At 67.8% G+C, this 108,612-nt stretch carries 117 protein-coding genes, 1 tRNA gene and 1 riboswitch (2 of these 119 only partly in view); of the genes, 61 read left to right on the forward strand and 57 right to left on the reverse strand.

Features of this window, described 5'->3' with window-relative positions:
* From AC5Y6X_RS02395 to AC5Y6X_RS02470, 16 genes are all read left to right on the forward strand, one after another.
* Positions 1-283 carry the end of a hypothetical protein gene (locus AC5Y6X_RS02395; RefSeq protein WP_499984143.1) on the forward strand. The gene continues 356 nt to the left of window position 1, outside the view, so the window shows 283 of its 639 coding nt (coding positions 357-639); the start codon falls outside the window, past its left edge; it ends in the stop codon at positions 281-283.
* 137 nt (positions 284-420) lie between these two features.
* On the forward strand, positions 421-1,488 hold the full coding sequence (locus AC5Y6X_RS02400) for a poly-gamma-glutamate hydrolase family protein (RefSeq protein ID WP_499984145.1): 1,068 nt from the start codon (positions 421-423) through the stop codon (positions 1,486-1,488).
* A 22-nt stretch (positions 1,489-1,510) separates the two neighbouring features.
* Positions 1,511-2,335, forward strand: coding sequence for an LLM class F420-dependent oxidoreductase (locus AC5Y6X_RS02405; protein ID WP_499984148.1), 825 nt, complete (start codon positions 1,511-1,513; stop codon positions 2,333-2,335).
* Between the two features lie 47 nt (positions 2,336-2,382).
* On the forward strand, positions 2,383-2,616 hold the full coding sequence (locus AC5Y6X_RS02410; protein WP_499984150.1) for an antitoxin: 234 nt from the start codon (positions 2,383-2,385) through the stop codon (positions 2,614-2,616).
* A gap of 7 nt (positions 2,617-2,623) precedes the next feature.
* Positions 2,624-3,061, forward strand: coding sequence for a type II toxin-antitoxin system VapC family toxin (locus AC5Y6X_RS02415; protein ID WP_499984153.1), 438 nt, complete (start codon positions 2,624-2,626; stop codon positions 3,059-3,061).
* Between the two features lie 100 nt (positions 3,062-3,161).
* Entirely contained in the window at positions 3,162-3,410 is a 249-nt protein-coding gene (locus AC5Y6X_RS02420; RefSeq protein WP_499984156.1) for a type II toxin-antitoxin system Phd/YefM family antitoxin, read from the forward strand.
* 1 nt (position 3,411) lies between these two features.
* Entirely contained in the window at positions 3,412-3,807 is a 396-nt protein-coding gene (locus tag AC5Y6X_RS02425; RefSeq protein ID WP_499984158.1) for a type II toxin-antitoxin system VapC family toxin, read from the forward strand.
* A gap of 654 nt (positions 3,808-4,461) precedes the next feature.
* Positions 4,462-4,995 carry a helix-turn-helix domain-containing protein gene (locus AC5Y6X_RS02430; protein ID WP_499984161.1) on the forward strand — a complete coding sequence of 178 codons (534 nt, stop codon included), beginning with the start codon at positions 4,462-4,464 and terminating at the stop codon, positions 4,993-4,995.
* Between the two features lies 1 nt (position 4,996).
* The gene (locus tag AC5Y6X_RS02435; protein WP_499984165.1) at positions 4,997-5,377 is read left to right on the forward strand and encodes a HepT-like ribonuclease domain-containing protein; all 381 of its coding nucleotides are present in this window, start codon (positions 4,997-4,999) and stop codon (positions 5,375-5,377) included.
* A 349-nt stretch (positions 5,378-5,726) separates the two neighbouring features.
* Positions 5,727-5,799: transfer RNA gene (locus tag AC5Y6X_RS02440), tRNA-Arg, on the forward strand.
* A gap of 305 nt (positions 5,800-6,104) precedes the next feature.
* Complete coding sequence (locus AC5Y6X_RS02445) at positions 6,105-6,623, forward strand: helix-turn-helix domain-containing protein (RefSeq protein ID WP_499984167.1); 519 nt, start codon at positions 6,105-6,107, stop codon at positions 6,621-6,623.
* On the forward strand, positions 6,623-7,201 hold the full coding sequence (locus AC5Y6X_RS02450) for a DUF6036 family nucleotidyltransferase (protein ID WP_499984169.1): 579 nt from the start codon (positions 6,623-6,625) through the stop codon (positions 7,199-7,201). Before AC5Y6X_RS02445 ends, AC5Y6X_RS02450 begins: the two co-directional genes overlap by 1 nt.
* A 182-nt stretch (positions 7,202-7,383) precedes the next feature.
* The gene (locus AC5Y6X_RS02455; protein ID WP_499984170.1) at positions 7,384-9,246 is read left to right on the forward strand and encodes a molybdopterin-dependent oxidoreductase; all 1,863 of its coding nucleotides are present in this window, start codon (positions 7,384-7,386) and stop codon (positions 9,244-9,246) included.
* Between the two features lie 117 nt (positions 9,247-9,363).
* Positions 9,364-9,732 (forward strand): AraC family ligand binding domain-containing protein, encoded by a 369-nt coding sequence (locus tag AC5Y6X_RS02460; protein WP_499984171.1) that lies wholly within the window; start codon positions 9,364-9,366, stop codon positions 9,730-9,732.
* Between the two features lie 63 nt (positions 9,733-9,795).
* Positions 9,796-11,511, forward strand: coding sequence for an aa3-type cytochrome oxidase subunit I (gene ctaD / locus AC5Y6X_RS02465; protein WP_499984173.1), 1,716 nt, complete (start codon positions 9,796-9,798; stop codon positions 11,509-11,511).
* On the forward strand, positions 11,508-12,257 hold the full coding sequence (locus AC5Y6X_RS02470) for a succinate dehydrogenase/fumarate reductase iron-sulfur subunit (RefSeq protein WP_499984174.1): 750 nt from the start codon (positions 11,508-11,510) through the stop codon (positions 12,255-12,257). The genes ctaD and AC5Y6X_RS02470 overlap by 4 nt, the downstream gene beginning before the upstream one ends.
* An 18-nt stretch (positions 12,258-12,275) precedes the next feature.
* On the opposite strand, the gene AC5Y6X_RS02475 is transcribed toward AC5Y6X_RS02470, so the two are convergent.
* A complete protein-coding gene (locus tag AC5Y6X_RS02475) occupies positions 12,276-13,010 on the reverse strand; it encodes a helix-turn-helix transcriptional regulator (protein ID WP_499984176.1) in 735 nt (244 codons plus the stop codon).
* A gap of 155 nt (positions 13,011-13,165) precedes the next feature.
* Between AC5Y6X_RS02475 and AC5Y6X_RS02480 the strand changes: the two genes are divergently transcribed.
* From AC5Y6X_RS02480 to AC5Y6X_RS02490, 3 genes are all read left to right on the forward strand, one after another.
* Positions 13,166-14,146: an Acg family FMN-binding oxidoreductase gene (locus tag AC5Y6X_RS02480; protein ID WP_499984177.1), complete on the forward strand. Its 981-nt coding sequence runs from the start codon at positions 13,166-13,168 to the stop codon at positions 14,144-14,146.
* A gap of 110 nt (positions 14,147-14,256) precedes the next feature.
* On the forward strand, positions 14,257-17,052 hold the full coding sequence (locus tag AC5Y6X_RS02485; RefSeq protein WP_499984178.1) for an aconitate hydratase: 2,796 nt from the start codon (positions 14,257-14,259) through the stop codon (positions 17,050-17,052).
* A 2-nt stretch (positions 17,053-17,054) separates the two neighbouring features.
* Entirely contained in the window at positions 17,055-17,381 is a 327-nt protein-coding gene (locus tag AC5Y6X_RS02490; protein WP_499984180.1) for a carboxymuconolactone decarboxylase family protein, read from the forward strand.
* A 58-nt stretch (positions 17,382-17,439) separates the two neighbouring features.
* Here the strand turns inward: AC5Y6X_RS02490 and AC5Y6X_RS02495 are convergent, their stop codons facing one another.
* Genes AC5Y6X_RS02495 through AC5Y6X_RS02510 form a run of 4 tightly spaced genes read right to left on the reverse strand, consistent with a single transcriptional unit; the run spans position 17,440 to position 21,277 of the window.
* Positions 17,440-18,624 (reverse strand): dihydrolipoamide acetyltransferase family protein, encoded by a 1,185-nt coding sequence (locus tag AC5Y6X_RS02495; protein WP_499984181.1) that lies wholly within the window; start codon positions 18,622-18,624, stop codon positions 17,440-17,442.
* An 11-nt stretch (positions 18,625-18,635) separates the two neighbouring features.
* Positions 18,636-19,619 carry an alpha-ketoacid dehydrogenase subunit beta gene (locus tag AC5Y6X_RS02500; protein ID WP_499985191.1) on the reverse strand — a complete coding sequence of 328 codons (984 nt, stop codon included), beginning with the start codon at positions 19,617-19,619 and terminating at the stop codon, positions 18,636-18,638.
* A 57-nt stretch (positions 19,620-19,676) separates the two neighbouring features.
* Complete coding sequence (gene pdhA / locus AC5Y6X_RS02505) at positions 19,677-20,780, reverse strand: pyruvate dehydrogenase (acetyl-transferring) E1 component subunit alpha (RefSeq protein WP_499984183.1); 1,104 nt, start codon at positions 20,778-20,780, stop codon at positions 19,677-19,679.
* A 47-nt stretch (positions 20,781-20,827) separates the two neighbouring features.
* Positions 20,828-21,277: a CBS domain-containing protein gene (locus tag AC5Y6X_RS02510; protein WP_499984184.1), complete on the reverse strand. Its 450-nt coding sequence runs from the start codon at positions 21,275-21,277 to the stop codon at positions 20,828-20,830.
* Positions 21,278-21,533: 256 nt separating this feature from the next.
* Between AC5Y6X_RS02510 and AC5Y6X_RS02515 the strand changes: the two genes are divergently transcribed.
* Together AC5Y6X_RS02515 and AC5Y6X_RS02520 are read left to right on the forward strand one after the other, a co-directional pair.
* The gene (locus AC5Y6X_RS02515) at positions 21,534-22,001 is read left to right on the forward strand and encodes an OsmC family peroxiredoxin (RefSeq protein ID WP_499984185.1); all 468 of its coding nucleotides are present in this window, start codon (positions 21,534-21,536) and stop codon (positions 21,999-22,001) included.
* 15 nt (positions 22,002-22,016) lie between these two features.
* Complete coding sequence (locus AC5Y6X_RS02520) at positions 22,017-22,484, forward strand: hemerythrin domain-containing protein (protein ID WP_499984187.1); 468 nt, start codon at positions 22,017-22,019, stop codon at positions 22,482-22,484.
* Positions 22,485-22,535: 51 nt separating this feature from the next.
* Here AC5Y6X_RS02520 and AC5Y6X_RS02525 read toward each other — a convergent pair whose 3' ends face one another.
* A complete protein-coding gene (locus tag AC5Y6X_RS02525; protein ID WP_499984189.1) occupies positions 22,536-23,303 on the reverse strand; it encodes a DUF2249 domain-containing protein in 768 nt (255 codons plus the stop codon).
* Between the two features lie 87 nt (positions 23,304-23,390).
* Here AC5Y6X_RS02525 and AC5Y6X_RS02530 point away from each other — a divergent pair, with 87 nt between their 5' ends.
* Genes AC5Y6X_RS02530 through AC5Y6X_RS02540 form a run of 3 tightly spaced genes read left to right on the forward strand, consistent with a single transcriptional unit; the run spans position 23,391 to position 27,743 of the window.
* Positions 23,391-24,095, forward strand: a complete 705-nt coding sequence (locus AC5Y6X_RS02530) for a helix-turn-helix transcriptional regulator (RefSeq protein ID WP_499984193.1) — start codon at positions 23,391-23,393, stop codon at positions 24,093-24,095.
* Positions 24,085-25,185 carry a DUF8744 domain-containing protein gene (locus AC5Y6X_RS02535; RefSeq protein ID WP_499984196.1) on the forward strand — a complete coding sequence of 367 codons (1,101 nt, stop codon included), beginning with the start codon at positions 24,085-24,087 and terminating at the stop codon, positions 25,183-25,185. The genes AC5Y6X_RS02530 and AC5Y6X_RS02535 overlap by 11 nt, the downstream gene beginning before the upstream one ends.
* On the forward strand, positions 25,182-27,743 hold the full coding sequence (locus tag AC5Y6X_RS02540) for a multicopper oxidase domain-containing protein (protein WP_499984198.1): 2,562 nt from the start codon (positions 25,182-25,184) through the stop codon (positions 27,741-27,743). The genes AC5Y6X_RS02535 and AC5Y6X_RS02540 overlap by 4 nt, the downstream gene beginning before the upstream one ends.
* A gap of 68 nt (positions 27,744-27,811) precedes the next feature.
* Here AC5Y6X_RS02540 and AC5Y6X_RS02545 read toward each other — a convergent pair whose 3' ends face one another.
* Positions 27,812-28,159, reverse strand: coding sequence for a cupin domain-containing protein (locus tag AC5Y6X_RS02545; protein ID WP_324674104.1), 348 nt, complete (start codon positions 28,157-28,159; stop codon positions 27,812-27,814).
* 378 nt (positions 28,160-28,537) lie between these two features.
* On the opposite strand from AC5Y6X_RS02545, the gene AC5Y6X_RS02550 reads away from it, so the two are divergent.
* Both AC5Y6X_RS02550 and AC5Y6X_RS02555 read left to right on the forward strand, forming a co-directional pair.
* Positions 28,538-29,527, forward strand: coding sequence for an Acg family FMN-binding oxidoreductase (locus AC5Y6X_RS02550; protein ID WP_499984205.1), 990 nt, complete (start codon positions 28,538-28,540; stop codon positions 29,525-29,527).
* 14 nt (positions 29,528-29,541) lie between these two features.
* On the forward strand, positions 29,542-29,733 hold the full coding sequence (locus tag AC5Y6X_RS02555; protein ID WP_499984208.1) for a ferredoxin: 192 nt from the start codon (positions 29,542-29,544) through the stop codon (positions 29,731-29,733).
* Positions 29,734-29,788: 55 nt separating this feature from the next.
* On the opposite strand, the gene AC5Y6X_RS02560 is transcribed toward AC5Y6X_RS02555, so the two are convergent.
* The 4 genes from AC5Y6X_RS02560 to AC5Y6X_RS02575 form a co-directional block, all read right to left on the reverse strand.
* Positions 29,789-30,157, reverse strand: a complete 369-nt coding sequence (locus tag AC5Y6X_RS02560) for a VOC family protein (protein ID WP_499984211.1) — start codon at positions 30,155-30,157, stop codon at positions 29,789-29,791.
* A 145-nt stretch (positions 30,158-30,302) separates the two neighbouring features.
* A complete protein-coding gene (locus tag AC5Y6X_RS02565; RefSeq protein WP_499984215.1) occupies positions 30,303-30,731 on the reverse strand; it encodes a DUF6188 family protein in 429 nt (142 codons plus the stop codon).
* A 61-nt stretch (positions 30,732-30,792) separates the two neighbouring features.
* Positions 30,793-31,389 carry a DinB family protein gene (locus tag AC5Y6X_RS02570; protein WP_499984219.1) on the reverse strand — a complete coding sequence of 199 codons (597 nt, stop codon included), beginning with the start codon at positions 31,387-31,389 and terminating at the stop codon, positions 30,793-30,795.
* Between the two features lie 33 nt (positions 31,390-31,422).
* Positions 31,423-32,376, reverse strand: coding sequence for a dipeptidase (locus AC5Y6X_RS02575; protein WP_499984221.1), 954 nt, complete (start codon positions 32,374-32,376; stop codon positions 31,423-31,425).
* 344 nt (positions 32,377-32,720) lie between these two features.
* Here AC5Y6X_RS02575 and AC5Y6X_RS02580 point away from each other — a divergent pair, with 344 nt between their 5' ends.
* From AC5Y6X_RS02580 to AC5Y6X_RS02590, 3 genes are all read left to right on the forward strand, one after another.
* Positions 32,721-33,947, forward strand: coding sequence for an acetyl-CoA acetyltransferase (locus AC5Y6X_RS02580; protein WP_499984225.1), 1,227 nt, complete (start codon positions 32,721-32,723; stop codon positions 33,945-33,947).
* Position 33,948: 1 nt separating this feature from the next.
* Complete coding sequence (locus AC5Y6X_RS02585) at positions 33,949-35,463, forward strand: carotenoid oxygenase family protein (RefSeq protein ID WP_499984229.1); 1,515 nt, start codon at positions 33,949-33,951, stop codon at positions 35,461-35,463.
* 91 nt (positions 35,464-35,554) lie between these two features.
* Positions 35,555-36,037 (forward strand): VOC family protein, encoded by a 483-nt coding sequence (locus tag AC5Y6X_RS02590; RefSeq protein WP_499984230.1) that lies wholly within the window; start codon positions 35,555-35,557, stop codon positions 36,035-36,037.
* Positions 36,038-36,041: 4 nt separating this feature from the next.
* Here the strand turns inward: AC5Y6X_RS02590 and AC5Y6X_RS02595 are convergent, their stop codons facing one another.
* The 8 genes from AC5Y6X_RS02595 to AC5Y6X_RS02630 form a co-directional block, all read right to left on the reverse strand.
* On the reverse strand, positions 36,042-36,476 hold the full coding sequence (locus tag AC5Y6X_RS02595) for a hypothetical protein (RefSeq protein WP_499984233.1): 435 nt from the start codon (positions 36,474-36,476) through the stop codon (positions 36,042-36,044).
* Positions 36,477-36,533: 57 nt separating this feature from the next.
* Complete coding sequence (locus AC5Y6X_RS02600; protein WP_499984236.1) at positions 36,534-37,307, reverse strand: VOC family protein; 774 nt, start codon at positions 37,305-37,307, stop codon at positions 36,534-36,536.
* An 83-nt stretch (positions 37,308-37,390) separates the two neighbouring features.
* Complete coding sequence (locus tag AC5Y6X_RS02605) at positions 37,391-37,831, reverse strand: type II toxin-antitoxin system Rv0910 family toxin (RefSeq protein WP_499984239.1); 441 nt, start codon at positions 37,829-37,831, stop codon at positions 37,391-37,393.
* A 4-nt stretch (positions 37,832-37,835) separates the two neighbouring features.
* Complete coding sequence (locus tag AC5Y6X_RS02610) at positions 37,836-38,024, reverse strand: antitoxin (RefSeq protein WP_076119258.1); 189 nt, start codon at positions 38,022-38,024, stop codon at positions 37,836-37,838.
* A 32-nt stretch (positions 38,025-38,056) separates the two neighbouring features.
* Positions 38,057-40,462, reverse strand: a complete 2,406-nt coding sequence (locus AC5Y6X_RS02615) for a cation-translocating P-type ATPase (RefSeq protein ID WP_499984242.1) — start codon at positions 40,460-40,462, stop codon at positions 38,057-38,059.
* On the reverse strand, positions 40,459-42,042 hold the full coding sequence (locus tag AC5Y6X_RS02620) for a serine hydrolase (protein WP_499984244.1): 1,584 nt from the start codon (positions 42,040-42,042) through the stop codon (positions 40,459-40,461). The genes AC5Y6X_RS02615 and AC5Y6X_RS02620 overlap by 4 nt, the downstream gene beginning before the upstream one ends.
* Before the next feature lie 32 nt (positions 42,043-42,074).
* Positions 42,075-43,190 (reverse strand): MBL fold metallo-hydrolase, encoded by a 1,116-nt coding sequence (locus AC5Y6X_RS02625; RefSeq protein ID WP_499984245.1) that lies wholly within the window; start codon positions 43,188-43,190, stop codon positions 42,075-42,077.
* Between the two features lie 5 nt (positions 43,191-43,195).
* Entirely contained in the window at positions 43,196-43,927 is a 732-nt protein-coding gene (locus AC5Y6X_RS02630; protein ID WP_499984247.1) for an enoyl-CoA hydratase, read from the reverse strand.
* Positions 43,928-43,969: 42 nt separating this feature from the next.
* On the opposite strand from AC5Y6X_RS02630, the gene AC5Y6X_RS02635 reads away from it, so the two are divergent.
* The 5 genes from AC5Y6X_RS02635 (at position 43,970) to AC5Y6X_RS02655 (ending at position 49,575) form a co-directional block, all read left to right on the forward strand.
* Positions 43,970-45,442, forward strand: a complete 1,473-nt coding sequence (locus AC5Y6X_RS02635; RefSeq protein WP_499984249.1) for a carboxyl transferase domain-containing protein — start codon at positions 43,970-43,972, stop codon at positions 45,440-45,442.
* Between the two features lie 190 nt (positions 45,443-45,632).
* Entirely contained in the window at positions 45,633-46,343 is a 711-nt protein-coding gene (gene prrA / locus AC5Y6X_RS02640; protein ID WP_139329770.1) for a two-component system response regulator PrrA, read from the forward strand.
* Positions 46,344-46,361: 18 nt separating this feature from the next.
* Positions 46,362-47,702, forward strand: a complete 1,341-nt coding sequence (locus AC5Y6X_RS02645; RefSeq protein WP_499984253.1) for a HAMP domain-containing sensor histidine kinase — start codon at positions 46,362-46,364, stop codon at positions 47,700-47,702.
* A gap of 23 nt (positions 47,703-47,725) precedes the next feature.
* On the forward strand, positions 47,726-47,983 hold the full coding sequence (locus tag AC5Y6X_RS02650; protein WP_499984254.1) for a DUF2630 family protein: 258 nt from the start codon (positions 47,726-47,728) through the stop codon (positions 47,981-47,983).
* Positions 47,984-47,997: 14 nt separating this feature from the next.
* The gene (locus AC5Y6X_RS02655) at positions 47,998-49,575 is read left to right on the forward strand and encodes a phytoene desaturase family protein (RefSeq protein WP_499984256.1); all 1,578 of its coding nucleotides are present in this window, start codon (positions 47,998-48,000) and stop codon (positions 49,573-49,575) included.
* Positions 49,576-49,638: 63 nt separating this feature from the next.
* On the opposite strand, the gene AC5Y6X_RS02660 is transcribed toward AC5Y6X_RS02655, so the two are convergent.
* The 3 genes from AC5Y6X_RS02660 to pdxH all read right to left on the reverse strand — a co-directional run bounded on the left by AC5Y6X_RS02660 (position 49,639) and on the right by pdxH (position 53,272).
* A complete protein-coding gene (locus tag AC5Y6X_RS02660) occupies positions 49,639-50,934 on the reverse strand; it encodes a citrate synthase (protein ID WP_499984258.1) in 1,296 nt (431 codons plus the stop codon).
* A 462-nt stretch (positions 50,935-51,396) separates the two neighbouring features.
* Entirely contained in the window at positions 51,397-52,479 is a 1,083-nt protein-coding gene (locus AC5Y6X_RS02665) for an IS110 family RNA-guided transposase (protein WP_499984261.1), read from the reverse strand.
* A 166-nt stretch (positions 52,480-52,645) separates the two neighbouring features.
* Positions 52,646-53,272: a pyridoxamine 5'-phosphate oxidase gene (gene pdxH, locus AC5Y6X_RS02670; RefSeq protein ID WP_499985192.1), complete on the reverse strand. Its 627-nt coding sequence runs from the start codon at positions 53,270-53,272 to the stop codon at positions 52,646-52,648.
* A 105-nt stretch (positions 53,273-53,377) separates the two neighbouring features.
* Between pdxH and AC5Y6X_RS02675 the strand changes: the two genes are divergently transcribed.
* Positions 53,378-54,499: a citrate synthase 2 gene (locus tag AC5Y6X_RS02675; RefSeq protein WP_499984264.1), complete on the forward strand. Its 1,122-nt coding sequence runs from the start codon at positions 53,378-53,380 to the stop codon at positions 54,497-54,499.
* Positions 54,500-54,630: 131 nt separating this feature from the next.
* Positions 54,631-55,089: a VOC family protein gene (locus AC5Y6X_RS02680; protein WP_499984267.1), complete on the forward strand. Its 459-nt coding sequence runs from the start codon at positions 54,631-54,633 to the stop codon at positions 55,087-55,089.
* On the opposite strand, the gene AC5Y6X_RS02685 is transcribed toward AC5Y6X_RS02680, so the two are convergent.
* Both AC5Y6X_RS02685 and AC5Y6X_RS02690 read right to left on the reverse strand, forming a co-directional pair.
* Entirely contained in the window at positions 55,086-56,777 is a 1,692-nt protein-coding gene (locus tag AC5Y6X_RS02685; protein WP_499984269.1) for an FAD-dependent oxidoreductase, read from the reverse strand. The genes AC5Y6X_RS02680 and AC5Y6X_RS02685 overlap by 4 nt on opposite strands.
* Before the next feature lie 16 nt (positions 56,778-56,793).
* The gene (locus AC5Y6X_RS02690; RefSeq protein WP_499984273.1) at positions 56,794-57,819 is read right to left on the reverse strand and encodes an AurF N-oxygenase family protein; all 1,026 of its coding nucleotides are present in this window, start codon (positions 57,817-57,819) and stop codon (positions 56,794-56,796) included.
* Between the two features lie 200 nt (positions 57,820-58,019).
* On the opposite strand from AC5Y6X_RS02690, the gene serC reads away from it, so the two are divergent.
* Positions 58,020-59,138, forward strand: coding sequence for a phosphoserine transaminase (gene serC / locus AC5Y6X_RS02695; RefSeq protein WP_499984276.1), 1,119 nt, complete (start codon positions 58,020-58,022; stop codon positions 59,136-59,138).
* A gap of 134 nt (positions 59,139-59,272) precedes the next feature.
* Positions 59,273-60,052 (forward strand): septation protein SepH, encoded by a 780-nt coding sequence (gene sepH / locus AC5Y6X_RS02700; protein WP_499984278.1) that lies wholly within the window; start codon positions 59,273-59,275, stop codon positions 60,050-60,052.
* Here the strand turns inward: sepH and AC5Y6X_RS02705 are convergent, their stop codons facing one another.
* From AC5Y6X_RS02705 to AC5Y6X_RS02715, 3 genes are read right to left on the reverse strand one after another with little or no spacing between them, the layout of a single operon-like run.
* Positions 60,053-60,340: a DUF2537 domain-containing protein gene (locus AC5Y6X_RS02705; RefSeq protein ID WP_499984281.1), complete on the reverse strand. Its 288-nt coding sequence runs from the start codon at positions 60,338-60,340 to the stop codon at positions 60,053-60,055.
* The gene (locus tag AC5Y6X_RS02710) at positions 60,337-61,155 is read right to left on the reverse strand and encodes a TrmH family RNA methyltransferase (protein ID WP_499984283.1); all 819 of its coding nucleotides are present in this window, start codon (positions 61,153-61,155) and stop codon (positions 60,337-60,339) included. Before AC5Y6X_RS02710 ends, AC5Y6X_RS02705 begins: the two co-directional genes overlap by 4 nt.
* A complete protein-coding gene (locus AC5Y6X_RS02715) occupies positions 61,152-61,583 on the reverse strand; it encodes an Rv0880 family HTH-type transcriptional regulator (RefSeq protein ID WP_499984285.1) in 432 nt (143 codons plus the stop codon). The genes AC5Y6X_RS02710 and AC5Y6X_RS02715 overlap by 4 nt, the downstream gene beginning before the upstream one ends.
* A gap of 101 nt (positions 61,584-61,684) precedes the next feature.
* On the opposite strand from AC5Y6X_RS02715, the gene AC5Y6X_RS02720 reads away from it, so the two are divergent.
* Both AC5Y6X_RS02720 and AC5Y6X_RS02725 read left to right on the forward strand, forming a co-directional pair.
* Positions 61,685-62,005 (forward strand): DUF2530 domain-containing protein, encoded by a 321-nt coding sequence (locus AC5Y6X_RS02720; protein ID WP_324674037.1) that lies wholly within the window; start codon positions 61,685-61,687, stop codon positions 62,003-62,005.
* Between the two features lie 24 nt (positions 62,006-62,029).
* Positions 62,030-62,485: an SRPBCC family protein gene (locus AC5Y6X_RS02725; RefSeq protein ID WP_499984289.1), complete on the forward strand. Its 456-nt coding sequence runs from the start codon at positions 62,030-62,032 to the stop codon at positions 62,483-62,485.
* Here the strand turns inward: AC5Y6X_RS02725 and AC5Y6X_RS02730 are convergent.
* Positions 62,482-63,354, reverse strand: a complete 873-nt coding sequence (locus AC5Y6X_RS02730; protein ID WP_499984293.1) for a DUF3027 domain-containing protein — start codon at positions 63,352-63,354, stop codon at positions 62,482-62,484. The genes AC5Y6X_RS02725 and AC5Y6X_RS02730 overlap by 4 nt on opposite strands.
* Positions 63,355-63,471: 117 nt before the next feature.
* On the opposite strand from AC5Y6X_RS02730, the gene AC5Y6X_RS02735 reads away from it, so the two are divergent.
* On the forward strand, positions 63,472-65,130 hold the full coding sequence (locus tag AC5Y6X_RS02735) for an MFS transporter (protein WP_499984295.1): 1,659 nt from the start codon (positions 63,472-63,474) through the stop codon (positions 65,128-65,130).
* Positions 65,127-65,615 (forward strand): DUF2771 domain-containing protein, encoded by a 489-nt coding sequence (locus AC5Y6X_RS02740; protein WP_499984297.1) that lies wholly within the window; start codon positions 65,127-65,129, stop codon positions 65,613-65,615. The genes AC5Y6X_RS02735 and AC5Y6X_RS02740 overlap by 4 nt, the downstream gene beginning before the upstream one ends.
* A gap of 14 nt (positions 65,616-65,629) precedes the next feature.
* Here the strand turns inward: AC5Y6X_RS02740 and AC5Y6X_RS02745 are convergent, their stop codons facing one another.
* The 3 genes from AC5Y6X_RS02745 to AC5Y6X_RS02755 all read right to left on the reverse strand — a co-directional run bounded on the left by AC5Y6X_RS02745 (position 65,630) and on the right by AC5Y6X_RS02755 (position 69,138).
* Positions 65,630-66,634 carry a glutathione S-transferase family protein gene (locus tag AC5Y6X_RS02745; protein WP_499984299.1) on the reverse strand — a complete coding sequence of 335 codons (1,005 nt, stop codon included), beginning with the start codon at positions 66,632-66,634 and terminating at the stop codon, positions 65,630-65,632.
* Positions 66,635-66,644: 10 nt separating this feature from the next.
* A complete protein-coding gene (locus tag AC5Y6X_RS02750; protein WP_499984304.1) occupies positions 66,645-68,597 on the reverse strand; it encodes an acyl-CoA dehydrogenase family protein in 1,953 nt (650 codons plus the stop codon).
* A gap of 133 nt (positions 68,598-68,730) precedes the next feature.
* Entirely contained in the window at positions 68,731-69,138 is a 408-nt protein-coding gene (locus AC5Y6X_RS02755) for a cold-shock protein (RefSeq protein WP_499984306.1), read from the reverse strand.
* A 163-nt stretch (positions 69,139-69,301) separates the two neighbouring features.
* On the opposite strand from AC5Y6X_RS02755, the gene AC5Y6X_RS02760 reads away from it, so the two are divergent.
* The 4 genes from AC5Y6X_RS02760 (at position 69,302) to AC5Y6X_RS02775 (ending at position 72,310) form a co-directional block, all read left to right on the forward strand.
* A complete protein-coding gene (locus tag AC5Y6X_RS02760; protein ID WP_499984309.1) occupies positions 69,302-69,706 on the forward strand; it encodes a YccF domain-containing protein in 405 nt (134 codons plus the stop codon).
* Complete coding sequence (gene moaA, locus AC5Y6X_RS02765; protein ID WP_499984311.1) at positions 69,703-70,785, forward strand: GTP 3',8-cyclase MoaA; 1,083 nt, start codon at positions 69,703-69,705, stop codon at positions 70,783-70,785. Before AC5Y6X_RS02760 ends, moaA begins: the two co-directional genes overlap by 4 nt.
* 1 nt (position 70,786) lies before the next feature.
* Entirely contained in the window at positions 70,787-71,074 is a 288-nt protein-coding gene (locus AC5Y6X_RS02770) for a MoaD/ThiS family protein (protein WP_499985193.1), read from the forward strand.
* A 205-nt stretch (positions 71,075-71,279) separates the two neighbouring features.
* Positions 71,280-71,490, forward strand: a riboswitch (cyclic di-AMP (ydaO/yuaA leader).
* A 10-nt stretch (positions 71,491-71,500) separates the two neighbouring features.
* Entirely contained in the window at positions 71,501-72,310 is an 810-nt protein-coding gene (locus AC5Y6X_RS02775; protein WP_499984312.1) for a transglycosylase family protein, read from the forward strand.
* 17 nt (positions 72,311-72,327) lie between these two features.
* Here the strand turns inward: AC5Y6X_RS02775 and AC5Y6X_RS02780 are convergent, their stop codons facing one another.
* The 4 genes from AC5Y6X_RS02780 to AC5Y6X_RS02795 are packed head-to-tail and all read right to left on the reverse strand — an operon-like array spanning position 72,328 to position 73,944.
* Positions 72,328-72,753 carry a molybdenum cofactor biosynthesis protein MoaE gene (locus AC5Y6X_RS02780; RefSeq protein WP_499984314.1) on the reverse strand — a complete coding sequence of 142 codons (426 nt, stop codon included), beginning with the start codon at positions 72,751-72,753 and terminating at the stop codon, positions 72,328-72,330.
* Positions 72,750-73,232 carry a MogA/MoaB family molybdenum cofactor biosynthesis protein gene (locus AC5Y6X_RS02785; protein ID WP_499984317.1) on the reverse strand — a complete coding sequence of 161 codons (483 nt, stop codon included), beginning with the start codon at positions 73,230-73,232 and terminating at the stop codon, positions 72,750-72,752. Before AC5Y6X_RS02785 ends, AC5Y6X_RS02780 begins: the two co-directional genes overlap by 4 nt.
* Positions 73,232-73,735, reverse strand: a complete 504-nt coding sequence (gene moaC, locus AC5Y6X_RS02790) for a cyclic pyranopterin monophosphate synthase MoaC (RefSeq protein WP_499984321.1) — start codon at positions 73,733-73,735, stop codon at positions 73,232-73,234. The genes AC5Y6X_RS02785 and moaC overlap by 1 nt, the downstream gene beginning before the upstream one ends.
* 8 nt (positions 73,736-73,743) lie before the next feature.
* Positions 73,744-73,944, reverse strand: a complete 201-nt coding sequence (locus AC5Y6X_RS02795; protein ID WP_324674011.1) for a hypothetical protein — start codon at positions 73,942-73,944, stop codon at positions 73,744-73,746.
* A gap of 113 nt (positions 73,945-74,057) precedes the next feature.
* Here AC5Y6X_RS02795 and AC5Y6X_RS02800 point away from each other — a divergent pair, with 113 nt between their 5' ends.
* Together AC5Y6X_RS02800 and AC5Y6X_RS02805 are read left to right on the forward strand one after the other, a co-directional pair.
* Entirely contained in the window at positions 74,058-76,304 is a 2,247-nt protein-coding gene (locus AC5Y6X_RS02800; protein WP_499984326.1) for a helicase-associated domain-containing protein, read from the forward strand.
* A gap of 63 nt (positions 76,305-76,367) precedes the next feature.
* Positions 76,368-78,017, forward strand: coding sequence for a DNA repair helicase XPB (locus AC5Y6X_RS02805; protein WP_499984329.1), 1,650 nt, complete (start codon positions 76,368-76,370; stop codon positions 78,015-78,017).
* Here the strand turns inward: AC5Y6X_RS02805 and AC5Y6X_RS02810 are convergent.
* The 3 genes from AC5Y6X_RS02810 to AC5Y6X_RS02820 form a co-directional block, all read right to left on the reverse strand.
* Entirely contained in the window at positions 78,014-78,952 is a 939-nt protein-coding gene (locus tag AC5Y6X_RS02810) for a type IV toxin-antitoxin system AbiEi family antitoxin (protein WP_499985195.1), read from the reverse strand. The genes AC5Y6X_RS02805 and AC5Y6X_RS02810 overlap by 4 nt on opposite strands.
* A 142-nt stretch (positions 78,953-79,094) precedes the next feature.
* Positions 79,095-80,240, reverse strand: a complete 1,146-nt coding sequence (locus AC5Y6X_RS02815) for a thiolase family protein (RefSeq protein ID WP_499984332.1) — start codon at positions 80,238-80,240, stop codon at positions 79,095-79,097.
* Positions 80,241-80,250: 10 nt separating this feature from the next.
* Complete coding sequence (locus AC5Y6X_RS02820) at positions 80,251-80,664, reverse strand: Zn-ribbon domain-containing OB-fold protein (protein WP_499984334.1); 414 nt, start codon at positions 80,662-80,664, stop codon at positions 80,251-80,253.
* Positions 80,665-80,813: 149 nt separating this feature from the next.
* Here AC5Y6X_RS02820 and AC5Y6X_RS02825 point away from each other — a divergent pair, with 149 nt between their 5' ends.
* On the forward strand, positions 80,814-81,107 hold the full coding sequence (locus AC5Y6X_RS02825) for a putative quinol monooxygenase (RefSeq protein ID WP_499984339.1): 294 nt from the start codon (positions 80,814-80,816) through the stop codon (positions 81,105-81,107).
* On the opposite strand, the gene AC5Y6X_RS02830 is transcribed toward AC5Y6X_RS02825, so the two are convergent.
* Complete coding sequence (locus tag AC5Y6X_RS02830) at positions 81,104-82,093, reverse strand: LLM class F420-dependent oxidoreductase (RefSeq protein WP_499984341.1); 990 nt, start codon at positions 82,091-82,093, stop codon at positions 81,104-81,106. The genes AC5Y6X_RS02825 and AC5Y6X_RS02830 overlap by 4 nt on opposite strands.
* 80 nt (positions 82,094-82,173) lie before the next feature.
* On the opposite strand from AC5Y6X_RS02830, the gene AC5Y6X_RS02835 reads away from it, so the two are divergent.
* Genes AC5Y6X_RS02835 through AC5Y6X_RS02845 form a run of 3 tightly spaced genes read left to right on the forward strand, consistent with a single transcriptional unit; the run spans position 82,174 to position 84,880 of the window.
* The gene (locus AC5Y6X_RS02835; RefSeq protein ID WP_499984343.1) at positions 82,174-83,391 is read left to right on the forward strand and encodes an FAD-dependent monooxygenase; all 1,218 of its coding nucleotides are present in this window, start codon (positions 82,174-82,176) and stop codon (positions 83,389-83,391) included.
* 3 nt (positions 83,392-83,394) lie between these two features.
* Positions 83,395-84,252 carry an LLM class F420-dependent oxidoreductase gene (locus AC5Y6X_RS02840; RefSeq protein WP_499984344.1) on the forward strand — a complete coding sequence of 286 codons (858 nt, stop codon included), beginning with the start codon at positions 83,395-83,397 and terminating at the stop codon, positions 84,250-84,252.
* Positions 84,253-84,277: 25 nt separating this feature from the next.
* Positions 84,278-84,880 carry a class I SAM-dependent methyltransferase gene (locus AC5Y6X_RS02845; RefSeq protein ID WP_499984346.1) on the forward strand — a complete coding sequence of 201 codons (603 nt, stop codon included), beginning with the start codon at positions 84,278-84,280 and terminating at the stop codon, positions 84,878-84,880.
* Between the two features lie 67 nt (positions 84,881-84,947).
* Here AC5Y6X_RS02845 and AC5Y6X_RS02850 read toward each other — a convergent pair whose 3' ends face one another.
* Complete coding sequence (locus AC5Y6X_RS02850; protein ID WP_499984347.1) at positions 84,948-87,092, reverse strand: 3-hydroxyacyl-CoA dehydrogenase NAD-binding domain-containing protein; 2,145 nt, start codon at positions 87,090-87,092, stop codon at positions 84,948-84,950.
* 4 nt (positions 87,093-87,096) lie between these two features.
* A complete protein-coding gene (locus tag AC5Y6X_RS02855) occupies positions 87,097-88,308 on the reverse strand; it encodes an acetyl-CoA C-acetyltransferase (RefSeq protein ID WP_324673984.1) in 1,212 nt (403 codons plus the stop codon).
* A 211-nt stretch (positions 88,309-88,519) separates the two neighbouring features.
* Between AC5Y6X_RS02855 and AC5Y6X_RS02860 the strand changes: the two genes are divergently transcribed.
* A complete protein-coding gene (locus AC5Y6X_RS02860) occupies positions 88,520-89,692 on the forward strand; it encodes a pyridoxal phosphate-dependent aminotransferase (protein ID WP_499984350.1) in 1,173 nt (390 codons plus the stop codon).
* Here AC5Y6X_RS02860 and AC5Y6X_RS02865 read toward each other — a convergent pair.
* The 4 genes from AC5Y6X_RS02865 to AC5Y6X_RS02880 are packed head-to-tail and all read right to left on the reverse strand — an operon-like array spanning position 89,661 to position 92,155.
* Positions 89,661-90,113 (reverse strand): SRPBCC family protein, encoded by a 453-nt coding sequence (locus AC5Y6X_RS02865; RefSeq protein WP_499984353.1) that lies wholly within the window; start codon positions 90,111-90,113, stop codon positions 89,661-89,663. The genes AC5Y6X_RS02860 and AC5Y6X_RS02865 overlap by 32 nt on opposite strands.
* Positions 90,114-90,118: 5 nt before the next feature.
* Positions 90,119-90,574 (reverse strand): SRPBCC family protein, encoded by a 456-nt coding sequence (locus AC5Y6X_RS02870; protein WP_499984356.1) that lies wholly within the window; start codon positions 90,572-90,574, stop codon positions 90,119-90,121.
* 58 nt (positions 90,575-90,632) lie between these two features.
* Complete coding sequence (locus tag AC5Y6X_RS02875) at positions 90,633-91,712, reverse strand: CaiB/BaiF CoA transferase family protein (protein ID WP_499984360.1); 1,080 nt, start codon at positions 91,710-91,712, stop codon at positions 90,633-90,635.
* Positions 91,709-92,155, reverse strand: a complete 447-nt coding sequence (locus tag AC5Y6X_RS02880) for an SRPBCC family protein (protein WP_499984365.1) — start codon at positions 92,153-92,155, stop codon at positions 91,709-91,711. The genes AC5Y6X_RS02875 and AC5Y6X_RS02880 overlap by 4 nt, the downstream gene beginning before the upstream one ends.
* Before the next feature lie 35 nt (positions 92,156-92,190).
* Between AC5Y6X_RS02880 and AC5Y6X_RS02885 the strand changes: the two genes are divergently transcribed.
* Positions 92,191-93,888, forward strand: coding sequence for an alpha-keto acid decarboxylase family protein (locus AC5Y6X_RS02885; RefSeq protein WP_499984367.1), 1,698 nt, complete (start codon positions 92,191-92,193; stop codon positions 93,886-93,888).
* A 6-nt stretch (positions 93,889-93,894) separates the two neighbouring features.
* On the opposite strand, the gene AC5Y6X_RS02890 is transcribed toward AC5Y6X_RS02885, so the two are convergent.
* The 5 genes from AC5Y6X_RS02890 to AC5Y6X_RS02910 all read right to left on the reverse strand — a co-directional run bounded on the left by AC5Y6X_RS02890 (position 93,895) and on the right by AC5Y6X_RS02910 (position 97,839).
* Positions 93,895-94,080, reverse strand: a complete 186-nt coding sequence (locus AC5Y6X_RS02890; protein WP_324673970.1) for a (2Fe-2S)-binding protein — start codon at positions 94,078-94,080, stop codon at positions 93,895-93,897.
* Positions 94,081-94,089: 9 nt separating this feature from the next.
* Positions 94,090-94,716 (reverse strand): fatty-acid--CoA ligase, encoded by a 627-nt coding sequence (locus AC5Y6X_RS02895; protein ID WP_324673968.1) that lies wholly within the window; start codon positions 94,714-94,716, stop codon positions 94,090-94,092.
* Positions 94,713-96,116 (reverse strand): FadD3 family acyl-CoA ligase, encoded by a 1,404-nt coding sequence (locus AC5Y6X_RS02900; protein WP_499985198.1) that lies wholly within the window; start codon positions 96,114-96,116, stop codon positions 94,713-94,715. The genes AC5Y6X_RS02895 and AC5Y6X_RS02900 overlap by 4 nt, the downstream gene beginning before the upstream one ends.
* A gap of 32 nt (positions 96,117-96,148) precedes the next feature.
* Positions 96,149-97,339 (reverse strand): amidohydrolase family protein, encoded by a 1,191-nt coding sequence (locus AC5Y6X_RS02905; RefSeq protein ID WP_499984370.1) that lies wholly within the window; start codon positions 97,337-97,339, stop codon positions 96,149-96,151.
* 80 nt (positions 97,340-97,419) lie between these two features.
* A complete protein-coding gene (locus tag AC5Y6X_RS02910; protein ID WP_499985199.1) occupies positions 97,420-97,839 on the reverse strand; it encodes a lipoprotein LpqH in 420 nt (139 codons plus the stop codon).
* Positions 97,840-97,945: 106 nt separating this feature from the next.
* On the opposite strand from AC5Y6X_RS02910, the gene AC5Y6X_RS02915 reads away from it, so the two are divergent.
* A complete protein-coding gene (locus AC5Y6X_RS02915; protein ID WP_499984372.1) occupies positions 97,946-98,692 on the forward strand; it encodes an enoyl-CoA hydratase/isomerase family protein in 747 nt (248 codons plus the stop codon).
* A complete protein-coding gene (locus AC5Y6X_RS02920) occupies positions 98,689-99,126 on the forward strand; it encodes an Rv2576c family protein (protein WP_499984374.1) in 438 nt (145 codons plus the stop codon). The genes AC5Y6X_RS02915 and AC5Y6X_RS02920 overlap by 4 nt, the downstream gene beginning before the upstream one ends.
* Here AC5Y6X_RS02920 and AC5Y6X_RS02925 read toward each other — a convergent pair.
* On the reverse strand, positions 99,042-99,743 hold the full coding sequence (locus AC5Y6X_RS02925) for a TetR/AcrR family transcriptional regulator (RefSeq protein WP_499985201.1): 702 nt from the start codon (positions 99,741-99,743) through the stop codon (positions 99,042-99,044). The genes AC5Y6X_RS02920 and AC5Y6X_RS02925 overlap by 85 nt on opposite strands.
* A gap of 182 nt (positions 99,744-99,925) precedes the next feature.
* On the opposite strand from AC5Y6X_RS02925, the gene AC5Y6X_RS02930 reads away from it, so the two are divergent.
* The gene (locus AC5Y6X_RS02930) at positions 99,926-101,221 is read left to right on the forward strand and encodes a cytochrome P450 (RefSeq protein ID WP_499984377.1); all 1,296 of its coding nucleotides are present in this window, start codon (positions 99,926-99,928) and stop codon (positions 101,219-101,221) included.
* 114 nt (positions 101,222-101,335) lie between these two features.
* Here the strand turns inward: AC5Y6X_RS02930 and AC5Y6X_RS02935 are convergent, their stop codons facing one another.
* From AC5Y6X_RS02935 to AC5Y6X_RS02950, 4 genes are read right to left on the reverse strand one after another with little or no spacing between them, the layout of a single operon-like run.
* Positions 101,336-101,614, reverse strand: coding sequence for a cytochrome C oxidase subunit IV family protein (locus AC5Y6X_RS02935; RefSeq protein ID WP_499985202.1), 279 nt, complete (start codon positions 101,612-101,614; stop codon positions 101,336-101,338).
* Positions 101,615-101,620: 6 nt separating this feature from the next.
* Positions 101,621-102,199, reverse strand: a complete 579-nt coding sequence (locus tag AC5Y6X_RS02940) for a cytochrome c oxidase subunit 3 family protein (RefSeq protein WP_499984380.1) — start codon at positions 102,197-102,199, stop codon at positions 101,621-101,623.
* Positions 102,196-102,972, reverse strand: a complete 777-nt coding sequence (locus tag AC5Y6X_RS02945) for a hypothetical protein (RefSeq protein ID WP_499984381.1) — start codon at positions 102,970-102,972, stop codon at positions 102,196-102,198. Before AC5Y6X_RS02945 ends, AC5Y6X_RS02940 begins: the two co-directional genes overlap by 4 nt.
* On the reverse strand, positions 102,969-103,745 hold the full coding sequence (locus tag AC5Y6X_RS02950) for a hypothetical protein (RefSeq protein WP_499984383.1): 777 nt from the start codon (positions 103,743-103,745) through the stop codon (positions 102,969-102,971). Before AC5Y6X_RS02950 ends, AC5Y6X_RS02945 begins: the two co-directional genes overlap by 4 nt.
* A gap of 99 nt (positions 103,746-103,844) precedes the next feature.
* On the opposite strand from AC5Y6X_RS02950, the gene AC5Y6X_RS02955 reads away from it, so the two are divergent.
* On the forward strand, positions 103,845-104,447 hold the full coding sequence (locus AC5Y6X_RS02955) for a TetR/AcrR family transcriptional regulator (RefSeq protein ID WP_499984385.1): 603 nt from the start codon (positions 103,845-103,847) through the stop codon (positions 104,445-104,447).
* Positions 104,448-104,480: 33 nt separating this feature from the next.
* Here the strand turns inward: AC5Y6X_RS02955 and AC5Y6X_RS02960 are convergent, their stop codons facing one another.
* Complete coding sequence (locus AC5Y6X_RS02960) at positions 104,481-104,900, reverse strand: hypothetical protein (protein ID WP_324673946.1); 420 nt, start codon at positions 104,898-104,900, stop codon at positions 104,481-104,483.
* A gap of 193 nt (positions 104,901-105,093) precedes the next feature.
* Here AC5Y6X_RS02960 and AC5Y6X_RS02965 point away from each other — a divergent pair, with 193 nt between their 5' ends.
* The 3 genes from AC5Y6X_RS02965 (at position 105,094) to AC5Y6X_RS02975 (ending at position 107,083) form a co-directional block, all read left to right on the forward strand.
* The gene (locus tag AC5Y6X_RS02965; RefSeq protein WP_499984387.1) at positions 105,094-105,816 is read left to right on the forward strand and encodes an Rv1363c family protein; all 723 of its coding nucleotides are present in this window, start codon (positions 105,094-105,096) and stop codon (positions 105,814-105,816) included.
* Positions 105,813-106,427: an Rv1363c family protein gene (locus tag AC5Y6X_RS02970; protein ID WP_499984389.1), complete on the forward strand. Its 615-nt coding sequence runs from the start codon at positions 105,813-105,815 to the stop codon at positions 106,425-106,427. The genes AC5Y6X_RS02965 and AC5Y6X_RS02970 overlap by 4 nt, the downstream gene beginning before the upstream one ends.
* A gap of 134 nt (positions 106,428-106,561) precedes the next feature.
* Entirely contained in the window at positions 106,562-107,083 is a 522-nt protein-coding gene (locus AC5Y6X_RS02975; protein ID WP_324675005.1) for an Rv2253/PknI dimerization domain-containing protein, read from the forward strand.
* A gap of 7 nt (positions 107,084-107,090) precedes the next feature.
* Here the strand turns inward: AC5Y6X_RS02975 and AC5Y6X_RS02980 are convergent, their stop codons facing one another.
* On the reverse strand, positions 107,091-108,612 hold the 3' portion of the coding sequence (locus tag AC5Y6X_RS02980; RefSeq protein WP_499984391.1) for an MCE family protein. Its footprint extends 224 nt past the window's final position; only the last 1,522 of its 1,746 coding nucleotides appear in the window; the start codon falls outside the window, past its right edge — the gene reads right to left on this strand; it ends in the stop codon at positions 107,091-107,093.

Genomic DNA, 108,612 nt, shown 5'->3' on the forward strand with positions numbered 1-108,612 from the left:
CGACACCCCGGCCCCCGCCCCCGTGGTCGCCATGCCGGCGCCCGCCGCGGTGGTCGCTCCCGCGCCCGAAAGCCCGCCGCTCCCACCCGGCCCGGCCGCCCTGCCCCGGGCCGTGCCCCCGCACCCGGTCGTCGCCAACCCGCCGCCGCCCGTCTGGGTGCCGCCTCACCCGCCGCAGCAACCATGGCAGTGGCAGCCGTCGCCGCCGAAGCAACCACCGCCCCCGCCGCCGCCTTGGCTGTGCCTGCCCCCACACCACTTTGTGCAGGGCGTCTGCAAGTGAGCTCCCGTCACCCAGTGACCCGTGCGTAGCGGGCGGATCGCCGGGTGCGGCAGTATGGGGAGGGTCGTCGGCCGTGGAGAGGCTCGCGGGAGTTCAGGTTGGTTCAAGATCTCGGCACCCAGACGGTGACTGGCTAGATGCTGGCCCGTCCTCGGCATTCCTACTTCGCATACGGGTCCAACCTGTGCGTCAACCAGATGGCGCTGCGCTGTCCGGACGCCGCCGATCCGCGACCGGCGGTCCTGTCCGACCACGACTGGCTGATCAACCAGCGCGGCGTGGCCACCGTCGAGCCGTTGGCCGGTAACCAGGTGCACGGGGTGCTCTGGCAGATCTCCGATCACGATCTTGCCGCCTTGGACAGCGCCGAGGGTGTGCCGGTGCGCTACCGGCGGGACCGGCTGACCGTGATGACCAACGACGGACCCGCGCCGGCCTGGGTCTACATCGATCACCGGGTGACCCCGGGTCCGCCGCGGCCGGGCTACCTGCCGCGGATCATCGACGGCGCTGTGCACCATGGGCTTCCGCAACGCTGGATCGACTTCCTGCACCGCTGGGATCCCGCGCGCTGGCCCCGCCCGGCGTCCGCGAGATCGCGCTCCGGGCCTGGGCCACAATCACTTTCGGCGTTGCTGGACGAGCCGGGGGTGTCCGAGTCCAGCCGGCTGCGGTCGCGGTTCGGTTTCCTCGCCATTCATGGCGGCGGCCTGGAGCAGATGACGGACATCATCGCCGAACGCGCCGCCGAGGCCGCCGACGCGTCGGTGTACGTGGTGCGCCATCCCGACCATTACCCGCATCACCTGCCGTCGGTCCTGTTTCACCCCGGTGAGTCGACGCGGCTGGCGGAGTTTCTCGACCACGTCGATGTCGCGGTCTCGCTGCACGGCTATGGCCGCATCGGGCGCGGCACGCAACTGCTGGCCGGCGGCCGCAATCGCGCGCTGGCCGCCCACCTGGCCCGCCACATCCGCCTGACCGGCTATCAGGTCGTCACCAACCTCGACGACATCCCGCACGAATTGCGAGGCCTGCATCCGGACAACCCGGTCAACCGAGTGCGCGACGGCGGAACGCAATTGGAGCTGTCCGTTCGCGCCAGGGGTCTCAGCCCGCGCAGCCCGCTGCCCGGGCCGGACGGCTTGTCGCCCGTCACCGCCGCGTTGGTGCAGGGTTTGGCAGCCGCGGCGCGCGCCTGGTAATCGTCAGCTGGTTGAACGGAGGTTGTTGGTGGCCAAGGATTTTCGCTTCTCGATGAGCATGCGCTTCTTCAAGTCCCGCGAGAGGTTGGTGGAGAAGGCGAAGCGAGCCGAGGACTTCGGGTACGACATTCTTTGCGTGCCAGACCATCTCGGCGCGGCGGCACCGTGCCCGACGCTGACCGCCGTCGCGATGGTGACCACACGGATGCGGCTCAGCATGTATGTGCTCAACGCCGCCTTCTACAAGCCGGCCCTGCTCAGTAGGGACCTCCAGGCGCTCGAGGTGCTCAGCGACGGCCGCCTCGAGATCGGCCTGGGCACCGGCTATGTGCGCGAAGAGTTCGAGGCCGCCGAGTTGCCCTACCCCAGCGCCGGGGCCCGGGTCGACTACCTCCAGCACATGACGACCTACCTGAAGGAGCACCACCCGAGCTCGCCGATCCTGATCGCCGGCAACGGTGATCGGGTGCTGACCCTGGCCGCCCGCCACGCCGACATCATCGGGCTGACCGGCGCCCGGGTGCGAGACGTCGAGGACCCGCTGGCCGAACGCGTCGAGTTTGTCCGCAACGCCGCGGGCGATCGGTTCGACGCGCTGGAGCTGAACATGGTGATCACGGCGATGCCGCGCGAGGGCGAGACCGCCCCCGACTTGAGGATGACCCGCCAATACGCGCCGGATCTGTCCGACGAGCAGCTGCTGTCCATGCCGTCGGTACTCAGCGGGTCACCGCGCGAGATGGCCGACACGCTGTCCGGGCTCCGCGAAAAGTACGGGCTGAGCTCCTTCACCGTGCAGGACAACAACCTCGACGCGTTCGCGAAGGTCATCGCGGAGCTGCGGTGACGTCTGCCGTGTTTGATGTGATTTAGATGTAGATGTAGATTTGATGGGTGATACGGACGCAGGTGCAGCTCCCCGATGAGCTTTACCGCGACGCCAAACGCGTCGCCAGCGAGCACGAAATGACGCTTGCCGAGGTCGTTCGTCGCGGGCTCGAACACATGGTGCGGATTTACCCGAGGCGCGACGTCGTGTCCGCCGTTTGGCACCCACCGACCCCGCGTCGCCTCGGTCCGTTTCGCGCGTCCGAAGAATCGTGGCGCGAGCTGGCCAACGAGTCGTAAGTCGCGCGTGCTCTCGATCGATACGAACGTCCTGCTGTATGCCCAGAATCAGGATTGCCCCGAACATGACGACGCCGCCGCGTTCCTCGTCGAGTGCGCCGGCCGGACTGATGTGGCGGTCTCCGAGCTCGTGCTGATGGAGCTGTATCAATTGCTCCGCAACCCCGCCGTAGTGACCCGACCGCTCGACGGTCCCGAGGCCGCGGAGGTCTGTCAGGCGTTCCGTCGTAACCGGCGGTGGGCGCTGATCGAGAACGCCCCAGTGATGAACGAGGTGTGGGCGTTGGCGGCCACACCCGGGATTGCTCGGCGGCGTTTGTTCGATGCCCGGCTGGCGCTGACATTGCGCCACCACGGTGTCGACGAGTTTGCCACTCGAAATATCAACGACTTCAACGACTTCGGCTTCTCGCGCGTGTGGGATCCGATAACGTCGGACCGCTGAGCGCGCGCCACCCGTTGCCGACCAAACCCGCCCAGCCGCCGCACCGTCGTCCCGCACGGGTGCTGTAGCAATCTGTAGCGTTGTTTGCTACAGTTGTGCCATGGCAAGGACTATCGCGCAGCGCGATCTCCGCAATGACAACGCCAAGGTGATCGACGCGGTAACCGCTGGCGAGACGTTCGTTGTGACGCGTAATGGCGAACCGGTGGCCGAACTTCGGCCGATACGGTTCGTTCGCCGCACGTTCATCACTCGCGACGAAGTCGCGACGCTGGCCGACGCAGCGGTGCGCATTGATCATCGTCAGTTCCGCGCCGACCTCGACCGATTGATTGACCAGAGTCTCTGAGGTGACATCCGGACTTCTGGATACGTCGGTCGTCATCGACTGGCATGATCCGGCAGTCGTTGCAGCGTTGCCGGACGAAATGGCGATTTCGGCGATTACAGCCGCCGAGCTGGCCGCCGGTCCGCTGCTGGCCACGACGCCGATCGAGGCGGCCAAGCGCCAAGCCCGGCTCCAGGAGGTGGAATCGAGGCTGGAGCCCATCCCGTTCGACGGGGCCGCCGTGCGAAGCTACGGGCTCATCGTCGCCGCGGTGGTACGCGAAGGACGAAAGCCGCGAAGTAGATTGGCCGATCTGCTGATCGCTGCGACCGCGCACGCCAACCATCTGAATCTCTACAGCCGAAACGTCGAGGACTTCTCGGGGCTTGAGAAACTGATCCGCGTCGTCGCGGTGTGACAACCGGCATCCCACACTTGACCTTCGCACGCGCCGGCCCACAATGGTTCGCGCGAAACCGCGAATGTGGCAGCAACGCGCTCGACTGCACCGACTACGACTGCCGGACAACCGATTTCACCTAACGCACCGACTACCGCTATGTGGCGATTCGCCTGGGGCAGCAACGCAATAAGCGGCCCGCCGGCACCGCCGACTTCAATCGTGAGCAACCCAACTTCCCGCGACACGACGAGACCCGCCCCCGCCGGCCACACCGAGCAGCGACATCGTGTTTGATGTTGCGGTCCCCGCTACACTTACACGCGCAGCACCCACGACCAGCCAGACCGCCGGGAACTGCGCCGAGACGTGCAGAACACCAGCGAAACCACCGCCGTTCCGACCGGCTAGGTATTAGTCAGTATTCGAAGGCATCGCGGCCCCGGGCCCCTGGCCCTCACGCCCTCGGGGACCTGACGAAAACTCTTCGGTGCCTGGTCGCGGGTGGGCTCGGCGGGTTGAGAACGTGATCGCGTGAGTTTGGGAACGCGGCGGAGTGCCGAATCATGGGCGGCAACTGACGCCAGGAATTGTCCGTTCGTGCTTACCGGGCTAAGCGCAGATGGACGCATGCTCCGAGACCTCTGATAGTGAATCCGCTATCATGAAACCATGTCAGGGACCAGTGACCAATCGCCGAGCGGGACCGCGGCTGCACTCGTGCGCGAAGCCCGCCAGCGGCGGGACATGTCGCAGCGCGATCTCGCACGAGCCGCCGGCGTGCCGCAGTCAACCGTGGCGAACGTTGAGTCCAATAGGCAGCAGCCCTCTGTTGCAATGCTCGAGCGCCTGCTCGATGCGGCTGGGTTTCGGCTCGAACAACGGCTAGTCAACACGGTGCGACCCGGTGAGCTGCTCGAGCGCCACCGCGATGGGGTAGCGCGCCTCCTCGCCCGCTATCCCATCGCCCGAGCCTGGGTCTTCGGTTCCGTGGCGCGAGGCGATGACCGCCCCGACTCCGACCTCGACCTCTTGATCGAGCTGACGCCCAACGCGTCCTTCGCTGATTACGTCGGACTCGGCGATGACCTCGCCGCGCTCCTGGGATGCCCAGTCGACGTCATCACTACCAGGGAACTGCGGTCCAATGACCTGTTGCGGCGTCGGGTGAACCGTTATCGACGGCGGCTGGAAGTGGCCGCCTGAAATGGACGATCGCGCGGCCGAACAGCTGCTCTACATCGACGCGACACTGGCCGAGATGAATCAGCTGGCGACCCGTGGCCGACCGGCATACGACTCCGACATCGCAGTCGCCCGCGCGTGCCAGTACAACATCATCCGGCTCGCGGCCGACCTCGAACGGCTCGGCGAAGAATGGATCACGGCCCACCCCGGCATCCCCTGGCGCCTCATCAAAGGCATGCGCAACCGCATCGCCCACAACTACTGGACCGTCGACGACGACACCGTCTGGGCGGTCGTCGACCAGCACGCCCGAGACCTACGCACAGTCCTCGCCGACGAGATCGAGATCGCCCGCACGCTACTCAACACACAGGACGACGACGAATCCACACCAGGCTGACCCGCCGAACACCCTTGACGGCGGCCGCATGATCGCCTACACCGCGGTCCGCCAGCTGACCGTGATGCTCGGATTCGCCTTGGGCCGCAATGCAATAGCGGCCTACCTACACCGACGACGACACCCCGAAGAGCGAGCCGCCTAACGGCCACCCCGACGAGGCTCACCCGCGCCGACCACGCACGCCTAAGCGCCGCGTGGCTTTTGTCGTGCCCGCTACACTCACACCCGCCGCACCTCGACGACCACGGAAGCGCCGGGATCGGCACCAGGACGTCCAGAACACGGTCGAGAACCATTCACAGCCTCGAGCGGCTAGGTTTTAGTCAGGTATTCAAAGACGTCCCCCGCCCTCGTAGCTCAGGGGATAGAGCACGGCTCTCCTAAAGCCGGTGTCGCAGGTTCGAATCCTGCCGGGGGCACTAGTGTTTTTGCGCAGCTCAGAGATGGTTTTCAGATGTCTGCCGACTGGCCTCGGCTGGTTCTGGTCGGTGCTGTGGTCGGTGATTGGTTGGCATCAGATGGCGCAGCCTGGCCCGCGATAGCCAATCTCGCGGCATCACCGCCGATGAGCGGGCGAGCGTCTTTCATCAACAGCTTCAGTGCAGCGGACCGGCCGGAGACGCCCAAGACTAGGAGCGGGCGTAGAACGCGCGGGCCTCATCATGCGGCACCCGCACAAAAGCGGCCCGCCGCCTGCCTATAGTAGGAAATGCTATAATCGGGCATGAGCGGTCGAAGTGACGTCTTGCGGACGGTGATGCACGAAACAGGCACCACCCAGTCCGAGTTGTCTCGGCTCAGCGGTGTGCACCAGCCGAGCATCAGCCAGTTCCTCTCCGACAAGGTTGAACTCAGCGATGAACAGCTCGACCGACTGCTGTCCTGCATGGGGTATCGACTCGAAATCACCCGCCAAGCAGTCACTCCCGACCTCACGCGATCAGAACGCCGCTCGTGGAAACTGCACCGCGAGCTGGCCAGACACCTGACACGGTCGACCCTCACACAATGGCAACCCACGATCGAGCGCAACCTGCGACGATTACGGTCCGGCGTCACCGGCCAGCCGCACATGAGAAACCTCGACCGGTGGGAATCGCTCGTGGGACACGGCGACGTGCCCGGCCTTCATCGCGTCTTTACCGGACTCGGCCGCGATTGCATCGAGATGCGCGAAGTCTCACCGATGGGTGGGCTGCTCCCCGATGAGGAGCGCATCCGCGTTCTGCGCACGGTGCGCTGATGCGGCGCGACCAGCTCGAGCACGCTATCCGAACTGCCTGCCAAATCGCCGGCCTGACCGAAGTGATCATCGTCGGCTCCCAAGCGATCCTCGGCACCTACACCGAAGATCAGCTGCCCTTCTACGCCACCAGATCGGTGGAAATCGACGTTATACCGATCGCCGACAACACAGGTGAAATCGCCTGTCTCGCAGACGAAATCGAAGGAGCAGCGGGCGAATTGTCCCCATTTGAACAGCTTCACGCCTTCAGCATCGACGCCGTAGACCTCCAGACCTCGGCACTGCCCGATGGATGGCGCGATCGACTGGTCAAAGTCCAGAACGAGAACACCGCCGCCCCCTCCGGCGAACCGCAATTCATCGGATGGTGCCTCGACAGGGAAGACCTTTGTGTCGCGAAACTGTGCGCCCTGCGAGAGACGGACCAGAACTTCGTCGACGCACTAATCACTGCTGACCTTGTTGACCCGCAAGTGATCGCAACCCGCCTCGCGACCGTACCCGACCCCTATCGGCGAGCCTCCCAACGCGCAGCCGGATGGCTCACCGCAGAAAGAGCTTTGAGTAGCTCGTGAAGCCGCAGACGGCCGCGACCGTGGCCGCTCCGACGCGTCTACCTTGGGGAACTCGCCGTCGGTGCTGCGGCGATCTCTGTGGGCTCAACGACGTCTGCAGGCGCTGCAGTTTCGCGATCACCTACGCCATGGCGTAATGTTTACACAAGGGGGCTTGTACAAACTAGAAAACGTGAGCCCCGATGGTCGACAGCAAACCCGACGTACAGCAAGCCCAGGGCAAGAGTCGCGGCACTGACAGACAGGTCGATGTGCCGGGAACCGCCGTAGGCACTGCGTTGCATCACCGCGAAAACCTCAAGCCAAACAACGACGGATACCAGGCCGCAGACTATCGCTCCGAGCTACACCTGGCAGAGGACATCGTCAACCCCGAGACCTGGGCCGGCGGAATCGAAGACAGGCGGGCGATCGCGCCGCGACTGCGGGTCGGCCACGACAAGTGGTTCAACCTGCTATGGCTGATTCCCATTGGGTTCGTGCTGCTCGTCACCGGGGTGGCAGTTGGCAAAACCCTGTACAACATGCCGGCCGTACACGCATTCATTCAGCAATATCCCGGCACCCACGTGCCGTCCGGAGTCAGCCCCGGCGTCCCCGCCTGGGTGAGCTGGACCCACTTTTTCAATCTGTTCCTGATGACGTTCATCATCCGCTCGGGGCTCCAAATCCTCGTCGACCATCCGCGGCTCTATTTCAGCCGCAACGCCACCCCGGGCAGGGACGAGTGGCTGCGCGTGACTGGGCCGGTGCCAGACGATCCGATGTATACGGCCAAGGACGATTCGGTCGGGCTGCCCCGTCAGTTCGGATTGCCGGGGATTCGGCATTCCATAGGGCTGGCTCGATGGTGGCACCTGGGTGTCGACGTCTTGTGGCTCCTCAACGGCGCGGTCTTCTACGCACTGCTGTTCACCACCGGCCAGTGGCGCCACATCGTCCCGACGAGTTGGGACGTCTTCCCCAACGCGGGATCCGTGGCAATCCAGTACCTGTCCCTGAACTGGCCGACCGACCACACCTGGGTGGCCTACAACGCGCTGCAGCTGCTGTCCTACTTCACCACCGTCTTCATCGCCGCGCCCCTCGCCGTCATCAGCGGGCTGGGTATGTCGCCCGCGCTGTCGATGCGTCTCACGGTGTTCAGTAAGCGGTTCAACATCCAGGCCGCGCGATCGCTGCATTTCCTGGTGATGGTGTATTTCGTGTTCTTCATCGTCGTCCACGTCACGATGGTCTTCACGACCGAGGCTGCGCGAAACCTCAACCACATGTTCGCCACCCGCGACGACGACAGCTGGGTGGGTTTGGCGATCTTCGCCGCTGCAATGGTGGTGGTGGCCATCGGTTGGGTGGCCGCCACCCCGTTCACCTTTCGTCATCCCCGCATGGTGCAACGGGTCGGCTACGCGCTCATCGGACCGCTGCAGCGACTGTTCGAGTACGCCAACCCGAAGCCGGGCGCGTTCACCGAAAAGGACATCTCGCCCTACTTCTGGCTCAACGGCACCTACCCGGAGACCGTCGAGTACAAGGAGCTCGAGAAGAACGACTTCGTGGATTGGCGGCTGCGGGTCTACGGTCTGGTCGAACACCCGACCGAATTCTCGCTTTCCGACCTGCACGACCTGCCGTACCACGAGCAGATCACCCAGCATTTCTGCATCCAGGGCTGGTCGGGTGTCGCCAAGTGGGGCGGTGTGTCGATGCAGACGATCATGGACATCGTCAAACCGCTGCCCGCGGCCAAGTGGGTGGTGTTCTACTCGCTGGGCCCCGGTCCCGACGGCGGGATCTACTATGTCGCACACCCGATCGAGCAGATGAGCCACCATCTGACCATGCTGGCCTACGACATGAACGGCGAACCGCTGAGCTACGGCCACGGGGCACCACTGCGTCTGCGCAACGAACTGCAGCACGGCTTCCGGCATGTGAAGTGGCTCAAGGGCATTGAGTTCGTCGCGCACTACTCCGAGCTCGGCAGCGGCTACGGCGGCTACAACGAGGACCACGAATTCTTCGGGCGCCACCAAACCATCTGATGCGTGCCGACCGACCGCGGCCGATGGAGGAGCACACGAACGTCTTCCCAAACCCCGCGACGGTGCATTAGAGTTTACACAATTAGTATTGTAAAAACTGGGGAGGGGCGAAACCCCATGGCCGACAACCAGCTCGACAAACTCTCCGCGGCCCCACTGCCGCGGGTTCCGACGGACGATGTCACGGATTCGGGTGTACCCGGAGTGGAGTGGAAGCTGGACTCGAACGTGGTCGCGCTGGCACCCGACGACAGAATCGATGCGCCCACCGGCACCGACGTCGACGTCTTGATCCACGTGCTGTCCGGTAGCGGCCGGCTGGTCACCGAGCAGGGCGTAATCGAACTGGCCCCCGGCTCCTTCGCGTGGCTACCGCGACGGTCGCAACTGCAGTTCACCGCCGGTCCGAACGGACTGCGCTATCTGGCCGTTCACCAAAGGCGTGAAATCTTGCCCATCACACCCTCTGCGCGCTACGCCGTCTGATGGCCGAAGTGTTGTGCGGAGGTGGAAGGCGGCCGATCTAACGCACCCGCAGTAGGAGGCTTGATGGCGACGGAAACGGTCCAGCGAGAATTGGTGGCGCACCGCCCCTTTCCCGCCCGGCTGGCGCCCAGGGGCAACCTGATCTACAAGCTGATAACAACGACCGACCACAAGCTGATCGGCGTCATGTACATGGTCGCCTGCTTCACATTCTTTTTCATCGGCGGCTTGCTGGCGTTGCTGATGCGCGCCGAACTCGCCGCCCCCGGGTTGCAGTTCCTGTCGAACGAGCAGTACAACCAGCTGTTCACCATGCACGGCACGATCATGCTGCTGTTCTACGCCACACCGATCGTGTTCGGGTTTGCAAACCTGGTGCTGCCGTTGCAGATCGGCGCGCCCGACGTGGCATTCCCCCGGCTCAACGCGCTGTCATTTTGGTTGTTCGTATTCGGCGCGCTGATCGCCATCGCCGGGTTCATCACCCCGGGCGGGGCCGCCGATTTCGGATGGACCGCCTACACGCCGCTGTCCGACGCCGTGCACAGCGCGGGCGTCGGCGCTGATCTCTGGGTCCTGGGATTGATCGTCGCCGGTTTGGGCACCATCCTGGGCGCGGTCAACATGATCACCACGGTGGTCTGCATGCGCGCGCCCGGTATGACGATGTTCCGGATGCCGATCTTCACCTGGAACATCCTGATTACCAGCATCATGGTGCTGATGGTCTTTCCGCTGCTGACCGCGGCCTTGTTCGGACTGGCCGCCGACCGGCACCTGGGCGCACACATTTATGACGCGGCCAACGGCGGGCCAATCCTGTGGCAGCACCTGTTCTGGTTCTTCGGCCACCCCGAGGTTTACATCGTCGCCTTGCCGTTCTTCGGCATCATCACCGAAGTCATCCCGGTGTTTTCCCGCAAACCGGTCTTCGGCTACACCACGATGGTCTACGCGACCATGACCATCGCCGGCCTGTCGACGGCCGTGTGGGCGCACCACATGTTCGCCACCGGAGCCGTTCTCCTGCCGTTTTTTTCGTTCATGAGCTACCTGATCGCAGTTCCGACCGGGATCAAGTTCTTCAATTGGATCGGCACGATGTGGAAGGGCCAATTGACCTTTGAGACGCCCATGCTGTTCTCGGTCGGCTTCGCGGTGACCTTCTTGATGGGTGGCCTCTCCGGTGTGCTGCTGGCCAGCCCGCCGCTGAACTTCCACGTCACCAACACCTATTTCGTGGTCGCGCACTTCCACTACGTGCTGTTCGGCACCATCGTGTTCTCTACCTTCGCCGGAGTCTACTTCTGGTTCCCGAAGATGACCGGCCGGCTGCTCGACGAGCGACTGGGCAAGCTGCACTTTTGGCTGACCCTGATCGGTTTTCACACAACCTTTTTGGTGCAGCACTGGCTGGGCAATAAGGGTATGCCTCGCCGGTATGCCGACTACCTGCCCACGGACGGCTTTCAGCAGCCGAACATTGTGTCCACCATCGGGGCGATAATTCTGGGCGCGTCGATGCTGCCGTTCATCTGGAATGTGTTCAAGAGTTGGCGCTACGGCGAACCGGTCACCGTCGACGACCCATGGGGATTCGGCAACTCGCTGGAGTGGGCAACCAGCTGCCCGCCGCCGCAGCACAACTTCACCGAACTGCCCCGCATCCGCTCCGAGCCGCCCGCCTTCGAACTGCACTACCCAAGCATGATCGAACGGATGCGTAACGAGCAGCACATCGGGCGCACCGTCATCGCCCAGAATGGAGAGGCCAAGTGACATACACCGCGAGCATGCGAGTGTGGCGTGGCGACCGCGACGGCGGCGCCCTGCACGACTTCACCGTCCAGGTCAACGAGGGCGAGGTCGTGCTCGACGTCATCCATCGCTTGCAGGCCACCGAGGTCCCGGATCTGGCGGTGCGCTGGAACTGCAAAGCGGGCAAATGCGGATCCTGCTCGGTGGAGATCAACGGCCATCCGAAGCTGATGTGCATGACCCGCATGTCGACCTTCGGCGAAAGCGAGGTCGTCAGCGTCATGCCGATGCGAACATTCCCGGTGATCCGCGACTTGGTCACCGACGTCGCGTTCAACTACGAGAAGGCGCGCGAGATCCCGTCCTTCACACCGCCAAGAGGGCTACAGCCGGGGGAATACCGGATGACGCAAGTCGATGTCACGCGCTCGCAGGAGTTCCGCAAGTGTATCGAATGTTTCCTGTGCCAAGACGTTTGCCACGTGATCCGGGACCACGAAGCCAACAAGAAGGCCTACGCCGGACCTCGGTTCTTCATCCGCCTCGCCGAGCTGGAGATGCATCCACTTGACACCGCAGATCGGCGAGACCTCGCCCAGGACCAGGCAGGCCTGGGCTTGTGCAACATCACCAAGTGCTGCACCGAGGTCTGCCCGGAAAACATCAAGATCACCGATAACGCCATCATCCCGCTGAAGGAACGCGTTGCCGGCCGCAGGTACGACCCGGTGGTCTGGCTGGGACGCAAGCTCTTCCGCCGGCGATGACTGATGGCCGACTCCAGCTCAGTCCTTCGCCTTAACCCTGACCAGGCATAGTTCGGGTTCTACGAAGGGCTCCAGTTCTGCCCGCATCACCTGCCGCGAATCACCCTCGGTCACTGCCGAATTAGCGAGGAGACCTTGCAGCAGTCCCCGATGCAGGGCGCACCCTACCTCTGGGTGAGCCCGAGCCAATTCCCGGACCGGACAGCTCCGTAGACGAAGGGTTCGCTGGGTTCTCGACGCTGCGTCGTGGGCCAGCTCGGGACCGAATCCCATCCGGGCGAACACCGTCGCGACCGTCGCTACTTGCTCCTCAAGGACCTCCCCCGCTCCAGCACGGTCTGGAAAACCTCGTCCCTCAGCACCGTCAGCTACCGACCCGGCCGTGATCCGCTCGGCCCACCGTCGGCCGGCGGCCTCGGCGCGGCGACGTCGCTTGTCGTTGGTGTCGCCAAGTTCCAGCGCCAGGATCTCGGCCAGGACCCGATAGTCCAGCCGCTCGCGCACGGCAAGGTAGCCGGTGCGGGGACGGCCGATGCCGGCCCGTGAGATCCGGGTGCGCTCGATGATCCCTTCGCTGCACAACGCGTCAAGGTGAAACCGCACCGTGGTCGTGTGCAGCCCCAGCCGGTTGGCGAGCTCGGCTGCGTCGACCGGCTGGTCGTGCGCGCGCACCAGGTCGAGGACTCGTCGGCGCTGCCGGTTGCGGCCCGTGCGGCGCGGTCGTCCGGTCTGGTGCCCCCATTGGTTGTCCACCCCTGGCTTCCTCTTCTCTGGTTGCCGTTCAGCTATTTAGAGGATATTATTTATTAATAATAGCATTGGACGCCAGAGCCGAGTCGGGGCCCACGAGGGCATGACCAAGATCAGCTCGGAAAGCCTTGGGGCAGAAAAGAAGACCGGAGGCGGCGGTGTTGGACACCAGGGTGGAAACCAGGGTCATCGAGAGTGCGGTCCGATTAGCGTGCCGGGCGCCGTCTCTGTACAACGCTCAACCGTGGCGGTGGGTCGCCGATGCCGGTCGGTTGGACCTGTTTCTCGATCCGAGCCGCGTGCTGCGCGCGGATCGATCGATGCGGGAAGCCCACATCAGCTGCGGCGCGGCACTCGACCACCTTCGGGTGGCGATGGCGGCTGCGGGGTGGGGCGCCGACGTCGACCGATTTCCCGACCCGAAATGCCCCGGGCACCTCGCCGCGGTGGAGTTCACGCCCCTCGACCGGGTGACCGGCGACCAGCGTCGCCGCGCCGACGCGATCCTGAAGCGTCGCACCGACCGGCTTCCATTCTTCGCGCCGACCGACTGGGAAGCGTTTGAGCCGCTGCTGCGCAGCAGGGTTGACACGGACACGGTGCGTGTGGACGTCATGCAGGAGGAGATGCGTCCTCGCCTTGCCGAGGCGGCCGAGATCACCGAATCGTTGCGCCGCTACGACTCCGTGTATCATTCCGAACTCGATTGGTGGACGGGGCAGTTCGAGGTCTCGGAGGGGATTCCGTACAGTTCGCTGGTTTCGGCCGGCGAGTCTGGCCGGGTGGGAATCAATCGAGCCTTTCCCTTCGTCCGCAACGCGGAAAGGCGCATCGGGGTCAGTCACGATTGCTCGAAGGTCGTGATGCTGTCCACCGACGATGACGGTCTCGGCAACGCTTTACGGTGCGGAGAGGCCCTGTCGACCGTCCTGCTGGAATGCACGATGGCGGGCTTGGCTACCTGCCCGGTGACTCATTTGACGGAGTTGTCGGTCAGCCGCGAACTCGTCGCGGCGCTCACCGATCACACCGACCTGCCCCAGGTGCTAATCCGGGTGGGCAACACACCCGCACTGGAGCCGGTGCCACCGCCCACCCCGCGACGGCCGCTTGCCGACGTGTTGCAACTGAATACTTGAGTGGGAATGCCACGATGCGTGCCCGACGCCAGCATCGAAGGTTCCGCGTGGAGCGTGTGATCGTCAATCCGCTTGTTTGACTATGTTTTACAACCGCCGAGGTGAATATGATGACATCGGGCAGTTTTGGAACGCTGGATCAGCTCAGCGTCGGCGACGAGAGGTACCTCATCCACCGGCTGGCACGAGTCGACGGCGCAGACCGCTTGCCCTACAGCTTGAAGGTGTTGCTGGAGAACCTGTTACGCAACGAGGACGGGCGACTGGTGACCCCCGAACAGATCAGTGCACTGGCGGCGTGGGATCCGACAGCCGAGCATGGCCGCGCGGTGGCGTATACCCCGGCGCGGGTGCTGATGCAGGACTTCACCGGAGTGCCGTGTGTGGTGGATCTCGTCGCGATGCGCGATGCCATCACCGAACTCGGCGGTGACACCAAACGCATCAATCCACTGTGCCCGACCGAGCTGGTGATCGACCACTCGGTGATCGCCGACGTGTTCGGCCGCCCAGATGCGTTTCGCATCAACGCCGAGCTGGAATTCGAGCGCAACGCCGAGCGCTACCAATTGCTGCGTTGGGCGCAGCAGGCCTTCGCGGACTTCCGCGTGGTGCCCCCGGACACCGGCATCTGTCACCAGGTGAATCTCGAATACCTGGCCCGGGTGGTGTTCACCCGGGACAGCGCGCAAGGAACGCTGGCCTACCCGGATACGTTGGTCGGCACCGACTCGCACACCCCGATGGTCAACGGATTGGGCGTGCTGGGCTGGGGCGTGGGCGGCATCGAAGCCGAGGCGGCGATGCTCGGCCAGCCGATGAGCATGCTGATTCCGCAGGTGTTGGGGCTGAAGCTGACCGGTGAGCTGCGTCCCGGCACCACGGCCACCGACCTGGTGCTGACGGTGGCCGAGCTACTGCGCCGCACAGGTGTGGTCGGCAAGTTCGTCGAGTTCTACGGCCCCGGCGTGGCCAACGTACCGCTGGCCAACCGGGCCACCATCGGCAATATGAGTCCCGAGTACGGAGCCACCTGCGCGATCTTCCCGATCGATGACGTCACGCTGGACTACCTGCGGTTGACCGGCCGACCCGAGCAGCGGATCCGGTTGGTCGAGGCCTATGCGAAGGATCAGGGGCTGTGGCACGAGGCCGGTGCCGAGCCGACGTTCTCGCAGACGATCGAACTCGACCTGAGCGCCGTGGAGCCGTCGATCGCCGGGCCCAAACGACCGCAGGACCGCATCCCGCTGCGTGTCGCTCCGCAAGCGATCGCCGCGCTGTTGTCCGGTCAGACATATGCCGAAGCGGTGGAGGCCGGCCTGGACGAGGCGTCGGCCGAGTCGTTTCCGGCCAGCGATCCGATCGCGGTCAGCCGCGACCACCCCGCTGATGCACCGCACGCGCCACACACCGATGGCGACGGATCCGACTGGCCGCGGAACCCGGTCGAGATCAGCCTGGATGGACACCAGGTCAGCGTCGACAACGGGGACGTGGTGATCGCCGCGATCACCTCCTGCACCAACACCTCCAACCCTTCGGTGATGATCGGTGCTGCGCTGCTGGCGAAAAAGGCGGTGGAAAAGGGGCTGCGCCGCAAGCCATGGGTCAAGACCTCGCTCGCACCCGGTTCCCGCGTGGTCACCGACTACTACGAAAAATCCGGGCTCACACCGTATTTGGACAAGCTCGGGTTCAACCTGGTCGGCTACGGATGCACCACCTGCATCGGCAACTCCGGGCCGCTTATCCCCGAGGTGAGCCGGGCGGTCACCGACAACGACCTGACCGTCTGTTCGGTGCTGTCGGGCAACCGCAATTTCGAGGGACGCATCCACCCGGAATGCAAGATGAACTTCCTGGCCTCCCCGCTGCTGGTGGTCGCATACGCGTTGGCCGGCACCGTGCACGCGGACCTGCTGCGCGACCCGCTGGGGACCGGCAGCGACGGGGAACCGGTCTACCTGCGTGAAATCTGGCCCTCGACCGACGAGATCACCGAGGTGATCGACAGCTGCGTGCGGGCCGAGATGTTCGGCAAGGACTACGCCGACGTGTACGCCGGTGACGAGCGCTGGCGGTCGTTGCCGGTTCCCGACAGCGACACGTTCGGATGGGATCCGGAATCGACATACGTGCGCAGACCGCCGTACTTCGACGGAATGGCCCGCGAGCCCGAGCCCGTCACCGACATCACCGGGGCCCGGGTACTCGCCAAGCTGGATGACTCGGTCACCACCGACCACATCAGCCCGGCCGGATCCATCAAGGCCGACTCACCCGCGGGAAAGTACCTGTCCGAGCAGGGAATCCAGCGCAAGGATTTCAACTCCTACGGCTCACGGCGCGGCAACCAGGAGGTGATGATCCGCGGCACGTTCGCCAACATCCGGCTGCGCAACCAGCTCGCCCCGGGCACCGAAGGCGGATGGACGCGCGACTTCACCCAGCCCGACGGACCGGTGGCGACCATCTACGACGCATCGGTGAACTACGCCAAGGCGGGCACACCCCTGGTGATCGTCGCCGGCAAGGAGTACGGCTCCGGCTCGTCGCGGGACTGGGCTGCCAAGGGCACCGCGCTGCTCGGTGTGCGCGCCGTGATCGCCGAGTCCTACGAACGGATTCACCGCTCCAACCTCATCGGGATGGGTGTGCTGCCCCTGCAGTTCCCCGACGGGCACAGCGCTAATTCACTGGAGCTGGCAGGTGACGAGACCATCGACATCACCGGCGTCGACACGCTCAACGACGCGATCCCCGACACCGTGCACGTCAAAGCCGGCGCCATCGAATTCGACGCGGTGCTGCGCATCGACACCCCCGGCGAGGCCGATTACTACCGCCACGGCGGCATCATGCAATACGTCCTGAGGCAATTGCTCGGCGACACAAAGGAGTAATCATGGCCGACGACATGTACCACCCCACCACCCCCGAGATCCACCAGCTACGTAGGGAACTCGCCCCGCACACCCACGAGGCGTTCGAGGCGTTCAGCCGTGCGGTGTTCGCCGACGGCGCGCTACCGGAGAAAACCAAACAACTCATCGCGGTCGCGGTCGCGCACACCACGCAATGTCCCTACTGCATCCGCGGCCACACCCGGCTCGCACGCCGGAAGGGCAACAGCGACCAGGAGATCATGGAGGCCATCTGGGTCGCGGCCGAGATGCGCGCCGGCGGCGCCTACGCGCATGCCACGCTGGCCCTCGAAGAACTCGCCAAATAACCGGCCAAATGGGCACCGAAAACCCCGGCCGCGTGCTTATTCGCGAGCACCGGGATCTTCACACGAGGATGCGTAGCGGGTGTTCGAGCAGCTTCACCAGATCCTCCAGGAATACTGCCGCCGTGGCGCCGTCGAGGACGCGGTGGTCGATCGACAGGGTGAGCTTCAACGTGGTTGCGGCGGTGAGTTGCCCGGCGCGGACGACGGCCTCTTCCCGGACGGCTCCGACGGCGAGGATCGCGGCCTCGGGCGGGTTGATGACGGCGGTGAAGTGGTCGATGCCGTACATCCCGAGGTTGCTGACCGTGAATGTGCTACCGGTCAATTCGTCGGGTGTGAGCTTGCCGGCCCGTGCTCGCTCGATGAGGGTATGCGCCTCGACTGCGAGTTCGGTGAGGCTCTTGCGGTCTGCGTCGTACACAACGGGTACCAGCAGCCCGTTGTCGGTCGCAACTGCGCAACCGATGTTCACGTGGCCATGACGGACGAGATGGTCTCCGCCCCACGAAGAATTGACGTCCGGGTGGGTTCGTAGCGTCACGGCACACGCCCGGATCAAGAGGTCGGTGACGCTGATTTTCGGCCCGGCATCGGAAAACTCCACGTTGAGCTCGGCGCGCAACTTCTGCAGCGAGCCGGCGTCAACTACCGAAGTGAGGTAGAAGTGCGGTGCTGCGGCGCTTTCCGTGAGCCGCTGGGCCGCGACCCGGCGTATCGCCGACAGCGGCACGTGCTCGTCGTCACCGCCAGCCGCGGTCGGGACCACGGTCGAGGCATCAGCTTGCGCAGCGGCCGCTCGCCTGCCGACGACGGCCTCGATGTCCTTGCGCACGATGCGTCCACCGGAGCCCGTGCCGGTCACGCCGGCAAGGTCGATCCCGTGCTCCCGCGCCAGGGCGCGGACGAGCGGAGTGGCGCGCACCTGCGCGGCAGGCGCCGGCGGCGTCGGAACCGACGCCTTTGGAGAGATCACTTGCGCACCACCATGTTCGGCGACAGTGGCCGCGGCCCGGTCGTCGATGACGGCGATGGGCTGACCGATGGCTACAGTGCTGCCGGGGGCGGCGATGATTCGGGTCAGCACCCCGCTGTCGTAGGCCTCGAGCTCCATGGTGGCCTTGTCGGTCTCGATTTCGGCGAGGACGTCACCACGCTGAACCATGTCACCTTCATGCTTGAGCCATTGGCCGACAACACCTTCGGTCATGGTGTCCGACAATCGTGGCATCAGCACGTCTGGCATGACGGTCCCTCTCAGTAGGCGAACCGGCTGGCGTCGAGAACCTCGCCGATGACCTTGGTCAGGTCGGCGGCGTCGGGCAGGGCCGCCAGCTCGAGCGGCTTCGCATAGGGCAGAGGCACTTCGGCGCTCGCGACCCGCCGGATCGGGGCATCGAGATAGTCGAAAGCACCCTCGGCGATCGTTGCCGCGATCTCGGCGCCCACCCCGTAGCTGAGCCAGTCGTCTTCGAGGATGACAGCCCTGCTGGTCTTGCGCACCGAGGCGCAGATCGTCTCGCGGTCCAGCGGCCGCAGACTGCGCAGATCGACCACCTCGATGGACACGCCATTGGCCTCGAACTGGCGGGCGACGCCCAAAGCGATCACCGTGGACCGCGAGTAGGCGATGACGGTGAGATCGGTTCCCGGCTTGGCAATCGACGCCCGCCCGATCTGGCCGATCTGTTCGCCGTCGGGCACGTCGCCCTTGGTGTTGTAGAGGGCCAGGTTCTCCAGGACCAGCACCGGGTCGTCGTCGCGAACGGCCGCGGTGAGCAGTGCTTTGGCATCCGCCGGGGTGGCGGGGGTGACGACCTTCATCCCGGGCACGTGCGCGTACCAGACCTCCAGGTTCTGAGAGTGCGTCGCGGCCAGTTGCTGCCCGCCACCGCCCGGGGTGCGGATCACCAACGGCACGGACACCTGGCCCGCAAACATCGCGTGCATCTTGGCGCCATGATTGACTATCTGGTCGAGGGCCAACAGGCTGAAGTTGATCGTCATGATCTCCACGATCGGCCGCATGCCGAGCATCGCCGCACCGATCGCGGCACCGACGAATCCCCCCTCGCAGATCGGGGTGTCGAGAACCCGGGTGGGACCGAACTCCGCCAGCAGCCCGGCGGTGATCTTGTAGGAGCCCTCGAAGACACCGATCTCCTCACCGATCAGGAACACCGACTCGTCGCGCAGCAGTTCGGCGCGCAGCGTGTCGTGCAGCGCCTGCCGGTAGGTCATCTCAGTCACATGCGCCGCTCCTCAGCATCGCTTCGCTCTGCCTCGTCGCCGGCGCGGTCATGGCTGTTCTGCCGGACCGGGCACGACGGGGTCGCCCGGAAGTTGTTGTGGCGCATTGGCTACCGCGGTGGCGTAAACGAAGTCGAACAGCTCGCTCGGACTCGAGTCGGCGCTGGCGTCGGCGAACTCCACGGCGGCGTCGACCCGCGCCTCGGCCTGCTCGTCGATGCCTTGAGCCGCCCGATCGTCCAGGATGCCGGATTCGATCAGTCGGCGCCGGAAAGCCGGAACGGCATCGAGCCTGCGCAGCCGCTCCGCTTCTTCGCGGGAACGGTATTTGGCCGGATCCACCACCGAGTGGCCGCGCAGCCGCTGGCAGACCGCCTCGACCAGACCGGGCTGACGCGCGGTCCGCGCGCGCGTCAGCGCCGACCTGGCCGCATCACGCACCGCCAGAACATCGTCGCCGTCGACTCGTTCCCCGGGGATCCGGTAGGAGCAGCCCCGCTTGTACAAATCGGGTTCCGCGGCCGCCTTTTCCACCGGGGTGCCCATGCCGAGGCCGTTGTTGACGATCACGTACACGATCGGCAGCCGCCACAGCCCGGCCAGGTTGAGCGATTCGTGAAATGCCCCGATGTTGGTGGTGCCGTCGCCGAGCACGCACATCACGGCCTCCGCGTCGGGACCGGGATCTCCCCGGTAGGTGAGCGCGAGCGCCGCTCCAGTGGCCGGCGGGATCTGCCCGCCGACGATGCCGTATCCACCGAACAGGCGCGACTTGACGTCGAACAGGTGCATCGAGCCGCCGCGGCCCCCGGACACACCAGCCGCCTTACCGAAGAGCTCCGCCATGACTCGGCCAGGCTCGACTCCGCGGGCAAGGGCGTACCCGTGGTCGCGATAGGTCGTGTATAGGTAGTCACGTTGTTCCAACGCTGCCATCAGGCCGACCACCGTGGCTTCCTCGCCCAGGTTGAGATGGCAGTATCCACCGATTTTGGCTCGCTGATACATCTCCGCGGCCCGCAATTCGAATGCCCGGATCAGCGCCATCCGTCGGTAGTAGTCACGGAGCGTCTCCGCGGGCTCATTGGCCGGAAATCCTTCGAGGACATCGGAACCGGTGTGCGGGGTCATCGGAGTCGGCTGGATTGTCATTGTCCTCCTTCGCTGCTGACCCGCGAGATTGTCGGCGCGACACCGACTTACGTGCCGGGTGGTTGCTCCTGAAGCACAAATTGCTCGCCGGTCGCCCGACACTTCGGGCACCTGGCGGGCAGGCGCTCACCACGCACCGGCTCGCCACAAACCTGGCAGACCCACTCGGTGGCCATCGTCGCGACGAGGTCATGGCGGCTCACGATCCCGACCAGACGGCCCTCGTGCACTACCGGAACCCGGCGAATACGCCGATCGATTAGGAGGTGCCGGATGTCGTCGGCGGCGCTGTCGGCGGTCACACTGAGCACCGCCGTCGTCATCAGATCGCTTGCTACGGCACCGGTCTTCGACAGCAGGTCATGCTCGCTGACGATTCCCAACAGCGCGCCGGTTTCGTTGACCACAGGTGCCGCGCTGATGCGGTGCCGGGTCAGGGTTTCGGCCACCCGCTGCGTTGGAGCGTCGGCTGCAACGGTGACCACGGGCGAGGTCATGATGTCGCCGGCTGTGACATGCGCCAGCGATGCCGCGGTGCCGTCCTGTGGATACACGTTCGCAGAGTACTCCGCCCGTCAGCCTTCAGGGATTGCGCAATCACGCTGCCCCGGTTCATAAGTCCGTTCGCCGTTACCCAGTTGGCACCACCCCTAGCCCTCGCTCTAGTCAGCGCCCGCAGCGATAGTCTAGAGTTTACACAAGCACAGTTGTACAAACCAGTCCATGGTGGACTTCAGTAAGGAGCCAGCGAGCATGAGCATTGCGGAACGCGCCACGCAGACGATTTGGGAGGGCCCGCTGGAGTCTGGCGCGGGCAAACTGTCGGGGGGAAGCAGCACCGCGCTGGACGGCTTACCGCTGACGTGGGCCTCCCGAACCGAACAGCCAGCGGGCAAGACCAGCCCGGAGGAGCTGGCGGCGGCAGCGCATTCGTCGTGTTTCGCGATGGCGTTGGCCTTGAAATTGGGCGAAAACCACACGCCGCCACAGCAACTCGACGTCAAGGCGACGGTCACCCTGGATGCGGTCGATGGTATCCCCACGATCACTACCTCGCGGCTGAAAGTCCGGGCGCAGGTGGCCGGGCTCGCCACCGATGCGTTTGCCGCCGTGGTGGACCAGGCCGCCGCGTTGTGTCCGGTGTCGCGATTGTTCGCCGGGGCCAAGATCAGTGTCGACGCGCAGCTCGACAAGACCCAACCCGCTCGCGCTGCGGACTGACGAACAGAGCACACGATGCCCAGCTCGGCGCTGTCTGCCGCCCTGACGCGGGAACACCGCGAAATCGACAGTGGGATAGAGGCTTTCCTTGAAAAGCTCGACGGCGGCAGCCTGCAGCCCGAACCGCTCACCGCAGCCCTGGAAGCACTGCGCCGGCACATCTACATCGAAGAGGTCTTTCTGTTCCCCCCGATCCGCGAGGCCGGGCTGGCGATGCCGATCTTCGTCATGATGCGCGAGCATGGCGAACTCTGGCGCACCATGGACACTCTGACCGATCTGCTGGCGGACGGACGGGACGGCGGACGGCTACGCGATACCTGCCGCCGGTTACAGGAGCTTCTCGACCGGCACAACGCCAAAGAGGAGCCCATCATCTATCCGCGCGCCGACGCCGACGTGCCACCGCAGACCACCGCGGAGCTGGCCCGCTTCATCGACACCGGCCACACCCCCGGTGGATGGGTGTGCCAACACGCGTGAAACCGGCTCCAGCGAATTACATTGGTATCAACGGGATGTCGAGTCGGCTTTTTACAGCTTGGTCAACCGCAGGCGCCACGCCTCCGGCCCGCGCTCCTCGTAGTTGATCTCCAGCCGGCCCGAGGTGCGGTCGTTGAGTTGCTGCAACAGCGGAATCGGGTCGTGATGGGCCACCAGGACCAGGGCGCCGCCGGCCGGCACGGCGTCGAACGCGCCGAACACGGTGGCGTGCCGGATCGAGTGCGGCACCTCGCGGACGTCGAGCACGGGATCGTCGGTGTCGTGTTCGCCGCAGCCGCAGGTGTGTGCCGGCGCTGCACCGTCGGCGGGCTGGTGATCGCCGAGAAGTTCGTGCATGCCGTGAACCACGTCGGCGAGGGAGACCTCCGCATCCGCGGCCACGATCGGCAGGATCCGCTCGTTCTCGTCCGTCAGGTGTGCGTCGAACACGACCCGCAGGGCGTGGCCGCACGCGGCGGCGCGCAGCGGCGGCTCGATGCGGATGCGCTCGACGAGTGAGCCGATGATGCGGTGCACCGCGACCATCGACTCGACCAGGGGCCGGGCGCGCTCGGTGCGGGTGGCGGCCGGGTACAGGCGCTCCTCCTCGGCGGCGGCGTGCGGCCGCAGCTGGTCGGTCAGGAAGACCAGGGCCGCGGCTCGGGCCGGCTCGAAGTCCGCACCGCGCTCGACCGCCCACAGCATCGCATCGGTGAGCACCGCAAGCCGCCCGGCGAGCTGCGCGTGATGGCTCTTGATGGCTTCGACGGCCTCGGCATCCGCGGCGCTCGACGCGACGATCACATCGTTGGCTGGCATGTTGCGTTCCTTCCGGCTGGCTCCGCTGACGCGAATGTGACTCATTGCCCTATGTGTTTCACCCGATAATTTACTACAGTTATTTCCGTGAAAAAAGACCTGGCGGCGTTGGGCCCCGAACCGGCGCCGGTACTCGGGACACCGGTGGCGCTGTCCGGGCAGCGGCTGCGGGTGCTCGAGTACGTGCGCGCGCACTCCCCCGTCCGGGTCGCCGACGCCGCCGCCGGTCTCGACCTGCACCCCAACACGGTCCGCGAGCATCTCGACGCGGTCGTCGGGCTCGGGCTCGTCGAGCGCTCCACCGCAACCGCCCTCGGGCGCGGACGTCCGGCCACGGTCTATCGGGCGTCGGCCGCCGACCCCGCCGTCGCGGTCCGCGACTACGCGGGTCTGGCGACCGCGCTGGCCGGTCACCTGGCGCGCACCAGCGCCCAGCCGGAGCGCGACGCGCGCGCCGCCGGCATCGAGTGGGGGCGCGAACTCGTCGACGAGGGCGGCCCGGCCGGCTCCGGTCCGCGGCGGTCCGTGATCGAGGCGCTGACCCGCCTCGGCTTCGCACCGGACGACGACACGCCCGATGCGCGCGGAGGCATCGCGCTGCGGCGCTGCCCCCTGCTCGACGCGGCCCGCCGCTACCCCACCATCGTCTGCCAGGTCCACCTCGGCATCGTCGAGGGAATGCTGGAGGCGCTCGGCGCCCCCAGCGAACCGGGGCTCGATCTCATCCCGTTCGCCGAACCCGGCGCCTGCCGGCTGTTCCTGCCCGATCCCGTTGTGCGACATGACGACTGACCGCCGAATCCCACCCCGGGCGCTGCTGCTGGTGCCCGGCGGGTTCGCGCTTTTGGCCGGGCTCGACGCCGCGCTGGTGCTGCTCGGCCTGCCCGCGCCGATCAAGACGACCCGGCTCGCCGAGGTGCACGGCATCCTGCTGGTGCTCGGATTCGTCGGCACGGTGATCGCGCTGGAACGAGCCGTGGCCGCGCATCGGTGGTGGGCCTACCTGGGCCCGGCGTTCCTCGGCGCCGGGGCGGTGCTGCTGGTCAGCACGGCACCCCGAAACGTCGGCGGCGCGCTGTTGCTCGCGGGGTGCGCGACGCTGGTTGCGGTGTACGTGTCGCTGTGGCGACGGTCCGCCGACGTGGCGGTCCTGGTCCAGGTCGGCGGTGCGGTGCTGGCGACGGGCGCGGCGCTGTTGTGGCTGGGCGGTGTGCCGGTCCCCGACCTGCTGCCCTGGCTGTCGGGTTTCCTCATCCTCACGATCGTCGGGGAACGCCTCGAGCTCGCCCGCGTGGCGATGATCGGCACCCCGGCCGAGGCGCAGCTCACCCTCGTCGCGGTGGCGATGGTCGCGGGTACCGTCGCCGCGTTGTTGTGGCCGACGCCCGGGTACCCGTTGCTGGGCGCGACGCTGCTCGCGGCGGTCGCATGGCTGGCCCGGTTCGATGTGGCCCGCCGCACCGTGCGCGCGACCGGCCTGACCCGGTACATGGCCGTAGCCCTGCTCGCCGGTTACGTGTGGCTGCTGGTGCCGGCGCTGACCTGGTTGCTGGTCGGCCGGGTCCGCCCGGGTGATTCCGGCGGCGGCTACGACGCGGTGGTGCACGCCGTGATGCTGGGGTTCGTGCTGTCGATGATCATGGCGCACGCGCCCGTGATCCTGCCGGCGGTGTTGCGTCGCCCGCTGCCCTACACCTCGGCGATGTACGGCCCGGTGGCGCTCCTGCACGTGTCGCTGCTGCTGCGGCTGGCGGTCGGTGACGCGCGCGGCGTCCACTGGGCGCTGCAGGCGGGTGGTGTGCTGAACATCGTGGCGGTGCTCGGATTCATTGCCGTCGCCGGCTATTCGGCGGCGCGGGCGGGCAGTCGGGTGCCGGCATGAACCGCTCGGGATGGCATCTGCGCGCGGGAGCGGTCGTATTCGCCTGGCTCGCCGCACTTTTCGTCGTGGCGGTCGCGCACCGGTTCGTCCCGCTGTCCGGCTGGCTGCTGGTCCATCTGCTGGGGCTGGGCGCGGCCGGCAACGCGATCCTGATCTGGAGTCGGCACTTCGCCGATGCGTTGCTGCGCCGGCCGCCGGATCCGGAACGAACGGCAGAGGTGTTGCGCATCGTGGCCTTCAACGCCGGTGCCGTCACGGTGGTCGCCGGCATGCTCGGCCGGTGGTGGCCGGTCGTGCTGACGGGCGGCGTTGTGGTCGGCGTCGCCGTCCTGGCACACGGGGCGACGCTGTTTCGGCAGCTGCGCACCGCATTACCCGCCCGCTTCGGCGTCACCGTGCGCTACTACGTCGCCGCGACGGCGTGCCTGGCGGTCGGAGCGGGACTCGGGGTGGCGATGGCGAATTCGGCGCTCCCCGGCGACATCCACGAGCGGTTCATCGTCGCGCACGCGGCGCTGAACGTGTTCGGCTGGGTGGGGCTCACGGTGGTGGGCACCCTGGTCACGCTGTGGCCGACGATGCTGCGCACCCGGATGGCCGCCGGGGTCGAGGTGGCCGCCCGCCGTGGCTTACCGGCGCTGCTGGCCGCCCTGGCCGTGGCCGCCGCCGGTGCGGTGGCGGGGTCGCCGCCGATCACCGGCGCGGGTGCCCTCGGCTACCTCGGCGCCGTCGGGTTCGTCCTGTGGCCGCACCTCGACGAGATCCGCCGCAAGCGGCCGGGCGATTTTGCGACCGTCTCGGTGTTGGCCGGTGTGGCCTGGCTGATCGGGTCGCTGGCGTTCGTCGCCGTCGCGCTGGCGATCGCGCCGACCTGGCCGACGGCGGCCGCGGCGGCCGGCCACCTCACCGCGCCGGTGCTGGCCGGCTTCCTGGTGCAGGTGCTGCTCGGATCGCTGACCTATCTGGCCCCCGTCGTGCTGGGCGGGCGTGCCGCCACCCTGGCGGCCGGGGCCGAGCTCGAGCGGGGCGCGCCGTGGCGGCTCACCGTCGCGAACGCCGGATTACTGCTCTGTGTCCTTCCGACTCCCAGCCTGGTGCGGGTCGGCGCATCGATGCTGGTGCTGGCGTCCTACGCGGCCTTCCTGCCGCTGCTGGTTCGAGCGGTGTGGCGGGCACACCGCGATCGCGACACGGCATCGGCTCCGAATTCGCCGGCGCCCGGGCGACGGCTCGGCGCGGCCGCCGCCGGACTCGCGGCCGTCGTGCTGGCGGCCGCGGCCGGTGTGGCCGCCGACCCCGCGTCGGTCGGCATCGGCACCGCACCGCGGATGGCGGTGGCCGCCACGGGGCACACCACCGCGGCGTCGGTCCGCATCGAGGGCATGCGCTTCGTGCCCGACGCGGTCGAGGTCCCGGCCGGAGACCGGCTGCTGATCACCGTCGTCAACGGCGGCACCGACCAACACGACCTGGTGCTGTCCAACGGCACCCGCACGGGACGCATGGCCCCGGGTGAGAGGTCGGTCCTCGACGCCGGCGTCATCGGCTCCAGCCTCGACGGCTGGTGCGCGGTCGCCGGACACAAGCAGATGGGCATGACGTTTTCGGTCCGGGTGACCGGCGCGCCGATGCCCACCATGCACCCGGGCCATCACGACCCCACGCACTCCGCGCCGATCTCCGCCGGCGACATCGCCCGCAGCCTAAGCGCCGACCCGGGTCCGGGTTTCACCCCGCGTGACGCCGCGTTGCCCCCGGCGACCGCCGATCACCGCGTGACACTGCCGGTGACCGAGATCGAACGGGAGGTCTCCCCTTCAATCACCCAGCGGCTCTGGACATTCGGCGGCACCGCACCCGGGCCCACGCTGCGCGGCAAGGTCGGCGACGTGTTCGAGATCACCCTCGTCAACGACGGCAGCACCGGGCATTCGATCGACTTTCACGCCGGGGCGCTGGCCCCCGACGAGCCGATGCGAACCATTCAACCCGGCCAGCGCCTGGTGTACCGGTTCACCGCGATGCGGGCGGGCATCTGGCTGTACCACTGCTCGACGATGCCGATGTCGCTGCACATCGCCAACGGCATGTTCGGGGCGGTGATCATCGACCCGCCGGACCTGCCGCGCGTCGATCGCGAGTATGTGCTCATCCAGTCCGAGATGTACCTGGGCGCGCCCGGGGGTGAGGCCGACGCGGACAAGGTCGCCGCGGACCGGCCCGACCTGATGGTGTTCAACGGCTACGCCCGCCAGTACGACTTTGCGCCGCTGTGCGCGCGGGTGGGTGAGCGGGTGCGCATCTGGGTGCTCGCCGCCGGACCGAACCGAGGCACCTCGTTCCACGTCGTCGGGGGGCAGTTCGACACCGTGTGGTCCGAGGGCGATTACCGGCTCCGCAATGGAGCGGGCGGCGCGCAGACACTCGGATTGTTCGCGGCCCAAGGCGGATTCGTCGAGTTGACCTTCGGCCAGCCGGGTCGATACCCGTTCGTGTCACACGCGATGGTCGACGCCGAGCGCGGCGCCCACGGCATCATCGCGGTGGCCGGGCGATAGCGTACTGCCGGTTCCGACGAGACCGGAAAGTCGCTACGCCGCAATCCATTACGGCGAGCCGCCGATGCTCACGCCGGCCCGTGCCGAACGTCCTTGGCGACGGTCAGCAGGACGACGGAATCTTCGATGGCGCGCAGACCGTGCCGGCTTGGTGGAATCACCAGGTGGTCGCCCGGAGCTCCGTTCCAGCTCGTTTCGGGAGCGGTCAGCTCCACATGGCCCTGCAACACCTGCAACGTGGCCTCGCCGGGGCTGTCGTGGTCGGCGAGCGTTGTCCCGGCGGTCAACGCGACCAGCGTTTGCCGCAGGGTGTGCTGGTGCCCGCCGTACACCGTGTGCGCTGCACGGCCGCTGTCGGACCGGCGCGCCGCCGCGAGTTGCTGGCGTGCGGCGGCGGTAAGCGAGATCTTATCCATCCGGGTGGCCCCTTCCCTGCTCAAAGCGTATGCCGCGGTGCGGCAACTCACTGCTGAAAGTACCGCAGGCAGCCAAATCGTCTGCCTGGCAGGGGCATACCTTCGTTGCCACGGGCATAGGCGGCGGCTTGCGCCCCTTACGCTCGCCACCAGGCGTGCCACCGCGACTTCGATTCCGCCGGGCCAACTCATCGACGTCGGCCACCGCGTCGTGGTCGGCGAGGACCCCGAAAACAGGTTGCCCTTTACCCTATTTAAAGGATATTATTCATTAATAATAGCGGTGACGCAAGGAGCTTGGCAGCCGCCCGCCGCGAATGAGCGGATGACGCTGGGCTCTGAGAACCGCTGGGACAGAAGGAAAGCCGGAGGTGGGTCATGATTACCCTGCTTCCCGATGCCGAGACGCTCCGCGCGGTCCTCGCGCTGGCTACCAGGGCACCGTCGATCAACAACACGCAGCCGTGGCTGTGGCGGGTGGGCCGCACCAGCCTGCACCTGTACTCGAACCCGGGCACGCGGCTGCCCAACACCGACCCGGATGGCCGGGACCTGATATTGAGTTGCGGTGCAACGCTTAACCATTGCGTCATCGCTTTGGCGGCGACGGGTTGGCGCGCCGAGGTGCATCGCTTACCGGATCCCGCCGACCCCAGTCACCTCGCGGCGATCGAGGTGTGCCCACGCGCCCCCGATCCCGAAGACATCGCCCTCGCCGCGGCAATAGAGCGGCGCCGAACCGATCGGCGAATCTACAGTGCGCGGCCGGTTCCGGCGAACGACATCGCCCAGATGAGCGCTCTGGCCGCCCGGATGGGGGTGATGTTGCGCCGGGTCGACGCCATGGACGAGCTGAACAAGATCGTCAAGCAAGCCGCGCGGGAGCACGCGACCAACCCTGAGTATCTTGCCGAGGTCACCATGTGGAGCGGTCGATACGGGTCACGCGCCGGTGTGCCGGCCCGCAACGTCCCGGAGCACGACTGCAATGCGCCGATACCCGGGCGCATCTTCGCGGGGCCAGGCCTGGCGCAGCCGCCGGGCGCCGCGGTCGCCGACGACAAGGCCGTCATCGTGGTGCTGGGCACCGAGGCCGACGACCGTCTGGATCAGCTGCGTGCCGGCGAGGCCGCCAGCGCGATCCTGCTGGCCGCGACCGCGAAGGGGCTCGCGACATGCCCGATCACCGAACCCCTGGAGATCCCGAAAACCCGGGACGCCCTCCGGTCCAATGTGTTCGGCACAGACGGATACCCTCAGATGCTGCTGCGGTTGGGCTGGGCACCGGCCAACGCGGACCCGTTGCCGCCAACCCCGCGACGCAGGCTTTCCCGCGCCGTGGAGTGGCCGAGCGAAGCTGAAGGCTGAGCAAAGGAGGAGTCATGCGCGTGGTGGTGGACCGTGATCGCTGTGAGGGCAATGCCTACTGCGTGAGGATCGCACCGGAGGTGTTCGAACTCGACGACGACGAGTACGCCGTAGTCACAACCGACCCCGTCCCGGCCGACCAGGAGGCGCTCGTCCTGCAGGCCATCACCGACTGCCCCCGAGCGGCGCTGTCCCGCAAAGAGTAAGGGTTGACCGCCGCCCCCACCCGACCCGTGACCGGGCGGCGCGACAGGCCGGCAATCATCGCAACTTCTGCGCGAATTCGATGACGTTGCCGTCGGGGTCGGCTATGTGGAGCGTCCTTTCATGCCACGGCCGGTCGATCGGTCCGCTGAGGATCTCGACGCCGAGATCTCTCAACCGCTGCGCTTCCGCGTCGACGTCGTCGATCAGGAAGCCGATCTCACCGCACGGCGCGATGCCGCCTTCGCGGCCGATGAGTTCGGGAAGCCTGGACCGTTCGAACAGCGAGAACTTGGTGTTCGCCATCTCGAACTCGACGTAGCCGTCGCCCTCGATCCGCACCTCGAGCCCGATCACGTCGCGGTAGAACGTCACCGACCGCCCGAGCGATTCGACGTATTGGATGACGTAGTCCACGCGACGCATGACATTCGGCTTCCCGCACGTAACTCCGTTAAAACATTGGCGGCGGGGAACGGAGTCCCGGCCGATGATTGAGAAGGATTGCGCCGCAGAATGTTTCACGCCTTACCCCGGGCTTAGTCGCAAGGCGTCCGGACGGCCCGCTATCTCACTCGTCGCCGTCGGTTTCTACCGCGTCAAGGCGTACCACCCGCAATTTGCCGCGCGCCAGGCACGCCGCGTATCCGTGGTACTTGCCGTACAGCTCCCAGGATGTGGTGTTACCGGCCGGAGGCACGTCGATCTTGTGACCGTCGGAGAACTCGAGGTGGAGATCCCCGGTGTCATACCAGACTGCGGCTGTGCATTTTGTGCCGGAGAAGTCGAAGAGCGGACGCACCTGGTAGGCCGGTTCTTTCGGATCGATCGTGACGACTTCCACGGGCGAGGTTGCGATGGCCGGGAGGGTCAGGCGCATCGGTGCCGTGATGACGAGCTCGTTGTAATCCTCGAAATTCAGCACCAATCCGTCGCGGAACATGATCCGCTGTACCGCACAGCCCTCAAGCCACCGCTCGATCATTTTCTGTTCGGTCATACATTCCACTGTGGCCCTAATTAGTCACATGTTCAAGCAAAGGCATTGCCGTCGGGGTGGGTTATTTCGGCCGCGACCTGCGCATATTCGCTTCGACCGCGGCACCGGCGGCGCGAATGTCGGCGAGGTGGTGCACACCTTCGTGCATGGCCTGGCGGACCAGCCAACGCGCGCTGCGCCGCTCGCCGGGTAACCGGGTGACGATGCGGTCCCAGTCCTGAGGATCAACACGGCCGATCTCCTCACCGAAGCCGACGGCGTTCGCGGCGAGCTCGTCGAGGATGGGCACGACGTCGCGCTCGTTGTAGCGGAATCGGCGCGCCCGCAGGTCATTGAACATCGGTTCCAGCGCGGGCCGGTCCTCGGTGCGAGCGCGGTGCAGCCGGATCGTGAAGCTCGCATATACGTCGCGCAAGTGGCAGACGTATTCGGTGACCGACCACACTTGCGGGCTGGGCCGCTCGCGGCGGGAGTTTTCGGGAACGGCAAACACCGCGTCGCGAACCGCCGTTGGTATCCCGCGGATTACCCCTGCGGCGTGTTCGACCGAAAGTTCGGAATAGTCCAGCGCGCAGCGGGCACACACGAAATCCTCGGCGGCCAACGGCGGCAACGCCGACCGGGCGCCGCCGCTGGCGGGGGCGGTGAAATCCGACATGGTCACCATCGTCCCGGCGCGAGGTCAACCAATTCAGTTACGCCACGCGCACCCGGCCACCCGACGGAAATTTCCGCCCAGCACGGCTCGGATGTCGGCGCCGCTCCACCCTCGGCGACGCAGGTGTTCGTCGAGCCGCACGAAGGTTTCCGGCGGCATCCACTGAATCGGCCCCCACCTGGTGTAGCTGTCGTCGAACAACTGCGGATTGCGCGCGAGTTCGGAGTTGAAATCGGCGAAATCGAACGAGAAGTCGGTGCTCACCCCGACGTGGTCGATGCCGACCAGCTCGACGGCGTATTCGAGGTGTCGCGTCATCGCCTCGAGCGTCGGGGTGTTGGGCCCCAGGAAGATGCCGACGCCGGTGATCCCGACAACGCCGCCCGTGGCCGCGCATGCGCGGGCCTGCTCGTCGGTGATGTTGCGTGGGTGCTCCCAAACCGCGCGCATGCACGAGTGGCTGTAGACGACCGGGCCGCTCGACGCATCGCACATGTCGAGTCCGGTGCGGATGCTGCAGTGCGATCCGTCCGGCACCATGCCGACGCTGTTCATCTCGGAAACGAGCGAACGCCCCCACGCGGTCAACCCGTCATCGGCGGCATCCAGACATCCGCTGCCGGCGCGGTTGGCGTGGTTGTAGGTGGGCAGCAGCGTGCGCACCCCGAGGCGGACCAAAGCGGCCAGGTTGTCGAGATCGCCGTCGAGCGGAGCGCAATCCTCGAGGTCGAACACGACGGCGATGCGACCGGCGTCGGCAATGGCCTCGACATCCTCGACGCTGCCCGCCAACTCGAGGTCGGGGTGCGCGTCGACCGCACCGCGATAGTGCCGAAGCAGCGCGGTCGTGTCGGCAAGGCTGTGCGGCGCATACCCTGCGTTGACCGACACGAGTGCGCCTCCGGCGCGCCGGTATCGGCTCAGCAAGTCGACGTCGGCGTCGGTCTGCAACGGCAAGCAGGTGTGCTGATCCCACAGCATCGTCATCGAGACCCATATTGCACCAGTCGCTGTACCCGTAATGAGTTGCGGCCCAGCCTGCTTCCGCGCGACACGCCCGGCCGACGAACCCGACACGTCGCTGAGCAGTGGAAAGCCCGCATTCCGGCAGCCGAGCTCCGCCGCGCGGCGGGGCCACCGGCCGGGTGGTGATGTTTGCCGCTCGCCGCGGGTGGTAATGCCCACGACGGGTGTGCGCGTCGGCCGGCCAACGCGCGCACCTAGGTCCCGTCGGTTCAGCCCGAGAGCCGACGGGTCCGCCTTTTTCGCGCTACTAAACGCGTGTCGGATAGGCCTGAACGGTTGCGTCCTTCAGGAGTAGCGTGCGGCGTATGGATGACTCGGCACGCGTGTGGATCCTCGGCGGCTACCAGAGCGATTTCGCCCGCAACCTGTCCAAGGAGAACCGTGACTTCGCCGCCTTGACTGCCGAGGTCGTCGAGGGCACCCTCGCGTCGGCCGAATTGGGCGCCTCCGACATCGGGGTGGTCCATGTCGGGAATGCGTTCGGCGAGATGTTCGCCAACCAGGGCCACCTCGGCGCCATGCCGGCCACGGTCTGCGACGGCCTCTGGGACGTGCCGGCCACGCGGCACGAAGCCGCGTGCGCGTCCGGCAGCGTGGCGGCGTTGGCGGCGATGTCCGATCTGCGGTCGGGCGCCTACGACACCGCGCTAGTGGTGGGGCTCGAGCTGGAGAAAACCGTGCCCGGCGACACCGCCGCACAGCACCTGGGCGCCGCGGCGTGGACCGGACACGAGGGAGCCGACGCGCGCTACCTGTGGCCGTCGATGTTCGCGCAGATCGCCGACGAATACGACCGGCGCTACGGGCTGGACGACGCGCACCTGCGAGCCATCGCCCAGCTCAACTTCGCCAACGCCCGCCGCAACCCCAACGCCCAGACCCGCGGCTGGACGGTCCCCGACCCCATCACCGACGACGACGCGACCAACCCGATCACCGAGGGCCGGCTGCGACGGTTCGACTGCAGCCAAATGACCGACGGCGGCGCGGGATTGGTCCTGGCGAACGACGCCTACCTGCGCGATCATCCGGACGCGCGCCCGATCGGTCGCATCGACGGCTGGGGACACCGCACCGTCGGGCTGGGTCTGCGGCAAAAGCTGGACCGCGCGGCCAACGACCCCTATGTGCTACCCCACGTGCGGGCCGCGGTGCTCGACGCGCTGCGCCGCGCGCGGATGACCCTCGACGACCTCGACGGGATCGAGGTGCACGACTGCTTCACCCCCAGCGAGTACCTGGCCATCGACCACATCGGGCTGACCGGTCCGGGCGAATCGTGGAAGGCCATCGAAAACGGCGAGATCGAGATCGGCGGCCGGCTACCCGTCAACCCGAGCGGGGGCCTGATCGGCGGCGGACACCCGGTCGGGGCGTCCGGCGTGCGGATGCTGCTGGACGCGGCAAAGCAGGTCAGCGGCGCGGCCGGCGAGTATCAGGTCGAGGACGCGAAAACCTTTGGCACCCTGAACTTCGGCGGCAGCACCGCCACCACGGTCAGTTTCGTCGTCAGCACAACCAAGGGCTCGTGACATGGATGTTGAGATCGTCGGCAAGTTCCTGTCCACGCTGCCCGAAGACGACGACCACCCCTACCGGACCGGACCGTGGCGGCCCCAGACCACCGAGTGGGACGCCGACGGCCTGGACCCCGTGCAGGGCGAGATCCCCCGCGACCTGGATGGCGTCTACCTGCGCAACACCGAGAACCCGCTGCATCCGGCGTTGAAGACCTACCACCCGTTCGACGGTGACGGCATGCTGCACGTGGTCGGGTTCCGCGACGGAAAAGCCTTCTACCGCAACCGCTTTGTGCGCACCGACGGGTTCCTCGCCGAGAACGAGGCGGGCGAGTCGCTGTGGCCGGGGCTGGCCGAGCCGGTGCAGTTGGCCAAGCGGGAAGACGGCTGGGGCGCGCGCACCCGGATGAAGGACGCGTCGAGCACCGACGTGATCGTGCACCGCGGTGTCGCGCTGACCAGCTTCTACCAGTGTGGCGACCTGTACCGGATCGACCCGTACTCGGCCAACACCCTTGGCAAGGAGACCTGGAACGGGCGCTTCCCCGTCGACTGGGGCGTGTCCGCGCACCCGAAGGTCGACCGCAAGACGGGCGAGCTGTTGTTCTTCAACTACAGCAAGCAGGAACCCTACATGCGCTACGGCGTGGTCGACCAGGCCAACGAACTGGCCCATTACGTCGACATCCCGCTGCCCGGCCCGCGGCTGCCGCACGACATGGCGTTCACCGAAAACTACGCGATACTCAACGATTTCCCGCTGTTCTGGGATCCGAGGCTGCTCGAACACGACGTGCACCTGCCGCGCTTCTACCCCGACATTCCGTCGCGCTTCGCGGTGATCCCGCGCCGCGGCTCCACCGACGACATCCGGTGGTTCGAGGCCGAGCCGACGTTCGTGCTGCACTTCACCAACGCCTACGAGGACGGCGACGAGATCGTGCTCGACGGGTTCTTCGAGGGCGACCCACAGCCGGTCGACACCGGCGGAACCAAGTGGGAGAAGCTCTTTCGCTTCCTGGCGCTGGACCGGCTGCAGGCCCGGCTGCACCGCTGGCGCCTCAACCTGGTCACCGGCGAGGTCAGGGAGGAGCAACTGAGCGAGTCCATCACCGAATTCGGCACCATCAACCCCGGTTACGCGGCCGCCCCCTACCGCTACACCTACGCAGCCACCGGAAAACCGGGCTGGTTCCTGTTCGACGGGCTGGTCAAACACGATCTGCTCACCGGAAGCCAGGAGGGATTCTCGTTCGGCGACGGCGTCTACGGGAGCGAGACCGCGATGGCGCCACGGGTGGGCGCGACAAGCGAGGACGACGGCTACCTCGTCACCCTCACCACCGACATGAACGCCGACGCCTCGTACTGCCTCGTCTTCGACGCGGCCCGGGTCGGCGACGGCCCGGTGTGCAAACTTCAACTGCCGGAACGTATTTCCAGCGGCACGCATTCCACGTGGGCGCCCGGTGAGCAGTTGCGGCGCTGGGACACCGCGGAGTCGGCGGCGAGCGCAGTCGGGCTGTGATGCGATCAGGTGGCTCACCGAGGCTGTAATACCGCAGGAAAAGAACGAGAAGGGGCCTGCAGGATTACAGGCTCGCCGAATCGGAGTGGGGATGGACATGCACACGCACCGCCGGAAAACACATTGGCCCGAACGGTTGGCGTCGATCGGCGCCATCCGCTTCGCCCGCCGCTCGTCGAACTTCGAAGAGACGGTGCGGTTTTACCGCGAGCTGGTGGGGCTGCCGCTCTACGAGACGTTCGAGGCCAGCTACGGTAGCAATGGCGCGATCTTCGGCCTGCCCAGCTGGAACCTGACCCTGGAAATCGTCGAGTCGACCGACCCCGTCGCGGTGGATCCGCACGAGCAGCTGTGCTTGTACTTCCCGGACGAACATGCGCAGCAGGCGGCAATCGCGCGCCTGCGCGCGGCCGCGGTACAGCCCGTCGAGCAGCACCCGTACTGGGCGGCGACGGGCGCGGTCACCTATCGCGACCCCGATGGCCGCGAGGTGGTGTTCGCGCCCTTTGTGTTCGGCGTCAACGAGCCCGACGACAGCTCCGGTTCGGGCCGGCACGAGTTCCCGCCCGCCTGAGAATTCAGCGGCGCGGCCGGCGGGAAGTCAGCGCGGCGATCACCGCGGAAAGCGAGCAGAGCACCGCGCCGACGGCGCCGGCCGCACCCACGTACAGCCCGTATTCGGCCGACACGGGCGGGTTGACGTTGAGCTTGTAGTACCACACCGTCAGCGCCACGATGAGCAGCGAAATGAGCAGCGCGGCAATCGAAGCCGCCCTGACGGACAGGCCGCGACCCACCATCGCCCCGGCGACCACCAGCGTCGAGGACAGCAGCACGATGAGCTGGCCGGCCCCGAACCCCCGCGGGAGCTCCAGGTTGCCGTGCGTACCGCCGATGGCGTTGGCCCAGCCGCCGCCGTTGACCGCGGTCGTCAGCCAGGGCAGCCAGGCGCTGACCGAAACCACCAGGGCGCACGACGCCACCAGCCAACCGGGGCGCAGGTGGCGAGTCACGGTTTCGACAGTAATAGCGCCCCGGACCGGTCGTCGCTCGCCACGCGGCGCGCGACGCTAGCTCTGCAGCGAGGACAGGTTGAAGACGACGCCCGTCGGGTCGGTCGCCGCGGCCAGCCGACCGTACGGCGTGTCCTCCGCATCCCGCACCACGGCACCGCCGTTGTCGGCGATCACCCGCAGCGTCTTGTCGACGTCCTCGGACCCGAAGAAGATCGTCCAATTCGACGGCACGCCCTCGGGGAGGCAGCCGCTGCCGTCCATCACGCCGAGCAGTTGCTGGTCGCCGAACCACGCTGTGGTGTACCGGAATTCGTCGGTGTCGGAAACCGGCTCGGTCCGCCACCCGAACACGTCGCGGTAGAAGTCGACGGCGGCGCGGTGATCGCGCGTGGTCAGCTGGTGCCACACGGGGGAACCGGCCTCGCCGATCACCTCGAAGCCGCGGTGCTCCAACGGCTGCCACAACCCGAAGAACGCGCCCGACGGGTCCGTCGCCACACCCATGTGGCCCTTGGCCGGGACCTCGTGGGGTCCCATGCACAGCGTGCCGCCCGCGGCGGTTATCGCGGAGACGGTCGCATTGATGTCGGCGGTGTGGAAATAGGTGGCCCAGTTGTCCGGCGACCCGAACTCCGGCCGGTTGGCCATCAGGCCGGCGACGGGATGGCCGTCCTTGGCGGCGTTGATGTACCCGCCGTACTCGGGTCCGGCCGACTCGTACGTCCAGCCGAACACCGTGCCGTAGAAGTCCTGGGCGCGGTCGACGTCCGACGTCGTCAGATCGATCCAGCAGGGAGCGCCCAGCGGGGCGCCGTCACGGATGGGCACGATGACCTCCTCAAGTGTGGTACTCCTGGCCCCACGATCGGGGTTCACACGTATCGACCGGTGCCGAGCCGGAAACTCATCGGCTATGCGGGCCCGGTGAAGACGGTGACGAAGTTCCGCAGCGATTCGCGGATGTCGCTGCGCAGCGCGGCGGCGACGATCATGCCGATCGGCCCGAACAGCGCCGGGCCGCCGAGGTGCACGTCAAAGCTGACGACGGACCCGTCGTCCTTGGGCGCGACCTTGGCCAGCAGCTTGACCTTCACCCCGCCGACGCCGTCGCCGTTGAGGGTCATGCCCTCCGGCGGCTTGTAGCGCACAACCGTCCACCGGATCCGGTTGTACATGCCCTTGACCTCGACGATCGACTCGACAACCGTGCCCTTGCCGATGTCGTCGGGCAACGTGCTGCGCCACACCCGGTGGATGGTCAGCCATTCGCGGTACCGGGAGAGATCGGAGGCGTGCTTCCAGGCCTGTTCGGGCGGGAGGGGTACGTCGATCGATCCGGAGAGTTTTGCCATGCGCTCAGTTCTGTTGGTCGCCCTTGGCGGCCGAATCGGCGGCCTTCTTGGCCTCTTCCTGCACCTTGTGGATGGTGTCGGAGTACTTGCCCTGCGTCTTTTCGTCGACGAACTCACCGGCCTTGTCGATCGCCTCGCCGACCTTGTCGGCGTTCTGCGACAGCAGGTCCTTGGCCTTGTCCAGGAATCCCATGCGCCGTCCTTCCCCGAAGATTCCCCGAAATTCTACTTGGCCGCCCCGACCGGCCGGCGCCACAACTGCGGCTGCACGCCGAGGATCCTGGCCCTGATCCACCACGTCGCCTCGATCGCGACGGCGCCCACCACCCCGATGCCCAGCGCGGCCGACGTCACCGCCACGTTCGACGGGTCGAGCAGAAACTTCTTCTGCGCCAGCGGGATGCTGAAGATCACCACGTAGGCCAGCCCGGACGCGATCACCAGCGCCACCCGCCACCACTGGTAGGGACGCGCCACCACCGCCAGCACCCACAGCGCGGTGACCAGCAGCGTGATCAGCGCCGCGGTCGAGGCCTGGTCTTGCTGCTGGAATGTGGCGTGGCGGCCGTGATAGGCCACCAGATACGAGGCAAAGGTCGCGGAGCCGACGATGAGCCCGGACGGCAGCGCCGACGTCAGCACCCGCCGCACGAAGCCGGGGTGTGCGCGCTCGTTGTTGGGCGCCAGCGACAGGATGAACGACGGGATTCCGATCGTGAACCACGCCGCGATGGTGACGTGGATCGGCTGAAACGGGTACAGCAGCGGGTCGGCCTTGAGCGGTCCGGAAAACAGGCATTCGATCCCCACGAAAAGCGCGAGCAGCACCGAATACACCGTCTTGGTCAGGAACAGGTTGGCCACCCGCTCGATGTTGCCGATCACCCTCCGGCCCTCGCCGACGACATACGGAAGCGTGGCAAACCGGTTGTCCAGCAACACAATCTGCGCCACCGACCGCGACGCCGGGCTGCCGGCGCCCATCGCGACGCCGATGTCGGCGTCCTTTAGGGCCAGCACGTCGTTCACGCCGTCGCCGGTCATCGCCACCGTGTGGCCGCGCGATTGCAGGGCACCCACGATGGCCCGTTTCTGGTCGGGCCGGACCCGGCCGAACGTGGTGCCGGACTCCAGCGCGTCGGCCAGCGGGCCCAGTTCCGTCGGCAGCCGACGCGCGTCCATCGTCTCGCCGCGCAGCCCGAGCTTGCCGGCGACCGCCCCCACCGACACCGCGTTGTCGCCGGAGATGACCTTGACCGAAACACCCTGGGCAGCAAAGTAATCCAGCGTATCGCGGGCGTCCGGCCGCACCTTCTGCTCGAGCACCACCAGCGCGACCGGGCTGACGCGTCCCGGCGCGTCGGGGTGATCCACGGCGACCTCTGCGGAGCCCAACAGGAGCACCCGCAGCCCCCGCGCGCCGATCTCTTCGGCCCGCTCCGCGGCCGCCGACGCCGGATCGAGCAGCACATCGGGTGCGCCGATCACCCAGCTGCCGTGGTCGCGATAGGACACGCCGCTCCACTTGGTGGCCGACTTGAACGGCGCGGTAGCGGTGACGATCCAGCCGGGCGGCCGGTCGTAGGCCTCTGCGATCGCCCGAATGCTGGCGTTGGGGCGCGCGTCGGCAGCGGCCAGCGCGGCCAGCACCTCGGCGACGGATTGTGTTGTGGGGCCCAATTGTTCGACGCCGGATACCCGCATGCCGCTTTCGGTCAGGGTGCCGGTCTTGTCCGCGCAGACCACGTCGACGCGGGCCAATCCCTCGATCGCGGGCAGTTCCTGCACCAGGCAGCGGCGCTGACCGAGCCGGATGACGCCGACCGCGAACGCGACCGACGTCAGCAGGACAAGTCCTTCGGGCACCATCGGCACCAGCGCGCCCACGGTGCGCAGCACCGACTGCCGCCACCCGGCGTGGGTGGTGAAGAACTGGGTGTAGACGGTCAGCAGTCCGGCCGGCACCAACAGGTAGGTGATGAACTGCAGGATCCGGTTGATGCCGTTGCGCAGTTCGGATTTCACCAGGGTGAACTTGCTGGCCTCCTCGGCGAGCCTGGCGGCGTAGGCGTCCGGGCCGACCTTGGTGGCGCGGTAGGCCCCGGTGCCGGCGACGACGAAACTGCCCGACATCACGGCGTCGCCGACGTCCTTGTCAATCGGGTCCGCCTCACCGGTCAGCAACGATTCGTCGACCTCCAGGTTCTCCCGCTCGACGATCTGCCCGTCGACGACGACCTGATCCCCGGGCCCGAGCTCGATGACGTCGTCGAGCACCACCTCGTCGGGCGACAGCGGCCGCGTCCCGGATTGCCTGCGCACCAACGGCTTTGCCTGCCCGATGATCGCCAGCCTGTCCAGCGTCTGCTTGGCCCGGATCTCCTGGACCATGCCGATGATGCTGTTGGCGATGATCAGCAGGCCGAACAACCCGTTGATCGCCGAGCCGGTCAACAGCACGATCGCCAGCAGCACGCCCAGGATCGCGTTGATTCGGGTGAACACGTTGGCGCGGACGATGTCGGCGATGCTGCGGGCGGCGCGTTGCGGGACGGCGTTGCTCTTGCCTTCGGCCACCCGCCGCGCCACCTCGGCATCGGTCAGGCCGGCGGTCACGGTCATCGGGTTCATCGGGTGAAGGTCCCCAGCTTGTCCTTGTCGTAATACTCCAGGCTCAGCGTGTTCCCGGCGAACACGGCCTTGGAAACCGTTCCGGGCGGGGCATTTTCGTTCGTCAGCGAGAACGTGAAGGTGTCGCCGTCCCAGTGGTTGAGGGTGAACGTCTGGTTCTTGGGCCCCAGCGCCAGCCGCAGCGCGCCGTCATGTTCGGTCACGACGGCCGGGCCCCAGTAGTCGTTGGCGTATGTTCCGACGTAGTCGCTCAGCGGTCTGGCGGGCGCCGGGTTGTCCGGGGGCTGCTTGCCGGCCAGGGAGCCCTCCGGGTTGTTGATCGGCGCGATGCCCTTCCGGTACGCGGTCGCCCAGTCCTCGCGAACCTCGCCGTACTGCACCAGATCCAGGAACTGCGCGGTCAGCGTCTCCGGCGCGCCGAAGGGCGCGGCATTGGTCAGGGCGATGATGGCGAGATCCTCGGACGGCATCACCACGAAGTTCGTCGACTCGCCCATGGTGAAGGCGCCGGAATGGCTGTAGGTCGTGCGGCCCGACGAGTTCACCGACACCGCGAACCCGTGGCCGTAGAAGCTGGCCCGCGCGTTGGGCGTCGCCGGCGGCCGCGAAACGGCCTGCGGGGTGACGGCGGGCAGCAGGGCCTCCGGCGAGGTGATCCGCCGGCCGTCGTAGGTCCCGTTGGCCAGCACCATCGTCAGCCAGCGGGCCATGTCGTTGACCGATGAGCTCACCCCGGCGGCCGGAGACTGGGGATCGGGGTCGCGCTGAAAGCGCGGCTCCCATTTGTCGCCGACCTTGACGTGGTTGACGGCGCGGTTGGGCCGGGCCAGGAAATCGGCGAATCGCGAACTCGTCGACGCCATCCCCAGCGGGCGGTACAGCACCTCGTCGGACAGGTCCGCCCACGATTTGCCGGCGGCGGCCGCCACCGCCTCGGCCGCGGCCGTCAGGCCGAAGTTGGTGTAGGCGTAGCTGTTTCGAAAGGGCGCAAGCGGCAGGTACCGCAGCCGCTCGAGCGTCTGGCGGCGGTCGTAGTCCATGTCCTCGAGCCGGTCGCCGGCGTGGTCGGGCAGCCCGGAGCGGTGCGAGTACAGGTCGGCGACGGTCACGTGGCTGCTGACGTAGGGATCGGACAGCGCGAACCACGGCAGCTTGGACGCGACGGGCGTGTCCCAGGCGATGACGTTGTCGGTCACCTCGTGCGCCACCACCGTCGCACCGACCGATTTGGAGATCGACGCCAGCTGGAAGACGGTGTCGGCGTCGATCGTGTTGCCCCGGCCGTCGCCCCTGCTCGCGTCCTTCACGCCGAACCCCTTGGCGTACACCGTCTTTCCGCCGTGGACGATGGCCACGGCCATGCCCGGGACACCGGTGCTTTTCATCAGCTCGTGCACCAGGCCGTCGACCTTGGAAATCGCGTAGTCGATGCGGCCCGCGGGAATCCGTATGCCGGACACCTCATCGGGATTCGCGTCGGGCAATGCGGGTGGCGGGCTCGACACCGGTTGACCGGACCCGCATCCCGTCAGCGCCAGCAAGGCCGCCACGAAAGCGGCCGCTGCCGCGCGTTTCGTCATGGCCGCAAACTTTAGCCGCAGCACCTACCCGCTCAGAGCCGCCACCACGGGTTGAACCTGACGGGAGCGGACGGATCGATGCGTTGCCCGGGCGCGGGCACGGCCACCTTGACCTCGGCGGGTTCGGCCGCCGCGAGCAGGCGTTCTATCGGCTCGGCCCACGGATGGGGGGCCAGCCGGAACGTTCCCCAGTGGATCGGCACCAGGAGACCCGAGCCGGAGACAGTGACGTCCAGGTGGGCCCGGACGGCCTCCTCGGGGTTCATGTGGATGTCCGGCCATGCAGTGTTGTAGGCGCCGATCGGCAGCAAAGTCAGGTCGAACGGTCCGTGGTCGGCGCCGATCTGCGCGAAGCTCTTGGTGTAGCCGGTGTCGCCGCCGAAGTAGGCGCGATGGCTCGGGCCGATGATCCCCCACGACGCCCACAGCGTGGTGTTGCGATCCGTGAAGCGCCCCGAAAAGTGGCGCGCCGGCATGCAAATCAGGGTGAGTTCGTCGACGTTGCGGCTCTCGTGCCAGTCGAGTTCGACGATGCGGTGCTCGGGGATGCCCCACGAGCGCAGGTGCGCGCCCACGCCGAGGGGCACGAAGAACGGGGCCCGCTGCGTGTGGGCCAGCGCCATGACGGTGTCGATGTCGAGGTGGTCGTAGTGGTCGTGGCTGATGACGACGGCGTCGAGGGCGGGCAGCGCCTCGAGCGCCACCGGCGGCGGATGCAGCCGCTGCGGGCCGACCACGTCGGAGGGGGAGCACCGGTCGCTCCACACCGGATCGGTGAGCACCCGATAGCCGTCGATCTCCAGCAGCGCGGTGGAGTGGCCGAGCCAGCTGACCGCGAGTCGGCCCGGCTCACCCTCGAAGAGTCCCGGTGCGCCCAACGGGATCGGCGCGGCCGGGCGGCTCCTGCCGCGTCCGCCGACGAACTCCCACGCGATCATCGCGAGCTGCTCGCGGTCCATGTTGAAGGTGGCGGGGTCGATGTTGACGAAGACGCCGTCGCGGTAGTTCGGTGAACGCTGCGCCACCGCGTGGATCGAGGCCGGGTGGGCGCCCAGCGCCGCCGGTGCGCCGTGCAGCGCGCGCAACGCCCAACCGCCGGCGGCCAGTGTGACGGTGCCGGCGGCCAGTCGTAGCGCGGCGCGCACCATGCCCGTCAGGCTCCCTGGAACTTCGGCGGTCGCTTCTCCAGGCGGGCGACCTGGGCTTCGATGACGTCCTGACTCGCCCAGGCCTTGTCGAAGAGCTCCTTGTGCTCCGGCCACGCCTCCTCGATGGCGCCGTCGTCGTTGAGCACCCGCTTCGCGTGCTGGATCGCCAAGGGGGCCAGGCCGGCGATCTCGGCGGCCCAGGCCTGGGCGTCCTCGAGGGTCCCGATGCGGTTGGCCATCCCGGTCAGCAGCGCAGTCTCGGCGGTCAGCTTCTCCGCGGCCAGCAGCATCGCGCGGGCCCGGCCGTGGCCGACGAGCGACGCCAGCCGGCGGATGCTCCAGTTGTCAAGGGCGAGGCCGTATTTCGACGTCGGGAATTGGAAGAACGCATCCGGCGCGACGACCCGCAGGTCACATTGCATGGCCAGCTGCAGGCCGGCTCCGATGGCGGGCCCGTTGACGGCGCCGATCACCGGGATCGTGGCGGCGTCCAGCACCTTGTGCAGCTCGATGAGCCGGTCGGGATAGTCGGCGGCGAACGCGTCGCCGCTGAGGTCGGCGCCGGCGCAGAACGCGGTGCCCTGGCCCGTCAGCACGATCGCGCGGGTGGACCCGTCGCCCGCCTTCAACACCGCCTCCCGCAGCTCCTCGACGAGCTGGGAGTTCAGGGCGTTGCGACGCTCGGGGCGCTGCAGCTCGATCGTCATGACGGCTTCGGCCTGGGTGACACCGATCATGGGGCCAAGCCTATCTAGCCGTCTTCTATATAGCCTCGTCGCGTGAGTCGTATCACGACCGGCCAACTGCGCGACGCGGTGCTGGACCGCGGCTCCTTCGTCAGCTGGGACGCCGAGCCGCTGGCCGTGCCGGCGACCGGGTCCTATGCGCGGGAGCTCGCCGACGCGCGCGCCGCCACCGGCGCGGACGAGTCGGTGCTGACCGGCGAGGGGCGCGTCCACGGTCGCCGGGTTGCGGTGGTGGTCTGCGAGTTCGGCTTCCTGGCCGGCTCGATCGGGGTGGCGGCCGCCGAACGGATCACCGCCGCCGTGGAGCGGGCCACCGCCGAGCGGTTGCCGCTGCTGGCGTCGCCGAGCTCCGGCGGCACCCGCATGCAGGAGGGCACGGTCGCGTTTCTGCAGATGGTCAAGATCGCCGCCGCCGTCCGGCTGCACAAGCAGGCCCGGCTGCCCTACCTGGTCTACCTGCGCAACCCGACCACCGGCGGGGTCTTCGCGTCGTGGGGCTCGCTGGGCCACGTCACCGTCGCCGAGCCGGGCGCCCTGATCGGCTTCCTTGGGCCCCGCGTGTACGAGCTGCTCTACGGCGAGCCGTTCCCGGCCGGAATTCAGACCGCGGAGAACCTGCAGCGGCACGGTGTGATCGACGGCGTCGTCGCGCTGGACGGGCTGCGGCGCATGGTCGATCGCGCCCTGACGGTGATCGCCGACGCCCCCGAGCCGCCCGTTTCGCCGCGACCGGCCGAGCCGATACCCGACGTGCCGGCGTGGGACTCGGTGGTGGCGTCGCGGCGACCGGACCGCCCGGGCGTCGGACACCTGCTGCGGCACGGAACCACCCACCGGGTGCTGCTGTCGGGCACCGGTCAGGGCGAGGCGGCGACCACGCTGCTGGCGCTGGCCCGGTTCACCGGCCAGCCCGCGGTGGTGCTCGGCCAGCAGCGGGTCACCGGCGGGCTGGTCGGGCCCGCCTCGCTGCGCGAGGCCCGGCGCGGCATGGCGCTGGCCGCCGAGCTGCGCCTGCCGCTGGTGTTGGTGATCGACACCGCCGGCCCGGCGCTGTCGGCCGACGCCGAGGAGGGCGGGCTGGCCGGCCAGATCGCCCAGTGCCTGGCCGAGCTGGTGACGCTGGACACCCCGACGGTGTCGGTGCTGCTGGGGCAGGGGAGCGGCGGGCCGGCGCTGGCGATGGTGCCCGCCGACCGGGTGCTGGCCGCGCTGCACGGCTGGCTGGCGCCGCTGCCGCCGGAGGGAGCCAGCGCCATCGTCTTCCGCGACACAGAGCACGCCGCCGAACTTGCTGCGGCCCAAGGCATTCGGTCGGCCGACCTGTTGCGGTCCGGCATCGTCGACGTCATCGTGCCCGAGCGCCCGGACGCCGCCGACGAGCCGGTGGAGTTCTCCCAACGGCTGTCGCGAGCCATCGCCGCCGAGTTGCACGCGCTGCGCGGAACGCCCGACGACGAGCGCCTGGCCGCGCGATTGCGGCGGTACCGCCGCATCGGATTGCCCTGAGCCGCCACGGGCGGTACACCCGCGACACTTACACCACGCACACGACACGCCGCCGAACGTGATCGAGGTTAAATCTCGGGTTCGCGGCCACGCCGCGCGCCGTCGGCGACGGCGCCGCCCGGGGCGACTCGGCGAGAAGAGGGCGCCGACCCGGTCGGCCTCCCGCAGCCGACGCCAACAATCCGGCAAAATGGGCGACATGGACACTGGAGTCACCTCACCTCGGGTCTTGGTCGTTGACGACGACTCCGACGTGCTCGCCTCGCTGGAACGGGGGCTGCGCCTGTCCGGATTCGAGGTGTCGACCGCGGTCGACGGGGCCGAGGCGCTGCGCAGCGCCACCGAGACCCGGCCCGACGCGATCGTCCTCGACATCAACATGCCCGTGCTGGACGGCGTCAGCGTCGTCACGGCGCTGCGCGCCATGGACAACGACGTCCCGGTCTGCGTGCTCTCGGCGCGCAGCTCGGTCGACGACCGGGTGGCCGGCCTGGAGGCCGGCGCCGACGACTACCTGGTCAAACCGTTTGTGCTGGCCGAGCTGGTCGCCCGGGTGAAGGCGCTGCTGCGCCGCCGCGGCGCCACCGCGACGTCGTCGTCGGAAACCATCACCGTCGGGCCGCTGGAGGTCGACATCCCCGGCCGACGGGCCCGGGTCAACGGCGTCGACGTCGACCTGACCAAGCGGGAGTTCGACCTGCTGGCGGTCCTGGCCGAGCACAAGACCGCGGTGCTGTCGCGCGCACAGCTGCTGGAGCTGGTGTGGGGGTATGACTTCGCGGCCGACACCAACGTCGTCGACGTGTTCATCGGCTACCTGCGGCGCAAGCTGGAGGCCAACGGCGGCCCGCGGCTGCTGCACACGGTTCGAGGGGTCGGGTTCGTGCTGCGCATGCAGTAAGCGGATCGAAGCAAGGCCATGAACATCCTGTCGCGGATCTTCGCTCGCACGCCATCGCTGCGGACTCGGGTGGTGGTCGCGACGGCCATCGGCGCGGCGATACCGGTGCTGATCGTCGGCGCCGTGGTGTGGGTCGGCATCACCAACGACCGCAAGGAACGGCTGGACCGTCGTCTCGACGAGGCCGCGGGTTTCGCGATCCCGTTCCTGCCGCGCGGTCTCGCCGAAATCCCGCGCTCCCCCAACGACCACGACGCGATCATGACGATCCGCCGCGGCGACGAGATCAAGTCGAATTCCGATGTCACCCTGCCCCGGCTCGACGTCGACTACGCCGACACCTATGTCAACGGGGTGCGCTACCGGGTGCGGACGGTGGAGATTCCGGGGCCGGAGCCGACGTCGCTGGCCGTCGGCGCCACCTATGACGCCACCCTCGCCGAGACCAACAACCTGCACCGGCGGGTGATGCTGATCTGCGGGTTCGCCATCGTCGCGGCGGCGGTGTTCGCGTGGCTGCTGGCCGCGTTCGCGGTGCGCCCGTTCAAGCAGCTCGCCCAGCAGACCCGGTCGATCGACGCGGGGGACGAGGCGCCGCGGGTCGAAGTGCACGGCGCCACCGAGGCCATCGAGATCGCCGAGGCGATGCGGGGGATGCTGCAGCGCATCTGGAATGAGCAGAACCGGACCAAGGAGGCGCTCGCGTCGGCGCGCGACTTCTCGGCGGTGACCGCCCACGAGCTGCGCAGCCCGCTGACCGCGATGCGCACCAACCTCGAGGTGCTGTCGACCCTGGATCTGCCCGACGACCAGCGCAAGGAGGTGCTCAACGACGTCATCCGCACCCAGTCGCGGATCGAGGCGACGCTCTCCGCTTTGGAGCGGTTGGCCCAGGGCGAGTTGTCCACGTCCGACGACCATGTGCCGGTCGACATCACCGACCTGCTGGACCGCGCGGCCCACGACGCCACCCGGATCTACCCCGACCTCGACGTCTCGCTGGTGCCGTCGCCGACCTGCATCATCGTGGGGCTGCCGGCGGGCCTGCGCCTTGCGGTCGACAACGCGATCGCCAACGCCGTCAAGCACGGCGGCGCCACCAAGGTCCAGCTGTCGGCGGTCAGCTCGCGGGCCGGGGTGGAGATCGCCGTCGACGACAACGGCAGCGGGGTGCCCGACAGCGAGCGCCAGGTGGTGTTCGAGCGCTTTTCCCGCGGGTCGACGGCCTCGCATTCGGGGTCGGGCCTGGGGCTGGCGCTGGTCGCCCAGCAGGCGCACCTGCACGGCGGGACGGCGTCGCTGGAGGACAGCCCGCTGGGGGGCGCGCGGCTGGTGCTGCGCCTGCCCGGCCCGAGTTAGCCGTGCTCGGGCAGACTGGGGCGATGGCGAACAATCCGACCGACAGCGACGCCCTGGCGCGCATCCGCGACCTGGTCGCTGAGGAGAAGGAGCTGAGGTCGCAGCTGCAGCACCGCGACATCTCCCAGTCGGAGGAGCACGAACGCCTGCGCCAGGTGGAGATCGAACTCGACCAGTGCTGGGACCTGCTGCGACAGCGCCGGGCGCTGCGCGAGACCGGCGGTGACCCGCGGGAGGCGGCCGTGCGTCCGCCCGGCCAGGTCGAGGGATACCTGGGCTAGGACCACACCCGGACATGGAGGGCGACCGCGCCCAAGACTGCGACGTCGTCGTGGTCGGCGGCGGCCACAATGGCCTCGTCGCGGCGGGCTACCTGGCCCGGGCGGGCCTGCGGGTGCGGGTGCTGGAGCGGCTGGGGCACATCGGCGGGGCCGCGGTGTCGGCGCACGCCTTCGACGGCGTCGACGTCCGCGTCTCGCGCTACTCGTACCTGGTCAGCCTGCTGCCCCCACGCATCGTCGACGACCTGGGCGCGTCCGTGCGCCTGGCCCGGCGGCGCTTTTCGTCCTATACGCCCGACCCCGCCGACGACGGCCGCAGCGGGCTGCTGATCGGGCCGCCGAGCACGTTCGCGGCCGTGGGCGCCGCCGACGACGAGGCCGGTTTCGCGGCGTTCTACCGGCGCTGCCGGCTGCTGACCGAGCGGCTGTGGCCGACGCTGCTCGAACCGCTGCGCACCCGCGAGCAGGCGCGCCGGCACGTGCTGGCCGGCGGTGATCCCGGCGCTGCGGCCGCGTGGCGGGCCATCGTCGAGGAGCCGATCGGGCACGCGATCGCCGACACGGTGCGCCACGATCTGGTCCGCGGCGTGATCGCGACCGACGCGCTGATCGGCACCTTCGCCCGTCTCGACGAGTCCTCGCTGCCCCAGAACGTCTGCTTCCTGTATCACGTGCTGGGCGGGGGCACCGGCGACTGGGACGTGCCCATCGGCGGGATGGGCTCGGTGACCGCGGCCCTGGCGGCCGCGGCCGTCGGCCACGGCGCCGAAATCACCGCCGGCGCAGACGTTTACGCCATCGAGCCGAGCGGGCGCGTGCGCTACCGCAGCGGCGGCCACGAGCAGGCGATCCGGGGCCGGTATGTGTTGGCCGGCGTCACGCCGACGGTGTTGGCCAGCCTGCTCGGCGAAGAGCCGGCGCCGCCGGCGCAGGGCGCGCAGGTGAAGGTGAACATGGTGCTGCGCCGGCTGCCACGGTTGCGCGACGACGGCGTCACGGCCGAACAGGCGTTCGCCGGGACCTTTCACGTCAACGAGACGTGGACCCAACTGGATTCGGCGTACACGCGAGCGGCCGCCGGACGGTTCCCGGACCCGCTGCCGTGCGAGGCCTACTGCCATTCGCTGGCCGACCCGAGCATCCTGTCACCCTCGCTGCGTGAGTCGGGCGCTCACACGATGACGGTGTTCGGCCTGCACACGCCGCACTCGCTGCTCGACGGCGCCGACCCCGACGCCGCGCGCGAGCGGCTGACCGACCTGGTGCTGGCGTCGCTGAATTCCGTTCTGGCCGAACCGATTCAGGACATACTGATGCACGACGCGCACGGGCGGCCGTGCATCGAGACGACGACCACCGCGGATCTGCAACGCACGCTGGCGATGACGGCGGGCAACATCTTCCACGGTGCGCTGTCCTGGCCGTTCGCGGAGGACGACGACGCGCTCGACACCCCGGCGCGCCGATGGGGCGTCGCGACCGCCCACGAGCGGATCATGCTGTGCGGGTCGGGCGCGCGCCGCGGCGGGGCGGTGTCGGGCGTCGCCGGCCACAACGCGGCGATGGCGGTGCTGGCTTCGCTCAGCCGCTGAGCAGACGCAAAAGCCCCCTAAACCAGCGGTTTTAGGGGCTTTTGCGTCTGCTCGCGAGGAAAACTAGCGCTGGTCGATCGCGGCGTAGTCGCGCGCCGTGTGCCCGGTGTAGATCTGGCGCGGCCGCCCGATTTTGCTGTCGCCCTCGTCGTGCATCTCGCGCCAGTGCGCGATCCATCCGGGCAGGCGGCCCAACGCGAACAGGACGGTGAACATCCGAGTGGGGAAGCCGAGGGCCCGGTAGATCAGGCCGGTGTAGAAGTCGACGTTGGGGTAGAGCTTGCGCTCGACGAAGTAGTCGTCGGTGAGCGCCTTCTCCTCGAGCTCCTTGGCGATGCTCAGCAGGTCGTCGTCGCCACCGAGTTTCGAGAGGATCTTGTCGGCCTGCTCCTTGACGATCCGGGCCCGCGGATCGTAGTTCTTGTAGACGCGGTGGCCGAAGCCCATCAGCTTGACCCCGGCCTCGCGGTTCTTCACCTTGCGGACGAATTCGCCCACGTCGTCGCCGCTCTCGCGGATCTCCTCCAGCATCTCGAGCACTGCCTGGTTGGCGCCGCCGTGCAGCGGGCCCCACAGCGCGTTGATGCCGCCGGAGATCGAGGTGAACAGGTTGGCCCGCGACGAGCCGACCAGCCGAACGGTGGACGTCGAACAGTTCTGCTCGTGGTCGGCGTGCAGGATGAACAACATGTCCAGGGCCCGCACGATCTCGGGATCGGCCTGATACGGCTCGGCCGGCAACCCGAAGGTCATCCACAGGAAGTTCTCCACCAGCGACAGCGAATTGTCCGGGTAGAGGAACGGCTGCCCGACCGACTTCTTGTAGGCGTACGCGGCGATGGTGGGCAGCTTGGCCAGCAGCCGGATCGTGGACAGCTCCACCTGCCCGTTGTCCATCGGGTCCAGCGAGTCCGGGTAATAGGAGCTCAACGCGTTCACCACGCTGGACAACACCGGCATCGGGTGGGCGTTGGGCGGGAAGCCGTCGAAGAACCGCTTGAGGTCCTCGTGCAGCATGGTGTGCCGCTGGATCCTGGTGGTGAACTCGGCCAGCTGGTCCTTGTCCGGCAGCTCGCCGTAGATCAGCAGATAGCTGACCTCGATGAACGTGGACTTCTCGGCGAGCTGCTCGATCGGGTAGCCGCGGTAGCGCAGGATCCCGGCGTCGCCGTCGATGTAGGTGATGGCGCTCTTGCACGCGGCGGTGTTGACGAAGCCGTTGTCGAAGGTGGTGTGGCCGGTCTTGGACAACAGCGAGCCCAGCGCGATGCCGTCAGCTCCCTCGGTGGCGCGCACGATCTCCAGGTCGATCTCGCCCCCCGGGTACTTGAGAGTTGCGGTGTCGTCGGTGTCGGCCACGAGAACCCCTTTGCGCTCCGGCTGGTATGGCTGCCCTGACTAGGTGCTTACAGCTGAAGGTAGTCGTTATCGCGACGGACCGCCTGCCCGGGGTCGCCTCCGCTGGTCCCGATCAGGGGTGCCCCCAAATCGACGTCTTGACTCTGATATGGGAGTCGTTTTGTCAAGGGGCAAGGTGAAGCGGCGGCCGTAACCGTCGTTGCGGCCGCCGCTTCGTTGACCAGGCGGTAGTTGGTCGTTGCGGCGTGTCGTTGATTGTCGACGCGATTGGTCAGTCTGATATGCGCGGGTTGGTTACCAGCAGGACGGGACTTTCGGCGTGAGCGGACCGCTTGTCTGCAAGCACGAGCGTGAACCTCATTGCTAGGCAATGAGATTTGCTCCACAGAGTCATCGCGGATCGCTCTTGTCTTCGCTTGCCGTGCACTGACCGTGTACTACCTGGAGGTTTAACCGGCGGTTTTAGCCGTCGAGCACCGCCAGCGACCAGCACCAGCCGGCCAGCTCGCGGGCGATGGCGGCGTTAGCAACCACCGGACGCTTTTTGCGTTGATCGAAGTGGACCCAGCGGCTGTGCAGACGCTGATTGGCGGCATGCCCGCGGGCACGTGCTGCCGCTGATGCCGCATCCCAGCGTCGGCGCATCAGCGTGGCGGGCCGATACGGTTTGCGGTGCTGCCAGGCCGCCTCGATCAACAGCCGGCGCGCGTGACTGTTGCCGGTCCGAGTGATCCCACCCTGGCTGCGGGTGGCGCCCGTGGAGTGCTCGCTGGGCGCCAACCCCAGATAGGCGCCGATAGAACGGCCCGTGAGCCGCTGCCAATCCCCGATCTCCACGGCCAGCCCGAACGCGGTCAAGGTGGATACCCCGCGCAGGCAGCCCAGCCGGGTCACCACCGGGGTGAATTCGCAATCAGCAGCCGCTGTCGTGATCGCGCGATCAAGGCGATCGCGGCGATCGGTGGCGGCCAGCATCGCATCGAAGGCGGCATCGTAGGCCAGCTGCAGCCCGCGATCAGCAAAGCGCTGCCTACGCAACCACAGCTCATGCTTGCCGGTCCAGGCCTTACCGCCGGAATAGACGATCCCATGGCGCAACAACAGATGCGACACCCGTTGGCGGGCCGCCATCAGATCTCCGCGGCAATCCTCCCGGCAACGCACCAGATCCCGCGCCGCTTCTTGAGACTCGCTGGGCACCGTCACCGCGACCACCTCACCCAGGTGCAACAACCGGGCCAGATGACGGGCATCGCGGCTATCGGTTTTGACTCGATCACCGGCCGGACGCATCAACCTCGACGGCGCTGCCACCAGGCATTCAATGCCGGCCGCTGTCAACGCCCGCGCCAACCCGAACCCCGTCGGGCCCGCCTCATACACCACCGACACCGGCGCCGGCAGACCACCGATCCAATCCAAGATCTCGCGGTAATCCGGGGTCAATCGGCGTTCGAAAACCTCACCGGTCTCACTATCAAACCCACACCCGACCACCGATCGTGCGTGCACATCCAAACCAACGCTCGTACGCTGACGTATCACTGGGGCCTCCCACATGTTGTCGGCTCTACCGGCCAGGACCACCCTGTCGGCAACCCACGGTTACATGTGAGCGGAGGCCCCAGCCCCCATACCGTCTGCGCTGACGGCGCGGGCTACTCGCACTTCTTCGCCATGAACGCAGAGTCGACCGGGTGGCCTCCGTCGTTCAGGGCTGCAGGCGTTCGACTCGTCCGCCGGTGACCCGGATCCGGTTGTGCAGCCGGTTCTCCCGGCCCTGCCAGAACTCCACGACCTCGGCCGCGATCAGGTAGCCGCCCCAGCCGGGCGGCACCGGGATGCGCTCCTCGCCGGCGAAGCGCGCGGTCACCTCGGCCAGCTGGTCGAGCAGGGCGGCGCGCGACGCGATCGGCTGGGACTGGTGTGACGCCCACGCGCCCAGCTGGGAGCCGCGCGGCCGCTTGGACCAATAGTCCTCGGTGACCCGCGGGTCGACCTTGGTCACCGGGCCGCGGATGTGCACCTGCCGTCCCAGCAGGTACCAGGGGAACGTCGCCGACGCGTACGGCGTTGCCGCCAGCTCGACGCCCTTGGCGGAGTCATAGTTGGTGAAAAACGTGATCCCGGTCTCGTCCACGCCCTTGCACAACACCGACCGGCTCATCGGTTTGCCCTCCGCGACGGTCGCGAGCACCATGGCGTTGGGCTCCGAGACCCCGAAGCGTTCGGCATCGTCAATCCACTTGCGCAGCAACGCAAGCCAACCGTCATCGAGCCAGTCCACGTCGAGGTCGGGGCCGCCGTCGCGCTCGACGGACCCGTACTCGACCCGCATCCGCCGCAGGTGTTCGTCGTCCGGTCCGGCCACCGCGCCAACGCTACTAGCAGGGCGCTACCGGCCGGTAGCATCGGCGCGAAAGTGAGGTGTAAGAATTTGCCTATGACTGTGGTCCCGGAAGATTTCGTCCCTGGCCTCAACGGCGTGGTCGCCTTCACCACCGAGATCGCCGAGCCGGACAAAGACGGCGGCGCGCTGCGCTACCGCGGCGTCGATATCGAGGATCTGGTGAACCAGCGGGTCACGTTCGGCGAGGTGTGGGCATTGCTGGTGGACGGCGAGTTCGGCCACGGACTGCCGCCGGCCGAGCCGTTTCCGCTGCCGATCCACACCGGCGACGTCCGCGTCGACGTGCAGGCGGGCCTGGCGATGCTGGCGCCCATCTGGGGGTACAAGCCGCTGCTGGACGTCGACGACGCGACCGCCCGCGCGCAGCTGGCCCGGGCGTCCGTGATGGCGCTCTCCTACGTGGCGCAGTCGGCGCGCGGCATCTACCAGCCCGCGGTTCCGCAGCGTGTCATCGACGAATGCTCCACGGTGACAGCACGTTTCATGACGCGCTGGCAGGGCGAGCCCGATCCCCGGCACATCGAGGCCATCGATGCCTACTGGGTGTCGGCGGCCGAGCACGGCATGAACGCCTCGACGTTCACCGCGCGGGTGATCGCCTCGACGGGTGCCGACGTGGCGGCGGCGCTGTCCGGCGCCATCGGGGCGATGAGCGGGCCGCTGCACGGCGGGGCGCCGGCCCGGGTGCTGCCGATGCTCGAGGAGGTCGAGCGCACCGGCGACGCCCGCGGCCTGGTCAAGGGAATCCTGGACCGCGGCGAGAAGCTGATGGGCTTCGGGCACCGGGTCTACCGCGCCGAGGACCCCCGGGCCCGGGTGCTGCGGTCCGCGTCGGAACGACTGGGCGCGCCGCGCTACGAGGTGGCGGTCGCGCTCGAGCAGGCGGCGCTGGCCGAGCTGCGCGAGCGGCGACCGGACCACCCGATCGAGACCAATGTCGAGTTCTGGGCCGCGGTGATCCTGGACTTCGCCCAGGTGCCGGCCCACATGATGCCCGCGATGTTCACCTGCGGCCGCACCGCGGGATGGTGTGCGCACATCCTCGAGCAGAAGCGGCTGGGCAAGCTGGTTCGCCCGTCGGCGATCTATGTGGGCCCGGGGCCGCGCAGCCCGGAGTCCGTCAAGGGCTGGGACCGGGTCCTCACCACCGCCTGAGTCGCTCCAGAAAAAGTTGTCGGTGCCGCGCGATTGAATGGCGCCGCCGCGGTGAATTCTCGTCGCGGCCGGGGTCAGTATCCGTGAGCCGGTCCGGGACTGGCCCGGACACCCACAACTAAGGAGACAACATGGCGATCAATGTCGAACCCGCAGTTTCCCCACACCTCGTCGTCGACGACGCCGCCGCGGCGATCGACTTCTACGTCAAGGCCTTTGGCGCCGAGGAGCTTGGGCGGGTGCCCCGCCCCGACGGCAAGCTGGTGCACGCCGCGCTGCGCATCAACGGCTCCCTGGTGATGCTCAACGACGACTTCCCCGAGTTCCGCGACGGCCAGTCGATGACCCCGAAGTCGCTGGGCGGCACCCCGGTCACCATCCACCTGACGGTCACCGACGTCGACGCCAAGTTCCAGCGTGCGCTGGACGCCGGCGCCACCGTCGTGATGCCGTTGGACGACCAGTTCTGGGGAGACCGCTACGGCATGGTCGAAGACCCGTTCGGCCACCACTGGTCGCTGGGACAGCCGATGCGCGAGGTCAGCCCCGAGGAGATCGCGGCGGCAATGTCCGGGCAGGGCGCCGGTTAGCCGAACAGCCGCGAGAGCAGCCGGCGTCGAACGGGCGCCGGTGGCGCGGTCGCCGCGACCGCCAGCATGTCGGCGACGTCGGTGAACTTGATGCGGGGCCGGCCGCCGCCGCCGCCGCGCGCGATCTCGGCGGCGTCGATGGCGCGCCACCCCGCGGAGTCGACGGCGTCGGGCTGACGCACACGCACCAGCCTGTCCAGGGCCTCCGGCCCGGCCGCCGGGTCCGTCAACCGGCCCGCGTTGAAGTCGGCGACCAGGGCGTGGACGGTTTGCAGGGAGCAGGACTTGTTGGTGCCGATGAAGCCGGTCGGCCCGCGCTTGATCCATCCCGCGACGTATGCGCCGGGCACCGGCTCACCGAAGCCGGGGTCGACGACGCGGCCGTCCTGGTTCGGCACCACCGCGCCGGACTCGTCGAACGGAAGATCGCGAATCGGCTTGCCGCGGTAGCCAATCGACGTGAGCACCAGGCCCGCGTCGAGCCGACGCACCTCGTCGGTGCCGGTGACCGAGAACTCGACGCCGGTGGCGCGCCGATCGCCCAGCACCCGCCGCGGCGTGAGCTGGTAGGCCAGCCGGATTCGCGGGCGGCCGGTTGACGGCGGCGCCGAAGCGTCGCCGAGCTTGCTCAGGATCTCCAGCTTGGTCCTGGTCGACGCGTCCGCGGCGGACGCGAGATCGCTTGCCACCAGCCGGTGGTCGCCGGGATCGAGCACGACGTCAGACGCGCCGGTCAGTCCGATCAGTTCGGGCAACGTGAACGCCGAATGGGCGGGCCCACGCCGGGCGGCGATCACCACCTCGCGCACCGCGGAGCCGCGCAGCACCGCCAGCGCGTGATCGGAGATGTCGGTGCGGGCCAGATCGTCGGGGTCCGCGGTGATCACACGGGCCACATCGAGGGCGACGTTGCCGTTGCCGATGATCACCACCCGCTCGTGGCCGAGATCGACTGGCAGATCGGCGAAGTCGGGATGCCCATTGATCCACGCGACCAACTCGGTGGCGGTCCCGGTGCCGGGCAGGCCGATGCCTTCGATGTCCAGCCGGCGGTCGTCGGGCGCACCGACCGCGTACAGCACGGCGTGGTGGTGGGCCAGCAGGTCGGAGTGGGTGAGATGCTTGCCGATCTCGACGTTGAGATAGAAGCGGAAGTGGCGATGACCGGCGACCCGGTCGAACAGCCGGGTCACCTTCTTGGTGTTCTGGTGATCGGGCGCCACCCCGGCGCGGACCAGCCCGTATGGCGTGGGCAGTTTCTCAAAGACGTTGACGCGCACGCCATGCTGGGTGAGCAGTTCGTCGGCGGCATACATCGCCGCGGGCCCGGACCCGACGATGGCGACGGTCAGCGGACGACGGCGGGCGCGCACCTCGGGCGCCGGGAGCACCGGCGCCAGCTTGGAGGTCGGCGGCAGCTTCTCGCCCGCGGGCCTTTCCGGGTAGAACGACGCGTTGATTTCGACGAACGGCAGCTGCTTGGGCTCCAGCCGGGTGTCCGGCGCGATCGCGCCGACCGGGCAAGCGGTCACGCACGCGCCGCAGTCCACGCAGGCCACCGGATCGATGTAGAGCATCTCCGAAGTCGCGAAGCCCGGCTCGTCCGGCGTCGGGTGAATGCAGTTCACGGGGCACGCGAAAACACAGGACCCGTCGTTGCAGCACGACTGGGTAATAACGTGCGGCATAGAAACTCGATAAGACCTAGGCCGCCGGCACCGCGGCGAGGTGCTGGCGTTGCGGTTCGCTGCGGTAGCGCGACGGCTTGCCGTTGATCTTGCACAGGCGCCACATGAGCCGCGCGGAGCGGGTTTCCATCAGCCCCGTGTCGTAGGCCAGCATCCGGACGTCGCCAAACATGTCGCTGAGCCATTTCCGCGACTCCGGGGAGCGGAAGAACAGCTCCTTCTTGACCTCACGCGGGATGTCGAACTCGCGCCAGAAGGACTTGGGCGGCACCACGATTGCGCGGCACAACATCTTCATGGTCAGCGGCAAGTACAGTGAGACCCAGAACCGCTGCCGTTTGGTCAACTGCGGCAACCGCTTTCGCAGGAACTCGTGCGCGAAGGAGATGTGGCGGGCTTCCTCGGCGACGTGGATGGCCATCACCCGCTCCATGATCGGGTGCAGCGACTTGCCTTCGCGCAGAACGTTTTTCTGCGTGTGGTCGATGGGCTCCTCGCCGGCCAGCACGCCGATGAAGAACGCGACCGGCAGCGGGCCGGCGACCAGCGGGACGAGCGGCGAGATCCAGCGCAGCATCCGCGGCATCCCCGGAACGTCGGCGCCGACCCGGTTCACCATCTCCTGGAACATCATCGTGTGGTTGCACTCTTCGACCGACTCGTGCAGGCAGTACCGGTATTCCGGCGAACCGTTGGGCACCCAGAACGTGTAGTTCATCAGCCCGCGGATCAGGATGGACTCGAAGTGCAGTCCCACCTTGGCCACGTTGGCCTGGCGCCACATGCCGATCTTGATCTGGCGCGCCTCGGGCTGGGCCTGGTACCAGGGATGCCGGCCCAGCGGGTCGGTCTTCGGCAGAATCCACCGGGGGTCATTCTCGGTGACCGCGAATTCCGGTGAGTCCCAATCGATGTCGGTGTACGGGTTGAAGTTCCGCCGCACCGACCCCTCGGACAGCGTGGCAAGCATGTTGACGTAGTCGACGTCGTCGCGCACTTCCATGTTGCGGCGCCAGCGCCGGACCATTCGCGTCCTGGCCATATCCAAGCCCTCCCCAACGAGGTTTACATTTGGACGTGCAATGTCTAGACAGTACCGCGGGTACCGGGAATATTCCAGACCCCGTCAACCACTGTGGGCTGACCAGTGGTCAGCCGAACCGTGTGTCCTGGCTCACACCGAGACGTGGCGGCCAGGGCCGCCGGGGCACCGGGTCGGCGTCGCTCACTACGCTGACTGGCATGGCTGACCAGCTCCAGATCCCCGAAAATCTCAAACCCCGCGACGGCCGCTTCGGGTGCGGTCCGTCGAAGGTGCGGCCCGAGCAATTGCAGGCGCTGAGCACCACCTTGGCGCCGTTGTTCGGCACCTCGCACCGCCAGGCGCCGGTCAAGAACCTGGTGGGCCGGGTCCGGTCCGGGGTGGCCGAGCTGTTCTCCGTGCCGGACGGCTACCAGGTCATCCTGGGCAACGGCGGCGCGACGGCGTTCTGGGACGCCGCGGCCTTCGGGCTGATCGACAAGCGCTCGCTGCACCTGTCGTTCGGCGAGTTCAGCTCGAAGTTCGCCTCCTGCGTCGCCAAGAACCCGTTCGTCGGCGACCCCATCATCATCAAGGCCGACGCCGGCAGCGCGCCGGAGCCGCAGAGCGACCCGTCGGTCGACGTGATCGGGTGGGCGCACAACGAGACGTCGACCGGGGTCGCGGTGCCGGTACGACGGCCGCCGGGCTCGGCTGATGCACTGATTCTGATCGACGCCACCTCCGGCGCCGGTGGCCTGCCGGTCGACATCAACGACGTCGACGCCTATTACTTCTCGCCGCAGAAGAACTTCGCCAGCGACGGCGGCCTCTGGCTGGCCGTCATGAGCCCGGCCGCGCTGGCCCGCGTCGAGTCCATCGCGGCGTCGGGTCGCTGGGTGCCCGACTTCCTGTCGCTGCCGATCGCGATCGAGAACAGCCTCAAGGACCAGACCTACAACACGCCGGCCATCGGCACCCTGGCGCTGATGGCCGAACAGCTCGACTGGTTGCTGGCCAACGGCGGGCTGGACTGGGCGGTCAAGCGCACGGCGGACTCGTCGCAGCGGCTGTACTCGTGGGCCCAGGAGCGCCCGTACACCACGCCGTTCGTCGCCGACCCGGCCCTGCGTTCGCAGGTGGTGGGCACGATCGACTTCGTCGACGACGTGGACGCCGCGGCCGTCGCCAAGGTGCTGCGGGCCAACGGCATCGTCGACACCGAGCCGTACCGCAAGCTCGGCCGCAACCAGTTGCGGGTCGCGATGTTCCCGGCTGTCGACCCCGACGACGTCAGCGCCCTCACCCAGTGCGTCGACTGGGTGGTCGAACGCCTTTAACGCGGCGCTCGACCCGGCGGCAATCGCCGCGCCACCGCCCAGCGTGTCAGCACACGTGATGGGCGTCGGCTGGACTAGAGTGCGCACCTGACGGGTCCGTCGCTGACCTGCACGGAGCCTGCGAGGAGAACACCATGCGGGAACTCAAATTGGTTGGGCTCGATGCCGACAGCAAATACCTCATCTGCGAGAGTGATGATCCCGCGGAGCAGTTCAAGCTGGCGGCCGACGACCGGTTGCGGGCTGTGTTGAAGGGCGAGCCGGCGCAGCCGGAACAACCGCATCTCGAGATCGAAGTCACCAACATGCTGAGCCCCAAAGAAATTCAGGCCAGGATCCGCGCGGGCGCGTCCGTCGAGCAGGTGGCCGCGGCGTCGGGTTCGGACGTCTCGCGGGTCCGCCGGTTCGCCAATCCGGTGTTGCTGGAGCGGTTCCGGGTGGCGGAGCTGGCAACCGCGGCACATCCGATGCTCGCCGACGGCCCCGCGGTGCTCACCCTGCTGGAGACCGTCAGCGCCGCGCTGGTGAAGCGCGGCCTCGAACACGACAAGCTCAGCTGGGACGCCTGGCGCAGCGAAGACAACCGCTGGACGGTGCAGCTGGCGTGGAAGGCCGGCCGGTCCGACAACAACGCGCATTTCTGCTTCACGCCCGGGGCCCACGGCGGAACGGTCACCGCCCTCGACGACGCGGCCAGCGAGCTGATCGACCCGAACTTCGAGCGCCCGCTGCGACCGCTCGCCCCGGTGGCGCACGTCGACTTCGACGAGCCGGTGAAGCCGCCGGTCAGCACGCCGGTGCAGCCGGCCGCCGCCAGCCCCAAGGAGCAGCCGGTGCACACCCGGCGCGGCAAGCCCGTCATCCCGGCCTGGGAGGACGTGCTGCTCGGGGTCCGCTCGGGCGGTCAGCGCTAGCTACGACACCGCCAGCGCGAGCAGCGTCAACCACGCACCCGTCACCCCGACCCCCGCGCCCAGCACGAACCAGCGCAGCACCGGGGTTCGCCGCCATCCCCACAGCGTGGGCGCCAGTCCTCCGGCCGCGACGAGGTTGAGCCCGACGGCCAGCAGCGGATGCACGCGGACAAGCCCGAGGCTGAGCACCACGATCGCGACCGCGATCACCGCCGCAACGAACGCGGCCACCGTCAAACCCGTTGCCCAGGGCACAGACTGGGAGCGCTGGCCGCGCTCGTCGCTCACCGGCCGAGCCTAACCCGCTCGTAGAACGCAAGAGCGGCCGCAGTCGCGACGTTGAGCGAGTCGGTGCCCCGCGACATCGGGATGCGCACCCGCACATCGCTGCGCCGCAGCGCGGCCGGCGTCAACCCCGGGCCCTCGGCGCCCACCAGGACCGCGATGCGGTCGTCGCGCACCGCCGCCATCGCGTCCGCCAGCGCGCACGCCTGGCCGTGCGGGGTCATGGCCAGCAGCCGAAATCCGCGTTCCTTCAGCGTCATCAGGTCGGCGGGCCAGTCGGTCGCCCGCGCGTACGGCACCAGCAGCGCGTGTCCCATGGACACCCGAACGGCGCGACGGTAGAGGGGGTCGGCGCAGCCGCTGCCGAACACCACCGCGTCCACGCCCAGCCCCGCCGCGTTACGAAAGATCGAGCCCAGGTTCTCGTGGTCGTTGACGCCCTCGAGCACCGCGACCGTGCGGGCGCCGTCGACGACGTCCGCGACGCTCGGCTCGGGCACCCTGCGCGCGGCCGCCAGCACGCCACGATTGAGGTGGAAGCCGACCACCCGGGCCATGACGTCGGCGGAGGTTCGGTAGAACGGGGCGTTGGCACCGGCGAGGTCCTCTTTGAGGTCGGCCAGCCTGCGGTCGGTGCCGAGGAGCGCGTGCGGGGTGAACCGCGACGCCAGCATGCGCTGCACCACCAGCACGCCCTCGGCGATCACCAACGCCTTCCCGGTCGGCAGATCCGGGCGACGGTCGACGCTGTTCAGGTCGCGGAAATCGTCGAGTCGCGGATCGTCGGGATCGTCGACGTCCTGGACGTCGAGGCTCACGGGCTTTCGTCGACCAGGGCCAGCATCAGGTCGGCGGCCTCGCGCAGGGTGGCGCGCTTGTCGCTGTCCAGCGTCGCCAGCCGCTCCGCCAGCCACTCCTGGCGGGCGCGCCGGGCCGCCTTGACCAGTTCGGCACCGGCCTCCGACACCGAGACCAGCACCTGCCGGCCGTCGACGGGGTGCGGGGTGCGGTCGACGAAGCCCTCGTCGGCCAGCGATGCGATCACCCGGGTCATCGACGGCGGCCGGACCCGTTCCCGGATCGCCAGCGCGCCGGGCGTCATCGCGCCCTCGTTGGCCAGGGTGGTCAGCGCCGAAAGCTGCGACAGCGACACGGGCGACGATGGGTTCCGGAAGCGCAGCTGGCGGGCCAACCGCATGACGGCCAGCGACAAGTCACTGGCCAGCCGCGCATCGCTGTCAGGCATGGCGCGAGGTTACATCGGAAGCCGAGAAACTAGGAACAATCGGCGCAACCTGTGCCGGACCGGACGGTTCGGACGCGGGACCGCAAGCTATGTTGATCGGGATGTCTGTCGGACCTGGCGAAAGCGAACCCGGCTCAAGCGGGTCAGGCGAAAGCGCGGCCGGCGACAGCCCCGAGGCGCCGCCGCTGCCGCCGGTGCTGCTCGAGGTTTGGCCCGTCGTCGTCATCGGCTTCCTGGGCTGGCTGGCCGCCGCGGCGGCCGCCTTTCTCGTGCCCGCGCTGCAGGGCTGGCGACCGGTGACCCTGGCCGGACTGGGCACCGGGTTGCTCGGCACCAGCATCTTCGTGTGGCAGCTCACCGCGGTTCGCCGCGGCGCGCGTGGCGCGCAATCCGGACTCGAAAACTACCTCAACCACAACTAGTTTCGAACCCGATCGGGAGGTGCAATGGTAGCCCCGCTGCTGCAAGCCCAAGTCGACATCGACGCACCGGCCGCCAAAGTCTGGGAGTTGATCTCCGACTTTCGCCGGATGCCCGAATGGAGCCCGCAGTGCCGCCGGATGAAGGCCTTCGGTCCGCTGCGCCCGGGGACCCGCACCCTCAACCTCAACCGCCGCAACCGCTTGTTCTGGATCACCACGTGCACCGTCGTCGAGGTGGTGCCGGAGAAGAAGCTGGCGTTCCGGGTCAACACCAACCGCACCATCTGGAGCTACGAGCTCGAGCCGACCGGCCAGGGCACCCGGGTGATCGAGAGCCGGCACGCCGAAAACGGTGTCACCGCGTTCTCGAACCTCTCGGTCAAGGCCCTCTTCGGGGGAACGTCGAATTTCGAACGCGAACTGGTCGAGGGCATGAACGCCTCGCTGGCAAACATCAAGGCCGCCGCCGAGAAGGGCTAATCGGACTCCGGCTCCGGGGGCTCCGGTGGCTCGGGCTCCGGTGGCTCGGGCTCCGGGGGTTCGGGCTCCTCGGCCGCCGGCTCCGGTGACTCCGGCGGCTCCGTGACGTCGAGCACGCCGTCGTCGTACGGCTCGTACATCGGCGAGCCGGTGCCCGCGGGAGCCGGGGTGTCAGAGTGCGCGCCGCAGCCGTAGTGCTTGTCGACGACGTGCCCGTCGGCGGAGAGCTCGTTACCGCATACCCCGAACATCGCGCCTAGCGATCCCGCCAGCGGCAGGTAGAAACCACAGTCGCGGCACACCCGTTTGGTGGAGCGAGCCATCGGCGAATCGGGGCCGTAGTCCCCGGTGTGCCATCGCTCGGCGGCGGCAGCGCGGCCCCAGGGGCTCATCACCCAGCGCCGCCCCAGCCCGACTTCGGCGGCGATCTCGTCGACCTGCGGGTCACCGCTGGCGGTGTAGCTGGGGACCAGCCGCGGATCGTCGTCCGCGGGGGCCAGCAGGTCCCCGGGGCTCAGATCGCCCGGGCGCACCCGCTGTTCCCAGGGCACCCATTCAGGCGCCAGCAGCGCCGTCGGCCCGGGGATCAGCACCACTTCGCTGATGGTCGCGTGGTCGGCGCCCGGATAGGCCGCGACGACGGCCGCCCACTGCCATCCCTGATAGCCGGGCAGATGGGCCAGGAACCGGTGCGTGGCGGCATTGGGATCCTCGTAGCTGACGCCCAGGTGGTCCCCGACCGCCTCCGGGCCGGCGAACTCCTCGACGGCCGCCCGGGCCGCGTCGACCGCACCCGTGAGCACCGCCGCCACCTCGGCCGGCCACTCGGCGTCGGTTGCTACGGCGGATTCCCCGCTGGATCCGGTCACGCCATCCCCTCTCTGCGCTGCGTCTCCAATAGTAGGTTGGCGAGCCACGCCCGGTTGCCCGCCGGCATAGGACAGAATTGATTTGTGTCTGGACGGCGGCGTGATCATCCGGGCCGCGTGGCCTCCCAGCCGGGCCGCCGGACCCGCAACGAATCGGTCAACCAGCACCCCGGCATGGCCAACTACCCGGCCGACGACCCCGATCACCGGCGGGCGCGCCGTTCGCCTACGATGCCCAGCGCCAACCGGTATCTCCCGCCGCTGGGCCACCAGCCGGAACCGGATCGCCCCAGCGCGCCGCCGCGCGGTCCGGCCTCCGGCGAGCGGATCACGGTCACGCGCGCGGCGGCCCAGCGCAGCCGCGAGATGGGCTCCCGCATGTATTGGATGGTCCAGCGGGCCGCCACCGCCGACGGCGCCGACAAGTCCGGCCTGACCGCGCTGACGTGGCCGGTGGTGGCGAACTTCGCGGTCGACTCGGCGATGGCCGTCGCGTTGGCCAACACCCTGTTCTTCGCCGCGGCCGCCGGGGAGAGCAAGTCGAAAGTGGCGCTGTACCTGTTGATCACCATCGCGCCGTTCGCGGTGATCGCACCGCTGATCGGTCCGGCGCTGGACCGGCTGCAGCACGGCCGTCGCGTCGCGCTGGCCCTGTCCTTCGCGCTCCGCACGGCGCTGGCGGTGGTGCTGATCATGAACTACGACGGCGCCACCGGCAGCTTCCCGTCGATGGTGCTGTATCCGTGCGCCCTGGCAATGATGGTGTTCTCGAAATCGTTTTCCGTGCTGCGCAGCGCGGTGACGCCCAGGGTGATGCCGCCGAGCATCGACCTGGTGCGGGTCAACTCCAGGCTCACCGTGTTCGGCCTGCTGGGCGGCACCATCGCCGGCGGCGCCATCGCGGGCGGCGTCGAGTTCGTCTGCACCCACCTGTTCCAATTGCCCGGGGCGTTGTTCGTGGTCGTGGCCGTCACGGTTGCCGGCGCCCTGCTGTCGATGCGGATTCCGCGCTGGGTCGAGGTGACCGCGGGTGAGGTCCCGGCCACCCTGAGCTATCACAACGACAGCGACCCGCTGCGGCGACGCTGGCCGGAGGAGGTCAGAAGAGTCGGCGATACGCTGCGACAACCGTTGGGCCGCAACATCATCACGTCGCTGTGGGGCAATTGCACCATCAAGGTGATGGTCGGCTTCCTGTTCTTGTATCCGGCGTTTGTCGCCAAGGCGCACCAGGCCAGCGGTTGGGTCCAGGTGGGCATGCTCGGCATGATCGGCGCCGCCGCCGCGATCGGGAACTTCGCGGGCAACTTCACCAGCGCACGGCTGCGACTGGGCAGGCCGGCCGTGCTGGTGGTGCGCTGCACGGTCGCGGTGTGCGCCGTGGCCCTGGCGGCCGCGGTGGCCGGCACGCTGCCGATGGCCGTGATCGCCACCCTGGTCACCTCCGGGTGCAGCGCGATCGCGAAGGCATCCCTGGACGCATCGTTGCAACACGACCTGCCGGAGGAGTCGCGGGCTTCGGGGTTCGGACGTTCGGAGTCGACGCTGCAGCTGGCCTGGGTGCTCGGCGGCGCGCTCGGCGTCATGGTGTACACCGAATTGTGGGTCGGCTTCACCGCGGTCAGCGCCCTGCTCATTCTGGGGCTGGCGCAGACCATCGTCAGCTTCCGCGGCAACTCGTTGATTCCCGGCCTCGGGGGCAACCGGCCCGTCATGGTCGAGCAGGAGAGTATGCATCGACACCACGGCAGGCGGCCGGCGGCGGTGCCGGAGTGAAACGCGGTGTGGCCGTGGGACTTACGGCCCTGGTTGCGCTGCTGGCCGTGGGCGCCGGGCTCGGAACGTGGCTGCTGGTGCGCAAACCCGGACCCCACCGACCCGAGATCAGCGCGTACTCGCACGGGCACCTGGCCCGGGTGGGGCCGTACCAGTACTGCAACGTGCTCAACCTCGACGACTGTCAGTCACCGCAAATACAGGGCGAGCTACGGGTCAGCGAGCGCTATCCGGTGCAGCTCTCGGTGCCCGAAGCCATCTCCCGCGCGCCGTGGCGGCTGTTGCAGGTGTACGAGGATCCCGTCAACACCGCCACCACCATGTTTCGCCCGGGCACCCGACTCGCGGTCACCATCCCGACGGTCGACCCGCACCGCGGGCGGTTGACCGGGATCGTGGTGCAGTTGCTGACGTTGGTGGTCGATCAATCCGGTGAGCTGCGCGACGCCCCGCACGCGGAATGGTCGGTGCGACTGGTTTACTGAGCGCGCGCCATCGGTTACGCGCCGTGACCGGCCGGCACTCGCTCGGCCTCCAGCGGCGGACCCGGCGGCGTTCCGTCCCCGAAAGGCCTGCCGCCCAACGCCTCCCGACCGTGCGGGCTCAGCCAGCCGGACAGGTCCGGGCCCTTCGGCACGATCCCGGTCGGGTTGATGTCGGCGTGCACGATGTAGTAGTGCCGCTTGATCTGGACGAAATCGACGGTATCGCCGAACCCGGGCGTCTGGAACAGGTCGCGCGCGTACGCCCACAACACCGGCATCTCGGACAGCTTGCTGCGATTGCACTTGAAATGCCCGTGGTAGACGGGATCGAAGCGGGCCAGCGTGGTGAACAGCCGCACGTCCGCCTCGGTGATGGTGTCCCCCACCAGGTATCGCCGCCCGGCCAGCCGCTCGCTCACCCAGTCCAGCGCGGTGAACAACCGGTCGTAGGCGGCGTCGTATGGCTCTTGTGACCCAGCAAATCCGCACCGGTATACACCGTTGTTGATCTCGCTGTAGACCCGCTTGTTCACCTCATCGATCTCGACCCGGAGGCGCTCGGGGTAGAGCCGCGGCGCGCCCTCGCGGTGGTAAGCGGTCCACTCCGTGGAGAAGTCCAGCGTCATCTGCGCGAAATCGTTGGTGACCACCGCGCCGGTGGGAACGTCGACGAGTGCCGGGACGGTGATTCCCTTCGGGTAGTCGGGGAAGCGCTTGAAGTAGGCGTCCTGCAGCCGCGGGATCTTCAGCACCGGATCGACGCCCCCCGGGTCGAGATCGAATGTCCAACTGCGCTCGTCGTGGGTGGGGCCGCAAAAGCCAATCGAGAGAACGCTTTCCAGGCCCAGCAGCCGCCGGACGATGATCGCGCGGTTGGCCCACGGGCAGGCGCGGGCGACCACGAGGCGATACCGCCCCGGCTCGACGGGATAGCCATCGCGTCCGTCGGCGGTGACGCGGGTGGTGATGTAGTTGGTGTCGCGGGTGAATTCACCCGACCCGGCGACGTAGGTGGCCACGGCGAAAGTCCTACAGGTTCGCCTCCGTCGGCGCGGACACCGTCAGGAACCGGCGAGCCAGGTTGGGCTCGGTGGACTCGCCCGGTTCCCAGTGCGCGATCCACGGTCCCGTGCCCTCCGACTGGTCGATGATCCCTTCCTCCAGCCAGGTGTAACGGCCCTCCATGAGGTCATGGGTCAACCGAACGTCGGTGCTGTCGGTGTTGGCCCATAGCGCATCGAACAGGGCCTCGACACGCAGCGTCGCCTGCTGGCAGAACGCCTCGGCCAGCTCGTAAGCCTGTTGGCCGACAACGGGATCGGCGGCCCGCTGGCCCTCGGCGCGCACGCAGGCCGCGGACATCGCGAACAGCTCGGCGCCGATGTCGACGATGCGCCCCAGGAACCCCTGCCGCTGCTCGAGTTTGGCCTGCCAGCGCGCCATCCCGTAGAAGGTGTTGCGGGCCAGCTTGCGGGTGGAGCGTTCGACGAACCGCAGGTGCGACGCGAGCGGGCCGAACTCGCTGTATGCCCCCGGTCGCTGGCCTTCGCCAAAGACCAACTGCGGCAACCACTTCGCGTAGAACCCGCTCGCGCCGGCCGCCGCCGCGGCCTTCTGCTTCAGGCTCGCGTCGGCCTTGGCGAGGTCACCGGCCGCATTCAGGTGGGCATCGACCGCCTCGCGGGCGATGAGCAGCCGCATGATCTCGCTGGATCCCTCGAAGATGCGGTTGATGCGCAGGTCCCGCACCAACTGCTCGACCGGCACCGCGCGCTCACCGCGCGCGGCCAACGACTCCGCGGTCTCGTAGCCCCGCCCGCCGCGGATCTGCAAAACCTCGTCACCGATGGCGCAGGCCATCTCGCTGGCCCACAATTTGGCCAGCGCCGCCTCGATGCGGATGTCGTTGCGGCCCTCGTCGGCCATCTGCGAAGACAGCTCGAGCACCGCCTCGAGCGCGTAGTTGGTGGCGGCGATGAACGAGATCTTGCTGGCCACCGCTTCGTGTTTGGCCAGCGGCTTGCCCCACTGCACGCGCTCCCCGGACCATTCGCGGGCGACCTTCAGCGCCCACTTGGCCGACCCCGTCGCGCTCGCGGGCAGCGACAGCCGGCCGGCGTTGAGCGTGGTCAACGCGATCTTGAGGCCGTCGCCCTCGCGGCCGATCAGGTTTTCGCTGGGCACCCGGACCCCGTGCAGCCGGGTCACGCCGTTCTCGATGCCGCGCAGCCCCATGAACTTGTTGCGCCGCTCCACGGTGATCCCGGGGGAATCCGCCTCGACCACGAACGCGCTGATTCCGCCGCGATGCCCCTCGCTCTTGGGCACCCGGGCCATCACCACCAGCAGTTCGGCGACCAGGCCGTTGGTGGTCCACAGCTTCACGCCCTCGAGTTCGTACGCCTTCCCGTCGTCGACCGGTGTGGCCGTCGAGGCCAGGCGCGCCGGGTCCGAGCCCACATCCGGCTCGGTGAGCAGGAATGCCGATATCGCCCCGGCGGCACACCGCGGCAAGAACTTCCGCTTCTGTTCGTCGGTTCCGGCGAGCTTGAGCGGCTCCGGCACCCCGATCGACTGATGGGCCGACAGCAGCGCGCCGAGACTGGGATGAACGCTCGACACCATCATCAGCGCGCGGTTATAGGCGACCTGCGACATGCCCAGCCCGCCGTATTCGCCCGGAATTTTCATGCCGAAGCAGCCCAGTTCGGCCAGGCCCTTCACGTACTCGTCGGGAATCTGCGCGTCGCGCTCGACGACGCTGCCGTCGACGGTGTCCAGAAACTCCCGCAACTTGTCGAGAAACGCGCGAATGCGTTGCTCGTCGGCGTCGGACGGTTTGGGGAATGGGTGGATGAGCTCCAACGGAAAACGGCCGAGGAACAACTCCTTGGCGAACGACGGCTTATCCCAACCACTTTCGCGGGATTCCTCGGCGAGGGCTCTCGCTTGCTCCTCGGTAACCTGCGCTTGCTGTGCCATCGCCGCCTCCTCGCTAGCAACCCACATCGAGGCGTGAGTACCCGCTGTTGGCCCGAATACCACGACCTACGGAAGTCGAAGTTACCACCGGGTAGCTTCGGGGCGCACCGGCAGGTTCTGGTTCACCGCCCGGTCAGGCGTCGAGCTCCCGGGCGACCGCCTTGACCACCTCGGAGACCCGGCGGGCCGTCTTGCGGTCCGGGTAGCGCCCCTTGCGCAACTCCGGCTGCACGGTGCTCTCCAGCAGCGTGATCATGTCCTCGACCATGCCGTGCAGCTCATCGGGGCTGTGCTTGTGTTCGGCCGGCCCCTGAGGGCGCGGGCGGGAAAGCGTGGGCGGCGGGTCGATCAGCTTGAGGCTCAACGCTTGCGGACCGCGCCGCCCCGACGCGACGCCGAATTCCACCCGCTGCCCCGTCTTGAGCCCGTCGACACCGGCGGGCAGCGCCGACGCGCGGACGTACACGTCCTCGCCGTCCTCCTGCGACAGGAAGCCAAACCCCTTGTCGGCGTCGTACCACTTAACCTTGCCGGTCGGCACTGGTCTCACCTGCTTGTCTGACGGATAACTAGGATGGGCGACACAAGAAGCGTCCCGCCTGTGCAGGACGCGATTGTGGATTCAGATCCTACTCGGACGGCCGCCCCGCTAGCACCCCCGATTACCGGTTGCTCGGTAGGCTGGGAGGACCGCTGGAGGAGATATGCGCCTGATCCTGAACATTATCTGGCTTGTATTCGGTGGCCTCTGGATGGCCGCCGGGTACCTGCTGGCGGCGCTCCTCAGCTTCCTGCTCATCATCACCATCCCCTTCGGCTTCGCGTCGCTGCGCATCGCGTCCTATGCGTTGTGGCCGTTCGGCCGGACGATTGTCGAAAAGCCGACCGCCGGGACGGGCGCGCTCGTCGGAAACGTGATCTGGATACTGCTGTTCGGGTGGTGGCTGGCGCTCGGTCATCTGACGAGCGCGGTGGCCATGGCGATCACGATCATCGGCATCCCGCTGGCGCTGGCCAACCTCAAGTTGATCCCGGTGTCGCTGCTGCCGCTGGGTAAGGAAATCGTTCCGGTCGACGCACCGGCCCCGCTCGGGCAGGTGGCGGCATGACCCTGACCGCCCTCGGCCTGCCGACGATGCCCGGCGCGGCCTCGGCGCGCGAACGCGCCGGCGAGGCGCCGACCGATGGGCCGTTGCTGGACACCTACGGCAGGGCCGCCACCGACCTGCGGGTGTCGCTGACCGACCGGTGCAACCTGCGCTGCAATTACTGCATGCCGGCAGAGGGCCTGGACTGGCTGCCCGGCGAGCAATTGCTGCGACCCGACGAGCTGGCCCGGCTGATGCACATCGCGGTGACCAGGCTCGGCATCACCAGCGTGCGGTTCACCGGCGGTGAGCCGCTGCTGGCCCGCCACCTCGAGGAGGTGGTCGCCGCCGCGGCGCGCCTGCGGCCCCGCCCGGAGATCTCGCTGACCACCAACGCGGTCGGGTTGGCGCGCCGCGCCGCCGCCCTGGCCGAGGCCGGGCTGGACCGCATCAACATCTCCCTGGACAGCGTGGACCGCGCCCGCTTCGCGGCCATCACCCGCCGCGACCGGCTCGGTGACGTGCTGGACGGCCTGGCCGCGGCCAAGGCGGCTGGCCTCACGCCGGTGAAGGTGAACGCCGTGCTCGATCCCGCCACCGGGCGGGAGGACGTCGTCGAGCTGTTGCGGTTCTGCCTCGAGCACGACTACCAATTGCGGGTCATCGAGCAGATGCCGCTCGATGCCGGGCACCAGTGGCGCCGCGAGGCCGCGCTGACCGCCGACGACGTGCTGGCGGCGCTGCGCCCGCACTTCCGGCTGCGCCCGGACCCGGCGCCGCGCGGTTCGGCCCCCGCCGAGCTCTGGCTGGTGGACACGGGCCCGGGCACGCCGGCCGGAAAGTTCGGTGTCATCGCGTCGGTGTCGCACGCCTTCTGCTCGACGTGCGATCGCACCCGGCTGACCGCCGACGGCCAGATCCGCAGCTGCCTGTTCGCAGCCGAGGAGACGGACCTGCGCGGCCTGCTGCGCGGCGGCGCGAGCGACGACGAGATCGAGGCGGCCTGGCGCACCGCGATGTGGGGCAAGCCCGCCGGGCACGGCATCAACGACCCCAACTTCGTGCAGCCGGACCGGCCGATGAGCTCGATCGGTGGCTGAGGTGGCCGAGGTGGCTGAGGCGGCCGTCGAACCGGACGGAATCCAGGTCACGGTTCGCTACTTCGCCGCCGCGCGCGCCGCCGCCGGAACCGAATCGGAGTCGGTGATACTGCGCCCCGGGACCACGGTGGCCGATTTGGTTGAAAGGCTCGCGGCCCCGGGTACCCGCTTGGCAACGGTGCTGAGGCGATGCTCGTATCTGTGCGACGGAATCGCCGTTCGCGACGAGACCAAGGCGTTGCGATCGGGTGACACGATCGACGTGCTGCCGCCATTCGCCGGAGGCTGACGGTGTGAGATGCGTCACGTAACGGATTGATAACGGCGCGGACACGCTCCGATCTCGGCCGCTCTGACCTGCGTAATCGGGCCGCGTTCCTGGCGCTTTTCCGGACGACGGTGAGAGAAACGCCCGGTTTGGCCAGACGTGACGGGACCAACAGAACCCGCTAGCGTCTCTCGAGGTTCGCCAAGTCACCGGTGGCGTTCCTCCCTCCCTATCCGCGCCAAGCTCCATCCGATAGGCGGGGGATCCGTTAATTGGATGGAGGCGGGGGACCCACCGGTCCACCGTGATCGGACCGGGGCCGCGTGCGGCTCCTTGGGGTGAAGCCGGCGTCGTTCTCGGCAGGACGACATCGGCCGGGTGGCCTCTCCAACCCGAACCCGACAGCTGACCTCGCAGGCGTGCATCAGAGAGGAAATTTCGGCGCGCATGAGTGGACGGCACCGTAAGCCCACTACCTCAAACATCAGCGTCGCCAAGATCGCCTTCACCGGGGCGGTACTTGGTGGCGGCAGCATTGCCCTCGCCGGCCAAGCGGCCGCGGCCACCGACGGCGAATGGGATCAAGTAGCCCGTTGCGAGTCCGGCGGCAACTGGGGCATCAACACCGGCAACGGCTACCACGGCGGCGTGCAATTCACCTCAGCCACGTGGTCCTCGCACGGCGGCGGCGAGTACGCCCCGTCGGCCGAATTGGCCACCAGGGAACAGCAGATCGCGGTCGCCGAGCGGGTGCTGGCCACCCAGGGTCGCGGCGCCTGGCCCGTGTGCGGCGGACCGCTGTCGGGCCCGACGCCCCGCGAGGTCCCCGCACCGGCACCGGCCGGCCTGGACCTGCCGTGGCTCAATGGCGGACCGCTGGCCCCGCCGCCACCGCCGGAAGCTCCCGCACCAGACGCTCCTCCGCCGCCGCCTCCCCCGGCGCCGGCCGAGCCGTCGGCTCCCGTCGTGTTGGCCTCGTCGAACCAGCCGGCGCCCCCCGCGGATGTGTCGCCCGCGCCCCCCACGGACCTGGCACCGCCCGCGCCTCCCGCCGACGCTCTGCCTCCGGCGCCTCCCGCCGATGCGCTGCCCCCGGCGCCGCCCGCGGACGCCGTACCGCCCGCCCCTCCGGCGCCCGACGCCCCGAAGCAGGTGTCGCAGGTCGGCTACACGCAGCAGCTGTGGGACGCGATCCAGGGCCAGGACATCCACGGCAACGACGCGCTGGACGCGATTGCCCAGCCGTTCGGCACCTAGGCGTTAAGCCTTAGGCCTTAGGCCGAGCCCACCCACTCGTCGGTTCCGTCGTCGAAGAACTGGTGCTTCCACACCGGTATTCGCGCCTTGATGGTGTCGACGAGATGGGCGCAGGTGGCAAACGCGGCCTGCCGATGGTCGGCGGCGACGGCCGCCACCAGTGCGGCCTCGCCGATGTGCAACGCGCCGATCCGGTGGCTGGCCGCAATGGCGCGCACGCCGCTGGACTGCGCGGCGACCTCCGCGACGACGTCGGCGATGACCTGTGCGGCCGACGGATGCGCGGAATACTCCAGCCGCACCACCCGGCGTCCGGCGTCGTGGTCGCGGATCATGCCGACGAATCCGACGATGGCCCCGGCGGACTGATGGCCCACCAGCTCCTCGTGCTCGGCCAGGTAGATGGGTTGCTCGGTCAGTGCGGCGCGCAGGACGAGCGTCATCGCTCGTGGTCTTTGCCGGCGAGCTGGTCGAGCGCGTGGTCGAGCACATCGGCGAGGACGCCGAGGCCGTCACGCACCCCGCCGGGCGAACCGGGCAGGTTGACCACCAGGGTCCGGCCGACCACACCGCACACACCGCGCGAGAGCACCGACGTCGGCACCTTCGGCAGCCCGGAGCGTCGGATCGCGTCGGCCAGGCCCGGGATCATGTAATCCAGCACGGCCGCGGTCTGGTCCGCGGTGCTGTCGCTGGGCGAGATGCCGGTACCACCCGAGGTGATGATGAGGTCGACGCCGTCGTCGACCGCCGCGTGCAGGGCCTCACCCACCGGCTTCCCGTCGGCGACCACCTTCGGCTCGACGGGCGAAAACCCATGCTCCCCAAGCCATTCGGCGATGATCGGTCCGCAGCGATCGTCGTACACGCCGGTGGAGGCCCGCGTCGAGGCGATGATCACTCGTGCCGATCGCGCGGCCATCAGCGTGCCCAGTTTCCGCTTTTGCCGCCCTCTTTGCGGAGCACCCGGATGTCATCGATGCGCGCGGACGGGTCGACCGCCTTGATCATGTCGTAGAGCGTAAGCCCGGCGACGCTGACGGCGGTCAGCGCCTCCATCTCCACCCCCGTGCGGTCGGTGCTGCGCACCGTCGCGGTGATCTCGATGTCGGACTCGCCGACGGTGAAATCGACATCGACACCGGTGAGCGCGAGCTGATGGCACAGCGGGACCAGGTCGCTGGTGCGCTTTGCTGCCAGGATGCCCGCCACCCGCGCGGTAGCCAGCGCATCGCCCTTGGGCAGGCCCCCGGTCGAGATCAGCGATACCACTTGCGCCGTGGTTCGCAGGGCACCCGCGGCGACGGCGGTGCGCTTGGTGGCGCCCTTCTCGGTGACGTCGACCATGTGCGCCGCCCCGCGCTCATCCAGATGCGACAGCGAACCCGAGCGGGACTCCTCGGTTGCCCTGGATGCCCGAGCCATCCTGGGACCTACCGGTTGACGACCGTTACCGGGTGAACGTATGGCAGGTCATCGGAGGGCAGCGGGAACGTCAGGTCACCGAAGGGCGACAACGCGCCCGTCCGATCCGTCGCCAGTTCGCTCACCGCATGGTCGTCCGGGTCCGTCGTCGGCCAGCCGTTGTCGACGTACCGGGTCTTGCCCGCCTGGTCCTCAGCAATGTCAGCCACGGGGTCCATTCTGACAGGTCGCGCCCGCGGACGTGACGCTAGGCCGCGCGTGCCGAATTCCGGCGTCCTCGCCGTGAGCCCGGGCCGCGCGCGCTGCTTTACCCTGGTCAGCAATGACCGACAACACCCCGGACATCCCGCTGGGGTCCTGGCTGGCCGACTTGCCCGACGAGCGGCTGATCCGGCTGCTGGAACTGCGGCCGGACCTTGCCCAGCCGCCGCCCGGCAGCATCGCGGCGCTGGCGGCGCGGGCCGTGGCACGGCAGTCGGTCAAGGCCGCCACGGACGAGCTCGACTTCCTGCGGCTGGCCGTGCTCGACGCCCTGCTGGTGCTGCAGGCCGACACCGCGCCGGTGCCGACCGCCAAGCTGCTGGCGCTGATCGGCGACCGCGCGCCCGAGGCCGACGTACTGGGCGCGCTGGACGACCTCAGGCAGCGCGCGCTGGTCTGGGGCGAGTCCGCGGTCCGGGTGGCCGCCGACGCCGGCACCGCGTTGCCGTGGCAGCCGGGGCAGGTCACCCTCGAGGACACGTCGCGCACCGGCGAGCAGATCGCCGAGCTCATCGACGGGCTCGACAAGGCGGAGCTCGACGTGCTGCACAAGCTGCTCGAGGGGTCCCCGATGGGCCGCACCCGCGATGCCGCGCCCGGCGCCCCGGCGGATCGGCCGGTGCCGCAGCTGCTGGCGAAGGGGCTGCTGCGACGGATCGATGCCGAGACGGTGATCCTGCCCCTCCACGTCGGGCAGGTGCTGCGCGGCGAACAACCGGGCCCCATGCAACTGACGCAACCCGACCCGGTGGTGTCCACCACCGCACCCGCCGACGCCGACGCGGCGGCGGCCGGAGCCATCATCGACCTGCTGCGCGAACTCGACGTGCTGCTCGAAAGCCTCGGCGCCACACCGGTTCCCGAGCTGCGCAGCGGCGGACTGGGAGTGCGAGAGGTCAAACGGCTCGCCAAGACGACCGGCATCGACGAGTCGCGGCTGGGGCTGGTCCTGGAGGTCGCGGCCGCGGCCGGGTTGATCGCGAGCGGGATGCCCGATCCGGACCCGGCCAACGGCGACGGGCCGTATTGGGCGCCCACGGTGGCCGCCGACCGGTTCGGCGCGTTGTCGACCGCCGAGCGTTGGCACCTGCTGGCCGTCACCTGGCTTGATCTGCCGGGGCGTCCGGCCCTGATCGGCACCCGCGGCCCGGACGGCAAACCCTATGGCGCCCTTACGGATTCGCTGTACTCGACGGCCGCCCCGCTGGATCGCCGACTGCTGCTGGGCATGCTCTCCGAGCTGCCCCACGGTGCCGGTGTGGACGCGGCGTCGGCGTCGGCGGCGTTGATCTGGCGCCGGCCGCGCTGGGCGAGGCGGCTGCAGCCCGGGCCGATAGCGGACCTGCTGACCGAGGGCCACGCGCTGGGCCTGGTGGGTCGCGGGGCGATCAGCACCCCCGGTCGCGCGCTGCTCGACGAGGCCGACGACGTCGCCATCGACGCGATGACGCGGGCGCTGCCCAAACCGATCGACCACTTTTTCGTGCAAGCCGACCTGACCGTCGTCGTGCCCGGGCCGCTGCAGCGCGATCTCGCCGAGGATCTGGCCGCGGTCGCCACCGTCGAATCGGCCGGCGCGGCGATGGTCTACCGCATCAGCGAGCAGTCGATCCGGCACGCGCTCGACATCGGCAAGACCCGCGACTGGATGCACGCGTTTTTCACCCGGCACTCGAAAACTGCCGTGCCGCAAGGGCTCACATACCTCATCGACGACGTAGCGCGCCGGCACGGGCAACTCCGGATCGGGATGGCCGCGTCGTTCGTGCGCTGCGAAGACCCGGCCCTGCTCGCCCAGGCGGTGGCGGCCGCCGCGGACCTGCAGCTGCGTGCCCTGGCCCCGACGGTGGCCGTGTCGCCCGCGCCGATCGCCGAGGTGCTCGTCGCGCTGCGGGCCGCGGGCTTCGCCCCGGCGGCCGAGGACTCCTCGGGCGCCATCGTCGACGTGCGGCCTCGCGGCGCCCGGGTGCCCACCCCCCAGCAGCGTCGCCCCTACCGCCCACCGCCGCGGCCCAGCGCCGAGACGCTCAACGCGGTCGTCTCGGTGCTGCGTAAGGTGACCGCGGCGCCGTTCGGGAATGTTCGCGTCGACCCCGCGGTCACCATGTCGCTGTTGCAGCGCGCGGCCAAGGATCAGGACACGTTGGTGATCGGCTACCTCGACGCCGCGGGCGTGGCCACCCAGCGGGTGGTGTCTCCGATCACGGTAAGGGGCGGGCAGCTGGTGGCGTTCGACTCGGCGTCCGGGCGGCTGCGGGACTTCGCCGTCCACCGCATCACGTCGGTGGTGTCGGCCGAGTCCGGATAATGGATCAAATGCGCGCCGACGACGATGCAGAGCGCGTAGCGCGATGAGGAGGAGTGGCGCATTTTGAGCGACGGACCGTTGATCGTGCAGTCCGACAAGACGGTGCTGCTCGAGGTGGACCACGAGCTGGCCGGCGCCGCGCGCGCCGCCATCGCGCCGTTCGCCGAGCTGGAACGCGCGCCCGAGCACGTGCACACCTACCGCATCACGCCGCTGGCGCTGTGGAACGCCCGCGCGGCCGGCCACGACGCCGAACAGGTCGTCGACGCGCTGGTCAGCTTCTCCCGCTACGCGGTGCCGCAGCCGCTGCTGGTCGACATCGTCGACACCATGGCCCGCTATGGCCGCCTGCAGTTAGTCAAGAACCCGGCCCATGGCCTCACGCTGGTCAGCCTGGACCGCGCGGTGCTCGAGGAGGTGCTGCGCAACAAGAAGATCGCGCCGATGCTCGGGGCCCGGATCGACGACGACACCGTCGTCGTGCACGCCAGCGAGCGCGGCCGGGTCAAGCAGATGCTGCTCAAGATCGGTTGGCCCGCAGAGGATCTCGCCGGCTACGTCGACGGCGAGGCGCACCCGATCAGCCTGCACCAGGACGGCTGGCACCTGCGCGATTATCAGCAGATGGCCGCGGACTCGTTCTGGTCCGGCGGCTCCGGCGTGGTGGTGCTTCCCTGCGGCGCCGGCAAGACGCTGGTCGGTGCGGCGGCGATGGCGAAAGCCCGTGCGACGACGCTCATCCTCGTCACCAACATCGTCGCCGCCCGGCAATGGAAACGCGAGCTGGTCGCGCGCACCTCGCTCACCGAGGACGAGATCGGTGAATACTCCGGGGAGCGCAAGGAAATCCGGCCCGTCACCATCTCGACCTACCAGATGATCACCCGTCGCACCAAGGGCGAGTACCGGCATCTGGAGCTCTTCGACAGCCGCGACTGGGGGCTGATCATTTACGACGAGGTGCACCTGCTGCCGGCGCCGGTGTTCCGGATGACCGCCGACCTGCAGTCGAAGCGGCGGCTGGGCCTGACCGCCACGTTGATTCGCGAGGATGGCCGCGAGGGCGACGTGTTCTCCCTGATCGGGCCGAAGCGCTACGACGCGCCGTGGAAGGACATTGAGGCGCAGGGCTGGATCGCGCCGGCGGAGTGCGTCGAGGTCCGCGTCACCATGACCGACAACGAGCGCATGATGTACGCCACCGCCGAGCCCGAGGAACGGTACCGGTTGTGCTCGACGGTGCACACGAAAATCGCTGTGGTGAAGTCGATTCTGGAGAAGCACCCGGACGAGCAGACCCTGGTGATCGGCGCCTACCTCGATCAGCTCGACGAGCTGGGCGCCGAGCTGAATGCCCCGGTGATCCAGGGGTCGACCCGGACCAGGGAACGCGAAGCGCTGTTCGACGCCTTCCGCCGCGGCGAGGTGCCCACGCTGGTGGTGTCGAAGGTTGCCAACTTCTCCATCGACCTGCCGGAAGCCTCTGTGGCGGTTCAGGTTTCGGGGACCTTCGGCTCACGTCAGGAGGAGGCGCAGCGGCTGGGCCGATTGTTGCGGCCCAAGCACGACGGCGGTGGCGCCATCTTTTATTCGGTGGTGGCCCGCGACAGCCTGGACGCCGAGTACGCCGCACACCGGCAGCGCTTCTTGGCCGAGCAGGGGTATGGCTACATCATCCGCGACGCCGACGACCTGCTCGGCCCCGCGATTTAACCGCGAGCAGACGCAAAAGCCCCCGAAAACCCATGGTTTCGGGGGCTTTTGCGTCTGCTCGCGCCACTCAACCGGTGGGTATTGATGCGGTCTACCAGACCAACTGGGTCGTGCCGTATGTCGTCGACGGTCATCGGAATGCTGGTCCAGCCGCATTCCTGAAGCCGGGCAGTTTTCTGCCTGTCATGCAGCAGGGCCTTTGGACCCAGGTGCCACTCGATGCTGTCGTACTCGGCGGCCAGCATCGCATCCGGCCAGGCAAAGTCGACACGCCAGACCTTTCCGTAGTGGTCGACAATGCTGTATTGCAGCTCGGGCATGGGCAGCCGGTGGTCGATGAACACCAGCCGCGCCTCGCTCTCCATCGGCGACTCGGCGAGGCCGTTGGCGTAGCCGATCAATTCCCGGACCTTGACGACGCCTCGGCGTCCTCTGTGTTCGCGGACCGTCGCCTGCAATTCGCCTGTCGTACAAGCGCCGAGGTGTAGGGCGGCATCGAGAGCCGCCAAAGCGCGCGGTCGCCGCAGCGTCCTCGCGACTTCTATGGCCGTCCATGCGGGTGCCGTCGCAAGGCGCCCTTCAACCCGCCGCAGTGGAGCGCCGATTCGTTGATGCACCATGAGACACGAGGACGGGCGCATCCGGACACCTGGGTCAAGGATGTGCACTCGTGATGTGGCCTCGGTGTCGAAGCCGTACAACGCCGCGGCGGTACCCATGCAGGCCACAATCGGCTGACCGGCCAAAAGATCCAGCGCGCCCAGCGTGCCCAACAGGTCCGGCTGGCTTACTCCGTAGACCCCATGGCAAACCCGAATTAGTCTGCCCGCCTTGATGAATCCGGCGAGCTGTTTGCGGGTGATCACGGTCAGCAGTTCAGCGGTGGTCGCTAGCCCTCCCCTCGACAGCAGCACGCGTTCGATGTCCATAGCCAGCAACCATGCTGTCGGGCGCAGCGTATCGGTAGTCAGCTACGTCCGACCTGGGGACAGGCGCGCGGCTGTGCACGGCCGAGCAGACGTAAAAGCCCCTAAAACCATGGGTTTTTGGGTGCTTTTACGTCTGCTCGCGAGGGAACTAGAGCGACAGGATGGTCGCCGACGCGGTGCCGGGCGCGCCGTACACCTGGGCCAGCCCGACGCGCGGGTTGCCGGGCACCTGCCGCTCGCCGGCCTCTCCGCGCAACTGGCACACCAGCTCGTGCATCTGCCGCAGGCCCGACGCGCCGATCGGCTCACCGTTGGCGATCAGCCCGCCGTCGGTGTTGACGGGCATCGAGCCGTGGATCTCGGTGGCCCCGTCGGCCACCAGCTTCTCCTGCTCGCCGTCGGCGCACAGGCCCGTCTCGGCCATGTGGATCACCTCGGCGCCGGCATCGGTGTCCTGCAGCTGCGCGACGTCGACGTCCTCGGGCCCGATGCCGGCCGCCTCGTAGGCGGCCCTGGCCGCGTACACCGTCGGTGAGGAGTCCTCGTCCAGCGGCGCCGACGTGGCGTGCACCTCGTAGGCGCCGTAGCGGCGGGTGCGGATCTCGCAGGCCCGCACATAAACCGGCTTGTCGGTGAACTTGTGCGCCATGTCGGCGCGGCACATGATCACCGCGGCGGCGCCCTCGTCGGGCGCGCAGAACATGTACTGCGTCAACGGGTAGTTCAGCACCGTCGAGTTGAGGATCTCCTCCTCGGGAATCGCCTTGCGGCGGAATGCATTCGGGTTCAACGCGCCGTTGCGGAAGTTCTTGGCAGCCACCTTGGCCAGCGTGGACTGGGAGATGTGGTGGTCGTGGATGTACTTGTTGGCCTTCATGCCGAAGAACTTGGTGGTGACGAACTGCCCGTTCTGCGCATACCACTGCGGCAGCGCCAGTTTCGCGGGGTCGTCGGTGAACGCGCCGCGCGGGTGCTTGTCCAAGCCGATGGCGATGCCGAGGTCGTACTTGCCCAGCCGAATGGTGTCGGCGGTCTGCTGAATGGCGCTGGCCGCCGTCGCACAGGCATTGAACACGTTGGTGAACGTGATGCCGGTCAGCCCGACCAGCCGGGTCACCGCGTCCGGGTTGGACACCTCGTGGCTGCCGCCGAAGCCGAACTGGATGTCTTTCCACTCGACACCGGCATCGGTCAGCGCGGATTGGATGGCCTCGGCGCCCATCTGCATCGCGGTCTTCTCGAACCTGCCGAAGGGATGCAGGCCCACGCCGATGATGGCCACATCGTTAGTCATATCGCCTCCTTTAGACCGGCCGGAACGCGAACGTCATGACTTCGTTGCCGTCGGCATCGGTGGTCAACGGCACCATGGTGAGTTCGACGTCTTGGCCGAACTGCAGTTTCGCCGGGTCGTTTTCGGTCAGCCGGCCCTCGACCCGGATGACGTCGCCGAGTTGCACCAGGCCCACGCCGAACGGAACGAAATCCTCGCCGGTCGGCCCGGCGTAGGGGGCTCCGGGCGGGAAGCCCTGGGTCGTCCACGCCACCAGGGTTCCGCGGCGCGGCAACAACAACTCGGTCATCTCGCCGCCGCTGCAGCGCGGGCACCACTGCTGCACGGGAAAGGTGGTGGCACCGCAGCCGCCGCATTGACTGCCGATCAGCTGCGGGCTCTCGTCGGGCCAGGTGGAGATGTCGGGGGCGAGTGCCTTCTGCATCGAGGGATCCTCCGTCGTCCGCGGCAGAATAGTGCGCTCACTGAAAGGTACAACACCGTTCGACAAAACCGGAAATCAGGTTCTCGCACCCGGGGCGCCCCACGGGTCTGCCCGAGGTCGCACCCGTCGGGGGCGTTATCTTGGCGACTATGCCGGTCACCGTGATACTCGAACTCAAATTCAAGCCCGAATCGGTAGCCGCGGCGCGCGACGTCATGGGCCGGGCGCTGCGCGACACCCGCGCGTTCGACGGGAACCTCAAGACCGACGTGCTCGTCGACGAGGACGACGAAGCGCACTGGCTCGTCTACGAGCTCTGGGACTCGGTAGAGCACGACGAGGCCTACCGCAGGTTTCGCGCCGGCGAAGGAAAACTGACCGAGCTGCCGCCGCTGCTGGCGGCGCCGCCGGTCAAGACGCGTTACGTCCCCGCCGACGTCTAGCCGAGCGCGGGAATCACTTCGCGTTCGAACAGCTCGATGCCCGAACGGTCGTATGCGGCCTCGGGGAAATAGCAGATCGCGTACTCGCACCCGAGGTCGCGGACCTTCGCGATCCGTTCGATCACCTGCTCCGGTGTGCCCGTCGCCGAATCCGGGCCGGCCCCACCGGCGATCATCGCGTCCGCCACCGACTCGGGCACGTAGTCGACCATGCGGTCGCGCACTCGCTGCAGCCGGTCTTTGACGTCGGCATCCGACGTCCCGACGAGCGCGGTGAAGTTGGCCGAGCGCACGATGGCGTCGAAGTCGGTGCCCACCTCGCGGCAATGCTGCGCCAGCACCTCCGACTTGTGCGCGAACGCCGCGGGCTCGGGTGTGAAGTTGGTGTACTGCGCGTATTTCGCGGCGATGCGCAACGTCACCTTCTCACCGCCACCGGCGATCCACAGTGGAATTCCATTGGTCTGCAACGGCTTCGGGGCCACGATCGCGCCATCGACCTGGTAGTGCTTTCCGTCGAAGCTGACCTTGCCGTCGCGCCAAGCATCGCGCATGATCTGCACGCCTTCGTCCAGCCGGCCCAACCGGACACCGGCCGGCGGAAAGCCGTAACCGTAAGCGCGCCATTCGTGTTCGTACCAGCCGCCGCCGATGCCCATCTGGATCCGGCCGCCGGAGATGATGTCCGCGGTCGCCGCCACCTTGGCCAGATAGACCGGGTTGCGGTAGCTCATCGCCGTGCACATCTGGCCGAGCTTGATCCGCGACGTGGTCGCCGCGTAGGCCGCCATCAGCGTCCACGCCTCGTGGGTGGCTTCGCCCGTCGGCAACGGCACGGTGTGGAAGTGGTCGTACACCCACAGCGAGTCCCACCCGCTGCCGTCGGCGTAGGTGGCCAGGTCGCGCATCACCGCCCAGTGCTTTTCGGGTTCGATGCCGACCAGATCCATTCGCCAGCCTTGCGGAATGAAGAGACCGAAGCGCATAGCCAGGCACTCTAACCCTCTGGTGCGCGCCGGGCACGCGCGCAACGGCTAGCCTGACTCGAGAGCGAGGGAGGCTCGTCGTGCGGATTCTGATCTCCGGGGCCAGCATCTCGGGTCCGGTGCTGGCGTACTGGCTCACCCGGTACGGGTTCGAAGCCACCATCGTCGAACGCGCGCCCGCGTTGCGGAAGAGCGGGGGTCACGCCGTCGACCTGTTCCGGCCGGCCATGGAGATCTCGGAAAAGATGGGCGTGCTGCCGAGAATCGAGGCGCTGGCCACCGGGACCGACGAGCTGACGATGCATCGCGCGGGCAAGCGGCCGATCCGCATCGATCTGACCAAGATCGTGGGCGCCGCATCCGATCGTCACGTCGAGATCATGCGCGACGACCTCAGCGAAGCGTACTACGACGCCGCGCGCGACCGGGTCGAGTACTTGTTCGGCGACTCGATCACCGCCATCTCCCCCGACGGCGAGGTGACGTTCGAGCGCGCGGCGCCACGCAGGTACGACGTCGTGGTCGGCGCCGACGGGCTGCACTCGAACGTGCGGCGGCTGGTCTTCGGCGAGGACGCCGGAAAGACGCAGTTCCTCGGCGGATACCTGGCGGTGTTGTCGGCGCCGAAAACGCTTGCGCGCGAGAAAGAGATGGTCGTCCACGTCGGCGCCGGCCGGCTCGCCGGAATCTACACCGCGCAACCGCTGGACGATGCGCGCATATTGTTCATGTTCCGCAGCAAAGAGGAACTCGAGTATCACTACCGAGATTCCTTGCGGCAGAGGGAATTACTCCGCACGGCATTCGCCGGGATGCATGCGACGGTGGACGGCTGGCTCGACGAGCTCGACCGCACGCCGACGTTCTACTTCGACTCGATCACCCAGTTGCAGCTGGACACCTGGTCGCGCGGGCGGGTCACGCTGGTCGGCGACGCCGGCTACTGCCCGGGGCCCGCGGTCGGCGGCAGCACCAGCATCGCCGTCCTGGGCGCCTACGTGCTGGCCGGCGAACTGGCGCAAGCGAACGGAGACCACGCGCGGGCCTTCGCGGCATACGAACGGGAGATGATGGATGCGGTGCGGCGGAGCCGCGCGTTCGCGCGCGCCGTGGCCAAGAGCCTGATACCAACCTCCGCGGCCGGGTTGTGGGCGTTGACCCGCGGCGTCCAACTGGTCTCGCTGCTGCCCGCCGGGCTCACCAGGCCACTCGCGCGATTGAACACCAAGGGCGTGCGGCTCTACGACTCGATGCAGTACAAAGACTACGGCGCGGCGGGCGTTCGAGAGGAAAGGTGACCGATGGAGCTTACCGGTGTCGGTGTATGGAGCAGCCAACTACGCTACGGCGACCCGGCCGAATCCGCCGACGCAGCAGCGGAATTGGACGAGCTGGGCTTTACGGCGCTGTGGATTCCCGACGTGGGCGGGCCGGTGTTCGACGCGGTGGGTCGCCTGCTCGCCGCGACCAAACGCGCGGTGATCGCGACCGGAATCCTGAACCTGTGGATGCACTCGCCCGGGGACGTCGCCGAATCCTATGCCGCGCTGACCGCCGAGCACGGCGACCGCTTCCTGCTGGGGATCGGCGTCAGCCACGCGCCGCTGATCGATGCCGACCGGCCGGGGCGCTACCGCAAGCCGCTGGCGGCGACGGCGTCGTTCCTGGACGGGCTGGATGCCGCGCCGCGACCGGTGCCCGCGGCAGCGCGGGTGCTCGCCGCGCTCGGCCCGAAGATGCTGGCGTTGTCCGCGGCGCGGGCCCGCGGTGCGCACCCCTACCTCGTCACCCCCGGCCACACCGCTTCTGCCCGTGCGACTTTGGGTGAGGGCCCGTTGCTGCTGCCGGAGCAGACCGTGATCCTGACCGAGAGCGCCGACGAGGCGCGCCGCATCGGGACCGACTGGCTCCGTGCGTACTTGGCACTGCCGAACTACGCCAACAACCTGCTGCGCAGCGGGTTTTCCGAAGACGACCTGGCACAAGTCAGCGATCGGCTCTTCGACGCGATCATCGCGTGGGGCGACGAAGAGGCCATCCTGCGTAGGGTCGCCGAGCATCGCGAGGCCGGCGCCGACCACGTCTGCGTCCAGGTCCTGACGGCCGACCCCACCGAATTCCCGCGCGAGCAATGGCGCCGAATCGCCGCGGCCCGTTAGCCCCGGGTAGGCATACGGTTGAGGTATGGCTTCCAAGCACACCCTGTTTCGAATCTTCTACCGCATCGGCTTCACGCCGTGGGACGGTCACCCGATCGCGCAGAGCCTGCGGGACCTGGTCGAGGGAACCACTGACACGCCCGCGCTGCCCGCTGGGTCGGCGCTGGAACTCGGGTGCGGCACCGGAGACACCTCGATCTACCTCGCCCAACACGGATGGCGCGTCACGGCGGTGGACTTCGTCGCGAAGGCGCTCGACAAGGCGCGCGCCAAGGCCGGCGCCGCCGGCGCTTCGGTCGACTTCGTCCAAGCCGACGTCACGCAGCTGAGCCAGGAGGGCATCGGCGCGGGCTTCGGCTTGATCGTGGACAACGGCTGCCTGCACAACATGAGCGATGCCGATCGCGACGCCTACGTCCGCGAGGTCAGCGCCGTGGCCGCGCCCGACGCGCGGCTGTTGATCGTCGCGTTCCTTCCCGGTGGAAGGTTCGGCGTGCGGGGCGTCGACCCCGCCGAGATGGAACGGCGATTCACCCCGTCCTGGACGCCGTTGTCCGCCGGCCAGGAGCGCGAGCTTGACCACGAGCAGACGCCGACGCGCTACTACCTCTTTCAGCGCCGCGCCTAACGGGCGAGCAGACGCAAAAGGCCCCCGAAACGCGCGGTTTCGGGGGCTTTTGCGTCTGCTCGCGAACCTACGTCAGCGAGGACGGCGGCAGGAAGCGGTCGCCGTACTTGGCGGCCAACTCGCGGGCCCGGGCCACAAACGCGTCCTTGCCCGTGCCGGCCGGGCCGGAGTAGCCGACGATGAACTGCGCGCTGCCGCCGGTCCACGGCGGGAAGCCGATGCCCATGATCGAGCCGATGTTGGCGTCGGCCGTCGACGTCAGCACGCCCTCGTCGAGGCACTTCTGCGTTTCCAGCGCCTCGGCGAACAGCATCCGGTCGATCATGTCCTGCAGCGGCGGCCGCGACGAACCGGACTTGAACGTCTCCCGCAGGCCGGGCCATAGCCGGGTGCGCTTGCCGTCGACGTATTCGTAGAACCCGGCGCCCTTCAATCGCGAAGGCCGGCCGATCTCGATCATCTTCTCGACGACGGCCTCGGCCGGGTGCGGCTCGTAGGTGCCGCCGGCGTCCTCGACACCCTTGCGGGTGGCGACGGCGATCTTGTGCATCAGCTCCAGGTTGAGCTCGTCGGAGAGCTGCAGCGGCGGCGCCGGGTAACCGGCCTGCGAACCGGCCTGCTCGATGCTGGCCGGCTCCACGCCCTCGCCGAGCATCGCCAGCGCCTCGTTGACGAAGGTGCCGATGACGCGGGAGGTGAAGAAGCCGCGGCTGTCGTTGACGACGATCGGGGTCTTGCCGATGGCCAAGGTGTAGTCGAACACTCGGGCCAGCGCCTCGTCGGATGTCTTCTCGCCCTTGATGATTTCGACCAGCGGCATCTTGTCCACCGGCGAGAAGAAGTGGATTCCGATGAAGTCCTCCTGCCGCTTGACGCCGGTCGCCAGGCCGGTGATCGGCAGGGTGGAGGTGTTGGACCCCAGCAGCGCGTTGGGCTCGACGATGTCCTCGATTTCCTGGAACACCTTGTGCTTGAGTTCCTGGTTCTCGAAGACTGCCTCGATCACGAAGTCGACGCCCTTGAAGTCGGCGGCGTCGGCGGTCGGGGTGATGCGGTCCAGCAGCGCCTTGGACTTCTCCTCGGTGGTGCGGCCCCGCTCCAGCGCCTTGGCCTCCAGCTTCTCGGAGTAGCCCTTGCCCTTGGCGGCGGCTTCCACGCTCACGTCCTTGAGCACCACGTCGAAGCCGGCCTTGGCCGACACATAGGCGATGCCGGCGCCCATCATTCCGGCGCCCAGCACACCGATCTTCTTGATGGGCGTCTTACCGATGCCCTCCGGGCGCGAGCCGCCGGAGTTGATGTGCTGCAGGTCGAAGAAGAACGCCTGGATCATGTTCTTGGCGACCTGGCCGGTGACCAGCGATGCGAAGTAACGGCTTTCGATGCGCGTGGCGGTGTCGAAGTCGACCTGGGCGCCCTCCACCGCGGCGGCCAGGATGGCGCGCGGCGCGGGCATCGGCGCACCCTTGAGCTGCCTACGCAGATTCGACGGGAACGACGGCAGGATGGCGGCGAGCGCCGGCGACGCCGGGGTGCCGCCGGGCATCTTGTAACCCTTTTTGTCCCAGGGCTGTTCGTGCGCATCCGGGTTGGCCTTGATCCACGCCTTGGCGGCGGGCACCAGCTCCTCGACCGTCGGCAGCAGCTCGTCGATCAGGCCGATCTCCTTGGCCTTGGCCGGCTTGAACCGCGTGCCCTGCGCGAGGATGTTCACGAACGCGTTCTGGATGCCGAACATCCGCACCGTTCGGGTCACCCCACCGCCGCCGGGCAGCAGGCCCAAAGTCGCCTCGGGCAGGCCGATCTGGCTGCCCTTGACGTCGGCGGCAATGCGGTGATGACAGGCCAGCGCGATCTCCAGCCCACCGCCGAGCGCCGCGCCGTTGATGGCGGCGACGACGGGCTTGCCCAGCGTCTCCAGCGTGCGCAGCTGACGCTTGACGGTTTCGACGGTGTCGAACACGTCGCCGGCGTCCTCGGGCCTCGCCTGGATCATCGTCTTGACGTCACCGCCGGCGAAGAAGGTCTTCTTCGCGCTGGTGATCACGACGCCGGTGATCGAATCCTTCTCGGCGACAAGGCGATCCACGGCCTTGCCCATCGACTCGATGTAGGCGTCGTTCATCACGTTGGCCGACCCGGATGGGTCGTCCATGGTCAGCGTGACGATGCCGTCGGCGTCTTTGTCCCACTGAATGGTGTTGTCTGCCATGCGCTTAAACCCTCTCGATGATCGTCGCGACGCCCATGCCGCCGCCGATGCACAGCGTGATGAGCGCGCGCCGGGCGTTGCGGCGCTCCAGTTCGTCGACCATGGTGCCCAGGATCATCGCGCCGGTGGCGCCCAGCGGGTGCCCCATCGCGATGGCACCGCCGTTGACGTTGAGCTTCTCGTCGGGGATGTTCAGGTCCTTCTGGAACTTCAGCACCACCGAGGCGAACGCCTCGTTGAGCTCGAACAGGTCGATGTCGTCGATGGTCAACCCGGCGCGGTCCAGCACCTTGCGGGTGGCCGGCGTCGGTCCGGTCAACATGATGGTCGGCTCGGCCCCGGTGGTGGCGGTGGCGACGATGCGGGCCCGCGGGGTCAGGCCCTGCGACCGGCCGGCCGCCTCGGAGCCGACGAGCACCAGCGCGGCGCCGTCGACGATGCCGGAGCTGTTGCCGCCGGTGTGCACGTGGTCGATCCGCTCGACCCAGTGGTACTTCTGCAGCGCCACGTCGTCGAAGCCGCCCAGCGCCGCGAGGCCCTCGAAGGCGGGCTTCAACTTGGCCAGACCCTCCATGGTGGTGTCGGGCCGCATGTGCTCGTCGTGGTCGAGGATCAGCAGCCCGTTCTGGTCGCGGACCGGAACGATGGACTTCGCGAAGTAGCCGCCCGACCACGCCTCGGCGGCCTTCTGCTGGCTGCGCAACGCGTAGGCGTCGACGTCCTCACGGGAGAAGCCCTCGATGGTGGCGATCAGGTCGGCGCCGATGCCCTGCGGCACGAAGCCGACGTCGTAGTTGGTGGCGGGGTCGAGCGCCATGGCGCCGCCGTCGGAGCCCATCGGCACCCGACTCATCGACTCCACGCCGCCGGCCAGCACCAGGTCGTCCCACCCGGACCGCACCTTTTGCGCGGCGGTGTTCACCGCCTCCAGGCCCGACGCGCAGAACCGGTTGAGCTGCACGCCGCCGACGGTGTCGGGCATCCCGGCGGCCAGCACCGCGGCCCGGGCGATGTCGGCGCCCTGGTCTCCGACCGGCGACACGACGCCCAGCACGACGTCGCTGATCAGGTTCTCGTCGAGGTCGGGGAACCGCCTGCGCAGCTCGTCGATCAGGCCGACGACCAGGCTGAGCGGCTTGACCTCGTTCAACGATCCGTTCTTCTGCTTACCGCGCGGGGTGCGGATGGCCTCGTAGACAAAGGCTTCTTCGGACATGTCGGCTTCCTCTTCACAAATGGGGGTTCGGATCCGTACCAGCACCCTAACAGGGTCGCCCGGCCAACCTGTTGGTTGGGAGGTCATCCCCACAGAGGCGAGGTCGCGCCGAGCGTGAAGCTGTTGCGATTTCCGGGCCGGGATTTCGCAACCACTTCACGCTCGACGTCACCGCACCGCCACGCTGCTGAGCGCCTTAAGCTCGAACGCCATGACGGTGTCGCGACTGCGGCCATACGCGACCACGGTGTTCGCCGAGATGTCGGCGCTGGCCGCGCGGATCGGCGCGGTGAACCTCGGTCAGGGTTTTCCAGACGAGGACGGACCCCCGGCAATGCTGAAGGCCGCGCAGGACGCCATCGCCGACGGCGCCAACCAGTACCCGCCGGGCATCGGCATCGCGCCGCTGCGCCAGGCCATCGCCGCCCACCGCAAGCGGCATTTCGGCATCGAGTACGACGCCGACACCGAGGTGCTGGTGACCGTCGGCGCCACCGAGGCCATCGCGGCGGCGGTGCTCGGGCTGGTCGAGCCGGGCTCCGACGTGCTGCTGATCGAGCCCTTCTACGACTCCTACTCGCCGGTGGTGGCGATGGCGGGCGCGCACCGGCTGGCCGTGCCGCTGGTCCCCGACGGCCGCGGCTTCGCGCTGGACACCGACGCGCTGCGGCGGGCGGTGACGCCCCGGACCCGCGCACTGATCATCAACTCGCCGCACAACCCGACCGGCGCGGTGCTGAGCGAGGCCGAGCTGGCGGCGGTCGCCGAGACCGCGGTGGCGGCCGACCTTTTGGTGATCACCGACGAGGTCTACGAGCACCTGGTCTACGACGGCCGCCGCCACCTACCCCTGGCCGGGTTCGACGGCATGGCCGAGCGCACCATCACCATCTCCAGCGCCGCCAAGATGTTCAACTGCACCGGCTGGAAGATCGGATGGGCTTGTGGCCCAGCCGAACTCATCGCCGGGGTGCGTGCCGCCAAACAATATCTGAGCTACGTCGGCGGTGCGCCGTTCCAGCCCGCGGTGGCCCTGGCGCTGGACACCGAAGACGCCTGGGTGGCCGCGCTTCGCAGCTCGTTGCAGGCCAGGCGCGACCGGCTGGCGGCGGGCCTGAGCGAGATCGGCTTCGCGGTCCACGACAGCGGCGGCAGTTACTTCCTGTGCGCCGATCCGCGACCGCTCGGCTACGACGACAGCACCGCGTTCTGCGCGGCGCTGCCCGAAAGGGTCGGGGTGGCCGCCATTCCCATGTCGGCGTTCTGCGATCCGGCGGCGCCCCACGCGGACCTGTGGAATCACCTGGTGCGCTTCACCTTCTGCAAGCGCGACGACACGCTCGACGAGGCGATCAACAGGCTGGCCGCCCTCCGCCGTCCATAACTCGCTTCCGAAGCCCCTCCAGCGCGGCATGCAGGATCTTCTTGCGGGCCCGGTTGATCAAGAACTCGGGCAGCGGGGCGGACGGTTCGACGGTGATGCCGAACCGCACGCGGGTCTTGTCGTCGCCCTCGCGGGTCAGGTTGTACTCGCCGTGCTGGCCGTGTTGGTGGATGGTCTTCTTGGCGTCCCACACCATCCAGTCCGGGCCCCAGTGGTACTCGAGGAATTGCGTGTCGACGATGCCCATCACCCGGATCGTGACCTTCACGTGGTGTGGTCGCCCGTCGGGATGGGTGTCGATGACTTCGGCCTTCTTGTGCACCGCGGACCAGGACGGCACGGTGTCCATGTCGGCGAGCGCGTCGATGATGACCTCCGGGCTCGCGTCGATGACAATTTCGGACGACGCTTGTACGGCCATCGCAATTACGTCGGCGCGCCCGAATCCCGGCCGCCGGTGACCAGATCGGTCAGCCCCTTCACCGAGGCGTTGAGGACGTTCTCGGCCGCCCGCCGGACGACGAAACCCGGAATGGGACCCGCGGGTTCGACGGTGATGTCGAAACGCACCCGCGTCTGGTCGAGGCCCTCGGGTTTGATGTTGTACTCGACGTGCTGGCCGTGCTGCTGGGCGGTCCCCTTGGCGTCATAGACCACCCAGTCGGGGCCCCAGTGATACTCCAGGATCTCCTTGTCGACGAGTCCCAGAATTTTGATGACGGCCTTGACGTGGCGCGGCTGGCCGTCGGGATAACGGTCGATCACCTCGACCTGTTTGTGCAGTGGCGACCACGCTGACAGGACGCCGACGTCTCTCAGCGCCTCCATGACCACTTCCGGCGGCGCGTCGACGACAAATTCCCGTGATGCTTTTACGGCCACTGAAGATCAACCTATCAACACCGCCGCCGGATGGGCAGTGTTCGGCGTAAATACTTAGCTACCAGCCGATTTCGGCGATGGGCGTGGTGGTCGGCGGCGGCGGGCCGACGGGCCCGGCCGGCGTTCGGGAAAACCGCGGCGCGGGCGCGGCCTGTTCGACGCCGTGGGCGATGATCACCGTCGACCGCGCGCGCAAATGGTCGTTGGCCGCGGCTTCGCTCCACGTCAACACCGGTGTGACGCACGCGTCGGTGCCGGCGAAGACCCGGGCCCACTCGTCGCGCGTGCGGCTGGCGAACCGTTGCGCGAAGACGTCGCGCATCCGTGGGTATGACCCGATGTCGAGCTGACCGGGCACCTCGTCGGGCGATAGCCCGAGCCCGTTCAGCAATGCCGCGAAGAACTGCGGCTCGATGGCCCCGACGGCCATGTACTTGCCGTCGGCCGTCTCGTAACAGCGGTAGAACGGGGCACCGCCGTCGAGCAGGAAAGATTCGCGCTGGTCGCGCAGCGCGCCGGTGGACTTCATCGTCCACATCATCTGGGCCAGGACGCTGACGCCGTCGACCATCGCCGCGTCGACGACCTGGCCCTTGCCCGAACGTTCCCGTTCGTACAGCGCGATCGCGATGCCCAGCAGCACCAGCATCGAGCCGCCGCCGAAGTCGGCGACCAGGTTCAGCGGCGGCATCGGCGGCCGGTCGGCGTAGCCGAGCGCCGACAGCGCGCCGGTCTGCGACAGGTAGTTGATGTCGTGGCCGGCGGTCGGGGCCAGCGGCCCGTCCTGTCCCCAGCCGGTGATGCGCGCAAAGATCAGGCGCGGGTTGACCGCCGCGCAGTCGTCGGGCCCGATGCCCAATCGTTCGCAGGTGCCGGGCCGAAAGCAGTCCAGCAGCACGTCGGCCTTCGCGGCCAGCTGCAGCAGCGTCGCCGGGTGCGCCTTGACGTCGAGGTCGACGATCCGCTTCCCGCGGTGCAGCAGGTCGCGGTCCTCGGCCGGCATCGTCAGCCCGCCGGGACGCCGGACCCGCACCACGTCGGCGCCCAGGTCGGCGAGCACCATCCCCGCGTGCGGTCCGGGTCCGATGCCGCCGAGCTCGATGACCTTGACCCCGGCGAGTGGCCCCTGGGCGCTCACCGCGATTTCTTGACCGCGAGCACCCGTTTGCGCAGCTCCTGGGTGGCGGCATCCATCGTCCCCTTGACAGCGCGCTTGAGCACGAAGCCGGGCAGCGGGACGTTCGGGTCGACGCTGACCTCGAACTTGACCAGCGTCTGGTCGTCGCCCTTGGGGACCAGGATGTACTTGCCGTCCTGCGACTTCTGCTGAGCGGAACTGACCAGCGTCCAGCTCACCTCGTTGCCGCTCCAGGTGTAGGCCACCACCTGTTCGTCGGTGATGCCCGCCGTTTTGACCTTCATCTTCACCTGGCTGGGCCGGCCGTCGCCGCCGGTCTCGAGCACTTCCGCGCTCTGGTGAGGTCCCGACCATTCGGGCATCGCTTCGAAGTCGGCGATGACGTCGAGAATCTCCTCCGGGCTGGCTTCGATGACGATCTCGCGGGATTCTTTGATGGCCATGGCCCGCACGATAGCGAAGCGGCGTCGGGCCGGAGGTGGTTTCGGCCGAGCGTACCGTCGTCCTCGTGAGCGTCTACACCGTCGGTGACTACCTCCTCGATCGCCTGGCCGAGCTCGGCGTCTCCGAGATCTTCGGCGTTCCCGGCGACTACAACCTGGAATTCCTCGACCACATCGTCGCCCATCGGGCCATTCGATGGGTGGGCAGCGCGAACGAGCTCAACGCCGGCTACGCCGCCGACGGGTACGGACGGCTGCGCGGAATGTCAGCTCTGGTAACGACTTTCGGCGTGGGCGAGCTCTCGGCGGCCAACGCGATCGCGGGCAGCTACGCCGAGCACGTGCCCGTCGTGCACATCGTCGGCGGTCCCTCCAAGGACGCCCAGGGCACCAGGCGGGCGCTGCATCATTCGCTCGGTGACGGCGACTTCGAGCACTTCTTCCGGATCAGCCGGGAAATCACCTGCGCCCAAGCCAATCTCATGCCGGCCACGGCGTGCAGGGAGATCGACCGCGTGCTGTCCGAGGTGCGCGAGAACAAGCTGCCCGGATACATCCTGCTGTCCACCGACGTGGCCCGCTTCCCCACCGAGCCACCGGAGGCACCGCTGCCCCGCTACTCCGGTGGCACCAGCTCGCGCGCGCTGGCGCTGTTCGTCGAGGCCGCGACCGAACTCATCGGCGACCGGCAGCTCACCGTGCTCGCCGACCTGCTCGTCCACCGGCTGCAGGCGGTCAAGGAGCTGGAGACGCTGCTGGCCGCCGACGTCGTGCCGCACGCCACGCTGATGTGGGGAAAGAGCCTGCTCGACGAGAGCTCGCCCAACTTCCTGGGGATCTACGCGGGCGCGGCCAGCGCCGAATGGGTGCGCACCGCGATCGAGCAGGCGCCGGTGCTGGTGACGGCCGGGGTGGTGTTCACCGACATGGTCAGCGGCTTCTTCAGCCAGCGCATCGACCCGACCCGGACCATCGACGTCGGGCAGTACCAGAGCACCGTGGCCGGCGAGGTCTTCGCCCCGCTGGAAATGGGCGCCGCGCTGGAGGCGCTGGCCAACATCCTGGTCCGCCGCGGCATCACCTCACCGCCGGTGGTGTCGCCGGCCGCCGCGCCGCTGCCGCCACCGCCGCCGCGCGATCAACCGCTGACCCAGAAGATGGTGTGGGACCGCCTCTGCGTGGCGCTCACCCCGGGCAACGTGGTCCTCGCCGATCAGGGCACGTCGTTCTACGGGATGGCGGATCACCGGCTGCCGCAGGGCGTCACCTTCATCGGTCAACCCCTTTGGGGCTCAATCGGTTACACGCTGCCCGCGGCCCTCGGGGCGGCGGTGGCGCATCCGGACCGCAGGACGGTGTTGCTCATCGGCGACGGGGCCGCGCAGCTGACGATCCAGGAGCTCGGCACCTTCTCCCGCGAGGGGCTGTCCCCGGTCATCGTGGTGGTCAACAACGACGGTTACACCGTCGAGCGGGCCATTCACGGCGAGACGGCGCCCTACAACGACATCGTCGCCTGGAAGTGGACCGATGTCCCCGCCGCGCTGGGCGCGGCCAACCACCTGGCGTTCCGGGCGCAAACCTACGGCGAGCTCGACGACGCGTTCACCGCCGCCGCCCAGCATCGAGACCGCATGGTGTTCGTCGAGGTGGTCCTGCCGCGCCTCGAGATCCCGCCCCTGCTGAGCCAGCTCGTCGGGCCGATGTCGGCGGACGGCACCCGGCGCCGCTGAGCAAGCCTAGACCTGCCTCGCCGTTCGGCCCGCCGTCGACGATCGCAGTATCGCCTGCACGGTCCGCCGGCAGCGCCCGCAGTCGGCGCCCGCCCCGCACGCCTGGGCGACGTCCTTGGTCGTCGACGCCCCCGCCTCGACCGCCTCGCCCACCGTCTGGCTGGTGACCCCGTTGCACAGGCACACGAACATCGGCCGGGCTCAGTCCGCCCCGATGCGCATCATGTCGAAGAACCGGCCGACGAACAGCGGCGGATAGGCGCCGACGCCCGCGCCCGAGAGCCATTGTGCCGCGGCGTCCGGATGGTCGATCCACTCCCGCGCGCCGTCCTCGTCGGGAAACTCCTGCAGGATCAGGACCTCGTGGTCGTCGTCGAAAGCCTGGAACACCCAGGTCTTTCGGATGCCGGCCGCGGTGAACCTGTCCATCGCCGAGCGCACGCCGGCGGTCAGCGTCGACACGTCGTCGACGGAGGCGATCGCGGCCACCACGACGCCCGGGGCGTCGGGTGTCGGCGGCGACGCGGGAAGGAAACGATCGATGATCTCGCCGGCGAAGACGGCGGGAATGTCTTCGACGCCGGCGGCATCGAACCAATCGAAGAAGACCCGCGAGCGCAGCAGCTCCACGATGGGCTCGCGGCTGTGCACCCCGATCATCACCAGCACGCGGCCGTAGTCGTGGGTGGACGTGTACACCAGCACGTGGTGTGCGCCGATGTCGGCGAGCGCCTCCTTGTTGCGCTCGAGCAGGGGCCATACCCGGGTCGGATCAGGGACCCGATAGTCCGACGCGATCACCATCGAATGAATGTCGCCGTCACTCAACGGAGTTGGTCCTTCATCACTTTCCCGGTGGCATTGAGCGGTAACTCGTCGAGAAACTCGATGAATCTCGGCGCTTTGAATCCCGCCATCCGCTCTCGGCACCATACCAGCAGTTCATCTTCGGACACTTTAGTTTTGGCGACGATGAAGGCCTTGCCCACCTGGCCGAGGCGATCGTCGGGAACCCCGATCACGGCGGCCTGCGCCACCGCCGGGTGCTCGAGCAGAAATCCCTCGATCTCGGCCGGGTAGGCGTTGAACCCGCCCACGATGAACATGTCCTTCTTGCGGCCCACCACGCGCAGGCGGCCGGTGTCGTCGAAGTTGCCGAGGTCCCCGGTGTGCAGCCAGCCGTCGTCGTCGATCGCCTGGGCCGTCCCGGTGGGATCGTTCAGGTAGCCCTGCATGACGCCGTAGCCGCGGACCAGCACCTCCCCGTCGTCGGCGATGCGCACCTCGACCCCGTCGCAGGGCAGGCCGGCGGTGGTGGCCACCTGCTCGAACGAATCGCCGGGCCGGGACAGGGTGACGTTGCCGGCCTCGGTGAGCCCGTAGCCGGTCATCAGCGTCTGGAAGGGCAGTTCGTCGTGTATGCGGCGAACCAGTTCGACGGGGATGTCGGCGGCGCCGGTGACGCCGGCCCGCAGCGTCGACAGCTTGGCCTTGTCGCGAACCGTCAGCAGCGAGTGGTACAGCGTCGGCGGGCCGGGCAGCATCGTAATACCTTCCCGCGCAATGAGTTCCACCACCGTGTCGACGTCGAAGACCGCGACCGGCAGCATCGTCGCGCCGCGCAGGAACGACGTGATCAGGCCCGCTTTCAGGCCGAACGTGTGGAAGTACGGGTTGATCTGCAGGTAGCGGTCGCCCTCGCGCAGGTCGGCGAGCGTCGCCCATTCGTCGTACATTCGCAGCGTCTGCCGATGGTTCATCATCGCGCCCTTGGGGCGGCCGGTCGTGCCGGAGGTGAAGATGACGTCGGCGATGTCGGTGCCGCTGACCGCGCGCTCGAACGGCCTACCGCCGGAAAGGAAGTCGGATTTCAGGTCGATGACGGGGACGCCGGCGGGCGCGGTGTAGTCGCGGCCCAGGAATCCCTTGTGCACCAGGGCGGCCTTCGCCCCGCTGCGGCCGATGATGTCGCCCGCCTCGTCGTCCTTGAACCGCGTGTTGACCGGCACGAGCACACCGCCGGCGGTGAGCAGCCCGAAGGCCGCGATGATCCACTCGGCCGAATTGGGCGCCCAGATCGCGACGCGCTCGCCCTTGGCGACGCCGAGATCGGCGAAAGCGCCCGCGGCGCAACGTATTCGCTGGACAACCTCGGCGAACGTCAAGCGCAGCGGACCGTCGACAACCGCTTCCGCGTCGCCGAAGCGGTCCGCCGCGCTCAAGACCATCTCGGGGATGGTCCGCCAGGTTGGCTGGTCTGTCACACGGTGACGAGCCGACCGAGGTTGCCGCCCATGATCTTCGCCTGGTCCTCGACGGGCAGGTGCGACAGCGCGTTGACGTAGAACGTCGGCTCCGCCAGCCCCTCCGGATGCGGCCAGTCCGAGCCGTACAGCACCCGATCCACGCCGACGAGGCTGACCAGGTCGTCGATGCCGTCCTCGAAGAACGGGCTGACGTGGATGCGGTTCTTGACCATCTCGACGGGGTCGCTCGGGAAGACCTCGGGGGCCTTCCGGAAGACCTCGGCCAGGCCGTCCAGCAGCGGCGTCATCCACTTCGAGCCGGCCTCGACGATCGCGACCTTCAGCTTGGGGTGGCGGTAGAGCGCGCCGTGAATCACCCACGACCCCACCGCGTCCTGGATCGGCCGCCACTCGTTGAGGATGCCCATCGCATTGGTCTGGAACGGCAGCATCTCCTGTTCGGCGCCGTCCCACTCGGAGGTGTACCGGGAGTAGCCGCTGTCGCTGGAGTGCATGCCGACCAGCACGTCGTACTCGACGACCCGCTCCCAGAACGGGTCGAACTCGGGCACCGCGAACGACCGCGGCCCACGGAAGCCGGGGACGGGGGCCGGGCGGATCAGGATGCAGCGGGCGCCGCGCTTGACCGCCCACTCCAGCTCCTCGATCGCCTTCTCGACGATCGGCAGGGTGATGACCGGGGTGGTGAAGATGCGGTTCTGGTAGTTGAAGCCCCACACCTCATCCAGCCACTGGTTGAGCGCATGGATCAGGACGTGGATGGCGACCGGGTCGTCGCGCAGCCGCTCCTCGAGCAGGCTGGCCAGCGTCGGGAACATCAGGGTGCGGTCCAGGCCCAGCTCGTTCATCTTCTCCAGGCGCGGCCCGGGCTCGAAGAACGCCGGGATCGCGCGCATCGGCTCACCGAACAGCTCGCGCTTGGTCTTGCCTTCGGGGTTGCCGAACTTGAAGTACTCCTCCCAGGCGCCCGGGCGGGCGACAACCTCGAAGGTCGGGTTGGGGATGTAGTTGCTGATATGTCCCCGGATCGCGATCTTGGTCCGCCCGTTGACCTGCACGTACTGGACGAAGTCCTTGTACTCCTTGGGCAGGAACTTGGTCAGCGCCTCCGGCGGCTCGTAGAGATGATTGTCCGCGTCAAAGATCGGAAACGGGACGTCTTCCCGATGCGACAACTGGCCCATGAAATCCTCCTTCGCAATTTGTGAGAATACTATTCTCTACAGATGCCCAACCGCAACGTGCGCCGGCACGCTGCGGGACTTCAGCAGGTGACGACGATTTTGAAGGTCGCGGTGGCCGGTTCGTTCGGCTTGTCGGCCTTGTAGCCGTTGGCCGTGCCGGTGATCGTGAACTTGCCGCCGCTCAGGCTGCTGTTGGCGTCACCCTCGCCGCCTTGTGAGTACATGCCGGTGAAGCCGCTCAAATTGCGGATGTGCACCGACTTGACGGCCACCGGCTCCGCGCGTTCGTCGACGGAGACCGTGGCCCCCGAAAAATTGCCGCCGATGTCGATCGTGCGGAACCACTCCACCTGGGTGCACTTGACGATCTGGAATTTCGCGTCGTTGCCGTTGACGGTCACCGATGCCGTGCCGCCGGCCGGGGTCTGCGGCCTCGGGGTGCAGGCCCCGAGGACGGCGACGGAGAGCGCCACAGCCACCGCGGTGATCCGGTTGAGCATGGGGCACCTCCGGCCTCGTCGACGAAGTTCTGGGCCTGCAACGATGATGTTATTCTCCCAAGAAGAGAACGCCAATATCGGCTTTTCGGCCAAGGAGCAACGACGCATGGTGGATCTGGAGATCGACGATGGGTTGGCGGTGCTCACCATCGATCGCCCGCACGCGCGCAACGCGATCGCGCTGGACACCATGGAGCAACTGGAAAAGGCGCTCGACGCGGCCGCGGGCGCTCGGGCCCTGGTGATCAAGGGCGCCGGCGATCGGGCCTTCGTGTCCGGCGGCGACCTCAAGGAGCTGAGCACGCTGCGGACCGAGGAGGACGCCGCGGCGATGGCGAAGCGGATGCGGTCGATCTGCGATCACCTCGCCGGTTTCCCGGCCCCGGTGATCGCCGCGCTGAACGGTCACGCCTTCGGCGGCGGTGCGGAAGTCGCTGTCGCCGCGGACATTCGGGTGGCCGCCGACGACATCAAGATCGGCTTCAATCAAGTGGAGCTGGAAATCATGCCGGCCTGGGGCGGCGCCGAGCGACTGGCCACCCTCGTCGGGAAGAGCAGGGCACTGCTGCTGGCGGGCACCGGCACCACGCTCACCGCGGCCGAGGCCGAGCGGATTGGCTTGGTGGACCTGGTGTTCCCGCGCTCGTCGTTCGACGAGGGCTGGCGATCGGTCGCCAGCTCGTTGGCCCGCCACCCGGCGACCGAGATAAAGCGGGTAATCAGCGGAGTTTCGCCGGACGAGGCGATAGCATCCTTTGCACGACTCTGGGTCGCCGACGCGCACTGGCGGGCCGCAGAGCGAGTAATGAACCGCAGCACCAGTCCGCGCCCGGGAGGCGGAGGAGCGACATGACCATCGCATACAGGTTGCTGGGCGCGGGCTCGGCGATGTTGGTCGCAGTGCTATTGGTGGTGGCGGGTCTATTGGTGAGCACCGGATCCGCACATGCCGACGACCCGGTGATGCATCACGTCAAATACACCATCAGCGTGCAGAATCCGATCTACGCCAACATCTATTACATCGATCACGAACCGGCGATGTTCTCCGACTACAGCCACAACCCCTACTCGTTTACGCCGAACGTCAAGACCGACATCGCCCCGGACAAGCCGTGGAGCTACGAACTGGATTTGGCGAAACCCGAATACTGGGCCATGGTCGTGGTCAACACCGGCACCGAGCCCGGCACGCCGCAGTTTCATTGCGACTTGTCGGTGGACGGAACCGTCGTGGTGTCCAAGGACGGGCCCAGGGGCGTGCTCTGCTCGATCCGGAACTGGTGAACCACCCAGGCCGGCGGTATGCCCTCGATCGGCTGCGGCTCGCCCTCCAGGCGGCGCAGGTAACTCTCGACGAGCTCCAGGGTTTCGGCGTGACCGCCGGAAATGCCAACCGCCTTCTCCAGCACCAGAAACCGCGACAGGCTGGTCATCAGCACCGTCCAGACAACCGGCGGCATCTCCTCGCTGGACACGCCATAGCGCTGCAGCGCGGCCGTCACCGCCTTGCGCTGCTCATCCCGGAAACGCTCCGCGTAGTAAGCGATTTCGGCGCGCAGCTCCTTTCGGTGATTCGCCAGCGCCATGAATTCCATGGAAATCCGGGTGAACGCGGGATCGGTGCCGAACCTCCACAGCGCCCACAACGGCTGAGGCGATTGCAGCGCGCGCGCCTGCACTTGAAGACCCTCTTCGGCGCGCCGGCGGAAGACCTCGAGGAACAGCTCCTCCATCGTGCGGAAGTAGTAGTGCACCAGCTGGGGTTTGAGGCCCGCCTTGCTCGCCAGACGGCGCGACGTGACGGCGGCGTAGCCCTCCTCGATCATCAGCTGCTCGGCCGCGTCGAGCAGCAGGCCGCGATTCTTCGCGTCCGGCGCCCCGATTCTGCGGGCCGATGTCATGCCATTACCCCGTATTCTCTGCGCTTCCATGCCGACCACACGGATCGTATCGTGGCGCGGCGTCGTGACCTTGACCCTGACATTACCGCCATGCTAAGCAGGTGCTCAGCACATTCTCGATATCGAAACCGGGCGGCAGCACGACTTGCCACCGAACACGCAGCCCAGGGGGACGCAAACCGATGACCGACTACGATTCGATCGACTTCTTCACCGATCAGTCACTGGTCCCCGATCCGCACCCGTACTTCGACTACCTTCGCAGCCAAAACCCGGTGCTGCGCCTGCCGCACCACGGGGTCGTCGCCATCACCGGCTACGAGGAGGCCACCGAGGTCTACAAGGACCCCGACACGTTCTCGAACATCGTCGCGCTCGGCGGGCCCTTCCCCCCGCTGCCCTTCCAACCCGAGGGCGACGACATCAGCGCGCAGATCGACGAGCACCGCAGCTACTTCCCGATGTACGAGCACATGGTCACCATGGACCCGCCCGAGCACACCCGGGCCCGATCGGTGCTGAGCAAGCTGCTGACCCCGAGCCGGCTCAAGCAGAACGAGGAGTTCATGTGGCGACTCGCCGACCGCCAACTCGACGAGTTCCTGCACAACGGCGAGTGCGAGTTCATCTCCGAATACTCAAAGCCGTTCGCCACGTTGGTGATCGCCGACCTGCTCGGCGTCCCCGAGGACGACCACAAGGAGTTCCGCACTGTCCTGGGCGCCGACCGGCCCGAGGCGCGGGTGGGTGCCCTGGACCACGAGTCGGTCGGCATCAACCCGCTGGAATGGCTCGACGACAAGTTCTGCTCCTACATCGAGGATCGGCGACGCGAACCGCGCAACGACGTGCTGACCTCGCTGGCCAATGCGAAGTATCCGGACGGATCGACCCCGCCGGTCATCGAGGTGGTCCGCTCGGCCACGTTCCTTTTCGCCGCGGGGCAGGAGACCACCGCGAAGCTGCTCAGCGGCGCGTTGCAGGTGATCGGCGACCGCCCGGACATCCAGCAACAGCTGCGCGACGATCGCAGCCTCATCCCGAATTTCATCGAGGAATCGCTGCGCATGGAAAGCCCCGTGAAGAGCGACTCGCGGCTGGCCCGCCGAGCCACCCGGATCGGCGGCGTCGACATACCGGCCGGCACCGTGGTGATGGTGCTGCCGGGCGCCGCGAATCGCGATCCGCGCCGGTTCGAAAACCCGCACGAGTTCGACCTCCACCGCAAGAACGTCCGCGAACACATGGCGTTTGCCCGCGGCGTCCACTCGTGCCCCGGTGGGCCGCTGGCCCGAGTGGAGGGCCGCGTCTCGATCGAGCGCCTCCTGGATCGTATGTCCCACATCGAGATCGACGAAGCCCACCACGGGCCGAGCGCCGAGCGCCGCTACACCTACGAGCCGACGTACATCTTGCGGGGGTTGAGCGAACTGCACCTGACGTTCACGACGGCCGATTCGGTGGCACCCGTCGGCTGAGCGTTCTCGCGGGCCGCAATCAGGTCTCTTCGAGATCGACGGTGGCGCGTAAAAGTTCGAGTAACGTGCACGCCCGCGTCGATCTCGATGTCAAAGACACCGACCTGGACGCAACTACCCGACCAGCGTGCCGATGAAGTAGCAGGCGAGCAGGCTCGCCGCGATGAGGACGACCCAGGCGTCGGTCAGACGGCACAGCAGAACGGGGGCCTGCCGGACTTCCATGAATTCCCGAAAGATGATGCGCACCTTGATGACTGCGATCACTATCACGGCTGACGTGACCGCGGCGCTGGCGGTATTCGCGCGATCGGCGCGGTCGATCCACAGATAGGCCAGGGTGAGCGAGGCCAGCACCACCCAAACGATCAGCAGCCTCTTGTTGAATTTGATCGCCGATCACCTCACCACGTAGAGCATCGCGAAGATGAGCACCCACAGGAAGTCGACCGTGTGCCAATAGGTGGCGCACGTTTCGACGAGCTCCTGGGATCGCCGTGCCGGACTGCGCAGTTGGTAGACCACGATGCCCAGGACAACGAACCCGATCAGCAGGTGCACGAAGTGGATCCCGGTCAGGAAGAAGTAGTAGGTGAAGAAGTCGTCGCTGTCGAACCCATGTCCCATGCGGACCAACCGGGCCCACTCGAACACCTTGAAAAGCAGGAAGATTGCGGCGAATGCGGCCGTGATGTAGATGTCCTTGAGCGCCGCCCGGTAGGCGCCGGCGCGCGACGACTGCACACACCGCGCCACCGACCAGGAGCTCAGCAGCAACACCAGCGTGTTGAAAACCCCGATGCGTAGGTCCAGCTGCGCCTGCGAGTGCAGGAAGAGCTCGGGGCTTCGGGCGCGATAGAACAGGTAGAAGCCGAAATACCCGGTGAAGACCAGCGTTTCGAACAACACGAACGCCCACATGTCCGGCTGCCCGGGCACGAACCTGGCGGGCTTGTCCTTCCTGGCGAGGTCCGTCATTGCGTGGCCACCCCATTGCGCGCGAGGTCGGGCAGGCGCCCGGTGCCGAAGTCTTCGCGGCGGATCATCCGAAACAGCATCACGATGAAAGTGACTTGGTAGACGCCGAACACGACCATGTCCAGCCACCACGCGATCTGGCCGTTCCATGCCAGCACGCCGCGCTGGAAGATCCAGCAGGGCGCCACCACGACCTCGGTGAGCGCGTTGCACAGGTTCAGATAGCCGAACCACTTGGGGAACACCCGATTCTTGTCGAGCAGAATCGCGAGCATCCAGATCAGCGAGCCGATCAGGAACACTCCCATGGTTCCGTCGAAAGACAGGAAGGCGAAGTCGTAGAGCCAGCCGATCGCCTTCGGGTCGCGCTCGGGCCGCAACGTCCCAACGATCAGCGCGACACAGAGCAGCAGCAGGCCCGGAAGCGCGCTGAGCGAGTAGATGAGCAGATACGAGTACCCGAAGGCACGGCTGACCGACATGCGCCGCATCGAATACGCGATGAGGGCGTTGTTTATCGCCGTCATGCCGGTGATGGCGAAAATGACACCCAGGCCAATCGGTATCCCGAGGTGACGTTCATGGAACCAGTGGACCTGCGTCGCGAGGTCCCAGGTGGGTTGCGGCGGGGGCTGGACTTGCGCCACCACGAAAATCATCGCAAAGAAGACGTTGTAGAAGACGATCATCACCGCCCAAGCCAGCCACAGCTCCCGCTTGGGGCCGCGCCACAGCTGCCAGGCGATCCGCTGCGGCAGTGGCCCTGCACTCATGCGTCGACCAGTTGTTCTCTGGGACCGGCGTTCTCGGCGCGCTCCCGGTAAATGGCTTGGCCCAGAACCACGCCCATCACGATGATCCAGACGGCAATGGCAATGTTTTTCACCCAGAACGTCAAGAAGCCGTCCCACGCCAGCGGCCCGGTCAATGACACGCCGACGAAGGCGGCGGGCACCAGAGCGGCCGCCACCAGAAGGTTGAAGTGAGCCACCCAACGGCCGAATATCGGATGCGGCTGATCGTCGAAATAGATTGCCAGGGCGAGGATCACGCTTTGCCCGATCAGAAACGGAACCACGATGGTGAACGTGATCCAGCCGAAATCGTTGAGCAGCTGTGTCAGCTCCGGGCTTCTCTCGGGACGGAAGGCGGCCAGCAGCCAGCAGACGTTGGCGACGAGAAACAGGGTGGGACCGCCGGCCACGCAACCCAGCATCGCGTAGGAGAAGATCGGCGTGCGATGCGCCATCCTGCGGATCTGCAGCACGACCAGAACCAGCACCGGGACCAGGCAGACGCCGAACCAATTGAAGACGATCATGCTGTAGCGGATCTGTGGCAGGTGCGTCGGATCGCGATAGAACGCGGCCACCTGGTCGGCCGACATGCTGGGTGACATCGGCGGATTGAATGCCGGAAACAGGAAGAAGGCGGCGATCCAGATGATCACCGTCGCCGGCAACGTCCACAGCAGAATCAGCTCACCATCGGTCCGCCGTCGGGCAACGCGCCCTGCCGTCGCATCGCCCCCGCCGACGTCGGACATCGGTACTCCTCCCCACGCGGTCGCCTGCCTATACGACTAGTCAGCGAAACTAGCCGATCGGCTAGCCTCGGTCAATAGCCGATCGGCTAGTCTCGTTCTGTGAGAGCAGCACGACAGCCGGACACCGACGGCGAGCTGAGGATCGTCCAGCACAGCCCGGCCCGCACGCGGGTACTCGATGCCGCGCTGGACCTGATCGCCGAGCACGGTGCCAGCGGTACATCGCTGCAGATGATCGCCGACGCCGTGGGGATCACGAAAGCTGCTGTCTACCACCAATTCCGGACCAAAGACCAGATCGTGCTCGCGGTCTCTGAGCGCGAATTCAGTCGACTGCTCCCGGCACTCGAGGAAGCGGAAGCGCACGGCGACGGGCCGGAGGCGCGCGACGCGCTGTTGGTTCGCATGGTCGAGATGGCGGTTCGCGATCGCCAGTTGGTCCGGACGCTGCAGTTCGATCCCGTGGTGGTTCGACTGCTGGCCGAGCACGAACCGCTGCGACGTTTCATGGACCGCGTGTATCGAGTGCTGCTGGGCGACGCCGGTCTGGATGGACGGATCGAGGCGGCCATGTTCTCGGGCGCGATCAGCAGTGCGGTCATGCACCCCCTGGTCGCCGATATCGACGACGAGACGCTGATCGATCGGCTTACCGAACTCAGCCGGCGCCTGCTGGGTCTGCATCGGGAAGCACACGACTGACCGACGTGTCATCCGGCCGAACGATGCGTGCGGCTACGTGTCGGCGCGGATCCAGCTCAAAATGCCGTCGTGGGCATAACAGATCAGGAACAGACCGTCGGGCGCCTGCGCGACGTAGTTCTGGTAGTTCTGGCAATTGGCGCCTTCGTCCTTGACCCCCGCCATCGGCGGTGACCGGAACCATCGCGGCTGGTATCTCCGCGGTGAACCGCAGAACATCAGCCGTCCGGGTTGCGCGGCGGGGGGAACGTTGCTGTCGTCGACACCGAAGACGTAGTAGGTGGTGTTGTCACACGGCGCTCCCAGGACCTGATGCGGCATGATGCCCGGGGTGCAGGCGGGGTAGTCGCAGACGGTCGGCCCGGCGAAAGATGGCGGCGCCGCCAGCACGCCGGCGCCGATTAACGCGGCAAACAGGGCCACGATTGATCGCACGCAAATACTGTGCCACATCCGCAAAGATCCGGAAAGAAAATTCTCCTCCTCGGAGAAGGTCGCCTGGGCCAGGCCGGTCGTCCGTTCCGGCCGCCCCCGAACACCCCCCGGCCTGTTGCCCGACGGGCGGGCATTTCCGCATGTAAGAGCCTCGGGGGGAGCCACCCGATGCCGGCGTTGAGCCCAGGCCGAAGTGATAAGCTGCTTCTCCGTGCAAGATCCGGATGGGCCCGACGCCGACCGTTGTGACGAGCCGGCGGACGTGGACGCCGAAGACGAAGTTGCCGCGGCGGAAGCGCGCGCCGAGGCGGCTCGGGCCCGCCTCGCGAGGCTGCGCGAGGCTGCCCAAGACGCCGAGCGGCGCTCCGCGAAGTCGACCCGGAGACGGATCCGGTTGCCGCGGCGTCCCCCGCGACTGCGGCGTCCCACGCGCCCGCGGTGGCTCCGACGTCCGGGGCGGAAAGCAATAGCCGCCGGCGTCGGCGTCGTGCTCGCCTCCGTTTCCCTCGCGGCGAGCGGCTACATGGTGTGGCAGCACCGCGCCACCGTGCACAAGCAACAGCTCACCGCCGAGTTCGCCGCCGCGGCCCGGCAGGGGGTCACGGCGCTTCTGTCGATCGACGCCAACCATGTCAGGGACGACTTCCAGCGCATGATCGACGACTCCACGGGCGACTTCAAGGCCCAGCTGTCGGCGTTGTCAGGCCTGCGGGCCAAGCAGGCGGAGGAATCGAAGGTGACCAGCAAGGGCACCGTGGAAGCCGTCGCCGTCGAGTCGCTCAGCGATGATTCGGCGGTCGTGCTTGTCGCGGCGAAATCCGATGTCACCAACCCGGACAACACGAAACGGCCAACGGTCCCGCTGCGGATCAGCGTTGGCCTCAAGCGCGACGGCGGTCAGCCCAAGATGTCGAAAGTCGACTTCCTGCAATGACTGTCGAGCCTGGCTCGTCGCTGGACGACATCGAGACCACAGCGTCCGACATTGAGTCGCCCCCCGGCTCCGCGGGATCGGCTCGCACCGGTGGACCCGCCACGATCGGGCGCTGGGTCCGCCGGTGCGCGGCGAGGTGGCGTTGGATAGTCGCGACGATGCTGGTCGTTACCGCGGTGGGTGTCGCCGCCGGTTTGTACTTCAATTTGTACCGGCCGGATCAGCGGGTCGGCGACGCAGTGGCCCACCGGGCGATCCAGGCGGCGTCGGAAGGTTCCGTGGCGGTGCTGTCGTACTCTCCCGACAACCTGGACCGCGATTTTTCCAAGGCGAAGTCATATCTCACCGGTGATTTTCTCGCCTACTACACCAAGTTCACCGAACAGATCGCGGCGATGGCACAGCAGAAGCAGGTCACGCAGACGGCCCAGGTGGTTCGGGCCGCCGTCTCGGAGTTACACCCGGATTCCGCCGTCGTGCTGGTGTTCATCAACCAGACCGCCAAAAGCAAGGAGAAGCCGGAACCGCAGACAACCGCGAACAGCGCCCGGGTGACGTTGACGAAAGTCAATGGTGCCTGGCTGATCTCGATGTTGGATCCGCTGTCGTGACCGCTGCCATTTCTGGTCCGATCGGCATTTTGTCGGAGCCGAACCGGTGTTAATCTCATTGCACGAAAAGCCGCAAGCAATGTCGAAAACCGCATAACAATGTCGGTTAATTGAAGCGGGTGGAGGAGCGCCTGATGCGTTCAGTTCGAACACTCACTACCGCAACGCTGGTGGCCGCCACCGTATTCGGCGGTTTGGGCACGGCATCCACAGCCCGGGCGACAACCAAGGAAGAAGTGGCCGTCAACGGCACATTCCGCGCCACCTCCATCGGCGATTGGGCGCAGAGGAACGATCAGTACTACGGCGAGCCGACGGTCGTCCAGACATGGACCATCAGCTCGACGTGCGAAACGTTTCAGGAATGCCACGGCACGGTGACGAGCGACCAGGGATGGAGTGCGCCCCTATATATGAATGACGGGGAGATGTGGAAGGTCAAACGCGAGGTCCGGGACTGGGAGCGGTGCGAGGACGGCACCGCCTACACCGGACAGCAGACTTTCTTTTTCTATCCCGTGAACGACTACGGCGGATATCAGCTGGGGTCGCCGACGATGGCCGGAAAGGACAAGACGGTCGGCCCGAGCGGTGCCTGTGGGCAAAATCAGTGGCTTGATATCACGATGCCGTTGCGCCTGGACAAGATAGGCTGACTCGGCCTCAGGTGGGAAGCATGTCCTGCCACGTCTTGTGGGACTTCGGGGCAACGAGATCCGACTGCTGGTACAACTTCCCGTCCGGACCGACATAACGACCGGTGCGCGAGTCGTACTTTGCCACCGCGACCGTCGGTGCGGGCTTAGATGCGTTGGCCCCGAATGAACTTGGCGCGGCCTGCGGCCCTTCGCCGCCGGCCGGGTCGGGTGGTGCGGCATCGGGAGGAGGCGGCGGTGCGGGCGCGGCGGGTGGCGGGGGAAGTTCCCCGGGTGACGGGACGTCGAGCGGCGCTATGGGCGGGAGGTCAGCCGACATTCTCGACATGGGCGCCAGCGGGGGTGGTCCCGACGACGGCACCGGCGGGACGGCCGCTCCAATCGTGCCCGGCGGTGGATTTTCTCCGCGCGGCCCGGGCGGCGTGCCGCGCGGCACCGCCCCCGGCGGCAACGGCGTTCCCTCGAGCGGGCCAAAGAGCCTGTCGTTGACGGTAACCCGGTCATCCACCGGCACGCCCTGGGCGATCAGGTTCGGATCCAGGGGGTAGGGACCGAGAACGTGCTGCTTCATCGCCAAAGGCATGTATGGCTTGTCGCTCTTGCAGATCTCCACGGTGGGCGCACGTTTTCCGGGCTTGTCCATGCAGGGATAGTTGCGGGCACCGCGAACCCCGATCGGTGAATCCTGCGGGAGTTTGCAATACAACCCGTCCGGCGTGTCGATGTCGGTGAGGTCGTCCGGGGATCGCCATGTGTTGGGTGGCATGAAGCCGACCGTGCAAATCGGCGGATCGTCGATCGTGAGCGCGAAGTCGCCTTGGGCCGTGCCCTCGGGATGGTTCTCCGCCTGGGCGGCCTGCTCGATCGCAACCGCCGACGGCAGCAACACCAGCAGCTGCTCCAGCGACGGGTGGTAGGTGACGCCGATCTGCCCGATGGTGGTCAGGTTGGCGAGCAACACCGGCAGCGTCGGCTTGACTTGTTCGAGAAGCCGGGAAGCTTCGTTCGCCGCCTCCGGACCGTTTTGCAAGATGGTGCGGAAGTGGGAATCGTTGTTCACCAACACATCCGAAATTCCGGCGAGGCTACGTGCCCACGTTCTGATCGAGTCGGTGGTGCGTGCCTGCGTATCCAACAGCGGCCCGGTGTCTTCGGTTAGGGCCCGGGTGCGATCGACGACGCCGTTGGCGTCGCGCGACACCGTCGTCGTGGAGTCGAACAGCGACCCCAGGTCGTAACCGGAACCGTTGAAGCCCTGGAACGACTCGTCGAGCAACTGGCCCAGTTTGGTCTTCGGAATGCTTTGCACCAAGGCATTGACCTGGTCGAGCATCGGCCCGACCGCCTGCGGAATCTTCGTGTCGCGCGAGGCGATCACCGAACCGTCGTGCAGGTAGGGCGGCGAATCGGTTTTGGGTCGCAAGTCCACGTACTGTTCACCCACCGCGGAGACACTGAGCACCTCCGCCGTCAGGTCCGCGGGGACCTTCGGTGAAGTGCTAAGCGACAGCGTCGCTTTCGCGCCGGTC

The organism is Mycobacterium sp. NGS26 (assembly GCF_059813025.1).

What these genes read in the sequence shown, in the direction of transcription:
- AC5Y6X_RS02615 (WP_499984242.1), bottom strand. Translation starts at nt 40,462, where the DNA reads ATGAACCCGATGACCGTGACCGCCGGCCTGACCGATGCCGAGGTGGCG.
- AC5Y6X_RS02720 (WP_324674037.1), top strand. Translation starts at nt 61,685, where the DNA reads ATGTCTGTCGGACCTGGCGAAAGCGAACCCGGCTCAAGCGGGTCAGGC.
- AC5Y6X_RS02550 (WP_499984205.1), top strand. Translation starts at nt 28,538, where the DNA reads ATGATTACCCTGCTTCCCGATGCCGAGACGCTCCGCGCGGTCCTCGCG.
- AC5Y6X_RS02585 (WP_499984229.1), top strand. Translation starts at nt 33,949, where the DNA reads ATGGATGTTGAGATCGTCGGCAAGTTCCTGTCCACGCTGCCCGAAGAC.
- AC5Y6X_RS02890 (WP_324673970.1), bottom strand. Translation starts at nt 94,080, where the DNA reads ATGTTCGTGTGCCTGTGCAACGGGGTCACCAGCCAGACGGTGGGCGAG.
- moaA (WP_499984311.1), top strand. Translation starts at nt 69,703, where the DNA reads ATGACCCTGACCGCCCTCGGCCTGCCGACGATGCCCGGCGCGGCCTCG.
- pdhA (WP_499984183.1), bottom strand. Translation starts at nt 20,780, where the DNA reads ATGACAATCCAGCCGACTCCGATGACCCCGCACACCGGTTCCGATGTC.
- AC5Y6X_RS02535 (WP_499984196.1), top strand. Translation starts at nt 24,085, where the DNA reads ATGACGACTGACCGCCGAATCCCACCCCGGGCGCTGCTGCTGGTGCCC.
- AC5Y6X_RS02975 (WP_324675005.1), top strand. Translation starts at nt 106,562, where the DNA reads ATGCGTTCAGTTCGAACACTCACTACCGCAACGCTGGTGGCCGCCACC.
- AC5Y6X_RS02910 (WP_499985199.1), bottom strand. Translation starts at nt 97,839, where the DNA reads ATGCTCAACCGGATCACCGCGGTGGCTGTGGCGCTCTCCGTCGCCGTC.
- AC5Y6X_RS02520 (WP_499984187.1), top strand. Translation starts at nt 22,017, where the DNA reads ATGCCCAGCTCGGCGCTGTCTGCCGCCCTGACGCGGGAACACCGCGAA.
- AC5Y6X_RS02610 (WP_076119258.1), bottom strand. Translation starts at nt 38,024, where the DNA reads ATGGGATTCCTGGACAAGGCCAAGGACCTGCTGTCGCAGAACGCCGAC.
- AC5Y6X_RS02400 (WP_499984145.1), top strand. Translation starts at nt 421, where the DNA reads ATGCTGGCCCGTCCTCGGCATTCCTACTTCGCATACGGGTCCAACCTG.
- AC5Y6X_RS02655 (WP_499984256.1), top strand. Translation starts at nt 47,998, where the DNA reads ATGGAGGGCGACCGCGCCCAAGACTGCGACGTCGTCGTGGTCGGCGGC.
- AC5Y6X_RS02435 (WP_499984165.1), top strand. Translation starts at nt 4,997, where the DNA reads ATGGACGATCGCGCGGCCGAACAGCTGCTCTACATCGACGCGACACTG.
- AC5Y6X_RS02800 (WP_499984326.1), top strand. Translation starts at nt 74,058, where the DNA reads ATGACCGACAACACCCCGGACATCCCGCTGGGGTCCTGGCTGGCCGAC.
- sepH (WP_499984278.1), top strand. Translation starts at nt 59,273, where the DNA reads ATGCGGGAACTCAAATTGGTTGGGCTCGATGCCGACAGCAAATACCTC.
- AC5Y6X_RS02880 (WP_499984365.1), bottom strand. Translation starts at nt 92,155, where the DNA reads ATGGCCATCAAAGAATCCCGCGAGATCGTCATCGAAGCCAGCCCGGAG.
- AC5Y6X_RS02565 (WP_499984215.1), bottom strand. Translation starts at nt 30,731, where the DNA reads ATGACCGAACAGAAAATGATCGAGCGGTGGCTTGAGGGCTGTGCGGTA.
- AC5Y6X_RS02825 (WP_499984339.1), top strand. Translation starts at nt 80,814, where the DNA reads ATGCCGGTCACCGTGATACTCGAACTCAAATTCAAGCCCGAATCGGTA.
- AC5Y6X_RS02940 (WP_499984380.1), bottom strand. Translation starts at nt 102,199, where the DNA reads ATGACGGACCTCGCCAGGAAGGACAAGCCCGCCAGGTTCGTGCCCGGG.
- AC5Y6X_RS02570 (WP_499984219.1), bottom strand. Translation starts at nt 31,389, where the DNA reads ATGTCGGATTTCACCGCCCCCGCCAGCGGCGGCGCCCGGTCGGCGTTG.
- pdxH (WP_499985192.1), bottom strand. Translation starts at nt 53,272, where the DNA reads ATGCGGGTCGAGTACGGGTCCGTCGAGCGCGACGGCGGCCCCGACCTC.
- AC5Y6X_RS02555 (WP_499984208.1), top strand. Translation starts at nt 29,542, where the DNA reads ATGCGCGTGGTGGTGGACCGTGATCGCTGTGAGGGCAATGCCTACTGC.
- AC5Y6X_RS02830 (WP_499984341.1), bottom strand. Translation starts at nt 82,093, where the DNA reads ATGCGCTTCGGTCTCTTCATTCCGCAAGGCTGGCGAATGGATCTGGTC.
- AC5Y6X_RS02675 (WP_499984264.1), top strand. Translation starts at nt 53,378, where the DNA reads ATGACTGTGGTCCCGGAAGATTTCGTCCCTGGCCTCAACGGCGTGGTC.
- AC5Y6X_RS02960 (WP_324673946.1), bottom strand. Translation starts at nt 104,900, where the DNA reads ATGTGGCACAGTATTTGCGTGCGATCAATCGTGGCCCTGTTTGCCGCG.
- AC5Y6X_RS02915 (WP_499984372.1), top strand. Translation starts at nt 97,946, where the DNA reads ATGGTGGATCTGGAGATCGACGATGGGTTGGCGGTGCTCACCATCGAT.
- ctaD (WP_499984173.1), top strand. Translation starts at nt 9,796, where the DNA reads ATGGCGACGGAAACGGTCCAGCGAGAATTGGTGGCGCACCGCCCCTTT.
- AC5Y6X_RS02625 (WP_499984245.1), bottom strand. Translation starts at nt 43,190, where the DNA reads ATGGTGCGCGCCGCGCTACGACTGGCCGCCGGCACCGTCACACTGGCC.
- AC5Y6X_RS02845 (WP_499984346.1), top strand. Translation starts at nt 84,278, where the DNA reads ATGGCTTCCAAGCACACCCTGTTTCGAATCTTCTACCGCATCGGCTTC.
- AC5Y6X_RS02715 (WP_499984285.1), bottom strand. Translation starts at nt 61,583, where the DNA reads ATGCCTGACAGCGATGCGCGGCTGGCCAGTGACTTGTCGCTGGCCGTC.
- AC5Y6X_RS02455 (WP_499984170.1), top strand. Translation starts at nt 7,384, where the DNA reads ATGGTCGACAGCAAACCCGACGTACAGCAAGCCCAGGGCAAGAGTCGC.
- AC5Y6X_RS02785 (WP_499984317.1), bottom strand. Translation starts at nt 73,232, where the DNA reads ATGGCCGCGCGATCGGCACGAGTGATCATCGCCTCGACGCGGGCCTCC.
- AC5Y6X_RS02950 (WP_499984383.1), bottom strand. Translation starts at nt 103,745, where the DNA reads ATGTCCGACGTCGGCGGGGGCGATGCGACGGCAGGGCGCGTTGCCCGA.
- AC5Y6X_RS02750 (WP_499984304.1), bottom strand. Translation starts at nt 68,597, where the DNA reads ATGGCACAGCAAGCGCAGGTTACCGAGGAGCAAGCGAGAGCCCTCGCC.
- AC5Y6X_RS02545 (WP_324674104.1), bottom strand. Translation starts at nt 28,159, where the DNA reads ATGGATAAGATCTCGCTTACCGCCGCCGCACGCCAGCAACTCGCGGCG.
- AC5Y6X_RS02645 (WP_499984253.1), top strand. Translation starts at nt 46,362, where the DNA reads ATGAACATCCTGTCGCGGATCTTCGCTCGCACGCCATCGCTGCGGACT.
- AC5Y6X_RS02500 (WP_499985191.1), bottom strand. Translation starts at nt 19,619, where the DNA reads ATGACCTACCGGCAGGCGCTGCACGACACGCTGCGCGCCGAACTGCTG.
- AC5Y6X_RS02525 (WP_499984189.1), bottom strand. Translation starts at nt 23,303, where the DNA reads ATGCCAGCCAACGATGTGATCGTCGCGTCGAGCGCCGCGGATGCCGAG.
- AC5Y6X_RS02780 (WP_499984314.1), bottom strand. Translation starts at nt 72,753, where the DNA reads ATGACGCTCGTCCTGCGCGCCGCACTGACCGAGCAACCCATCTACCTG.
- AC5Y6X_RS02460 (WP_499984171.1), top strand. Translation starts at nt 9,364, where the DNA reads ATGGCCGACAACCAGCTCGACAAACTCTCCGCGGCCCCACTGCCGCGG.
- AC5Y6X_RS02930 (WP_499984377.1), top strand. Translation starts at nt 99,926, where the DNA reads ATGACCGACTACGATTCGATCGACTTCTTCACCGATCAGTCACTGGTC.
- AC5Y6X_RS02630 (WP_499984247.1), bottom strand. Translation starts at nt 43,927, where the DNA reads ATGATCGGTGTCACCCAGGCCGAAGCCGTCATGACGATCGAGCTGCAG.
- AC5Y6X_RS02860 (WP_499984350.1), top strand. Translation starts at nt 88,520, where the DNA reads ATGACGGTGTCGCGACTGCGGCCATACGCGACCACGGTGTTCGCCGAG.
- AC5Y6X_RS02970 (WP_499984389.1), top strand. Translation starts at nt 105,813, where the DNA reads ATGACTGTCGAGCCTGGCTCGTCGCTGGACGACATCGAGACCACAGCG.
- AC5Y6X_RS02420 (WP_499984156.1), top strand. Translation starts at nt 3,162, where the DNA reads ATGGCAAGGACTATCGCGCAGCGCGATCTCCGCAATGACAACGCCAAG.
- AC5Y6X_RS02920 (WP_499984374.1), top strand. Translation starts at nt 98,689, where the DNA reads ATGACCATCGCATACAGGTTGCTGGGCGCGGGCTCGGCGATGTTGGTC.
- AC5Y6X_RS02690 (WP_499984273.1), bottom strand. Translation starts at nt 57,819, where the DNA reads ATGGCCAGGACGCGAATGGTCCGGCGCTGGCGCCGCAACATGGAAGTG.
- AC5Y6X_RS02905 (WP_499984370.1), bottom strand. Translation starts at nt 97,339, where the DNA reads ATGGGCCAGTTGTCGCATCGGGAAGACGTCCCGTTTCCGATCTTTGAC.
- AC5Y6X_RS02515 (WP_499984185.1), top strand. Translation starts at nt 21,534, where the DNA reads ATGAGCATTGCGGAACGCGCCACGCAGACGATTTGGGAGGGCCCGCTG.
- AC5Y6X_RS02680 (WP_499984267.1), top strand. Translation starts at nt 54,631, where the DNA reads ATGGCGATCAATGTCGAACCCGCAGTTTCCCCACACCTCGTCGTCGAC.
- AC5Y6X_RS02490 (WP_499984180.1), top strand. Translation starts at nt 17,055, where the DNA reads ATGGCCGACGACATGTACCACCCCACCACCCCCGAGATCCACCAGCTA.
- AC5Y6X_RS02840 (WP_499984344.1), top strand. Translation starts at nt 83,395, where the DNA reads ATGGAGCTTACCGGTGTCGGTGTATGGAGCAGCCAACTACGCTACGGC.
- AC5Y6X_RS02495 (WP_499984181.1), bottom strand. Translation starts at nt 18,624, where the DNA reads ATGCCAGACGTGCTGATGCCACGATTGTCGGACACCATGACCGAAGGT.
- AC5Y6X_RS02775 (WP_499984312.1), top strand. Translation starts at nt 71,501, where the DNA reads ATGAGTGGACGGCACCGTAAGCCCACTACCTCAAACATCAGCGTCGCC.
- AC5Y6X_RS02450 (WP_499984169.1), top strand. Translation starts at nt 6,623, where the DNA reads ATGCGGCGCGACCAGCTCGAGCACGCTATCCGAACTGCCTGCCAAATC.
- AC5Y6X_RS02900 (WP_499985198.1), bottom strand. Translation starts at nt 96,116, where the DNA reads ATGGTCTTGAGCGCGGCGGACCGCTTCGGCGACGCGGAAGCGGTTGTC.
- AC5Y6X_RS02925 (WP_499985201.1), bottom strand. Translation starts at nt 99,743, where the DNA reads ATGACATCGGCCCGCAGAATCGGGGCGCCGGACGCGAAGAATCGCGGC.
- AC5Y6X_RS02540 (WP_499984198.1), top strand. Translation starts at nt 25,182, where the DNA reads ATGAACCGCTCGGGATGGCATCTGCGCGCGGGAGCGGTCGTATTCGCC.
- AC5Y6X_RS02820 (WP_499984334.1), bottom strand. Translation starts at nt 80,664, where the DNA reads ATGCAGAAGGCACTCGCCCCCGACATCTCCACCTGGCCCGACGAGAGC.
- AC5Y6X_RS02725 (WP_499984289.1), top strand. Translation starts at nt 62,030, where the DNA reads ATGGTAGCCCCGCTGCTGCAAGCCCAAGTCGACATCGACGCACCGGCC.
- AC5Y6X_RS02445 (WP_499984167.1), top strand. Translation starts at nt 6,105, where the DNA reads ATGAGCGGTCGAAGTGACGTCTTGCGGACGGTGATGCACGAAACAGGC.
- AC5Y6X_RS02760 (WP_499984309.1), top strand. Translation starts at nt 69,302, where the DNA reads ATGCGCCTGATCCTGAACATTATCTGGCTTGTATTCGGTGGCCTCTGG.
- AC5Y6X_RS02590 (WP_499984230.1), top strand. Translation starts at nt 35,555, where the DNA reads ATGGACATGCACACGCACCGCCGGAAAACACATTGGCCCGAACGGTTG.
- AC5Y6X_RS02865 (WP_499984353.1), bottom strand. Translation starts at nt 90,113, where the DNA reads ATGGCCGTACAAGCGTCGTCCGAAATTGTCATCGACGCGAGCCCGGAG.
- AC5Y6X_RS02650 (WP_499984254.1), top strand. Translation starts at nt 47,726, where the DNA reads ATGGCGAACAATCCGACCGACAGCGACGCCCTGGCGCGCATCCGCGAC.
- moaC (WP_499984321.1), bottom strand. Translation starts at nt 73,735, where the DNA reads ATGGCTCGGGCATCCAGGGCAACCGAGGAGTCCCGCTCGGGTTCGCTG.
- AC5Y6X_RS02430 (WP_499984161.1), top strand. Translation starts at nt 4,462, where the DNA reads ATGTCAGGGACCAGTGACCAATCGCCGAGCGGGACCGCGGCTGCACTC.
- AC5Y6X_RS02945 (WP_499984381.1), bottom strand. Translation starts at nt 102,972, where the DNA reads ATGAGTGCAGGGCCACTGCCGCAGCGGATCGCCTGGCAGCTGTGGCGC.
- AC5Y6X_RS02685 (WP_499984269.1), bottom strand. Translation starts at nt 56,777, where the DNA reads ATGCCGCACGTTATTACCCAGTCGTGCTGCAACGACGGGTCCTGTGTT.
- AC5Y6X_RS02580 (WP_499984225.1), top strand. Translation starts at nt 32,721, where the DNA reads ATGGATGACTCGGCACGCGTGTGGATCCTCGGCGGCTACCAGAGCGAT.
- AC5Y6X_RS02485 (WP_499984178.1), top strand. Translation starts at nt 14,257, where the DNA reads ATGACATCGGGCAGTTTTGGAACGCTGGATCAGCTCAGCGTCGGCGAC.
- serC (WP_499984276.1), top strand. Translation starts at nt 58,020, where the DNA reads ATGGCTGACCAGCTCCAGATCCCCGAAAATCTCAAACCCCGCGACGGC.
- AC5Y6X_RS02855 (WP_324673984.1), bottom strand. Translation starts at nt 88,308, where the DNA reads ATGTCCGAAGAAGCCTTTGTCTACGAGGCCATCCGCACCCCGCGCGGT.
- prrA (WP_139329770.1), top strand. Translation starts at nt 45,633, where the DNA reads ATGGGCGACATGGACACTGGAGTCACCTCACCTCGGGTCTTGGTCGTT.
- AC5Y6X_RS02560 (WP_499984211.1), bottom strand. Translation starts at nt 30,157, where the DNA reads ATGCGTCGCGTGGACTACGTCATCCAATACGTCGAATCGCTCGGGCGG.
- AC5Y6X_RS02620 (WP_499984244.1), bottom strand. Translation starts at nt 42,042, where the DNA reads ATGACGAAACGCGCGGCAGCGGCCGCTTTCGTGGCGGCCTTGCTGGCG.
- AC5Y6X_RS02850 (WP_499984347.1), bottom strand. Translation starts at nt 87,092, where the DNA reads ATGGCAGACAACACCATTCAGTGGGACAAAGACGCCGACGGCATCGTC.
- AC5Y6X_RS02605 (WP_499984239.1), bottom strand. Translation starts at nt 37,831, where the DNA reads ATGGCAAAACTCTCCGGATCGATCGACGTACCCCTCCCGCCCGAACAG.
- AC5Y6X_RS02815 (WP_499984332.1), bottom strand. Translation starts at nt 80,240, where the DNA reads ATGACTAACGATGTGGCCATCATCGGCGTGGGCCTGCATCCCTTCGGC.
- AC5Y6X_RS02510 (WP_499984184.1), bottom strand. Translation starts at nt 21,277, where the DNA reads ATGACCTCGCCCGTGGTCACCGTTGCAGCCGACGCTCCAACGCAGCGG.
- AC5Y6X_RS02575 (WP_499984221.1), bottom strand. Translation starts at nt 32,376, where the DNA reads ATGACGATGCTGTGGGATCAGCACACCTGCTTGCCGTTGCAGACCGAC.